Genomic DNA, 110,479 nt, shown 5'->3' with positions numbered 1-110,479 from the left:
TGTCGGCAACGGCAATGCCGACACGGGGTGAAATCCCGGTGAACGCGCGCTTCAAGGCGCGGAGCCTGCCCTCCGGGCAGACGGCGGGAGCGTGAAGAGGGGAACTAGTAGTCGAGCGAGGCGATCCAGTCGCCCCGGCCCCGGCGGGTGAGGTCGAGAAGGTTCCATACCGGGCTGAACAGGTCGATGCCGCGCTGGTCGATGTCCTCGGTCATCCGGGGGTGCACCGAGTAGAAGTGGCGCACCGATCCGTCGTCGTCGCGGGTGAACACCGACACCGTCGAGTCCTGGTTGCCCTCGGCGTCCTCGCTGCCCAGGTCGTATTTGAAGGTGCCGGGCCCGGCGCTGAGCAGACGCAGATTCGTCCAGTTCCGGCTGCGGGCATGCGTGCGGAGCGCGGGCAGTCCGGCCGCGGCGACGACCGCGAGGTCGACGTTCTGCGCGAGGTGGCGGGCCACGCCGTTGAACCCGTCGAGCCACATCGTGCACATGGGGCACGGCTCGGTATGCGTCTTGCCGTACATCATGTGGTAGACGACCAGGTCACGCCCGGGACCGGTGAACAGCTCACCCAGGCGCACGGTCCGCACCGGCGCGTCACCGGCCCGCAGATCGGCAGGGCCCTCCTCGAAGGGGTAGTCGTCGACGACCGGCCCCGGCGGCAGTGCGCGACGCAGCTCGGCGACGCGTTCGCGATGGCGCATCAGCTCGATCTCGGCTTGCCGCAGCTCCTCGCGGGCGCTGACGTATGCGGCCGGCTCCCCGGTGAGATTGGTCTGACGCATCGCTACTCCCGGCCTGGCCACCGGACGGTGTCCACCGTCCGCTCTGGCCCGCAGCGTACGTCCGCGCACCGGGCGCGCCCGGCAGCGAACGGCAGGGGCCCGGTCAGTGCACTCCCCTGGATCAACCACGACCCACCGGGCACGCCCGGGGCGTTCGTTCGCCGTGATCCACACAAGAGGTCTCCAGGGCGTGTGCACACCGCCCCTAGTCGGCCAGCCTCCGACGGATACCGTCGAAGTGGCGGTGCATGGCCTCGACCGCGCGGTCGCCGTCGCCCGCTTCCAACGCGTCCACGATCTCCTGGTGTTGACGGTGTGTCACCTCTGCGTCCTGGCGGTCGTCCGACAGGTCCTCGCGCACCCGGCGCAGCGCCGCCCAGAAGGCGTCCAGGACCTCGCTCAGCAGGTGATTGCCCATCGAGCGGTACAGCGCGAGATGGAAGGCGCGGTCGGTGGCGCTCGCGACCCGGCCGCCGCGGGCCTCCTCCGCCATCCGCTGCACCAGGCCCTTGAGGACAGCGAGGTCCGCGGCGGGGAGGCGGCGCGCGACGGTGCCGATGAGGCCGGACTCCAGGGCCTCGCGGACCTCCATCAGCTCGTACAGACTCGGCTCGCCCTGGTGGTGGCGGACCGCGGCGCGGAAGGCGACGCCCTCGACGAACGGTTCGAGGGTGAGCGGGCCGACGTAGGTGCCGAAGCCGTGCCGGATCTCGACGATGCGCATGGCCTGCAGGGCCTTGAGCGCCTCGCGGACGGAGTTACGGCTGACGTCGAGCAGGCCGACCAGCTCGGCCTCGGTGGGCAGCGGATCCCCCGGAGTCAGCCGGCGGTCCAGGATGAGCTGCTTTATCTGGGCCTGGACGTCCTCGGACATCGTGCCTCGCGCCATGGATCTCCCTCTCCCTCGCCTGCTGCGCCGCCCGCCGTGCCGCCCCCTGCCGAGGCCGCGAACCCTTGACCGACCGCCTGTTCACGTGTCTATTGTGACCCAGACATAGGACATCCCATGTCCGACGTCCCACCTACGGTCCGGGGTGCGGGCCGGGGCCACCCCGGCCCGCACCCCGTCGCACCCGGCCGGCCCCCGGAGCAGCACGCTCGTACCCGCACCCTCGCTGGAGCCCTTCATGGCACTGCCCGCACCCCTGCACGGCGTCGTCCCGCCCGTCTGCACCCCCCTCGACGCGCAGGGCGAGATCGACACCCCCTCCCTCACCCGGCTCGTCGGCCACCTCGTCGACGGCGGTGTGCACGGACTGTTCGCGCTGGGCTCCACCAGCGAGGTCGCCTACCTGACCGACGCGCAGCGCGCCACCGCGCTGGAGGCCGTGGTGAAGGCCGCGGACGGCCGGGTGCCGGTGCTCGCCGGGGTCATCGACACCACCACCCCCCGGGTGCTGGAACACGCCAGGACCGCCGCCGGACTGGGCGCCGACGCGCTGGTCGCCACCGCGCCCTTCTACACCCGCACCCATCCGCACGAGATCGCCGCACACTTCCGCCGGATCCGCGCCGCCGTGGACCTGCCGCTGTTCGCCTACGACATCCCCGTCGCCGTGCACAGCAAGCTGTCCGCCGCACTCGTCCGCGAACTGGCCGAGGACGGCACCCTGGCCGGCCTCAAGGACAGCAGTGGCGACGAGGGCGGACTGCGCCGGCTGATCGTCGAGCTCGGCGGCCGCGCCGGCCGGAGCACCGGCCCGCAGCCCGGCTTCTCGATCCTCACCGGGTCCGAACTGACCGTGGAAGCCGCCCTGTTGGCGGGCGCCGACGGTGTGGTGCCGGGTATCGGCAATGTCGACCCGGCGGGCTATGTCCGGCTCTACGAGGCCGCGCGGGCCGGCGACTGGGAGCGGGCGGCCGCGGAGCAGGAGCGCCTGGTCGCCCTCTTCTCCATGGTCGACGTCGGCTCGGAAGCCGATATGGGCCGCAGCTCCTCGGCGCTGGGGTCGTTCAAGGCGGCGCTGGCACTGCTCGGTGTGATCGAGCGGGGCACCACCGCGTTCCCGCAGGTCAGGCTGGACGAGGAGGCCGTCGCCGAGGTCGGCCGCCGGCTCACCGCCGCCGGTCTGCCGCCGGTCCGATGACGCGCCCCCCGATAGCCGAGGGGGCGGCGGACGAGGCCCCCGCCCCGTACGCCGCCGCCCCCACCGCTCCCTTGGCCCCCGCCATCGGCCTCGACCTCGGCGGCACCAAGATCGCCGCCGCGCTGGTGGCCGCCGACGGCACGATCACGGCCCGGCACACGGTGCCCACCCCCGGCCGGGACGGGCCGGACGCGGTACTGGACGCACTGGCCACGGCGGCCCGCGCGGTCCTCCCCTGCGGCGGCCGCGCGCCCGCACCGACCGGCATCGGGGTCGCCGCCTGCGGTGTGATCGACCCGGTCGGCGGGCTCGTCCGGGCGGCGACCGACCAGATCCGGAACTGGACGGGTGCGCCCCTCGGCCCCGGCCTGGCCGCCCGTACGGGACTGCCGGTCGCCTGCGACAACGACGTACGGGCCGCCGCCGGACCGGAGTTCGCCGCGCTGCCGGGCCCCGCGCCCTCGCTCGCCTACCTCTCCGTCGGCACCGGCATCGGCGGCGCGGTCGCGGTCGACGGCCGGATGCTGCACGGCCACGCCGGGATCGCCGGGCACCTCGGCCATCTGCCCTCCCCCGAGGCCACCGGGCTGCCCTGCAGCTGCGGGGCCACCGGGCATGTGGAGGCCATCGCCTCCGGGCCCGGCATCACCGCGCTGTACGGGCGGCTGAGCGGATCCCCGGTGGCCCGCCTGGAGCACGTCGTGGCGCGGGCCGCGGCCGGCGACGCGACAGCGGCCGAGGCCATCCGGATCGGCGGACAGGCGGCCGGCCGGACGCTGGGCGGCCTCGCCAACGCCTTCGGGCCGGGCCATGTCGTCGTCGGCGGCGGCGTCCCGCGCACCGGCGCACGCTACTGGGCGGCGCTGCGCGCCGGGTTCGCGTCCGAAGTGCTGGCCCCGCTGCGCGCCCTGGTCCCCCGGCCGCCCCGGCACGGACACGACTCCCCGCTGCTCGGCGCCGCCGCCCTCGTCACCACCCTCCCGCTGCACCACCCCTCTGGAGCGCTCGTATGACCACCCCCGACGCCACTCCCGCCCCCGATCCCGCGCCGCTCACCGCGGCGCTGCGCGGCCGGCTGATCGTCTCCTGCCAGGCACCGCCCGGCAGCCCGCTGCGGGACACCGGCACCATGGTGCGGATGGCCCGCGCGGCGGCCGCCGAGGGCGCGGCGGCGATCCGCGCCAACGGCACCGACGATGTCGCGGCGATCGCCGCGGCGCTGCCCGGGATGCCGGTCATCGGCCTGTGGAAGGACGGCGACGCCGGCGTCCGCCTCACACCCACCGTCCGGCACGCGCTGGCCGTCGTGGAGGCCGGGGCGGCCGTCGTCGCCGCCGACGCCACGGACCGGCCGCGCCCGGACGGCTCCCGCTTCGCCGACCTGGTCGGCGCGGTGCACGCCGCCGGGGCGCTGGTCATGGCCGACGTCTCCACCTTCGGTGAGGGCGTCGCGGCGGCCGCGGCCGGCGCCGATCTGATCTCCACCACCCTGTCCGGATACGCACCGGGCCCGCCCCGGCAGGAGGGGCCCGACCTGGACCTGATCGCCGCGCTCGCCCCGGCCGTGGCCTGCCCGGTGGTCGCCGAGGGCCGGATCCGTACGCCCGAGGAGGCCGCGGCGGCGCTGGCACGCGGCGCGCACGCAGTCGTCGTCGGCACCGCGATCACCGCGCCCGGCGCGCTCACCGCCCGTTTCGCCGCCGCACTGGCGCCCTGACCCGGGCCCCACCCGGCCACCGGCCCCGCACCCCCCGCCCCACCCCACCGCACCGCACCGCGAGGAACCCCCGTAGACCGCGCTCGACGGCGAGCGTCCGGCATCCTGGAGTCACCGTGCACCTTTCGCCCAAGGCGTCCCTTCCCTGGTACCGGGAGGTCAGCCGCACCCGGTGGAAGTCGTTCTTCGCCGCGTGGATCGGCTATGTCCTCGACGGCTTCGACTTCGTACTGATCACGCTGGTGCTGACCGAGATCAGCCAGGAGTTCGACCTGAGCACGGTGCAGGCGGCCAGCCTGATCTCCGGCGCCTTCATCACCCGCTGGCTGGGCGGCGCCGTCCTCGGCGCCCTCGGCGACCGCTTCGGGCGCAAGCTGTCCATGGTGCTGAGCATCCTGCTCTACTCCGTCGGCACCTTCGCCTGCGGCTTCGCCTGGGACTACACCAGCCTCTTCGTCGCCCGGCTGCTGATCGGCATGGGCATGGCCGGCGAGTACAGCGCCAGCGCGACATACGTCCTGGAGAGCTGGCCGAGCCGGGTACGCAACCGGGCCAGCGGCTTTCTGATCTCCGGCTTCTCGCTGGGCTCGGTGCTGGCCGCCGAGTGCTACAAGTGGGTGGAGCCGGCGCTCGGCTGGCGCTGGATGTTCTACATCGGCCTGGCGCCGATCGCGATCGCCCTGTGGGTGCGGCGGGCGCTGCCCGAGGCCGAGGAGTGGAGCGCGACCGTCGCCGAGCGGGAGAGCAAGCCGAATCCGTTCCGGCCGCTGTTCTCGACACCGGCCAGGTCGACGGCGAACGTGGTGCTGACGGGCGCGGCGACGGCGTCCCTGTTCGGGGTCTTCACGCCGGTCGGGGCGGGGGCCGTGCCGGTCCTCGCGGTGGTCGCCGGGGCCGCGCTGACCGCCCTGGCCGTCCAGCTCGGCGGGCGGCGCGGCTGGGTGCTCTATCTGTCGCTGATCATCACGATCTTCGTGGCGTTCCTCTACACCTGGCCCATCCAGGCACTGCTGCCGACGTACCTCAAGACGGAGCTGCACTACTCGACCGGACAGGTCACCAACGTGCTGTTCTTCGCCGGCTTCGGGACCATGGCGGGCTGCTGCCTGGCGGGCTTCGTCGGGGACTGGATCGGTACGAAGAAGGCCTACGCCTGCACCCTGATCGCCTCGCTGGTCTTCGTCTTCCCGGTCTTCGCGGTGTCGGACAACCTCCTGCTGCTCGGCGTGCTGCTCTTCGTCCTCCAGTCGCTCAGCTTCGGCATCTCCGGCCTGCTGCCCCGTTACATCGGCGGGCACTTCCCGACCGAGAGCCGCGGCGCGGGGCTCGGCTTCACGTACAACGTGGGGGCGCTGGGCGGCGCGGTGGCACCGGTGCTGGGCGCACAGCTGGCCGAGGGCAAGTCGCTGGGCGGCGCGCTGGCCACACTGACCTTCGCGGGCACGGTGCTGGTCGTGCTGCTCGTCGGCCTCGACGTGCCCGGCCGCCTGAACCGGCTGATGAACCCGCACAGCCCGCACGACCACCTGGCGGCGCGGCGCGGCGCGGCCCCGCTCGCCGCCCCGGCCACCGGCGGCGCGTCCCCGGGCTCCCCGGACCAGGTCCGCCAGGAGACCGGCAACGCCTGAGCCCGCGGCACCCGCGCCGTACCGAATCCCGCCGACGGGGCCGTACGGCGCGCGGCGCTCCCGTACGGGTGACAACGGCAGAACCGGCCACCTGCGGCGGCCCGCTGCGGCAGGATGCCGGGCCATGGATGCCGTCAGGGTCGCGCTGCTGCGCGAGGTCCTCGCCGGAACCGAGTGGGTCCAGGCCACCCGCCGTTTCGCCGGTTCGCTGCGCGCCTCCGTCGCCCCGCACGGCGGTGGGCTGCTGCTGGTCGGCAGCGCGGCGTACGAGCCCTGGCACCTGGCCGCGCATCTCGACGACGAGGCGGCCTGGTCGGGTCTGCCGGAGCTGTCACCGACGCTGGTGCGCCACCGGGTGCCCACCGGGGTGCCGGCCCATCTCTCGGTCGGGCTCGGCCGGTTGGCCGCCGCGGGGCGCGGCGAGACGCTGCTGGTCGTCACCCCCGAGCAGCCGGGCGCCGGGCTGCTGGAGCGGGTGCACGACGCCCGCCGCAACGGCGCGACGGTCCTCGCACTGGACGGCGGCGACCGCGATCTGCACGCGCTGGCCCATGACGCGCTCGCCGCGCCGCCGGCCGTGCCCGTCGCCGGTGCCACCGGCGACGGCACGGGCGACGAGGGGGAGCGGGCGGGCGCCGCGGCGCAGGACCTCGACCTCGACACCCTCCAGCATCTGGTGAGCGCCGCGGCGGGTGAGAACAGTGTGCCCGTGCCGCGCCGGCACCGCCGCTTCCGCGACCGGCTGGCCCGCCTCGCCGACGAGCTGACCTCGCCGCCGCCACCGCGCTGGTGAGATCCGGGCGGTGGCGGTGCGGGGCGCTCACCCGCGGCCGGAGCGGCCCGCCCCGCCTACCCGCTCAACTCCGGTAGCAGCGCGGCCGTTTCCTCATCGGCGGGCAGGCACGAGACCAGGGTGACACCCGGCGCGTCCACCGCCGCGAGCTTGACGTAGTCGAAGGTCAGCCGCCCGAGCCGCGGGTGGTCGAAGGCCCGGCGCGCGGGGTGGAACTCCGCGACGTCGTGCGTACCCCACCACCGGCGGAACTCCTCGCTCCGCTCGCACAGTTCGGCGGTCAGGTCCGCGAACCCCGGGTCGCCGGTCTGCCGGTCCGCGCCGGCACGGTACTGCTCCAGCAGCGCCCGCGCCTGTCCGGGCCAGTCGACCAGCAGCGTACGGATCCTGCGGTGGGTGAACACCAGCCGGAGGAGGTTGCGTTCGAAGAGACCGCCGCGGTCCGGGTCGCCGATGAGACCGGCTTCGGAACGGTTCCAGGCCAGCAGGTCCCAGTTGGGCGCGAGCAGATAGGCCGGGTGCGGTTGGAGGGCGTCCACCAGGCGCTGCAACGCCGGGCCGCCGGTCCGCTCGGTGGCGGGCCGCGGCAGCGACCGCCCCGCCAGCGCGAAGAGGTGACGGGTCTCGGCCGGGGACAGCCGCAGCACCCGGGCCAGACTGTGCAGCACCTGGCGGCTCACGGTGATGTCCCGGGCCTGTTCGAGCCAGGTGTACCAGGTGACACTGACGCCCGAAAGCAGGGCGACCTCCTCGCGGCGCAGCCCGGGGGTGCGACGGCGGGGCCCTGCCGGGATGCCCGCGTCTTCGGGCCGGACACGCTCCCGGCGGGTACGGAGGAACTCCGCGAGGACGCGACGCCGATCCGGATCAGCCATCGGCTCTCTCCGCAACATGCCGTCCCGCGCGCTCCATTGCCGCCCCCAATCGCCCCCAAGGCGCCTTGCACGCGCCAGAGGGGTACCCCGGCCACCAGCATAAAGTGCCTCTGTTACGCCCACCGGGCCCGGCCCAGGCTGATGACCATGACGCATGCCCGGCCTCCTGCCCCCGCCGCACCACCCACCGCTGCCGCCCCCGCCACCGATACCGGGCCATCGCCCTGGCGGGCGCTGTCCGTCATCCTCATCGGCGTCTACATGGCCGTGCTCGACACCTTCATCGTGCTCGTGGCGGCCCCCGCCATCCAGGACGACCTGCGCGCCTCGGACGCCGACGTCCAGCTCGTCCTGGCGGGCTATCAACTCACCTACGCCCTCGCGCTGATCACCGGCGCCCGGCTGGGGGACCGGTTCGGCCGCAAGCGGTGCTTCCTCGCCGGCCTGGCCGTCTTCACCCTGGCGTCCCTGGCCTGCGCCGCCGCCCCCGGCCCCGGGGCGCTGATCGCGGCGCGCCTCGTCCAGGGGCTCGGCGCGGCCGTGATGTTCCCGCAGGTCTTCGCCACCATCCAGGTGCTGCTGCCGCCGGAGCGGCGGGCCAGGGCGTTCGGTGTGCTGGGCGCGGTCATCGCCACCGCCGGAGTCACCGGCCAGCTGCTCGGCGGGCTGATCGTCTCCGCCGACCTCTTCGGCACGTCCTGGCGCCCGATCTTCTGGGTCAACGTCCCCGTCGGGCTGCTGACGCTGGGACTCGCTGCGGCCTTCGTACGGGAGTCACGCGCGCCGCGGACCTCGCGCCCGGACCTCCCCGGCATGGCCGTGCTCACGCTCGCGCTCGCCCTGATCGTCGTCCCCCTGATCGAGGGCCGGGAGGCCGGCCGGCCGGTGTGGATGTGGGGCAGCCTGGCCGCCGGGATGGCCGCCCTGCTCGGATTCGCCGTGGTGGAGCGCCGGGTCGAGGCGCGCGGCGGCGCCCCGCTCGTGCGGGTGGGGCTGCTGAGGGAGCGCGCCTTCGCCGTCGGCATGCTCCTGGTCCTGCTCGCCTACTCCGGGATCAACTCCTTCTTCCTGGTGCTGTCCGTCACGGTGCAGGACGGTCTCGGGCTGGACGCCCTGCGCGCGGGGGTCTTCTACCTGCCGTTCGCCGTCGCGTTCTTCGCCGGCAGCATCGTCGCGGGGCGGACGGCCCGGCGCGGGCGGCGGCTGCTGCAGGCCGGGGCGCTGGTGCTCCTCCTCGGCCATGCGGCCACCCTCGCCGTGGTGGCCGGTGCCGGGCGTGCGCTGACGGCGTGGGCGCTCGCCGTGCCGCTGCTGGTGGTCGGCCTGGGCAACGGGGTGCTGGTCACGCCGCTGCTGCACGCCGTACTCGGGCGGATCCGCCCCACCGAGATCGGCATGGCGTCCGGGGTGCTGTCCACCGGGCAGCAGATCGGCGGCTCGGTGGGGGTGGCCGTCGTCGGCGTGATCTTCTACGGCAGGCTGGGGGGCGCCGCCCACCACGACGTGCCGGCCTACGGGCATGCGCTGAGCGGTGCGCTGATCTTCAACGTGGCCCTGGCCGCGGCGGTCTCCGCTCTGCTGTACCTGCTCCCGGGGACTGCCGCGGCCGAGCGCTGATCCGGGAGCACCGCGATCCGGCGGCGGGCGGGCCCATGCCACTGCCCGCCCGCCGCCGGTCACCCGGTCACGCTGCGCCGCCGCCCTCGTCGCCGCCCTTGCCCTTGTCATGCCACTTGGGGTCGGTCTCCCACTCCAGATTGCGCTCGCGGGCGGTCTCCATCGCGTGGGCGGCCTCCGCACGGCTCTCGTACGGGCCGAAGCGGTCCGCGGCCCGGCACTCGGGGCCCTCCTCGACCGTCTGGTGCTTGAGGCAGTAGAACCACTCCCCCGGCTTGCCTTCCGTACGCCTCTTGAACAGCGCCATCGCCGCCTCCTTCAGCCGAATCCGGTGCCGCCATCCTGCCCGATGGCCCGCGGATAGACTCGTTGGCATGTCTGGCCAGTCGCTTCTTGCCCCGGGGGACATCTCCCCCACCCGCCCCGTCCCCTCCGCGATCCCGCGCCCCGAGTACGTCGGGAAGGACGCACCCACCCCGTATACGGGGCCCGAGGTGCAGGACGCCGACACGATCGAGCGGATGCGGATCGCCGGCCGGATCGCCGCGCAGGCGATGGAGGAGGCCGCCAAGCTCATCGCTCCGGGCGTGACCACCGATGAACTGGACCGGGTCGCCCATGAGTTCATGTGCGACCACGGCGCCTACCCCTCGACGCTCGGCTACCGCGGCTTCCCCAAGTCGCTGTGCTCCTCGCTGAACGAGGTCATCTGCCACGGCATCCCGGACTCGACCGTCCTGAAGGACGGCGACATCGTGAACCTCGACGTCACGGCCTTCATCAACGGCGTGCACGGCGACAACAACGCCACCTACCTGTGCGGCGACGTCGACGAGGAGTCGACGCTGCTCGTCGAGCGCACCCGCGAGGCCCTCAACCGCGCGATCAAGGCCGTCAAGCCGGGCCGGCAGATCAACATCATCGGCCGGGTCATCGAGTCCTACGCCAAGCGGTTCGGCTACGGAGTCGTCCGTGACTTCACCGGTCACGGCATCAACTCCTCCTTCCACTCCGGCCTGATCGTTCCGCACTACGACAGCCCGCACCACACCACCGACATCGTGCCGGGGATGACCTTCACCATCGAGCCGATGCTGACGCTCGGCACCCACACCTACGACATGTGGGACGACGGCTGGACGGTCGTGACCAAGGACCGCAAGCGCACCGCACAGTTCGAGCACACGCTGGTCGTGACGGATTCGGGCGCCGAGATCCTCACGCTTCCCTGAGGCGGGCCGGGGGTAGGCTTTTTACCGACAGGGCGTCGGGAACAGGTTGACTTAGGTAAGCCTAAGCAGTTAGCTGAGCCGCAGCGCAGACAGCAGTGCGCGGGCGGCCTGTTCCCGTCCGCTCCCCCTCGGCCCCCGGAGGTCCGCCTTGGCAGCGCCCAGCCCGACTCCGCCCGCCCCTTTCTCGACGGTCATCCGCACCGCGTCCGCGGCGCAGCACACCGAGGCCGAGAACTCCTCGTTCATGAGCGACCTGCTCGGCGGCAAGCTCGGCATCCTCGCCTACCGGCGCTACACCGAGCAGCTGTGGTTCGTCTACCGCACGCTGGAGGAGGCCTCCGGGACCCTTGCGGCCGACCCGGTCGCGGGCCCCTTCATCCGGCCGGAGCTGGCCCGCACCGCCGAGCTGGAGCGCGACCTCACCCATCTGGGCGGACCCTCCTGGTCCGCGGGGCTGGAGCCGCTGCCGGCCACCGCCGCGTATGCCGAGCGGGTGGCGGCCTGCGCCCGCGACTGGCCGGCGGGCTATGTCGCCCACCACTACACCCGCTATCTCGGCGACCTCTCCGGCGGCCAGATCATCCGCGGCACGGCCGAGAAGACCTGGGGCTTCGCCCGCAAGGGCGACGGGGTGCGGTTCTACGTCTTCGAGGAGATCGGCAACCCCGCCGCCTTCAAGCGCGAGTACCGCGAGCTGCTGGACGCGCTGCCGGTCGACGACCTGGAGAAGCAGCGGGTGGTCGACGAGTGCAAGCGCGCCTTCGCGCTGAACAGCGCGGTCTTCCGGGAACTGGGCGAGGAGTTCCGGCTCAGCGCGTAAAACGTCCGCACGAGCGGCCCTACGGCGTATCGACGCGCACCCGCCCGCCGACGGCGATGCTGCCGTCCGGGTGGGGGTGGGTGAGGATCTGCGAGCCCGCGCCCTGGCGGATGTCCAGCGGGCGGCCCAGTTCATGGGTCAGCAGCAGGGCGGCGGCGCCGGTCGCCTCGTCCTCCACCACACCGTCGCCGCGGCGCGGGAACGCCCGCGCCCGGACCACGCCCGCCTCCTCGTCCTGCCAGGCCCAGGCGTAGAGCCAGCCCTCCCCCGGCGGCGGCGCGGGCAGCGCGTCGACGTCCGCGGCCGAGGCGAGGCGCTCGGTGCGGCGGCCGGTGACCCACTCCGCCCGCCCGCGCACCCGGACGAGGTCGCCGTCGTAGGCGACCGGGACGTCGCCGGCCGGCGGGCGCAGGGTCGCGAGCGGCGTGCCCAGGCTGCGCAGCAGCCAGGCCAGGCCGACGAGCGGATGCCCGGCGAACGGCAGCCGGACGCTCGGCGTGTGGATGTCGACGGTGCCGCGGACCGCGTCGTCGAGGAACACCGTTTCACTGAAGCCCAGTTCGGCGGCGAGTGCGGCCCGTTCGCGCTGCCCGGGGACGGCCGCGCCGTCACGGACCACCCCCAGCGCGTTGCCGCCCGTGCCGTCGGCGCCGCAGAACACCCGGAGTACGTCGATTTCCGTCATGGGGAGATCCCACCAGACCGCCGATGACGCCACGGGGCAGGGGCGCACCACGGGTCATGAGCCGGTGCGGGGTGCGCCCCTTACCTTGACCCGCCCATGGGCGTGCTGTGACCGGGCGCCCATCAATCCGTGATCGGGCCGTAGTCCGTGAGAGCCGGATCACGGGGAATCGTGGGCAATATTCAGGTAAGCCTCGGATAACTTAGGGCTGCCTTAGTGATAGCACCCCGTACCGTCCGTCCCCTTCGATCCAGCATGGAGAGCCCACATGCGAGCCCTTCGCTCCTCCGCCGTCGCCGCCATCGCCGTGGCCACGGCCCTCACCGCCGTCGCCGGCTGCGCCGAGAAGAGCGACGGCAAGGGCGCCGGCGGCAAGGGCACGATCGAGGTGACCGCGACCGACACCGGCTGCGAGGTCTCCACGAAGGAATTCCCGGCCGGGCACGCGCGGTTCGCGGTGCAGAACAAGGGCTCCAAGGTCACCGAGGTCTACGTCTACGCGCCCGGCGACCGGATCGTCACCGAGCGGGAGAACATCGGGCCCGGCACCAAGGCGGAGATCACCGCCGAGATCAAGGCCGGCCACTACGAGATCGCCTGCAAGCCCGGGATGAAGGGCGACGGCATCCGGCAGAAGGTGACCGCGAGCGGCAAGGGCGCCGACGCCAAGCGCGACCCCCGGCTGGACGCCGCCGTCGCCGCGTACCGCAAGTACGTCCAGCAGCAGGCCGATCAGACCCTCCCCCGCACGCAGAAGTTCGCCGACGCGGTCAAGGACGGCGACGTCGAGTCCGCCAAGAAGACCTACGCCCTCTCGCGCGTCGGCTGGGAGCGCACCGAGCCGGTCGCCGAGTCGTTCGGCGACATCGACCCGAAGGTCGACGTGCGCGAGGACGGCCTGGAGGACGGCCAGAAGTGGACCGGCTGGCACAAGCTGGAGAAGTCCCTGTGGGAGGAGAAGAAGATCTCCGGGGACGACAAGAAGCTGGCCGGCACGCTCATCACCGACCTCAAGGACTGGCAGAAGCGGGTCGGCACCGCCGAGATCACCCCGACCAGCATGGCCAACGGCGCCAAGGAGCTGCTCGACGAGGTCGCCACCGGCAAGGTCACCGGCGAGGAGGAGCGCTACAGCCACTCCGACCTGATCGACTTCCAGGCCAACGTCGAGGGCGCCGAGAAGGCCTACACCCTGCTCAAGCCGGTCGCCGCGAAGAACGACCCGGAGCTGGCCAAGGAGCTGGACAAGCAGTTCGCCGCGATCCGCGCCCGCCTCGACAAGCACCGCGACAAGGGCTCGGCGGACGGCTTCGCCGCGTACGACACGGTCGGCAAGAGCGAGCGCAAGACCCTGTCCGACGGCGTGAACGCGCTGGCCGAGCCGCTGTCCAAGCTGGCCGCGGCCGTCGCCAAGTGACGCGTCGCCGGACAGCCGAGGCAGCGGACCACGAGGCGGGGACGGGATGACGAACGACGCGGCAGAGCAGGGTTCCACGGACGGCGCCGACGCAACGGCCGAAGGTACGGCCGAGAGCGCGGCGGACGGCACGAACGCCAACGGGCGGGCGCCGTCGCGGCGTTCGCTGCTCGGCTGGGGCGGCGCCGGGCTGGCGATCGGCGCGGTCGCGGCCGGCGGCACGGCCGCCGCGCTGCGCGCCGGCGGTGACGCCCAGCCGGCCGGCGCGGACGCCACCGCGGGCGCGGCCGTACCCTTCCACGGCGCGCACCAGGCCGGGATCGCCACCGCCGTCCAGGACCGGCTGCACTTCGCGTCGTTCGACGTCACCACCGACGACCGCGCCGAGCTGATCGCGCTGCTCAAGGAGTGGACGAAGGCGGCGGCGCGGATGACGGCGGGGGACGCGGTGGGTGACGGCGCGGTCGGCGGGCTCGCCGAGGCGCCGCCGGACGACACCGGCGAGGCGCTCGGGCTGCCGCCGTCCCGGCTCACCCTGACCTTCGGCATCGGCCCGACGCTGTTCGAGAAGGGCGGCAAGGACCGCTTCGGTATCGCCTCCCGGCGTCCTGACGCGCTGATCGACCTGCCGCAGTTCCCCGGCGACAACCTCGACAAGGCGCGCAGCGGCGGCGATCTGTGTGTCCAGGCCTGCGCGGACGATCCACAGGTCGCGGTGCACGCGATCCGCAATCTCGCCAGGATCGGCTTCGGCAAGGTCGCGATCCGCTGGTCGCAGCTGGGCTTCGGCAAGACGTCGTCGACGACGCCCGACGCGCACACCCCGCGCAACATGTTCGGCTTCAAGGACGGCACCCGTAACGTCGCGGGCAGCGACAAGGCCGCCCTGGACAAGCATGTGTGGGTCTCCGGCGCGGACGCGAAGGGCGCCGGCGCCTGGATGGCCGGCGGCTCGTATCTCGTCGCCCGCCGGATCCGGATGCACATCGAGACCTGGGACCGCACCTCGCGCAAGGAGCAGGAGGACGTCTTCGGGCGGGACAAGGGCGAGGGCGCACCGGCCGGCCGCAGGCACGAGCGGGACGCGCCGCACCTGAAGTCGATGCTGCCGACCGCGCATGTGCGGCTCGCGCACCCGGACTCCAACGGCGGGGTGCACATCCTGCGCCGCGGCTACTCCTTCACGGACGGTACGGACGGCCTGGGGCGGCTGGACGCGGGGCTGTTCTTCCTCGCCTACCAACGCGACGTACGCCACGGATTCGTGCCGCTCCAGCAGAACCTGGCGCGGACGGACGCGCTCAACGAGTACATCCAGCATGTCGGTTCCGCGGTGTTCGCGGTCCCGCCGGGCGTCGCGACGGCCGACGACTGGTGGGGCCGGGCGCTGTTCGCCTGATCCGCCGGACCTCGTCGGGTCCGTGACCCCATGGACCCCGTGAAAGAAAGAAAGGAACCGCCGTGTTCGGCAATTACCTGATCGGGCTGCGCGAAGGACTGGAAGCCAGCCTTGTGGTGTGCATTCTCATCGCCTACCTGGTCAAGACCGGGCGGCGGGAGGCGCTGCGCCCGGTCTGGGCCGGTATCGCGCTCGCGGTGGTGCTGTCGTTCGCGTTCGGTGCGGCACTCCAATTCGGTTCGCAGACGCTGACGTTCCAGGCACAGGAGGCGCTCGGCGGCTCCCTGTCGATCATCGCGGTGTGCCTGGTGACGTGGATGGTCTTCTGGATGCGGCGTACCGCGCGGCATCTGAAGCAGGAGCTGCACGGAAAGCTGGACGCGGCGCTGGCGATGGGCACCACGGCGCTGGTGATCACCGCGTTCCTGTCGGTGGGCCGCGAGGGCCTGGAGACGGCGCTGTTCGTGTGGACGGCAGCGCAGTCGGCCAACGACGGGGTGCGGCCGCTGATCGGCGCGCTGCTGGGCCTGCTGACGTCCGTGCTGCTGGGCTGGCTGTTCTACCGCGGTGCGGTGCGGATCAACCTGGCGAAGTTCTTCACCTGGACCGGCGGGATGCTGGTGGTGGTCGCGGCGGGCGTGCTGGCGTACGGCTTCCACGACCTGCAGGAGGCGGAGTTCCTGCCGGGGTTGGGCAGCCAGGCGTTCGACATCAGCGAGCAGATCCCGGCGGACAGCTGGTACGGCACGCTGCTGAAGGGCATCTTCAACTTCCAGCCGGATCCCACGGTCCTTCAGGTCACGGTGTGGGCGCTCTATCTGGTCCCCACGCTCGTGATCTTCTTCGCCCCCGGTAAGGTGGCGCCGAATCGTGCCACCCCGGCGGCCGCCCCGTCCGCCCCGGTCGCCCCGAAGGAGCCCGAGCCCCATGACACGCAGGTCGCCGTTCCGGGTGCCCGCAACACTGACGTCGGCAGCGGCGGCGATGGTGATACTGAGCGGGTGCATGACGGTGCACGGCGAGCGGGAGATGCTGCCGGCGGTGTCGAAGGCTGAGGGTGCCAAGGCGCTCCAGCACTTCACCGAGCAGTACAACAAGGCCAACACCAGCTACAACCCGAAGCTGAACCTCTCCTACGAGTCGGGGGCGTTGCTCGCCATCGACCAGGCGGGCCTGAAGTGGTCGCACGCGGTCAGCCCGAAGGGCAACCCCACCTTCCGGCCCCTCACGCTGAAGGACGCGCAGTTCACGGTGCCCAAGCAGAAGGGCTGGCCGAAGTCCTTCGTCGCGGACGCGATGAGCAACCGCCGGAACGCCACCACCGGCCAACCGCAGCGCTGGTTCCTGGTGTTCAGCCGCGACAGCATCGACGCGCAGTGGCGGGCCGAGTACTTCGCGACGTTCGCCGGCAACGCGACGCCGAAGCTGAAGAAGGACGAGGACGGTTACGCCGAGGCGGTACCCACCGGCTCCGGTTCCGGTCTGACGGTCAATCCGGGCAAGTTGAGCCGGACCTACGCGGACTACCTCAACACCGGCAAGGGTGAGGCCTTCGCGCCCGGCCCGCACACCGATGGCTGGCGCGAGCGGCGCGCGAAGAACGCCAACCAGGTCAATGCCCGTCTGCTGTGGCAGGACCGGCCGTCGGACTACCAGCCGGTGGCGCTGCGAACGGCGGACGGCGGTGCGCTGGTGTTCTTCTCGACCGTCTACCACCAGCAGAAGACGGCGGCCGAGGGTCTGCGGCTCAATCTGGTGCCCGGGATGCGCGGGATCCTGGACGGGCCGGCGAAGAAGACCAACCGGATGGCCTTCACCACGGTCTCGGCGCAGGCCGTGAAGGTGCCGGCCAAGGACAGCGACGGCAAGATCACGATACTGAACCGGATCGAGCGGATGACGGCGGCCAGGACACTCTGAGCCGCCGCGCGCACTGCGCTCAAAACTGCACGGCAAACAAAGGGGCCGTCGGTCGTCCGACGGCCCCTTTGCCGTGTGGGAGATGCGCCATGCGGGAGATGCCCTGCGCAGGAGATGCGCCGCGCGGGAGAGGGAGCGGTCAGCGGCCGATCGGCCAGGCGGCGGACGCGTGGTCGTGGTCGGCGGGCTGCCGGCCGATGAACTCCGCGCAGGCGTCGGTGAGCGACTCCAGCAGCGTCAGCGGGTCGGGCAGCGGCAGCTCGGGGCCGCGCAGCCAGGTCACCGCGGGCTGGTCACCGGGGAGCCGGGAGGGCGGCAGGAGGACGTAGCTGCCGCGGCAGTGCCAGCGCAGTCCGGGGTGCTCGTCCATGGTCTCGGGGTGGCAGTCCAGCTCACAGGGCCACCACTCGTCCTCGTCGTCCGGGGTGCCGCGGGTGGCGGTGAAGAAACCCATCCGGCCGTCGCCCACGCCGGCGCCGCTGAGGGTGATCGGCCCTACGTCGATGCCCGCGGCGTCCAGCCGGCTCAGGGCGTTGCGGCCCGCCTCGACGGGGACGTCCAGCACGTCGTGGGTGATGCCGGTGGAGGTGATGAAGTTGGCCTCGGGGAGGCTGCGGATCCAGGCGGCGACCTTGTCGCGGTCGGTGGTGGCGACGGTCTGCCAGCCGAAGGAGATGGGGTGCCGGCCCGGGGTGGGACAGCCGATGCGCTCACAGGAACAGCCGTAGCCGGACGGGTGCGCCGCCGGGGCGACGGGGAATCCGGCGTCGACCGCGGCCAGCAGCAGGTCCTCGCGGCCGCGGGCGGCCGCCATTCCCGTGTCCGTATCACTGCCGTCCGATCCGCTCTTCGGGCGGCGCAGCCACTGGGAGAACCTGCTCTTGCGTTCCATCTATCCCCTCACTTCGAGCGGTGGTCTGGGATCAATGCTGCCACCATCCTGCTCCTCGGGTGACCGGAGTGCGGATCCGGGGTGAACGAACGACCGGCCAAGGCGGGCATTTCACACCATCGGCGACATGCGGCCGACGCACTCAGGCGCGTGGCCGCAGTCCGCGCAGTGCCAGGTCGACCAGCGTGTCGACGTACTCGTAGGTGAGTTCGCCGGTGCGCATCAGCCAGCGCTGTGAGAAGGGACTCAGCAGCATCTCGGCGGCCACCCGCGGGTCGGCGTCCGCGTCCACCTGGCCCGCCTCCTGGGCGGCGCGCAGCCGGTCGACGTAGACCTGGATACCGGGCTCCAGCAGCCGGGCGACGAAGGTGCGGGACAGCTCCTCGTCGTTCGCGCCGGCCACCGCGAGGGCGCGGTAGGGGGCCTGGAACGCCGGGTTGTTGAACTCGTCCGCGGTCGCCCGCAGCACGCTCTTCAGATCCGCCGCGAGATCGCCGGTGTCGGGCACGCCGTCGGCGTAGTCATCGACGTCGACGGTGAAGGCGTCGAGCAGGACCGCGGCCTTGGAGGGCCACCAGCGGTAGATCGTCTGCTTGCCGACGCCCGCCCGGGAAGCGATGCCCTCGATCGTGAGCTTCTGGTAGCCGACCTCACCGACGAGGGTGAGGGCGGCCTCGAAGATCGCGCGACGGGAGCGTTCGCTGCGGCGGGAGGAGTCGGGGGGTGTCTTGTTGGCCATACGGACGAGTCTACCGAGGGAGAGGCGAGACGTATCGTCTTGACAAGACGGAGCGTCTCGCCGCATTCTGATTCTTGACGAGACGAGCCGTCTCGCTTGAAGGGGGCCCCGGTCCCGGCGAAAGGACAGCACCATGAGCAAGGGAAACGCAGGCGGCATGCTGGGCGTGGGCGGCACCCGCAGCAAGCTCTCCCGCGGCGCGATGCGCGGCGGCGGAGCAGTCGGCAAGAGCGGCGCGGGCCGCCCCGATCCGCAGGCGCAGCGGCGCGAACTGCTGCGCACACTCCAGGAGGGCCGCAAGGGCGCGGGCCGGTCCGCGGGCGGCAAGGCCGGTGACGGCACCGCTGCCGGGCCCGACGCGGACGCTCAGTGACGCGGTAGGCCGTCGCCCCACGACGCGTCGCGGGCCGCGCGGTAGCTCTCGCCGTGGCGCTTGGTGACCGTGCTGCGCACCAGGCCCTCGTCGGCCGTGCACAGGTCCAGCAGGACCTGGCCCTTGCGCAGCTGCGGCTTGCGGACGATACGGGCCGGCGGCTCCGTGGGGACCGCGACGCGGGTGGCGGCCACATAGCTGAACTTCTCGTCCTCGTACGACAGCGAGCCGCCCTTGACCTGGCGGTGCAGGGACGAGCGGCTGACCCGGGCCGCGAAGTGGCACCAGTCCTCCCCGGGCACGATCGGGCAGGTGTCGCTGTGCGGGCAGGGGGCGGCGATCCGCAGTCCCGCCTCGATGAGCTGGTCGCGGGCCTCGCGGATACGGAGGTAGCCGTCGGGCGTGCCCGGTTCGATCAGCACGACGGACCGCGCGGTCGCCGCCGCGGCCACCACGGCGCGGCGCGCCTCGGGCCGCAGCTCGCCGAGCACGTAGGAGACCGTCACCAGGTCCGTGCCCTCCGGGACGGCGAGCCCTTCGCCGATCACCCGGCGCTGCCACTCCGCCTCGGGAAGGACATCGGCGGCCAGCTCACGGCCGAGGTCGAGGGCGGGCTGCGCCCAGTCCCAGACGGTGCTGCGGTGGCTGTCCCAGGTGGCGGCGGCCGCCCAGGTGGCGGCGCCGGTGCCGCCGCCGATGTCCACATGGGTGGCCGGTGACCAGTCCGGCACCCGTGCGGCGAAGGCGGTCAGCGCGGCGTGGACCGCCTCGAAGGTGGCGGGCATCCGGTAGGCGGCGTACGCGGCGACATCCGCGCGGTCCCTGAGTACCGGGGCGTCGGTGGGGGTGGTGCCCCGGTAGTTGGCGATCAGCCGCTCCACGGCCTGCGCGGCCCGCTTGGGCGGCAGGCCGTCGAGCAGGCCGGCCAGCGCGGCCCGCAGTTCCTCGTGCATACGGAAAAGTTTACGGGCCGCACGGGGCGCCCCCCGCCGCCGCCGTCACCGCCCTCCGGGCCGGCGCGCCTCGGGGTCCGGTGCGCCTCGGGGGCCGCCTCAGCCGGCGCGGGCGGCGGCGCGGGCCAGGCAGGTCGCGGCCGCCGCGCGGGGCGCGCTGCCGCCCGCCCTGCGGCGCGGGTGGACGGTGTTGGCGAGCAGTACCAGGAAGGTGTCGGTGGCGCGGTCCAGGACGACCGAGGTGCCGGTGAAGCCGGCGTGCCCGGCCGCGCCGCGGCCCGCCAACTCGCCCATGAAATACGGCTGGTCGACGGCGAAGCCCAGACCGGGCGGATCGAGCAGCGCCGCCACCCCGTCGGGCCCGAGGATGCGGGCGGTGCCGTACCCGCCGCCGTTGAGCAGCGTCCGGCACAGCACGGCCAGGTCCTGCGCGGTGGAGAACAGACCGGCGTGCCCGGCGACGCCGCCCAGCGCCCAGGCGTTCTCGTCGTGCACCTCGCCCCGCACCATGCCGCGGTCCGCCTTCGCCCACGGCCGCCGCTGGTCCTCCGTCGCCGCCACACCCTGCGGCGCCAGCGGCCCGTAGGAGGTGCTGGACATGCCCAGCGGGCCGGTGATGCCGTCCCGTACGAGGACGTCCAGGCCGCGCCCCGTGAGGTCCTCCAGGACCAGCTGGAGGGCGATGAGGTTGAGGTCGGAGTAGCGGTAGGTGCCGCCGGGCGGGGCCTCCGGGGCCGCCGCCTCCGACCACAGCAGCTCCAGCTGGGCCGCGCGGCCGTCGCGCTCGTAGAAGGGCAGCTCGGGCCGGAGCCCGGAGGTGTGGGTGAGCAACTGCCGGACGGTGATGCCGGACCCGGCGAAGCCGGGCAGCCGGGAGGCGACCTCGGCCTCCAGGTCCAGCCGGCCGCGCTCGACCTGCTGGACCGCGGCGATGGCGGTGAAGAGCTTGCTCACCGAGGCGAGGTCGAAGACCGTACCGACCCGCATCGGCTCCCGCCGCTCGCGGGCCAGATCGACGCCGCGGTCCCGCCCGGGATCGTGCGCGCGGTAGCGCAGCGCCCAGCCGGTCGCGGCCTCGGCGGCGACCACCGGGCCGCGACCGGCAAGGACGACCGCGCCCGCACACCACGGGGGCCGTCCGTCGGGAAGTGCGCACACGCCGTCGACCAGCCGTTCCATCCAGACGGGGTCGAGCCCCGCCTGGGCCGGTGTGCCGTGTCTGAGCCCCGGTGCGTTCAGAGTCCGGTCCTCTCGCCCGATGTGCCGCTCGTCTCCCCCCTACGCTGCCACGGGCGGCACATCACCAGGAAGCTCACGAGCGCCAAAACCGCGCAGGAGAGTTGTACGACGGCCATCGGCACGGCGGTCCGCTCGCCCGCGATACCCACCAGGGGCGAGGCGACCGAGCCGAGCAGGAAGGTCGAGGTGCCCAGCAGCGCGGAGGCGGAGCCCGCGGCGTGCGGGGTGCGCAGCAGGGCCAGGGTGTTGGTGCTCGGCATGACCAGACCCATGGACGCCATCAGCACGAACAGCCCGGCGGCCATCGGCACCAGACCGACGTCGCCGAACACCCCGGAGGACATCAGCAGCAGGCTCGCACCCGCGACGGCGATCAGCCCCAGGCCGATGCCCAGCACCCTGTTCAGGCTGACCCGGCCGACCAGGACCTTGCCGTTGATCTGGCCCATCACGACCAGGCCGACGGAGTTGATCCCGAAGAGCAGGCTGAAGGTCTGCGCGGAGGCGCCGTAGATCTCCTGGATCACGAACGGCGAGGCGGAGATGTAGGCGAAGAGCGCGGCGAAGGCGAAGGCGCCGACGAGCAGGTAGCCGGAGAAGCTCCGGTCGGCGAGCAGATCGCGCATGGTGCGCAGGGTCTGGCCGAGGCCGCCGGAGTGCCGGCGTTCGGGCGGCAGCGTCTCGTGCAGCTTGCGCCAGACCAGGAGGGTCAGCAGCACACCGACGACGGTCAGCACCGCGAAGACACCGCGCCAGTCGGTGACCTCCAGGATCTGCGCGCCGATCAGCGGGGCGACGACCGGCGCGACGCCGGAGATCAGCATCAGGGTGGAGAAGAACCGGGCCATCGCCACGCCGTCGTACAGATCGCGGACCACCGCCCGCGCGATGACGATGCCGGCCGCGCCCGCCAGGCCCTGCAACAGGCGGAAGGCGATGAGGAGTTCGGCGTTGGGGGCGACCACGCACAGGGCGGTGGCCAGGATGTAGATCACCATGCCGGTGAGCAGCGGGCGGCGGCGCCCCCACTTGTCGCTCATCGGCCCGACGATCATCTGGCCCAGGGCCATACCCGCCAGGCAGGTGGTGAGGGTCAGCTGGACCGTGGCGGCGGGGCTGTGCAAGGAGGCGGTGACCTCCGGCAGGGCCGGGAGGTACATGTCCATGGAGAGCGGCGGAACCGCCGTCAGGCCGCCGAGGACGAGGGTGACGAGGAGGCTGGTGCGGCGGGACGCGACCGGTGCAGCCGGTGCACCTGGCGTTCGGGGCGCGCCCCGCCCGGCTATCGGGGGAAGATCCTTGGTCTCGGCCGTACCGGGGCCGGGGTCCGTCATGAGCGTCTCCATGGTTTATTGATGGCCGCACCATGGTGTCATGCACGGATCTGTCCCGACCCCTTCCGGACCGGTCCCTTGGGCCTAGGACCGGACCTAGGACCGGTCCTACGAAGGGCTTACGACCGCGTGCTCATGATCGCGCGGGTCAGGCGGAGTTCAGCCCCGGGGCGCCCGCCTCGGAGACGAAGGACGCGGCCGTGGTCACCGGCGCCCCGGGGGTGGTGACGGCGGACACCGTGCGGTAGTCGCCGCGGGCGGTGTCCTGGTCCAGGGTGACGGTCAGATAGCCGCGCCGGCCGTTGTAGTACTTCATGTGCGGGTTGGCCGCCATGTACGTCGCCCAGTCCGCGGGCCGCTCGGCGCCGTCCTTGCCACTGGCGATCGAGGTGGTGACGAACTCCACGCCCGCGGTGCGCGAATCCGGGTCCTTGAAGTCCCGCTTGATGTCGAAGGCGTAGTGGACGTGCACATCGCCGGTAAGGACGACGAGGTTGTCGGCCCCGGCCGCCTCGGCGCCGGCCAGCACCCGCTCGCGGGAGGCCGGGTAGCCGTCCCAGCTGTCCATGCTGACCTGGTGGTCGGCGCCGGTGGCGTTGCGCCGCTCGGAGAAGGTGACCTGTTGCGGCAGCACGTTCCAGCGGGCGGTGGACGCGCGCCAGCCGTCGGTCAGCCAGCGCTCCTGGGTGGCGCCGGTCAGGGTGCGCGCGGGGTCCTGCGACTGCGGGCCCGGTGCGTGCCATCCGTCGCCGTAGGCCTGGTCGGAGCGGTACTGGCGGGTGTCGAGGATGTCGAACTGGGCGAGCTGTCCGTACTGGACGCGGCGGTAGAGCTGCGCGTCGGCGCCCTTGGGCCGCTGCGGGCTGCGCAGCGGCTGGTTCTCCCAGTACGCGCGGTAGGCGGCGGCCCGGCGGGCCAGGAACTCGGCGGCCGGGAGGTGGTCCTCGCTGATGTCCGAGGCGTAGTTGTTCTCCACCTCGTGGTCGTCCCAGGTGACGATGAAGGGGTGGGCGGCGTGCGCGGCCTGCAGGTCCGGGTCGGACTTGTAGAGGGCGTAGCGCAGGCGGTAGTCCTCCAGCGTGACCGTCTCGCGGTGGAAGCGGGCGGGCAGCGTGCGGTCGCTGTAGTTGCGGGCGCCGCCCACCGCCGTCACGGGGTATTCGTAGAGGTAGTCGCCGAGGTGGAAGACGACGTCGAGGTCCTCCTGCGCGAGGTGCTTGTAGGCCGTGAAGTAGCCGTCGTGGTAGGCCTGGCAGGAGACCGCGCCGAGCTTGAGGTCGGTGAGCCGGGCGCCGCGCGCGGGCGCGGTGCGGGTGCGGCCGGTGGGGCTGATCCAGTCGCCGGCGCGGAAGCGGTAGTAGTAGACGCGGTCGGGGGCGAGGCCGGTGGGCTCGATGTGCACGGAGTGGTTGAACTCCGGGTGCGCCTCCGCACGGCCCTGCCCGGCGAGCTTCTGGAAGCGCTCGTCGTGGGCGACCTCCCAGCGGACGGTGACTCCCGCCGCGGGCATGCCGTTGCCCGGCTCGTAGGGGCGGGGCGCGAGGCGGGTCCACAGCACGACGGATCCGGGCAGCGGGTCACCGGAGGCGACGCCGAGCGTGAAGGGGTTCTCGGTGATCTTCCGCGCGTCGGCCGCCGCGGCGTACGCGGCGCCGGTGCCCGGCAGGTTCGTCGCGAAGGCGAGCGCGGCGGCGGCGCCGGTCGCGGTGAGGAAACGGCGGCGGCCGAAGTGCGCGGCGGCGGCCCGGATCTCCTGCTCGTGCGGTGCGTGGTGAGTCATCTGCCCCTCCCCTGACGGTGGTTGTCACCCGTGATTGCAGGGGAGGGGGACGGCGCGGCGCTGTCCCGTGTACGACGCATGCATGGCCGCTGGATGATGACCGGCCCCGCAACGGACGCGGCCGGACAATCGCGGCAGGCGGACGGTGCCCGGGGGCGCTCCGTAGGATCCGGGCATGGCTGAACTGATGGTGCGCGACGGCACCTGGACCTTTGACGGCGACGCGGTACGCATCATCCCGGGGCGCGAGCGCGGGGTGCACAAACTGCGCCAGGATCTGGGCGAGTTCACGGTTCCGCTGACGGCCCTCGCCTCCATATCCCACGAACCGGCCCGCAAGGGCGGCCGGCTGCGACTGCGGCTGCGCGAGGGCGCCGACCCGCTGCTCCAGGTCACCGGCGGCAGCCTGCCGGACCAGGCGAACCCGTATCAGCTGACCGTGGACCCGGACCGGACCGGCGTCGCCGACTACTTCGTCGACGAGGTCCGCCGGGCCATGACCCTCGATCAGCTCCCGGACGGTCCCACCGACCGCTATCTGCTGCCCGGCCCGACGCTGCCGTTGTCGGCAGCCGGTGTGGACGGAATCGCCACCTTCGACGGCGAGCGGGTGCGCCTCGAATGGCGTTGGAACACCAACGAGACCAAACGCAAGGACGGCCCCCGGGATCTCGCACTCGCCGACCTGGCGGCCGTGGAGTGGCGGGCGCCTTCCGGCCTGGAGTCCGGCTACCTGCGGTTCCGGCCGCGCGGCGCGAAGCCCGCCCCGGGACCCGAGGACGATCCGCACGCCATCGAGCTGTGGGGCTTCAAGAAGGAGAGCGGCACGACCGCGCTGCTGGCGGCCGCGGTGATGGCCCGGCTCCCCCACCCCTTCGCGGCCGCCCCGCAGGCCGGGCCGGCCGCGCTCGCGCCGCCCGCCCCGGAGACGGCCTCCCCCGCCGACGACCATGACGCGCTGCTGCGCCGGCTGCGCGACCTGGGCGCGCTGCACCGCGACGGCATCCTCACCGACGAGGAGTTCGCCGCCACGAAGACGGCGGTCCTGCGGCGCTTCGGCGCGACCGGCTGAGCGGCAGAGCGGCAGGCCGGGCGGCCCCCGGCCTCACCGGCGCACCACCGGCTGAGACGGGTCGGCGAGGTGCCCGCGCCGCGCCTTACCCTGCCGCCATGGCACAGAACACGCAGCCGCCCGGACAGCCGGCGGCGAACGAGCAGCCGGCCGGCGCCACCGCCCCCGCCACCACTGCCGTGGTCACCGGCGCCGGCTCCGGCATCGGCCGTGCGGTCGCCCAGGCACTGGCCACCGCCGGATGGCAGCTGGTCCTGGCCGGCCGGCGCGCCCAGGCGCTGGAGGAGACGGCCGCGCTGCTCGGCCCGGCCGGCGCCGGCGCACCCGCCGTCCTGCCCGTCCCGACCGATGTCACCCGCCCCGACGAGGTCGACGCCCTCTTCGCCGCCGCCCGCGACCGCTTCGGCCGGCTGGACCTGCTGTTCAACAACGCGGGCACCTTCGGCCGGCCCGCCCCGCTGGACGAGCTGTCGTACGACGACTGGCACGGCGTCGTCGACGTCAACCTCACCGGGTCCTTCCTCTGCGCCCAGGCGGCGTTCCGTGCCATGAAGGCACAGGACCCGCAGGGGGGCCGGATCATCAACAACGGCTCCCTCTCCGCCCATGTGCCGCGCCCGCACTCCGTGGCGTACACCGCCACCAAGCACGCGATGACCGGCCTGACCAAGTCGCTGTCGCTGGACGGCCGTCCGTACCGGATCGCCTGCGGTCAGATCGACATCGGCAACGCCGCGACCGAGATGACCGGCCGGATGCAGACCGGCATCCTCCAGGCGGACGGCCGCACGGCGGTGGAGCCGGTGATGGACGCCGCCGACGTCGCCCGGACGGTCGTCCACATGGCGGCACTGCCGCTGGAGGCCAATGTGCAGTTCGCGACGGTGATGGCGACGAACATGCCGTACGTCGGGCGCGGTTGAGGCAGCTGGCCCGGCGAGAAGGCGGTGCCGCGGCGCGGGGCAGCGGTGCGGCGGGGGCGGTGCGGCGAGGGGCGGGAATAGCCCGTCCCGCGGTCCCGTTCCCCTGCCATGACACGTGAACCGCGCGATGCCGGCACCCCGGGCGACGCCCCCGAGATCCTGCGCTACACCGCTTTCTCGGACGACCCCGCGGGCGGCAATCCGGCCGGTGTCGTGCTGGACGCGACCGGCCTGGACGACGCCGCGCAGCTCGCCATCGCGGCCCGCCTCGGCTACTCCGAGACGGCCTTCCTGACCGCACCGCCCGCGGGGTTGGGCGAGCCGGGCCGGGCCTTCACCATCCGCTATTTCAGCCCGCTCGCCGAGGTGGCGTTCTGCGGCCACGCGACGGTCGCCACGGCCGTCGCACTCGCCGAGCGGCACGGCCCCGGCGACTACGTCCTCGCCACCCGGGCGGGCACGGTCCCGGTCACCGTCCAGAAGGTGGACGGCACCCTCCAGGCGACCCTCACCAGCGTCGCCCCGCAGGTCACGGACGTCGACCCCGCGGACCTCACCGAGGCACTGGCCGCTCTCGACTGGCCCGCCGCCGACCTCGACCCGGCCCTCCCGCCCCGTATCGCCTACGCCGGCGCCCGCCATCTGGTGCTCGCCGCGGGCAGCCGCGAGCGGCTGGCGAAACTCGACTACGACTTCGAGCGGCTGGGCGCCCTGATGCGCCGCCTGGATCTGACGACGCTTCAACTCGTCTGGCGGGAGTCGGAGTCCGTCTTCCACGCCCGCGACCCGTTCCCGGTCGGCGGCGTCGTCGAGGACCCGGCGACGGGCGCCGCGGCGGCCGCCTTCGGCGCGTACGCCCGCGAGCTGGGCGCGGTCACCGCCCCCGCCACCCTGACCGTCCACCAGGGCCACGACCTGGGCCGCCCCGGCCTGCTCACGGTCGAGCTGCGCGCGGGCGACCCGCGCTCCCACGTCCGGGGAACGGCCACGGTCATTCCGGGGGTGTAGGGGCGTCGGAGCCACACCCCCCCGGGGGTTCAGGAAGCGCCGGGCCGCGCCGCCGACCAGGCGGTGACGGCCAGCGTGCCGTTGTCCACGTCCTGGTCGAAGGCGACCACGCTGTGCGCGTTGCTGCCGGTCGGGGAGATCTGCAGGTACTTCGCGTGCGCGGTGGACGCGCCGGTGTGCGTCCACACCATGTCGGCGTAGGCGGCCCCGCCCGGCTTGAGGGTGACCTTGTGGACACCCGGGTCCTGGGCGAAGTAGGTGTCGCCGTGCCGCGCCGTCGTCTTGAGGGCGGTGTGCCCCGCAGCTTCCAGGGCGAGACCCGGGTAGCCGCTGAACGTACAGGCGCTCTTGCCGGTGTTCACGACCTTCAGGTAGACGCCCACGTGGTTCATCCCCACCTGGCTGCCGCCCGCGCTGGTGGTCGTGGCCCGCAGCGTCCCCGGCTGGCACTCCCCGGCGCCGGACGCACCGGAGTTGGCAGCCGAGGCGACTCCGACGCCGGCCCCGGCGGCGAGGGCCGCGGCGGCGGCAAGGGTGACAGCGGTACGCAGAGCACGCATGGTCATCAGCTTCCTCAGACTTGTCTTCAAAGGTCGGACTCTCGTCCGTTTCGGTCCCGCGGGGACCACTCTCTGCCTCGCCGCTGACGGCCCACTAACGGACGGCTAACGGCCCCGCCCCTCCCCCGGTCGGCCGCACCGCCTGTTGCGCGACGGCCCCGCCGGGGTACGTCATCCGCAGCGGGAGCCCGGGGCAGCGCGGCTCGACGCCGCCGCCACCGCCGGAACGGCAAGGACCCGGAACCGCGAAGGACCGGATACCGAAGGAACCGGACCCCGGACCCCGGACAGACCCCGGACACCGGGCCCCGCACCAAGGCCCCGCACACCAAGGAGCCGACCCCCGAAGGAGCAGCCGCTGTGAAGTTCGGCGTATCGACCTTCCTCACCGACCAGGGCATCGCGCCGGCCGCACTGGGGCGCGCGGTCGAGGAGCGCGGACTCGACTCCCTGTTCGTCGCCGAGCACACCCATATCCCGGTGCACCGCCGCACCCCGTACCCAGGCGGCGGCGACCTGCCGGAGGTGTACTACCGCACCCTCGACCCGTTCGTGGCGCTCGCCGCCGCGGCGGCGGTGACCGAGCGGATCCTGCTGGGCACCGGCATCGCGCTGGTGGCCCAGCGGGACCCGCTCCTCACCGCCAAGGAGGTGGCGTCCCTGGACCTGGTCTCCGGCGGCCGCGCGGTCTTCGGCGTCGGCGTCGGCTGGAACAGGGAGGAGATGGAGAACCACGGCACCGACCCGCGCACCAGGGGCCGCCTCGTGGACGAGCGGCTGCGGGCCATCCGCGAGCTGTGGACCACCGAACAGGCCGAATTCCACGGCGAGTTCGTCGACTTCGACCCCGTTCACTCCTGGCCGAAGCCGGTACAGCGCCCGCACCCGCCCCTCTATGTGGGCGGCGGCGAGGGGGCGTTCGCCCGGGTGGCCGCCCTCGGCGACGCCTGGCTGGCCACCAGCGTGCCGCCGGAGGACCTGGGGCCGCAGATCGACCGGATGCGGACCGTCGCGGGCCGGGACGTGCCGGTGACGGTCTACGCGGTGTCGCCGGACCCCGAGAGCGTCGAGCGATACACCCGGCTCGACGTCGAGCGGCTGCTGTTCTCCCTGCCGACCCGGCCGGAGGCCGAGACACTCTCCTGCCTGGACCGGCTGGCCGCCGTCGCGGACCGCTTCCGGTGAACCACCCGGGCCCGCCCCCGACCCCGCGGCACGACCACCGGGGGCCGCGATGCCGCGGATGACCAGCGGGCAGGCCAGGGAACGCTTCGCGCAGGCCCGGATCGCCCGCCTGGCCACCACCGGCGCCACGACCGGCCACCCGCACCTGATCCCCGTCACCTTCGCGCTCACCGGCGACACCGCGGCCTTCGCCGTGGACCACAAACCGAAACGCTCCCCCCGCCTCCAGCGCCTCACCAACATCCGCGCCCACCCCGCCGTCTGCCTCCTCGTCGACGGCTACGACGAGGACTGGGACCGCCTGTGGTGGGCACGGGCGGACGGCACGGCGCTCGTGCTCCCCCCGGCCGACGTCTCACCCGCATCCGCGCGCCACGTCGCCGCCCTGACGCGGAAATACGCCCGCCAGTACACCGGCCACCCACCCATGGGCCCCGTCGTGGAAATCACCGTGACCCACTGGACGGGCTGGCACGCCACCTGACCGTCCGGCGCCCCACCGGCCGGCGGCAAGGCGCCCCCGCGCCGAGCGCGCCTCACCACCGGCCCGGCACCCTTTCGCGTGCGGCCGCCCAGCTCAGGGACGAGCCGGTGCCGGTACGTGCTCCCCGACGTACTCCACGACTCCGCTCACGGGCGGCGCCCCCAGGCCGAGACCATCGGTGCCGTCGCCAGATCGAGTTGCCCGGTCGCGACATTCGCCAGATGGCGGTCGATGTCCTCCTCGGTCGCGATCCCCGCCGCCACGAGCCGGCCACGGATCTGCCGGACGGTCGCCGCCTCCAGAACGGTGCAGGCCGGCGAGGTGATCGGGAAGTAGGCATCCGCCTGTACGTCGCGCAGGCCGCCCTCGCGCAGCAGCCGGGGCAGCGTCCGGCCGTACGAGAGATCGGCACCGCGCGCCGCCATGAGCTCACGGAACCCGGACCGGAGACGGTTGGCCAGCCGCTGCTCGGGACCCGACTCGTCCGGGCACAGCAAAGGCTGCAGCCCCGGATCGGCATCCTCCAGGAGCAGCACACCACCGGGCCGCAGCGCCTGGACCATGCGGCGCAACGCCTCCGCACGGTCGACGACATGCACCAGCACCAGCCGGGCGTGCACCAGGTCGAACCCACCCGGGGGCGGCGGGTCGGCCGCAACGTCGTGGCGCAGCACCTCCACGACATCGGAAGCGGCGCCCCGGGCCCAGGACACATCGATGTCGGTGCAGACCACCTGCCCCGTGGGACCGACACGCTCGGCAAGACCCGCAGGAACGGAGGGCCCACCGGCCCCCACCTCCCAGCACCGCATGCCCTCCGTGACGCCGATCCGGTCGACATGCCGGAACGTCACCGGATCGAACAGCTCGGCCAGCGCCCCGAAGCGCACGCCCGCCTCCGCCTGCTGATTGTCGAGCAGATACCCCTGCTCCCCGCCCTGCTCCGCGCCGCGCTCGCCCATGCCGTGCCCTCTCGCCCTCTCACCCTCCACCGGACTCCAAGTCCACCACGCCGACGCCCACGCCTCGCCAACCGACGCATGCACCACGCCTGCCCCGGGCCGGGCAGGGGCGGGCAGGGGTGCGCGGGCCCTGCCGCAGACACGCAGCAGGCCCCCGGCCTGGCGTTCTGCCAGTCGGGGGCCTGCTGTCAGCTGAAGGCGGCGGACGAGTCGGCCTGTACGCCGGGTTCTGTCTCCTCCGGTCCTTGCGGGCAGCAGTTTTGACGCGGTGTGAGGGTCGCAAGACCCTCACCTGCGTTCTATTGCCGCGTTCTTTCCTTCGGCGGCGCATTCCCCGGCAGACCTCAAACCGGATCCGTCCCCTTCGAGGACAGGGCCGAGCCCAGATCCGACGGGTACGGGGCACTCATTGCTACATAGCCGAGAGCCAGCCCGGCGACGGCACCGGCAATCCCGGTCACCCAGCGCCAGACGCCCGTGATGTCGAAGGTCAGCAGCGCTGCGCAGCCGATGAGCACGGTGGCGAGCACCAGCACGGACGGTGCCATGTAGAGCAGCCACGCGGAGTGCGGATCCCAGAGCCGCAGAGCGCGCGACTCGGCGTTCTGCGCAGCCTCAGCCTTTTCGACGGAGACCCCCTCGGCAGCCATCAACTGCGCATCGTCGGCCTTGAGCATCCCGTGCATCACCCATCCGCCGTCGGACACCAGCGCCGCCGGGGTACTGCCCGCGGAGAACCGCCTTCCGCTGGCCCCCTGTCGGGCGTCCCAGCACAGCCACAAGTACTGCCCCTTCAGGGAATCGGGAACGTGTTCCGCTGTGACATCGGCAAGGAAATGCGCGGTGCGAGACCACGCGGTGACGAATTTCAAACACGGGTCTTCGCTGGCCCCCTGTCGGAAGACGTCGGGTCCCAAGCATTGCCCGCGCACGGCCATATCGGCGCGGCCCAGCCGGGAGAAGGAACTGAATCCACGGCGCAGAGAAAGGACGACTACGGAGAGGACGATTCCGGCGGCCCAGACGACGCCGACGAGCCAGATGAGGCCGGCCCTCATCGTGGAGCCCTCCAGTTCGTCACCGAGGCTGCGCTCGTCCCCCGCCAGGGCGCCCAGTTCGGGACGCGTCGGGGCGTAGAGGACCGAGACCTTGTCCCCTGTGTGCGGACGGTCGGGAGTGTTCGGGTGGACGGTTGCCGTCACCGGCGGCCCGCCCGCCTTTGGGGCAAGCCGGACGACCGCCGTCGACGTGTAGTAGTCGTGGCCCTTGCTCGGGTCATGACGCCGGACGTCGCCGACCTTCTCCATCGATACGTCCACGAACTCGGCCCCGGCGTCGGCGATCCGCTGCATGCTTTCCGGCCGCTGGGGTGTCCCGATCACCAGGGCGAAAAGGCTCAGGAGCACGGTGACGGCCCCGAAGTACCATGCGAGGGAACGCCCCTGGATGCCCCGGCGCGAGGGCAGCGCCCGGGGCGGCCCGTCCCGTTCCGCGACGCGTGGTCCGCCCGACTCCTCAGCCTCCGAGAACTCGGCGACGGCGATCGCGGCGTACGGCCGCCGTCCCCCTGCCGCCCGCTGAAACACGGCGATGCCGCCGACACAGGCCAGTCCGCACCCCAGCGCGACAAGAATCACCGTCCGACGCGGCTCCGGATCCGACCAGAAGAGCCACAGCGGCAGGACGGGGGTGGCGGCCGCCAGCGCCAGTGCGGCGAGGCACGCCCCAGCCCGGCGGGGAGCCCCGCTCACCCGGCGAAAGGCGGGCGCGGCACCGGTTGCGGCATGGTCAGCCGAAGACATCTCGTACCTCGTCGGTCGCCGTTCGACTACGCCCCTCGACGCCTCGCTTGGCGGCGTCCTGGCCTTTCTCAACACCCTTGTCCACGCTCTCGGAACCATCCTTGGCTTCGTTTCCCGCCACACCTCCGGCGACAGGGACGACAGTGCCCCATGCGGTGTCCATGTTCGCCTCATGGTTCTCCGCGGTGCGGTTCTCGTGGCTGACATCCGCCCCGAACCGGTCCAACTCCCTGTCGAAGCTTCGGAACGAACCACCGATCCCGCCTGCTGCGCCACCGGTGACGGCAGTGATCGCGGTCTGCCGCATATCCATGGACTCGCCCTTGCGCAACGCATCCAATCCGTCGCCGGCAACGCCCCCGGCCGCACCGCCGGCCACACCGCTGATGAAGTCCTTACCGCCGAGGGCGGTCGCGAGCTTTCCTGCTCCGGCGCCGACGGTCGCACCGCCGATCCCGCCCATGAGGTTGGTCCTCCACTCCGCCTCGCCCTTGCTCAAGAGGCTCGTGGCCACACCGCCGGCGGTGCCGGTTGCCGTATTGACCGCGAACCCTTCCAGGGCTTTTACACCGCGTTGCATCAATGCCGGCCTGAAGAACGGCATATTCTTGATCGTCCGATAGGTCCGGGCGATGAGCCTCAGCATCCTGCCCAACTTACCCGCCGCGTCCAAGGCCCTCTTGGCCAACATCGCCACACGGGTCGCGCCGACGCCGGCGGAGACACCGAGAGTCAGGAACGACATACCGATCGATACCCCGACGGAGATCCCGATCTCGATGTAAATATCCTCGATTTCGTTATTGACCTCCTCAATGGCTTTCGCGGCCTTCTCTAGACCCTCGGCGGCTTCGTCGAAATTCTCGGTCACATGATCGGCGGACTTTTTGCACTCATTCCAGTGCTCCTGGAACGCCTCGGCCGCTTCGCCCCGCCAGGAGTTCCCGACCGCAGCGTTGACCTGCTTATCCAGGGCTCCGAAGATCCGATCGAGTTCGGATTTCAGGTGGCGCCACTGCTTGGCGGCCTCTTTCAGCTCATCAGGCCGACCGCCCGGATGGACGATCTCAATTCCGAGTTCGACGAGCTCTTCGGCAACCGACTCGTCCCCGCTCACCGCTGCCCCCCGTCGTTATTGCCAAAGAGCGCCCCGACACCCTGATCGTTGGTCTCCGTGTTCGCGCCTACCTGCTTCAGTGCGGCCCCGATCCCGTCCAAATGGGTATACATAGCCTTCACCGCGCTGGCCACATTCTCGGAGTACTCGATATACGCCGAGGTCACCTCTTCCGACTCGGTCAGGACCCCGAAGCCGTCAGTGATCGCTTCTTCCCCGGTTTCTGCCTTGAATTTCTGGAGAGTCTTCTCCAGGTCATAGGAGTGTTGCTCAAAGCTGCGAGCTAGCTTCATCAACTCACCATGGTCGACATATGACTCTTTGTCAGCCACTGTTGTAGCCCCCCCAGTTGGATCCACGCAGTCCGTTCATGCTGCTCCACGGTGCCATCCTGAGCAAATCTGCTTGCACGAGGGTGACCTTGACGGCACATCAAACGGCGAACGGATCAATACACAATTCCCAATTCAGTACACACAAGGCATTAATGCTTTATCGGGAGAAAGTGCACTTCGACACCAAAACCAATTAATCGAGTGATGGCGACCTAACTGCGGTCGGAACTGGACCACGTCCGGCGGTACATCGTCGAGGCCGGGCAGCTGCAGGCCTGGCACCGGTACACGCACACGCTGAGTGGACGCTGCAAAGGTGGACCTCGGCGCGGACTCATTTCCTGCCTGGCGGTGGGGGCGGGCACCAGAGCACGTAGGCGTGGCCGCACCCAAGCCTGCCGCAGACACGCAGCAGGCCCCCGGCCTGGCGTTCTGCCAGTCGGGGGCCTGCTGTCAGCTGAAGGCGGCGGACGAGTCGGCCTGTACGCCGGGTTCTGTCTCCTCCGGTCCTTGCGGACCGAGGGGAGGCGGCCATCCATCTAGGGCTGTCGTTGCCGGCAGCCTCGTGCGGTCTACCCGCGGACTCGGGCGGGCAGCCCTCGAACGTCCGCGCAGGTCCGGCGCCCTTGCGGGAATCCGGTCCCTCTTGACCTTGCTCCGGGTGGGGTTTACCTAGCCCTCCGAGTCACCTCGGAGGCTGGTGGTCTCTTACACCACCGTTTCACCCTTACCTGGGCCTCGCGGCCCCGGCGGTCTGTTTTCTGTGGCACTGTCCCGCGGGTCACCCCGGGTGGGCGTTACCCACCACCTTGCCCTGTGGAGCCCGGACGTTCCTCGGGAGGATCCTTGGATCCCCACGCGGCCGCCCGGCCGGCTCGTCCGCCGTGGCGACCATGCTACCCGTACGGAGGGGGCGGGCCCGACGGCCTCCGGGGGCGCGGATGGCCTTGACCTTGTCGCGGCGTCAACGTTTCTACTGGCCGTATGCGAATCGGAGAGCTCGCCTCACTGGCCGGAGTCAGCACCCGTGCGGTGCGGCACTACCACCACCAAGGGCTGTTGCCCGAGCCGGCGCGGCGGGCCAACGGCTACCGGGAGTACGGGCTGCGCGACGCGGTGGCGCTGGCGCGGGTGCGGCGGCTGACGGAGCTGGGGCTCGGTCTTGAGGAGGTCAAGGATGTGCTGGCCGACGACGCGGGGCGGGAGCTGCGGGAGGTGCTCGTCGAGCTGGACGCGGATCTGGCGCGGCAGGAGGAGGAGATCCGGGGGCGCCGGGCGCGGCTGGCGGCGGTGCTGAGGCAGGCGGCGGAGCACGGCGGGCTGCCGGAGGAGGGGCCGGTGTCGGAGCAACTGGCGGAGCTGTTCGCGCAGATGGCGCGTACGTCGGCCACGCTGCCGGGCCCGGAGCCCGCGATGGCGGCGAAGGACCGCGAGGTGATGGCGCTGCTGGAGACGGCCGGCGCGGGGGCGTCGGGGCCGATGCTGGACGCCTTGCGGGACGCGTTCACCGCTCCGGGCGCGATGGAGCGTGCGTACGCGGTCTACGGGCTGCTCGACGGGCTGGTGGGGGTGGCGCCCGATGATCCGCGGGTGGCGGAGGCGGCGCGGGCGGCGGCCGATGCGCTGCCGGCGGAGGTGGTGGAGGCGATCACCGCGTCGCCCGAGAGCGGTGGCGGTGCGGACAGCGGTCGCCGGGAGGCCTGGCTGACGGTTCTGACCGGGGACCTCGGGCCCGCGCAGCGGGAAGCGGTGCGGCTGGCGGTCGAGCTGGTCGTGGAGCGGTCGCGGTGAGCGGGGCGGTGGACGGCGGGGCGCTGGACGGCGGGCCGGTCACCCTCGGCGGGAAGATGCGGCGGCTGGCCGGGCACGAGGGGCGGTGGCTGGTGAGCCTGGGGTGGTGGGTGGCGCGGCGGCGGATCGGGGTGGCGGCCGGTGAGCGCGCGTTCGGCTACGCGGGCGTGCAGGCGGCGCTCGTGTACGGGCTCGCGTTCGTGTGCGCGGTGGAGACGGCGGGGCTGGCCGTCCTGCTCGCGGGCGTGCCGGTGGTGCACGCGGTGCTGCTGGTCGTCGACGTCTACACGGTGCTGACGATGCTGGGCCTGCAGGCGGCGGCCGTCACCCGGCCGCATGTGCTGGGGAGCGGCGTGCTGCGGGTGCGGGACGGCGCCCGGATGGAGATCCGGGTCCCGCTGGAGCGGATCGCCTCCGTCCGGTACGACCTGCGGTTCACCAAGGAAGCGGCGGAGGGGGTGCTGGAGCTCCAGGTGGGCGGCCAGACGTCGGTCACCGTCGAGCTGCGCGAACCGGTCGTGGCCGTACGGCTGTTGGGGCGGCGGGTGAGCGTGCGGACGGTGCGGTTCCATGCCGATGACGCCCGGGGCGCGGTGGCCGCCGTACGGGAGGCCGTCCGGGAGGCGCAGGGGGGCGGCGCGGACCCGGAGGACGTCGGGCCGCCCCCGGTCAGGCGGGGGTGAAGCGGACCGGGTCGTGGCCCGGTTCGGCCTCGGCGAGGCGCACCTGGATGCGGTGGCCGAGCGGCAGCGCCGGGCCGTCCGGGGCGGACTCGATCCGGCCGATGACCGCCGGTTCGTAGAGGTGAACGATGCCCTGGGCGGGGTTCTTCTCCTGGATGTCGACGACCAGCGCCTCGAAGATCTCACCGACCCGGTCACGCATCAGCGCGGCCTCGACGAGATCGACGCAGGCCCGTTCGACCTGGTTGGCGCGCCGGGTGCCGGTCTCCATCTCCTGGGGCAGGGCGGGCAGCGCGGTATGGACCCACTCGGGCGGGTCGGTGCCCGCCGACGCCGCCAGGCAGAGTTCGGAGGTGTAGCGGTCGACGAGCCGCCGCAACGGCGCGGTGGCGTGCGCGTACGGGGCGGCGACGGCGGCGTGCTGGGCTTCCGCGGCACTGGGCGGGGCGCCGTCGAAGACGGTGTAGCCGGCGCCGCGCAGCAGGGCGGTGCACTCCTGGAGGAACGCGGCGTGAGTGGCGCGGCCCGGGTCCAGGCCGCGGATCAGGGCCGCGTACGAGGTGTGGTGCGGCCAGTCGACGCCGAGCGCGCGGGCGGTGAGCCGCAGCCGGGCGACCGAGCCGTCGGGGGCGGTGGGCAGGGTGCGCAGGATGCCGGTCCCGGAGGCCAGCATCAGGTCGGCGGCGGCCATGCCGGTGAGCAGCGAGATCTGGGCGTTCCAGCCGTAGGCCGGGAGCGGGGCGCGGTATTCGAGGGTGTAGCAGCCGTCCTTCTCGACGATTTCCTGCTCGGGGACGTTGAGGGAGATCGCGCCGCGGGCGACCTCCCGCTCCTCGCGGAGCGTGCCGATGTCGCGGAGCAGGGCGAGCGGCTCCTCGGCCGTCCTGTCGTCGATGATCCGCTGGACGCCCGCGTAGTCGAGCTTGGCGCGCGAGCGGACCAGGGCTCGGCGTACGGAGGTGCCGGTCAGGGCGCCGTCCGCGTCGAGGTCGAGCTCCCACAGGACGGCCGGGCGGTCCTGGTCGGGCAGCAGGCTGGCGGCGCCCTCGCCGAGCGCGTGCGGGTGCAGCGGGACGCGTTCGTCGGGGAAGTAGAGGGTCACCGCGCGCTGGTGCGCCTCGGCGTCCAGGGCGCCGCCCGGGGTCACGAAGGAGGCGACGTCGGCGATGGCGTAGTGCACGCGGAAGCCGCCGGAGGCCCGCCGGGACAGGAACATCGCCTGGTCGAGGTCGAGGGAGTCCGGCGGGTCGATGGTGAAGAGCGGGATGTCGGTGGCGTCGGCGAGGGTGTGCTCGGTCGCCACGTTGCCGCAGGCCATCGGGATGCGCGGGGCGCGCGCCGCACTGTCCGCCTCGGCCTGTGCCGTGGGCGGGAAGTGGTCGGGGATGTCCAGCTTTCCACGCAGCTCCCGCAGCGCGGCGCGCAGCGGTGCCTCCGCTGCGTCGGTCACATGCATATGGCGACGGGGCATGGAACCGAGCGTATGGCGGCCCGCCGCTCGCGGCGCGGCGTACGGTCCCGGCGGGTGCAGGGGTGACCGCGGGCGGGTGCTTTGCCGGCCGCTCGCAGGCCATACGCTTTCACGGGGCCGCATCCCCGCCCGTACCGCCGTGAAGGAGAAGACCGTGCTCGTGCTGTTGCCGCCGTCCGAAGGGAAGGCCGCGGGAGGGGCCGGGGCGCCGCTGGACGTGGGTTCGCTGTCGCTGCCGGGGCTGGCCGCCGCGCGCGAGGAGGTGCTGGCGGAGCTCGTCGAGCTGTGCGCGGCCGACGCGACCAAGGCGCAGGAGGTGCTGGGGCTCAGCGAGGGCCTCAAGGGCGAGGTCGCGAAGAACGCGGGGCTGCGCACGGCGGGCGCGCGCCCGGCCGGGGAGATCTACACCGGGGTGCTCTACGACGCGCTCGGCCTGGACTCTCTGGACACGAAGGCGCGGAAGCTGGCCCAGCGGTCGCTGCTGGTGTTCTCGGGGCTGTGGGGCGCCGTGCGGGTCGGCGACCGGATCCCGTCCTACCGCTGCTCGATGGGGGTGAAGCTGCCGGCGCTGGGCGCGCTGGGCGCCTACTGGCGGGCGCCGATGGCCGAGGTGCTGCCGGAGGCGGCCGGGGACGGGCTGGTGCTCGATCTGCGGTCGGCCGCGTATGCGACGGCGTGGAAGCCCAAGGGCGAGGTGGCGGGGCGTACGGCGACGGTGCGGGTGCTGCAGTCGAAGGTCGTGGACGGGGTGGAGAAGCGGTCGGTGGTCAGCCACTTCAACAAGGCGACCAAGGGCCGGATGGTGCGCGATCTGCTGGCGGCGGGCCTGGAGCCGGCCGGTCCGGCGGAGCTGGTGGACGCGCTGCGCGGGCTGGGTTACGCGGTGGAGGCGCAGGCCCCGGCCAAGGGCGGCAAGGCCTGGGCGGTCGATGTGATCGTCACGGAGCTGTGAGGCGGGTCGAGCGCAAGCCGTCGATTGCAACATGCGCAACGGTCGTTGCGCAGAGTGGGATGGTGGGCGCACTATGGGCGGCGTGACTAGCGCCGCCTCCTCCCCCGCGCCCGCCGAGACCCCCTCGGTCCTCGGGCTCGCCCCCGTCATCCCGGTCGTCGTCCTGCACGACGCCGCCGACGCCGTTCCGCTCGCCCGTGCCCTCGTCGATGGCGGGCTGCCCGCCATCGAGGTCACCCTGCGCACCCCCGCGGCGCTGGACGCGATCCGGGCCATCGCCGACGAGGTGCCGGACGCGGTGATCGGCGCGGGCACCCTGCTCACGCCCGAGCACGTCGACGCGGCCCGCGCGGCCGGCTCCCGCTTCCTGGTGAGCCCCGGCGTCTCGCCGCGGCTGCTGGGCGCGATGCAGGACTCCGGGGTGCCGTTCCTGCCGGGTGTCTCGACGACGTCGGAGGTGGTGACGCTGCTCGACGAGGGCGTCACCGAGATGAAGTTCTTCCCCGCCGAGGCGGCGGGCGGCACGGCCTATCTCACGTCCCTGTCCTCGCCGCTCCCGCAGGCCCGTTTCTGCCCGACCGGCGGCATCGGCCTGGCGTCCGCACCGTCGTATCTGGCACTGCCCAACGTCGGCTGCGTCGGCGGCACATGGATGCTGCCGGCGGACGCGCTGGCCGCCAAGGACTGGGGCCGGGTGCGCGAACTCGCGCGGGAGGCCGCGGCGTTGGCGGTCTGAGAACGCACGCACGCGGACGGGCCCGGCACCTCGGTGGAGGTGCCGGGCCCGTCGTGGTGCGTCAGCGCAGATGCGAGGTGTCGTTCAGCAGCCGCAGCGAGGCGTTGCCGTCGGCGTAGTACGCGACCGCCGAGACGGAGGCCGCGGACAGCTCCATCCGGAACAGGGATTCCGGCGGGGCGCCGAGGGCCAGCCGGACCAGCGTCTTGATCGGCGTGACGTGGGTGACGGCGAGGACCGTGCGGCCCGCGTACCGCGCGACGAGCTTGTCCCGCGCCACGGCGACCCGGCGGGCGACCGTCGCGAAGGACTCGCCGCCACCGGTGGGCGCCACCTTGGACGAGCCCAGCCAGGCGTTGAGGTCGTCGGGATACCGCTCGCGCACCTCGGCGAAGGTCAGCCCCTCCCAGGCCCCGAAATCCGTCTCGCGCAGCCCGTCATCGATGCGCACCTCCAGGCCGAGCCGGTCGGCGACGGCCTCGGCCGTCTCCCGGCAGCGCAGCAGCGGTGAGCTGACCACGGCCTGGACGGTGCCGCGGGCGGCGAGGGCGGCGGCTGCCGCCTCGGCCTGCCGGCGTCCGGCGGCGGAGAGTTCGGGGTCGGTGCCGCCGCTGCCGGAGAACCGCTTCTCGGGCGTCAGCGCGGTCTCGCCGTGCCGCAGCAGGACGAAGGTCGCGGGCGCGCCGAGATCGGCGGACGCGCCCCAGCCGACGGTCGCAGTGGCCTGCGACCCGGACGTTTCCGACGCCTGGGCCGCCGCGTCGGCGGCGCGCGCCGCCGAGCTGCGGGCGGGCCCGGCGTCGAGGGCCGCGCGGGAGTCGCGCGGCTCCCACTGGCGGCCGCTCTTCCCGGCGTCCATCGCCTCGTTGGCGAGCCGGTCGGCGTGCTTGTTCTTCTCCCGGGGGATCCATTCGTACGAGACCCGGTCGGGCGGGAAGGCCCGCTGCGCCTCGGCCGCCAGCGGCTTCATGTCCGGGTGCTTGATCTTCCAGCGGCCCGACATCTGCTCGACGACCAGCTTGGAGTCCATCCGCACATGGATGAGCGCCTGCGGGTCCAGGGCGTGCGCGGCCCGCAGGCCGGCCACCAGGCCCTTGTACTCGGCGACGTTGTTGGTCGCGGTGCCGATGAACTCGGCGGCCTCGGCCAGCGCCTCGCCCGTCGCCGGGTCGAGGACGACGGCGCCGTAGCCGGCCGGCCCCGGGTTGCCCCGGGAGCCGCCGTCGGCCTCGACGATGAACCGGCGTGCCATGACCTACAGGCCCGAGTCGGGCGTGCGGACCAGGATGCGGTGGCAGTTCTCGCACCGTACGACGGTGTCGGCGGCGGCCGCCCGGACGTCGTTGACCTCGGTGATGTTCAGCTCCAGGCGGCAGCCCTCGCAGCGGCGCTGGAAGAGGCGGGCGGCACCGATGCCGCCTTCCTTCGTGCGGATCTTGTCGTAGAGCGTGACGAGGTCGGCCGGGAGGTCGGCGACGGTCAGCCCGCGCTCCTTGGTGACGGTCTCGCGCTCGGCGTCGATCTCCGCGTACGCGGCGTCCCGGCGGGCGGTGGCGTCATCGGCCTTGGCCTGGATCGACTCGACGCGGGCGGTGAGTTCACCGGCCCGCTCCTGGGCGGACTCCCGGCGCTCCATGACCTCCAGGACGACATCCTCCAGGTCGCCCTGGCGCTTGGCGAGCGAGGTCAGTTCGCGCTGGAGGCTCTCCAGGTCCTTGGGGGAGGTGACGGCGCCGGAGTCCAGGCGCTTCTGGTCGCGGGCGGCGCGCTGGCGCACCTGGTCCACGTCCTGCTCCGCCTTGGTCTGCTCGCGGCTGGTGTCGCTCTCCTCGGTCTGCGCGGCGACGAGCAGGTCGCGCTGCTGGATGAGGTCGGCCTCCAGGGCCTGCAGCTCGGCGAGCTCGGGGAGGTTCTTGCGCTTGTGCGCGAGCTGGGTGAGCCGGACGTCGAGTGCCTGGACGTCGAGAAGGCGGATCTGGTCGGCGGGCGCGGCGTTCAGCGTGGGGCTCCTGTTGTGTTTGTCGGGGTGGTGAGCGGGGCGGACGCCGCGTGGGCGGTCCAGGGGTCGGTGACCGTACGGGAGACGTGCGTGCGCAGTCCCCAGCCGTGCCGGTCGGAGACCGCGTCGAGCTGGGCCGCGGCCTGCTCGCACCACGGCCATTCGGTGGCCCAGTGGGCGGCGTCGAGCAGCGCCAGCGGGCTGTTCTGGGTGGCCTCGGAGGCCGGGTGGTGGCGCAGGTCAGCGGTGAGGAACGCATCCACGCCGGCGGCCCGTACGTCGTCGAAGAGGCTGTCGCCCGAGCCGCCGGAGACGGCGACGGTGCGGATCTCACGGTCCGGGTCGCCGGCCGCCCGGATGCCCTGGGCGGTGGCCGGCAGCCGGGCCGCGGCGTACGCGGCGAAGTCGGCGGTCGTCATCGGGTGCGGGAGTTCGCAGATGCGGCCGAGACCCCGGCGGCCGGCCGGGTCGCTCGCGTCGGGCACCAGCGGGCCGAGGATGCGCAGGTCGAGGGCGCCGGCCAGGGCGTCGGAGACGCCGGGGTCGGCGGTGTCGGCGTTGGTGTGCGCGACGTGCAGCGCGATGTCCTGCTTGATGAGGGTGTGCACGGCCTTCCCCTTGAAGGTGGAGGCCGCGACCGTCGTCGTTCCGCGCAGGTAGAGCGGGTGGTGGGTGACGAGGAGGTCGGCGCCGAGCCGCACGGCCTCGTCGACGATCTCCTGGACCGGGTCGACGGCGAACAGCACGCGGCGGACGTCGGCGTCGGGGTCTCCGCAGACCGTGCCGACGGCGTCCCACTGTTCGGCCCGCTCGGGGGGCCAGAGGGCGTCGAGAGCGGTGAGGACTTCAGACAGTGCGGGCACGGGTGGAAGGTTACCTCTCACCCGTGCCCCGGCGACGAGTCGCGTACCGGTTGGCCGCCGGCGGGGGCGCTGCGGGGCGCGTGGGTCACCCGGCGAGGAAGGGACGCCGGCCGTCCAGGACTCTGCCGGCGGCGGTGACGCCCGGGAACGGCTACCAGGTTTCGTCCGGCACATCGCGCGAGTGAGCGTTCCTGACCGCTTCGCGCTTCATCCACAGCGGGTCGTTCCCGGCGCTCTCGCGCTTGGCGGCCCGGGGTCGCCGTGGACGCCGTGGACGCCGGTGAAGATCCGGTCCGCGACGGTCTGGTGGACGCTCCCCGGGCCGGCCCCAGTGGCGGGATTGCCGGCGGCGCCGAAGTCCCTGCCGAAGTCCCTGCCGCCCCGGGGCGGCGGGCTTCGCGCCGGCGCCGTTGCCGCCCGGGGCCGGGGCGGTGGTGCCGGGACATCACGCGCTCCGGGGAGACCGGCGGCCCTGCCCGCGGGGGCACGGAGAACGCGGCGCGGAGCCACCTCAGGTCTGCCTTACGTCACGCGGCGCGGAGGCGCCGGAGCACAACCACCCCGCTCCGCACCGGCGAACCGGACATTCGCCACCCTTATGCGTGAAGTGCGGCAAGCGGCGTTGATCGGCCGGAAGTGCGAAAACTAGCGTCCTTCCTGACTGGAGGTGACCACTCGATGACGATCTGTGCCCTTGAGGGTGCCCTGGCGCTCAACAGCCCGCACCGCGCGGCCCTGACCATCGCCGCCGACGGCTCGTACGCCGCCCGGCTCGCCCGTCACGACGACGCCGCCGGGAGCTGGTTCCCGGAGCGCTGGACGATGGACGGCCACGAGCCGTACGCCGTGCCGCTGCCGGGCCGTCAGCCCGAGGAACCGGACAGTGAGCTGCTGCCGCTCGCGGACGGCCGGGTGCTGATCCTGCGCCGGGTCGCCGACCGCTTCGCCCTCGCGCTGCTCTACCCCACGGGCCCGGGGACCGGTGAACTCCCGCTCGGCATCATCGAGGCGCCCGAGCTGACCCTGCTGCCGCCCGCGCCTGGCGGGATGCTCGGTTACGCGCTGGCGCCCGGCGAGGCGAGCACCGCGCTGTGGGTGGTGCACGGCGGCGCGCGCGGCCCCGAGTGGATCACCGAGGTGCCGGGACGCTGCACGGGCGGCGCCTGGCTGGACCGCCGCGGCCGGCTACTCGCCCTGGACCGGGAGCTGGCCGGCCGGACGAAGACCGTGGTGCTCGACCTGGAGCGCGGCGCCGCCGTCAGCCCGCTGCTGCAGATCACCGAGGACAGCAACGACCGGCTGCTGCTCGCCGATCCGGACAGCGGACTGCTGATCGTGCGGTCCGATGCGCCGGGCCACGACCGGATCGGCTGGGGCGTGCTGGGCAGCGCACTGCCGGTGCGCTTTCCCGAGTGCCTGAACCTGGCGGACGGGCCCCGGAAAAACGTCACTCCGTTCGCGGTGCAGCCCGGCCAGATGCTGATGCCGGAGAGCTGCGCGGTGGCGCTGCGCATCGATACGGCGGACGGCACGTGGCTGGGCGTGTGGCGGCCCTCGGGGCGGCAGTTGCGGCAGCTGCCGGCGCCGGAGGGCTGGCTGCCGGGGGCGGGCCTGTGGACGGCGGGCGGCGAACTGCTGCTGCCGTACGCGACGGACGCGGTGCCCTGCGGGGTGGCGCGGATGGCCGTCCCGCTGGAGCCCGCGCGGGCCACCGGCATCGGCCCGGCCGTCGGGAAGGGCACGGCGGTGGCGCTCCGGGCGGATTTCGGGGACGGGCCGGGGACGGCGGGGCGCCTTGTAGCGGACGGTGACGGGATTGTCCCGGCTTTCGGGAATGTCGACAGTGGCTGCACAGCATCCGCACAACCGGAGATCCTGGAAGGGGAACCGCCGGGCGCCGCCACGCATCCCCAAATGTGCAGGCCAGTACCCCTGCAACAGGCACCCCTGGCGGCCCGGGAGGCGCAGTGGAGCAGCATTTCCCGCCCCGTTAGAATTTGGGCGGGGGCTACGCAGCCGGTTGACCCGGCAACCCACGGTGATGCCGCGGAGGTCCTGACGCGTACAGCTGCAAGCGATCTGACGGAGTGACTCTTTCCATGTCCGAAGCCCGAACCGAAACGACCGAGGCGCGCCCCCAGGAGGCATCCGCCCAGGCCGCCGAGGCGGCAAGCTACGGCAAGCACCGTGGCCCGGCCGCCACGGAAGAGGCCAAGGCGGCCGCCAACGGTCGGCACCGCCGGGACAAGCAGACCCAGAGCGCATAACGGCACTCCGGCGCCCTGCGCGCGAACGGCCGTGGCCGCCGCACCGCTTCACCGCGGCGCGGCGGCCACGGCCGTTCGCGCGTCCGGGCCCGCCGTCAGCCCCCGTGCTTGAGACTCAGCACTTCCGCCGCCGCGAAGGTCTCGTGCGGCGGCCGCCCCGCGTAGTAGGGCGTCAGCAGCTCGTCCAGCTCCTGGTAACTGAAGACGTCCTTGGCGGTGTCGAACCGGGCGGCGATCCGGGGGCGTTCGGCGACCGCGACCATCCCGCCGTGCACGACCAGCAGCTGGCCGTTGACGTGGGCGGCGGCCGGCGAGGCCAGATAGCCGACGAGCGGCGAGACATGCTCGGGGGCGAGCGCGTCGAGGCCGCCCTCCTCGGGCTCCTGGAAGCCGGCGAAGACATCCTCGGTCATGCGGGTGCGGGCGCGGGGGCAGATCACGTTGGCCGTCACCCCGTATTTGCCGAGCGCCAGCGCCGTGGAGGTGGTGAGCCCGACGATGCCGCCCTTGGCCGCGGCGTAGTTGGGCTGGCCCGCCGAGCCCGCGAGGAACGCCTCGGAGGAGGTGTTGACGATCCGGCCGTACACGGGGGCGCCGGCCGCCTTGGAGCGTGCGCGCCAGTGGGCGGCCGCGAAGTGGGTGGTGTTGAAGTGGCCCTTGAGGTGGACCCGGATCACCGAGTCCCACTCGTCCTCGCTCATGGAGAAGACCATCCGGTCCCGCAGGATGCCCGCGTTGTTGACCAGGATGTCGAGCTGTCCGTACCTGTCGACGGCCAGTTGGAGCAGCGCGCGGGCCTGCCCGAAGTCCGCGACATCGCCGAGGTGGGCGACCGCCTCGCCACCCGCGGCGCGGATCTCGGCGGCGACCTCCTCGGCGGGGGCCGCGGACGCGTCACCGGATCCGTCCCGGCCGCTCTGCCCGAAGTCGTTGACGACCACGTTCGCGCCCAGGCGGGCGAGTTCCAGGGCCTCGGCGCGCCCCAGGCCGCGCCCGGCACCGGTGACGATCGCGGTCAGGCCGTTCAGTGGCTGTGCCATTCCGGTCCTCTCGGTCGCTCGCGATGCGGGTGCGGCGCATCGTGCGGAAGGTGGCCGCGCGGCGGTGCGCCACGCGGCGGTCGGCGGTCCCCGGGTGGTGAGCGCGGGGTGGCTCAGATCTCGATGCAGGTGCGCAGTGCGGTGCCGTTGCGCATCTGGTCGAGGGCGTCGTTGATCCCGTCGAGCGGGACGCGGTGGGTGATCAGGCCCTCCAGGTCGATCCGGCCGGCCCGCCACAGCGCGATGGCGCGTTCGTAGGAGCGCAGCACGTCCGCGCCGCCGTACAGGGACGGCAGGATCCGCTTCTCGTCGAAGAACAGCTCGAACATGTTGACCTGGAAGTGGTCGTCCATGGCACCCGCGCCGACGACGCACAGGGTGCCGCCGCGGCGGGTCGTCTCGTAGGCGGTGCGGGCGGTCGCGGACCGGCCGACCACCTCGAAGACGTAGTCGAAGCCCTCGCCCGAGGTGATCCTGGCCTTGGCGTCGGCGAGTTGGTCGGGGGCGACGGCTTCGGTGGCGCCGAAGCGCAGGGCGGCCTCGCGGCGGGTGGCGACCGGGTCGACGGCGATGATCTGGGCCGCGCCGCAGGCCCGTGCGCCCTGTATCGCGGAGATGCCGACGCCGCCGCAGCCGATCACCGCGACCGACGAACCGGCCTCCACCTCGGCGGTGTTGATCGCGGCGCCGAGCCCGGTGGTGACACCGCAGCCGATCAGGGCGGCGATCTCGTACGGGACGTCGTCCGGGATGGGGACCGCGCAGTTGGCGGCGACCACGACTTCCTCGGCGAAGGTGCCGGTCCCGGCGAAGCCGAAGACGTCGCCGCCGGGGCGCTTGAAGTTGGGCGTCCCGGCGTTCATGAAGCCGGCCAGGCACAGATGGGTCTGGCCGCGCCTGCAGGACGGACAGTCGCCGCAGGCGGGCAGCCAGCACATCAGGACCCGGTCGCCCTGCCGGAGGGAGGTGACGCCGTCGCCGACGTCGAGGATCTCGCCGGCGCCCTCGTGGCCGGGGACGAAGGGCACCGGCTGCGGCAGCACCCCGTTCATCGCCGACAGGTCGGAATGGCACAGGCCGGTGGCCCGGACGCGCATCCTGACCTTGCCGGGCCCGAAGCCCACCGCCTCGACGTCGTCGAGGACTTCGAGCTTTTCCTGTCCTGTCTCGTGCTGTACGGCTGCGCGCACGGTGCGGCTCCTCTCGTACGAACGGACGGTGCGGGTACGGGTGCGACTGCGGCGATGGGGGGGTGCGGTGCCGGTGGTCCTCGTGAACGGTCCGGCGGATCAGCTGTGTTCGACGACGGTGTCGGCGAGGACCGGGGCGCCGTCGCGGTCGGCGGCGGTGACCGATACCTGGATACGGCCGGGCCCGGGGGCATCCCGCCACAGGTCGATGCGCAGCGTCTCGCCGGGGAGGACGACGCCGGCGAAGCGGGTGGCGTACGCGCGCACGCGGGTGACGTCGCCGCCGAGCGCGGTGTCGACGACGGCCTTGAGGGTGACGCCGTAGGAGCACAGGCCGTGCAGGATCGGCCGGTCGAAGCCGGCAAGCTTGGCGAATTCCGGGTCGGCGTGCAGCGGGTTCCAGTCGCCGGAGAGGCGGTAGAGCAGCGCCTGGTCCTCGCGGATGAGCCGCTCGGTGGTCAGGTCCGGGGCGCGCCCGGGGAGTTCGAGGCGGGCCGAGGGGCCGCGGTCGCCGCCGAAGCCGCCCTCGCCGCGGACGAAGATCTGGGTGTCGCACGTCCACAACGGGCCGTCCGCGTCGGCGGCTTCGGAGCGCAGCACGATGACGGCGGCCTTGGTCTTGTCGTACACCGCGGGGACGGTGGAGGTCTGGGTGGCGCGGCCGCGCACCGGGAGCGGCCGGTGCACGGTGACGCTCTGGCCGCCGTGCAGGACGGCGGCGAGGTCGACGTCGATACCGGGGGCGGCGAGCCCGCCGGCGACCGCCATGCCGCCGCCCGCGACGGTCGCGAAGCTCGGCAGGACGTGCAGCGCGCTTTCGAGGGTGTAGCGCAGTTCGTCGGGGTCGGTGGCGGGGTGGGGTTTCTCGGGAGTGCCGGCGCCCGCGCCGATGCCGAGGTGGTAGAGCTGGACGTCCTTGTGGTCCCAGGCGAGTTCGGTGGTCCGCGGTTCGGCGGAAGTGGCCTTGGCGACGTCGATGGGCATGGGGCTGCTGCTCCTTCACCACGGTGTGAAGACCCCGGCCCGGCTGTCCGCACCGTCGGCCGTGCCGGGGTCGTTTGCGGTCGGCCGTGGCGCCTTCGGTCAGCGGGGCCGGAGTGCGGGCATGAGCGGCACACCCGGCGCACTTCTAGAACGCGTTCTAGCCGATGGGTCTCATGTATAGCCGATCCGTCCGGCACCGGGAAGACCTCTGACGCATTGTCAGATTCTGTCGGGGCGGCCCCCACCGGACGGCGGCCATGACATTTGTCAGGGGAGATCACCCACATTCGCCTCTGCCGCCCGGCGGCCACCCTCCGTAACGTCGACGGCATGAAGACAACGGGCGGCAGAGGCGGGGCGCGCGGTGCGGGCGCCGGCATCGCGGTGGGGTTCTCCGGGGTCACCCGGAGTTATGGCGCGGTGCGCGCCGTGGACGGACTGGATCTGCGGATCACGGCCGGCGAGACCGTGGCCCTGCTGGGCCGCAACGGCGCGGGCAAATCCACCACCCTCAACATGCTCCTGGGGCTGCTGCCGCCCACCTCGGGGGAGGTCGGGCTGTTCGGCGGGACGCCGGAGGCCGCGGTGCGGGCGGGCCGGGTGGGGGCGATGCTGCAGGACGGCAGGCCGATACCCCGGGTCACCGTCCGCGAGCTGATCGCCTTCGTCGCCGCCACCTACCCCGACCCGATGGACGTGACCGAGGCCCTGGAGCTGGCGGGCCTGGGCGAGTTCGGCGGGCGCCGGGTGGACCGGCTCTCCGGCGGGCAGGCCCAGCGGGTCCGCTTCGCGGTGGCGCTGGCCGGCAATCCCGAACTCCTGGTGCTGGACGAGCCGACCGCCGCGCTGGACGTCGAGGCGCGGCGGGCGTTCTGGCGCTCCATGCGGGCCTACGCGCGGCGCGGCCACACCATCCTCTTCTCCACCCACTATCTGGAGGAGGCGGACGAACACGCCGACCGGATCGTCGTCATCGACCGCGGCCGGGTGGTCGCCGACGGCAGCAGCGAGGCGATCAAGCGGCGGGCCGGCGGGTCCCTGGTCTCCTTCGACCTCGCGGGCGCCCCCACCGCCCCGCTGGCGCAGCTGCCCGGTGTGACCGCCGTCGAGGTGCGCGGCGACCGCGCGCTGCTGCGGACCTCGGACTCGGACGGGACGGTTCTGGCACTGGCCGGGCTCGGCCTCGTCCGCGGCCTGGAGGTCGCCGCCGCAAGCCTGGAGGACGCCTTCCTCCAGCTCACCGACACCACGGGCGGCGGCCGCAGCGGCCCGGCCCCCAAGGGCCCGGCCGGCTCCCCCGCCGCCCTGTCCGCGAAGGAGCTCGCGTGATGCTCGACTACCTCCGCCTCGAAGTCCGCCGCACCCTGCGCGACAAGGGCTTTGTGATCTTCGGTATCGGGATGCCGGTGCTGATGTACCTGCTGTTCACCAACATCGGTACGGGCCCCGGCGGCGCGGCGATGGGCTGGAAGGTCTCCGCGATGGTCGGCATGGCCGCGTACGGCGCGCTGGGCGCCGCCATCGGCACCGGCACTGGCGTCGCCGAGGACAAGCAGCTGGGCTGGCTGCGGCAGCTGCGGATCACCCCGCTCAGCCCGCTGCGGGTGGTGGTGGGCCGCGGGCTGACGGGTTCGGTGACGGTGCTGCCCGCCATCGCCTCGGTGCTGCTGGTGGGCGCGCTGGTCAACGGCGTGCGGATGCCCGCCTGGCAGTGGGCGGCGCTCGTCGTCGTGCTCTGGCTGGGGACCATCCCCTTCACCCTGCTCGGCCTCGGCAACGGCTACCGCCTCTCCTCGCAGGCCACCGGCCTGGTCAACACCGGCTGCCTGCTCATCCTTTCGATCATCGGCGGCCTGTGGTTCCCGGTGGAGGCGTTCCCCGGGTGGCTGCGCTCGCTGGCCCACTGGACGCCCGCCAACCGCTTCGCCGACCTCGGCCTGAGCATCACGCACGGCGGCGCCCCGGGACTCACCACGGTGGCGGTGCTGGCGGCGTGGCTGGCGCTCTTCGGCGGCTACGCGGTGTACGCGTACCGTCGGGCAGCACGGACGGTGTGATCGGCGATGGTGAGGACCGGGGAAGCGACAGTGCAGCACACGAAGGGGCCGCACGGCGGCGAAGAGGCCTCCCGGGCCGGCGGTGCCCCGCACAAGCAGTGGCGGCCGGGACGGCCGGCCTGGCCGGGCACGGGCACCGGCAAGGACCACAAGGGCCCCGGCCGGTACACCTTCCTGCCCTGGCTGCTGCTGGGCCTCGGCGCCTTCTCCAACATCGTCCAGGGCAGGTCCGGCAATCCCTGGCTGGCCGGCCTGGGGCTGCTCACCTTCAACTCCCTCTACATCACCGTCGTCTTCGCCTCCTTCAACCCCCGGCTGCGCGGCTCCCGCTACCAGATCTACGCCCTCGGTGCGCTGACCGCCGTCACCTATGCCATCGCCCTCGGCTTCGGTGACACCTGGTTCCTGTTCTTCCCGCTGCTGTCGCTGGCCTCCGGCACGGTGCGGGCGCTGCGCGGCAAACGGCTCGCCCTCTGGCTGATCGCGCTCAGCGGCTCGGCCGCTTTCCTGGCCGGCTCCCAGGGCGAGGACGGACCGTGGGGCTCGGTCGGCATCGGCTACGGCACCTTCCTGTCCGGCATGGTGACGGCCACGGTCCTGAGCCTGTTCGACACCATCCACGAGCTGGACGCCACCCGGCAGGAACTGGCCCGCAGCGCCGTGGAGAAGGAACGGCTGCGGTTCTCCCGCGATCTGCACGACCTGCTGGGGCACACCCTGTCCGTGGTGGTGGTCAAGGCCGAGGCGGTCCGCCGGCTGGCACCGCGCGATCTCGACGCCGCGCTCACCCAGGCCGCCGACATCGAGGCGGTCGGCAGGCAGGCGCTGACCGAGATCCGCGAGGCGGTCAGCGGCTACCGGGAGGGCAGCCTGACCACCGAGCTGGACCGGGCGCGTTCGGTGCTGGAGGCGGCCGGTATCGAGTCGGTCGTACGCCAGACCTGCCCGCCGCTGCCGCCGCATGCCGGGGCGCTGCTGGGCTGGGTCGTCCGCGAGGGCGTCACCAACACCCTCCGGCACAGCGGCGCCACCCGCTGCGAGATCGAGGTGGGCGCCGACGACGACCACGTACGGCTGACGGTCACGGACGACGGCCGCGGTCCCGTAGGCTCCGGTGCCGCCCCGGCCGCGGGCGCTCCCGGTGCGACGGACCGTCACGGCCCCACGGGCACGGCGGGCGGCACGGGGCTGAAGGGGCTCGCCGAGCGGCTGGCGGCGGCGGGCGGGACCCTGGAGAGCGGCCCGGACGGCCGGCGCGGCTTCCGCGTCACGGCCGAGCTGCCTCTGGATTCGGGTGAGTTGGCGGACACGGAAGGGTTGACCAGGTGATCAAGGTCCTGCTGGCCGAGGACCAGGGAATGATGCGGGGCGCGCTGGCGCTCCTGCTCGACCTGGAAGAGGACATGGAAGTGGTGGCCCAGGTCCCCGCCGGCGATCAGATCGTCGACGCCGCGCTGGACGCCCGCCCCGACATCGCGCTGCTGGACATCGAACTGCCCGGCCGCAGCGGCCTGGACGCGGCGGCCGACCTGCGCGCACAGCTGCCGTCCTGCAAGGTGCTGATCGTGACGACCTTCGGGCGGCCGGGCTATCTGCGCCGCGCGATGGAGGCCGGGGCCTCCGGTTTCCTGGTCAAGGACGGCCCGGTGGAGGAGCTGGCGGCGGCGATCCGGCGGGTGCTTGCCGGGGAGCAGGTGATCGACCCTGGACTGGCGGCGGCGGCGCTCAGCGCCGGCCCCAATCCGCTCACCCAGCGCGAGCGGGACGCGCTGACCGCGGCGGTGGACGGTGCGACCGTCGCCGATATCGCGGGCCGGCTCCATCTCTCCCAGGCCACCGTCCGCAACTACCTCTCCTCGGCCATCGGCAAGACCGGCACCCGCAACCGCATGGAAGCCGTCCGCGCGGCCCGCCGCAACGGCTGGCTGTAGGGCGCGTACCCGCCCCGGCAGGGCACGCCGGGGCGGTGCGGCCTCAGTGGGCGATGTCGGCCCGGCGCCGGGGCAGCGCGACGACCATCAGCACGATGCTGCCCAGCAGCACCGCCGACCCGACCTGGAACGCCAGGCCGTAGCCGCCGGCCAGGGCCACCGGGCTGCCGTGGCCGGTCTCGATACGGGAGGCGGCGACCGTGGAGAGGATCGACAGGCCCAGCGCACCGCCCATCTGGCGCGAGGTGTTGATCAGGCCGGAGACCAGCCCCTGGTCTGCGGGGTCGGCGCCGGAGGTGGCGATGGAGGCGACCGGCGTCGCGGTCAGCCCGGCGCCGAACGCCATCAAGATGCCGGGGCCCAGCAGCGTGCTCAGATAGGTCCCGTCGGCGCCCATCGCGCCCTGCCAGAGCATGCCCGAGGCGGAGATCACCGCCCCCGTGACGGCCAGGCTCTTGGCCCCGACCCGGTTCATCAGCCGGGGCGCGATCTTCGAGCCCAGGACGATGCTCAGCGAGTGCGGGATGAAGGAGAGCCCGGCCTGCAGCGGCCGGTAGCCCAGCACGTTCTGCATGTAGAGCGACAGGAAGTACCACATCGAGAACATCGCGGCGCCGGCCAGCACCATCGCCGCGTTCGCCGAGGAGACCGAGCGCAGCCGGAACAGCCCCAGCGGCATCAGCGGGGCCTTGGCCCGCGCCTCGACGGCGATGAACGCCGCCACCACCAGCAGCCCGGCGGCCAGCGGCAGCAGCGCCGACGCGGACGTCCAGCCGTCCGTCTCGGTCTGCACGATGCCGTACGCCACCAGCCCCAGGCCGCCCGTCACCAGCAGCGCTCCGGGCACGTCCAGCCGCCGCCCGGTGTCCCGCCGGCTCTCGGTCAGCCACAGTACGGCGCCGGTCAGGACGAGCGCCCCGACCGGCACATTGATCAGCAGCACCCAGCGCCACGACAGATACTCCGTGAGCACCCCGCCGACGAGTCCGCCCACCGCGCCGCCGCCCGCGCCGACGGCCGTCCAGGTGGCGATGGCGCGGGTGCGGGCCGCTCCCGCGGGGAACGACGTCGTCAGGATCGTGAGGGTGGCCGGGGACAGCACGGCGGCGCCGACGCCCTGCACGGTGCGGGCCGCGATCAGCTGCCAGGGCTCCTGTGCGAGCCCGCCGCCCAGGCTCGCGAGGGTGAAGAGCGCCAGGCCGACGACGAAGATCCGCTTCCGGCCGAAGAGGTCGGCGGCCCGGCCCCCGAGCAGCATGAAGCCCGCGAAGGTGATGACGTAGGCGTTGACGATCCACTGCAGGCCCAGCTCGCTCAGCCCGAGGCCCGAACGGACCGCGGGCAGTGCCACGTTCACGACGGAGACATCCAGCACGACCAGGAACTGCCCGGCGCAGACCAGCACCATCACCAGCCAGGCGGGCGCGGCCGTCCGGCGCGGAGTTTCGGACAGCGTGGCGGAGGTGGCTATCGGGGGCATGCGGACCATGCTCGCATTCGACGCGTGAGGCCCGCATCGGGATAACGACGCACCGGCCACCGGACGGGAGACCTACGTCGCGCCGGGTCGCAAGGCCCGAAGCCGTAGGACCAAAGCCCCCCGACCCCGTCTGTCACTTGCGCAGCAGCGTCACCACCGCGGCGCCGCCCAGGCCGATGTTGTGCGCGAGGCCGACCCGGGCGCCGGGGACCTGCCGCTCGCCCGCCGTGCCGCGCAGTTGCCAGACGAGCTCGGCGGCCTGGGCCAGGCCGGTCGCGCCCAGCGGGTGTCCCTTGGAGATCAGCCCGCCGGACGGGTTGACCACCCAGCGCCCGCCGTAGGTCGTGGCGCCGTCGGCGGCCAGCTTCCCCGACTCGCCGTCGGCGCACATCCCCAGCGCCTCGTACGTCAGCAGCTCATTGACCGAAAAGCAGTCGTGCAGCTCGATGACGTCCACGTCCTCGATGCCGAGGCCGCTCGCCGCGTAGGCCTGCCGGGCCGCCGCCCGTGACATCGGCTTGCCGACGGCGTCGATGCAGGAGCCGGAGGCGAAGCTGTCCTCGGTGTCGGTCGTCATGGCCTGCGCGACGATCTCCACCGCCCGCTCCTGGAGGCCGTGTTCGCGGACGAAGCGCTCGGAGGCGACGACCGCGGCGGCCGAACCGTCGGACGTCGGCGAGCACTGGAGCTTGGTCAGCGGCCGGTGGATGGTCCTGGCGGCGAGGATCTCCTCGACCGTGTAGACGTCCTGGAACTGGGCGTAGGGGTTGTGTGCGGAGTGCCGGTGGTTCTTGGCGCCGACGGCGGCGAGCTGTTCCTCGGTGGTGCCGTGCCGCTCCATGTGCTCGCGGGCGGCGTTGCCGAAGATCTGGGCGGTGGGCGGGCTCATCTCGAAGCCGTGGGCGGCCGCCATCACGCCGTAGTGCCGGGCGACCGGGGAGGTGGCGAAGTCGCCGCTGTCCGCGCCGCCGCCGAGCGCGCCGCGTTTCATCTTCTCGAATCCGAGTGCCAGCACGCAGTCGTTGATGCCGGACTCGACGAACTGGCGGGCCATCATCAGCGCGGTCGAGGCGGTCGCGCAGTTGTTGTTGACGTTGTAGACGGGGATGCCGGTCAGCCCCAGTTCGTACGCGGCGCGCTGGCCGGCGGTCGAGGGCTGGTAGCAGTAGCCGACCGGCACCTGCTCGATCGCGTCGTAGCCGATCCCGGCGTCGGCGAGCGCCTTGCCGCCCGCTTCGGCGGCCATGTCCCAGTACTGCCAGTCGCGGGTCTCGGGCTTCTCGAACTTGGTCATCCCGACGCCGACGATGTACGCCTTGCCAGCCATGCGGGTCCTCCTGGAGGTCGGGGAAGTCGGAGCGGTCAGGGACGTCACGGGGCCGGCGGGAGATCGGAGCGGGCCGGGCGGGGTCAGATGAGGGGGCGGGGCTCCGGGTCGCGGGGCAGGCCGAGGAGCCGTTCGGCGACGACGTTCAGCTGGACCTGGGTGGTGCCGCCGGCGATGGTCAGGCAGCGTGACATCAGGAAGCCGTGCAGCGCCCGCTCGCCGGCCCCTTCGCCGGTGACGGCGGCCGGTCCGAGGAGTTCCAGTGCCAGCTCGGCGACCTTCTGCTGGTGCGGGGTCTGCACCAGTTTGCGGATGCTGGCGCCGGCACCCGGCTCCAGCCCGGACACCTGCTGGAGCGTGGTGCGCAGCCCGATGCAGCCCAGCGCGTGCGCCTCGGCTGCCAGCGCGCCCACCCGTACCCGTACCGACCCGTCCAACGCGGCGGAGCGGTCGATGAGGGCCTCCAGTCCGGTGTCGAACGTCAACTGGTCGGCCATGTGGACGCGTTCGTTGCCGAGGGTGGTGCGGGCGACCTGCCAGCCGCCGTCGACCTCGCCGACGACGGCGTCGGCCGGCAGCAGCACATCGTCGAAGTAGACCTCGTTGAACAGCGCGTCGCCGGTGATCTCCGTCAGCGGCCGCACCTCGATGCCGGGGCTCTTCATGTCGATGAGGAAGAACGTCAGTCCGCGGTGTCTGGGGGCGTCCGGGTTCGTGCGGGCGAGCAGGATGCCGTGGCTCGCCCACTGGGCGGCCGAGGTCCACACCTTCTGGCCGTTGATCCGCCAGCCGTCGTCCGTCCGCTCGGCGCGGGTGCGAAGCGACGCCAGGTCCGAACCGGCCCCCGGTTCCGAGAACAGCTGGCACCAGAGCAGGTCACCGCGCAGCGACGGCAGCAGATAGCGGTCCTGCTGGGCCGCGGTGCCGTAGGCGATGAGCGAGGGCACCACCCAGGTGGCGATGCCCAGATCGCTGACCCGGACGCCGGCTGCCGCCATCTCCTGCTGGATGGCGAGCTGTTGGACGGGCCCGGCGCCCAGGCCGTGCGGTGCGGGGAGGTGCGGGGCGGCGTAGCCGGTGGGGGCCAGCGCGCGGCGGGCGGCAGCCGGGTCCAGGCCGCGTACCCCGTCGATGGCGGTACGGGCCCGTTCCCGGTGCCCGTCCGCCTCGGCGGGGAGTTCGAGCCGCAGGGCGCGGCGGGCGCCGTCGGCGCCGAGCCGGGCGGCCCGCAGCCGGTGGGTGTCGCCGTCGCCGAGCAGCCCGCGGGCCACCGTCGCCCGGCGCAGGTGGAGATGGGCGTCGTGTTCCCAGGTGAAGCCGATGCCGCCGAGGATCTGGATGCAGTCCTTGGCGCAGCTGTACGCGGCGTCCAGGGCGGTCGCGGCGGCGAGCGCGGCGACCAGGCCGCGCGCCTCGGGTGCGTCGTCGGCGGCGCGGGCCGCGTCCCAGGCCAGCGCCCGCGCCTGCTCGACCCGGACGAGCATGTCGGCGCACAAGTGCTTGACGGCCTGGAACTGTCCGATGGGCCGTCCGAACTGCTCGCGCACCTTGGCGTGTTCGGTGGCCGTGTGCAGCGCCCAGCCGGCTGTTCCGCAGGCGTCGGCGGCGAAGAGGACTGCGGCGAGGTCGGTCACCCGGCCGTCGTCCGGACCGAGCACCCGGCTGCCGGGGACCCGTACGCCGTCCGCGGTGATCTCCGCGGTGCCCCTGGTCGGGTCGGCGCCCGCGTGGGCGCGCACGGCGAGCGCGGCGGCGTCGACGGCGAACCAGAGCGTGCCCTGCGCCGACGCGGCCGCGAGCACCAGCAGGTCGGCGTCCGCACCGGAGAGGACGGGCGGCGCGGTGCCGTCGAGCACATACCCGCCGTCACCGTCCTCGGTCGCGGTCAGCGTCCCGGTGCCGAGTGCGACGGCCCCGATCCGTTCACCGGTGGCGAGCGGGGTGACGAGCTGCTCCGCCCCGGCCCGTGCCAGCACCGCGGAGGCGAGTGCGGACGCCAGGTACGGTCCCGGGAGCGCGGCGCGGGCCGCCTCCTCCAGGATGACGGCGAGGTCGAGGAGTTCACCGCCTCCGCCGCCGCACTCCTCGGGCAGGTGCACGCCGAGCAGTCCCTGTGCGGCGAGGCCGTCCCAGTAGGCGGGGCGCCCGCCGCCCGCAGGGGAATCCGCGTCGAGCAGCTTGCGGATCTCCTCGGGCGGTACGGCGCGGGTGAGCCAGCCGCGTACCGCATCGGCCAACTCACGCTGTTCCTGTGTGATTCCGATCCCCATGCCCGGCAGACTAGAACACGTTTCATTCTGACGGAAGGTCAGATACCAAGCCTTCCGCGCCCGCCGGGGACTCACCGCCCCGGCGGCACGAGCGCCCCTTGCGCCGCCCGCCGGCCCGCGGGCCGGCGGGCCGGCGGGCCGGTCATCCGGTACCTCTCGCACGGATCGGGCCGGCCCGGTGAGCGGATCCGGCCCGGTGAACCGGTCCGGCCCCGTGAGCCGGTCCGATCCGGACGGCAGTCCCAGGGCCCGCCCCCGCACCCGTCGGCCGCGTACGGCACGATGGGGCGCCCACCCCCGTACGACCAGGAGGAACCCCATGGCCGCGGCACCCGAGCCGGAGATTCTGGCCGCCTTCGAGGCGGCCAAGGGGTTCATGCCGGCCGACGAGGGCCTCGCGCTGTATGCGGCCGCGCGGGAGGCCGGCGCCCTCGGGCTCCCCCTCGTCGAGGTCGGCACCTACTGCGGGCGCTCCACGATCCTGCTCGCCGACGCCGCACGCGCCTGCGGCACCACCGCCGTCACCGTCGACCACCACCGGGGCAGCGAGGAGCAGCAGCCCGGCTGGGAGTACCACGACCCGACGGTCGTCGACCCCGAGGCCGGCCGGATGGACACACTGCCCACCTTCCGCCGCACGCTGCACGCCGCGGGCCTGGAGGACCATGTGATCGCCATGGTCGGCCGGTCGCCGCAGGCCGCCGCCGTCTGGCAGGCGCCGGTGGGGCTGGTCTTCATCGACGGCGGCCACACCGACGAGCACGCCACCGCCGACTACGAGGGCTGGGTACCGCACCTCGCCCCCGGCGGGCTGCTGGTCATCCACGACGTCTTCGCCGATCCGGCGGACGGCGGGCAGGCCCCGTACCGCATCTACCGCAGGGCCCTGGAGTCCGGCGCGTTCACCGAGATCTCGGCCCACCGTTCCCTGCACGTCCTGCGGCGCACCGGCCCCGGCAGCTGAGCGGGCTACGATCGCGGACGTGTCGAACGGCAGTACTTTCCCCCCGCACCGCCGCCTGCGCGGCACCGTCCTCATCGCGTCGGCCGTCCTGGTGATCGCCGCCGTCGCCGGCTGGCTGATCTTGCGGTCGGCGGGCGGCGACGGCGGTGAGCCACCACGCGCCGCGCCGCCCGCGCCGGGCGCATCGGCGACGGCCGGAGGCGGCAGGTCCGGCTCCCCCGCCACCCCGGACAAGGGCGGCAAGGGCGACAAGGGCAGGCCGACGAAGGAGGCGGAGAAGGGCGCGGGCGGCGACGGGGCCGGAAAGGGCAATCCCCACGGCAGCCTGAAAGGCAAGACCGTGGTGATCGACCCCGGCCACAATCCGCACAACCGTGATCACGGACGGGAAATCGCCCGCCTGGTGAACATCGGCAATGAACGCAAGGAATGCGACACCACCGGCACGTCCACCAACGACGGATATGCCGAGGCGACGTACACCCTGGACGTCGCCCGCCGCGCCCGCGCCCTCCTCAGGGAGCAGGGCGCGACGGTCATGTTCACCCAGGACGGCGACCGGCCGTACGGACCGTGCGTGGACGAACGGGCCGCCATCGGCAACAAGGCGCACGCGGACGCCGCGATCTCCCTGCACGCCGACGGTTCGGGCAAGGGAAACCGCGGCTTCCACGTCATCCTCCCCGGCCGCGTCAAGGCCGGCCGGGCCGACAACGCCGCGATCGTGGCGCCCTCGCGCGAGCTGGGCGAGCGGCTGGCCGGCCGTTTCGTGGCGGTGACCGGAAGCGCGCCGTCCAATTACATCGGCGGCGGTACGGGATTGGACGTACGTTCCGATTTGGGCGGCCTCAACCTCTCGACGGTGCCGAAAGTGTTCATCGAGTGCGGCAATATGCGCGACCCGAAGGACGCCGCACAATTGACCGACGCACAGTGGCGGCAAAAGGCGGCGCGCGGGATCACCGAGGGCATTACGGACTTCTTGACGCGGTGAACGGAGTCCCCGCCACCGGGCCGGATAGCGGCACCGGTCCGGGCGCCCATACCGCACCGATACCGCGCCGATACCAAGAAGACGACCCGGCAGATTCGACGATAGGTTCCCCTTTACGATGGGGGGCCACCGCCGTGCCCCGCACCGCGCGCCAGACAGCGACAGCGACCACAGATCCTCGAACCCGACAAAGGACCTTTACGTGAACATCCGCTCCCTCACTCGAGGCGACGGCGTGGTGATCGGAGCAGCGGTGTTGCTGTTCATCGCCTCGTTCCTCAACTTCTACTCCCTGGATTGCCCGGGAGACTGCGGCAACGCCTCGGACAACTTGCCCAACGGCTGGGAGTCCAAGCTGTTCCCGGTCCTCCCGTCGATTTTCCTTGCGGGAATCATCGCCGCGGCGCTCATCGTCGTCGGCCGCGCGCTGGGTACCGAGCGTAAGTTCCTCGGCCTCGACCTCGGCCAGCTGGGCGTCGGGCTCTCCCTGTTCGCCACCTGGACCTGCCTCTGGATGCTGTTCGACAGTTCCCAGCGTGCCACCCAGGAAGGTGTCGGAATCGGCATCGGCATCGGCCACATCCTGGCCTTCCTGGCCCTGTTGGTGATGTCCGGTGCCGCGCTGGCCGGCCCCAAGGTCCCCGCGCTCCAGGGCCGGCTGATCCCGGACAAGCCCGTCGGCGGCCCCTCCCCCTACGGCGCCGGTCCCAACCCCGGCTACGGCTACCCCGGCGCTCAGCAGCAGCAGCCCGGCCACGGCTACGGCTACCCCGGTGCGCACCAGCAGCCCCAGCCCGGCCAGCCCGGCCCGGGTCAGCCCCAGCCCGGCCAGAGCTACGGCGGCCAGCAGGCTCCGGCCGGCGGCCCGCAGGGCGCCACCGCCGCGGCCGGCGCCCCGGCCGACTTCGCGCCGTTCTGGTTCGCGGTGCCCGTCGCGCGCCCGCTGTACGGCGAGGACGGTTCGCCGTCGCCGATCGCCGAACTGGCGCCCGGCACCTGGTACCTCGCTGTGGAGCAGCGCGGCCAGGCCCTGATCGCGCAGACCCAGGACGGCCGGCGCGGTGTCCTGCAGGACACGACCGGGATCCAGCGCGGCTGACCCGGACGCACCACGGTCCCCTCCGGCCCCTCGCCCTCGCGGGCGGGGGGCCGTTGCGCTGCCCGCGGCCGGGTCGTACAGTCCACCGGACCGGCCGCACCTGACACTCCGTCAGCCATGGCCGCCGGCAGCATCCATGACCTCGGAGAGGGGCGCGCATGCGACTCGGTCTGGCACTGGGCTACTGGGGACGCGGCCCCGACCCCCGCCACCTCGAACTCGCCCAGGAGGCCGAGCGCCTGGGCTACGGCTCCGTATGGACGGCGGAGGCCTGGGGCTCGGACGCCTTCACCGCACTCACCTGGATCGCCGCCCACACCTCCCGCATCCAGCTGGGCACCGGCATCGCGCAGATGGCCGCCCGCACCCCCACCGCCACCGCGATGCACGCCCTCACCCTCGACCACCTCTCCGGCGGCCGGATGATGCTCGGCCTCGGGCTGTCCGGGCCGCAGGTCGTGGAGGGCTGGTACGGACGGCCGTTCCCCAAGAGCCCGCTCACCGCGACCCGCGAGTACGTCGAGGTGATCCGCCAAGTCCTGCGCAGGGAAGGGCCGGTGGAGTGCGACGGCCGCTTCCATCCGGTCCCCTACCGCGGCGCGGACGGCACCGGACTGGGCAAGCCCCTCAAGCCCATCACCCACCCGCTGCGCGCCTCGCTCCCCGTGCTGCTGGGCGCGGAGGGGCCCAAGAACATCGCCCAGACCGCCCGGATCGCGGACGGCTGGCTGCCGCTGTACTGGTCGCCGCAGCGCACCGACGTCTACCGGGCGTCCCTCACCGAGGCACCCGAAGGGTTCCGGATCGCGCCCATGGCGCGGGCCGTGGTCTGCGACGACGTCGCCGAGGGGCTGCTGCCGGTCAAGGCGATGCTCGGCTTCTACATCGGCGGGATGGGCCACGCGGCCCGCAACTTCCACGCCGACCTGATGGCACGGATGGGCTTCGAGGAGGAGGCCCGGCGGGTGCAGGACCTGTTCCTCCAGGGCCGCAGGGAGGAAGCGGTACGCGCCGTGCCGGACGCCTTCGCCGACGAGATCTCCCTGGTCGGCCCGCGCGAACGGATCGCGGAACGCCTGGAGTTGTGGCGCGCGGGCCCGGTCACCGACCTCCTGGTGACCGCCCCGGACCCGCACACCCTGCGGGTGCTGGCCGAGCTGAATTCCTGAGGTGTGCGGATGTCGCCGCCGACGCCGGGCGCCCCCTACGGGACGCCCGCGCGCCGCGCCCACTCGCTACCGGCAGCAGTCCGGCGCGAGGCCGGTGGGCAGGCATTCGCCGCCGAAGACCGAGGTGGTGGCCTCGTCTCCGCCCAGCGCGGCCACCGCCAGGAGCAGCGAACCGGCCGTCCAGGAGGTGCGTTCAATTGGCCAGATCGCGTCGTCGTCGAAGACGTAGCCGGTCCAGTACATGCCGTCGTCGGCGCGCAGGTGCTGCATCCACTTGAGGATCTGCACGGCCCGCTCCGACTCGCCCATCGCCCAGAGGGCGAGGGCCAGTTCGGCGCTCTCACCGCCGGTGACCCACGGGTTGGGCAGCACACAGCGCACCCCGAGGCCGGGTACGACGAAGCGCTCCCAGTCGGCGTCGATGCGGGCGGTGGCGTCGGCGCCGCGGACCGCGCCGCCCAGGATCGGGTAGTACCAGTCCATGGAGTAGCGGGCCTTGTCCAGGAACCGCTCCGGGTGCCGGCTGATCGCGTGGCCGAGGCGGCCCAGGGCCAGTTCCCAGTCGGGCTGCGGCTCCTCGCGTGCCTCGGCGAGCGCGAGCGCGCAGCGCAGCGCCTGGTAGACGGAGGACGAGCCGGTCAGCAGCGCGTCGGTGACGGGTGTGCCGTCGTCCTCGCGCTTCCAGCCGATCTCGCCGCCGGGCTGCTGGAGCCCCAGGACGAACTCGATCGCGGCGTGCACGGCGGGCCACATGCGGTCGAGGAAGGTCTCGTCGCCGGTGGACAGGAAGTGGTGCCAGACCCCTACCGCTATATAGGCGCAGAAGTTGGTCTCCCGGCCCCGGTCGGTGGGCGCTCCGGCGTCCCCGTCGGCGTACGCCGCGTACCAGGAGCCGTCCGGGTTCTGATGCCGCATCAGCCACTCGTACGCGGCCTCGGCACGCTCGTGTTCGCCGGCCGCGTCCAGGGCCATGGCGGCCTCGGTGTGGTCCCACGGGTCGAGGTGGTGGCCGCGGAACCACGGGATCGCGCCGTCCTCGCGCTGCATCGCCACGATGCCGGCGACCGTACGGGCCGCCTGTTCGGCGGTGAGCACGCCCGGCAGGACCAGCCGTTCGGTACGTCCGGGGCTTGTCACTTGGCGGCCCCGGCGGAACGCTTGGCGGTCGACTTGGCGGGCTTGGCCGAGGGCTTGGCGGAAGGGGTGGCGGTCTTGCGGGCCTTGCCGCCCTTGCCGGCCGTGGCCGGCTTCGCCGCGGGCCCGTCCGCCGTGCCGTCCGCATCGGGCAGGTGCGGCTTGGTGGCGTAGGCGACGAAGCTCTTGCCGATGACGGGGTTGAGGGCCTGCTCGGCGAGCCGGGTGGCCAGCGGCTTCTTCATGATGTCCCAGACCAGCAGCTTGTGGTACGCCTGCACCGGCAACGCCTTGTCGTTGTCCACCCCGAAGGCGCACTTCAGCCACCAGTAGGGGCTGTGCAGTCCGTGCGCGTGGTGCGTGCCGTACGGCTCCAGGCCGGCCTCGCGCATCTTGCCGAGCAGTTCGTCACCGCGGTAGATGCGGATATGGCCGCCCTCGACCTCGTGGTAGGCGTCGCTGAGGGCCCAGCAGATCTTCTCGGGGCCGTAGCGGGGGACGGTGACCGCGATCCGGCCGCCGGGGCGCAGCACCCGCACCATCTCGGCGAGCACGCCCTTGTCATCGGGGATGTGCTCCATGACCTCGGAGATGATCACGACGTCGAAGCTGTCGTCGGGGAACGGCAGGGCCAGCGCGTCGCCCTCCATGGCGGTGGCGGTGGCGCCGGCCGGGGCCTCGCCGGCCTCCTCCATCGCGGCGAACCACTTGGCGACCTCGCGGATCTCCTCGGCGTTCTGGTCGAGGGCGACGACCTGCGCGCCGCGCCGGTAACACTCGAAGGCGTGCCGGCCCGCGCCGCAGCCCAGGTCGAGGACGCGGTCGCCCGGGGCGAGCGGGAAACGGGAAAAGTCGACGGTCAGCACGGCGTTCTGCTTTCGTCCGGCGGTTCGGGGCGGTGGTGGCGGGAGGGTCGGTGAGGGGCGCGGCCGGCGCCGTCGGCGGACGCGGCTCCGGACTCGCTGGTCCGTCCGGAGCCGGTCATCTGGACGCGTCCGGCATCTAGACGCGTCCGGCGGTGCTGGGTGCGGGGGCGGCGCCGCGCGGGGCGGCGGCGGCCGGGTGGCTCTGCAGGGCGATGGCCTCGCGGTAGCGCTCGGCGGTGCCGAGGGCGGCCTGCCGCCAGGTGAAGCGGGCCAGCACCCGTTCCCGGCCGGCCGCGCCGAGGCGGGCGCGCAGCGGGGCGTCACCCAGCAGGCGGAGGAGTCCGGCGGCCAGCGCGCCGGAGTCGCCCGGGGGCACCGCGAGGCTGGTCTCGCCGTCGGGCCCGGCGACTTCGGGGATGGCGCCGCCGGTGGTGGCGAGCAGCGGGGTCGCGGTGGCCATCGCCTCGGCGGCGGGCAGCGAGAAGCCTTCGTAGAGGGAGGGGACGCAGGCGATCTGGGCGCTGCGGACCAGGTCGACGAGTGCGGCATCGGTGATGCCCTTGACGAATTCGATGGCGCCGGACAGGCCGTGGCGTTCGATGGCGGCGGCGACCGGCCCGTCGTCGGCGCGCTTGCCGACGACGACGAGATGCGCGTCCGGGTTCTCGGTGCGGACCTTGGCGAGCGCCTCGACGAGGTGGATCAGGCCCTTGAGGGGGACGTCGGCGCTGGAGGTGGTGACGATGCGGCCGGGCACCTCGGCCACCGACGGGTCCGGGGAGAAGAGGTCGGTGTCGGCGCCGATGTGCACGACATGGATGCGGCCGTCGGCGACGCCGAGGTCGTCGACGATCTCCTGGCGGGAGGAGCCGGAGACGGTGAGGACGGAGGGCAGCCGGCGGGCGACGCGCTTCTGCATCCGGGTGAAGCCGTACCAGCGGCGGACGGAGGCGCGGCGCCGGAAGCTGCCGGCGGCTTCCAGGTCGAGCCGGCGGTCGACGGTGATGGGGTGGTGAATGGTGGTGACCAGCGGGGCGCCGAGCGCGCCGGGGCCGCCGAGCAGGCCGTAGCCGAGCGTCTGGTTGTCGTGGACGACATCGAACTCGCCGCGGCGGGCAGCGAGATGACGCCGGGCCCGCAGGGAGAACGTCAGCGGCTCGGGGAAGCCGCCGGTCCACATCGTGCCGACCTCCAGGGCGTCGACCCAGTCCCGGAACTCGCCGAGCCGGGGCGTGCGGAACGGGTCGGGCTGGCGGTAGAGGTCGAGGCTGGGCAGCTCGGTCAGCGTGACGCCGTCGTCGAGGACGGGGTAGGGCTGGGCGCCGATGACCTCTACGGAGTGGCCGAGGCGGGCCAGTTCGCGCGAGAGGTGGCGCACGTAGACGCCCTGACCGCCGCAGAACGGGTTCCCCTTGTACGTGAGCATCGCGATCCGCAGGGGGCGGTCACCGTTCGTCGGGGCGGAGGCCGTGGGGGCCTCTGCGGGGCGAGGCGCGGCTGCCTGGACGGCCTCTGCGGTCACGCTCGGCCCCCTTCTCACTGGACTTTCGCCGGAGCGTAACCGCTGGCGGTAATCTAGAACAAGTTTCAGAACTGATTGGCTACTGATCAGTTCACAGAGGTTCGAATCTACCGGCCGGGAGCGGAGCGAGAAGAGTCGCACCAGGTGATTCGCGCCACGACCCGACCCCTGCCATGCTGTGCCGATCACACCACCGGCGCTCGCCGCATCGCGGAGGGAATGCCACGGAATGGGATATATGACTACGGAATCCAAGGCGGCCAAGCCGACGCTTCCCGCGAGTCCTCCCCTGACCGAGCGTCAGGAGGCCCGGCGCCGCCGCATCCTGCACACCAGCGCCCGGCTCGCCGGACGCGGCGGCTTCGACGCCGTACAGATGCGCGAGGTCGCCGAGTCCTCGGGCGTCGCACTCGGCACCCTCTACCGCTACTTCCCGTCCAAGGTGCACCTGCTGGTGGCGACCATGCAGGACCAGCTGCAGCACATGCACGAGACGCTCCGCAAGCGCCCGCCCTCGGAGCCCGACCCGGGTGCCCGGGTCGCCCAGACCCTGATGCGGGCGTTCCGGGCACTGCAGCGCGAGCCGCATCTCGCCGACGCGATGGTGCGCGCCCTGACCTTCGCCGACCGCTCCGTCAGCCCCGAGGTGGACACCGTCTCCCGGCTGACCACCGCGATCATCCTCGACGCGATGGCCCTGAACGACCCGCCCACCCCCGACCAGCTGTCCGCGGTGCGGGTCATCGAGCACACCTGGCACTCGGCACTGATCACCTGGCTCTCGGGCCGCGCCTCGATCGCCCAGGTGAAGATCGACATCGAAACGGTCTGCCGCCTGATCGACGTGACGGCGCCCAGGTAACTCCGGGGGCGGGGGCGGTGACCGGCCTCGCCCGCGCGGCCCCTCGCCCCGCCCGCCCCCAGCCCGGCGCCCCGCCTCACTCGTCCGGTGGGAAGACCGGCTCGCCGGTGTCGGCGACGGTGAGGGTGATCGCCTCCACGGGGCACCCTTCGGCCGCCGCCAGGACGCTCTCGGCGGCGTCCGCCTCCGTCGCCACCGGGTGGGACTGCCGGGCCGTGTCCAGCCGGAAGCCGTCCGGCGCCGCGGCGGCGCACAACCCGGACCCGATGCACACGCTCCGGTCCACCTCCACCCGCCAGCGGTCCCCCATCAGGAACCCGCCGGCAGGTGGATCATCTTGTGCTCCAGGTATTCACCGAAGCCCTCGGGGCCGAACTCCCGGCCGATGCCGGAGTTCTTGTAGCCGCCGAACGGGCCGAGCATGTCGATGCTGAAGGTGTTCACCGAGTACGTCCCGGTGCGCACCCGCCGCGCGATGTCGACGCCGTGGTCGACGTCGGCCGTCCATACCGAGCCGGACAGCCCGTACTCGGAGTCGTTGGCGATCCGTACCGCCTCCGCCTCGTCCTCGTACGGCAGCAGGCAGATGACCGGGCCGAAGATCTCCTCGCGGGCGATCCGCATGGAGTTGGCGACGTCGCCGAAGAGGGTCGGCTCGACGTACCAGCCCGTGGGCTGACCGTCAGGGGTTCCGCCGCCGGTGAGGATCTTGGCGCCCTCCTGGCGGCCGAGCGCGATGTAGTCGAGCGAGCGCTGCCGCTGGCGCCGCGCGACCAGCGGGCCCAGCTCGGTGGCCGGGTCCAGCGGGTCACCCACCTTGAGCGCGCCCGCCGCCGCGGCGAACCGTTCGGCGATCTCGTCGTAGTGGCTGCGCGGCGCGAGGATCCGGGTCTGGGCCACACACGCCTGACCGTTGATCATCCAGGCGAACGGAACGATGCCGGCCACCGCCGCGTCCAGATCCGCGTCCGGCAGGATCAGCGCGGCCGACTTGCCGCCCAGCTCCAGCGTGACCCGGCTGAGGTTGCGCGCGGCGACCTCCATGACCCGCTTGCCGGCCGCCACCGAGCCGGTGAACGACACCTTGTCCACGCCCGGGTGACCGACCAGGTATTCGCTGACCTCGCGGTCGGCGGGCAGGATCGACAGCACCCCGGGCGGCAGCCCCGCCTCGGTCGCGATCTCGGCGAGCAGGTACGCGTCCAGCGGGGTCTCCGGCGACACCTTCAGCACCACCGAGCAGCCGGCCAGCAGCGCCGGGGCGAGCTTGGCGGCGGCGGTGAACTGCGGGACGTTCCACGGCACGACGGCCGCGACCACCCCGGCCGGCTCCCGGCGTACCAGCAGCGGACCCAGGATCCCGTCGCGCCGTTCCTCGAACGGGAAGTCGCGGGCGACCGCGAGGGCCGCGTCCCACACCAGCATCGCGGCCAGCGACTGCACCATGACGCCGGAGGTGAAGGGTGTGCCGTTCTCCGAGCTGATGACCCGGGCGATCTCCTCGCTGCGCACCGCGAAGGCGTCCTTGATGCGGGTCACGACGGCGATCCGGTCCTTCAGCGGGGCGTTCGCCCAGACCCCGGAGCCGAACGAGGTGCGGGCCGCGGTCACCGCGCGGTCGACGTCGGCGCGCGAGGCGTGCGGGACGCGGCCGATGACCTGTTCGGTGTGCGGCGAGACGACCTCGATCGTGTCGCTGCCGGCCGGATCGACCAGCTCACCGCCTATGTAGAGCTTTCCGTGCTCGACGAGGTCGCTCATCGCTGCCGCCTCCTGTGGGTTGGCCGCCCGTCGGCCGCAATCGGTCACCGACGCTGCAACTGCGCTGTACCGGTGCCACAACTGACGCTGCATCAGAATTCGTGGCGCATCAGGAACTGATACCAGTTCCAGTGGGAGGAGTCCACGGCGCGGGCCGAATCCCGGCACCGGTGAACCGCTGCCCCCCCCCGGTGGGCGATCACGGTGCCGAGCGACCGCCTGCACACGCGGCCGGCTGCTCGACGCGGCAGCATGGGGTGACAGCCGCTGCCGCGGACCCGGCGACGCGCTCCGCGCCGGGGTGGCGCCACAACTCCGCGGAGCGACCGGTCACTTCAGGCCGTAGTGAAACCAGTTCTAGTTATAGTGATGGGTGCACGCGCCGTCGGAAGGGCGCATGCCGCACGGGGAGGTTGCATGCCACGCCGAGAGGGGACCGGGATGACGCAAGTGACCGATCACAAGGGCGGGGTGTGGAGCATCGCCGTCCCCATCCCGGACAATCCGCTCGGCCACACCCTCGTCCACCTCCTGGAGACCGACCGCGGGCCGGTGCTGATCGACACCGGCTGGGACGACCCGGACTCCTGGGACACCCTCGTCGCCGGCGTCGCGGCCTGCGGCTTCGCCCTCACCGACATCCATGGCGTACTGATCACGCACCACCACCCCGACCACCACGGACTCTCCGCCGCCGTGCGGGAGGCCTCCGGCGCCTGGATCGCGATGCACGCCGCGGACACGGACGTCGTACGGCGCACCCGCCAGGCGCAACCGGGCCGCTGGCTCGACTTCGTGGCCGCCAGACTCACCGCGGCAGGCGCACCGGAGGAGCACCTGGCGCCGCTGCTCGCGCGCCGCGCCAAAGGCGGCGGCCGCTCCCTGCCCGGTCGGCCGCCCGCACTGCCGGACCGCGAGATCAGCCCCGGCGAGCTGCTGGACCTGCCGGGGCGCCGGCTGCGCGCCATCTGGACTCCGGGGCACACGCCGGGGCATGTGTGTCTGCATCTGGAGGAGGAGCATCCGGGGATGCGCGCGGAGGGCCGTGCGGAGGACCGTGCGGAGGAGCCGCCGGGGGCGGTGGGCGGGCGGCCGCCGGGGTATGGCCGGCTCTTCTCCGGTGACCATCTGCTTCCCGGGATCACCCCGCACGTCGGGCTGTACGAGGACCCGGACGACGCCACGGTCACCGACCCGCTCGGCGACTACCTCGACTCCCTGGAGCGGATCGGCCGGCTCGCCCCCGCCGAGGTGCTGCCGGCCCATCAGCATGCGTTCACGGACGCGGCCGGACGCGTACGCGAGCTCATCGCTCACCACGAAGAGCGGCTGTCCGGACTGAGAGCACTGCTCCACGAACCGCTCACCCCCTGGCAGCTGGCCGTGTCCATGGAGTGGAACCGCCCCTGGGAGCAGATCCCCTACGGCTCCCGCACCATCGCCGTCTCCGAGGCCGAGGCCCATCTGCGCCGCCTGGTCAAACTCGGCCACGCCGAGCAGGTGCCCGGCTCCGACCCCGCGACCTACCAGGCGGTGTGAGGGGCGGGCCGAGCGCGCGCGAGGGGTGTGGCGGGGCGGACGACCGCCACCGGCACCCCGGGCCGGGCGCGGGCACGCCCCACCCCGTGCGCGCACCGAACCCACTCCTTCCCGTACGTGCGAGCGAGTACCGTCCGGCCGCCGGTTAGGGTGTGCGGGACAACTTCATCCGTGCCCGATCGGGGGAAGCCGGTGCAAATCCGGCGCTGACCCGCAACCGTCAGGACGGCCCGTCCGCGTACCACCGGCACCTCGCGGTACGCACGGCCGTACGAGCCGGAGTACCCGATCGGACGCGACCAAGGCTCCCGCCACCGGAAACGTCCGTCCCTCAGGGGCGGCCGGTGCGCGGCACCGTCGAGGTATACGGAGCTGAGCCCGGTGCCACCACGCCCGACCGGACCACCGGCGCGCGCGGCCGGCCGAGCGCGGCTGCGTGCCACCGCGGCGAACCGACCCGAGAGGCACCGACCCGATGGCCCCCATGGCTTCCATGGCTCCGCAGGCTCCCCTTGCGCGCCACGCCGCCGTCCTGGCGCGCCGTGCCGGCACGGCGCTGGCCGTCGCCGCCCTGCTGGGCGCGGCCGCTGCCCCCGCCGCGTTCGCCGACTCCCCCGCCGCCCCGGCCCCGGCCCCGTCGCCGAAGAAGCTGCCGGACGCGCTGTACGGCACGAAGGACCCGCAGTACGACGGGGTGTGGCGGCAGTCGCTCGCGCTGCTCGCGCAGCACACGGTGGGCGTACGGCCCGCGACGCCGGCCGTCAGCTGGCTGGCGGGGCAGCAGTGCGCCGACGGCGCGTTCACCGCGTTCCGGGCGGACCCGGGCACGGCCTGTGGCGCCAAGACGCTGCGGGACACCAACCAGACGGCCGCCGCCGTGCAGGCGCTCGCCGCGCTCGGCGGGCACAGCGACGTCGTGAAGAAGGCCGTGAGCTGGCTGAAGTCCGTGCAGAACGACGACGGCGGCTGGAGCTCGATGCCCGGCTCGGACAGCGACGCCAACTCCACCTCGCTCGCCATCGCCGCACTCGCGGCGGGCGGCGAGAAGCCGGAGAGCGTGCAGTCCAAGAAGGGAAAGAGCCCGTTCCAGGGGCTGCTGACCTTCCAGCTGGGCTGCGCCGCGGCGAAGGACGGCGATCAGCAGGCAGCGGCGAAGCCGGACGAGCGGGGCGCCTTCACCTTCCAGCTCAAGGGCGCGGCGCCGAACACCGACGCCACCGCCGCCGCGGCGACCGGCGCCCTCGGCGACGGCTTCGTCGTCGAACCCGCCGGCAAGGACGCCAAGAAGCCGGTACGGCCTCTGAACTGCAAGGACGGTAAGGACGGCACGGAGGGCGGCGACAGCGGGAAGCGGACGGCCGATGACGCCGAGCGGGCGGCGGACGCCGCGTCCGCGTACCTCGTCGACCGGCTCGACGAGAACGGTCAGCATCTGCGGTCCGCCATGCCGGGCGCCGAGAAGCAGCCCGACGTCGGTAACACCGCCGACGCCGTCGTCGCGCTGGCCGCCGGATCGCACGGCGCCGCCGCCCAGCAGCCCCTGAAGTGGCTGCAGAAGAACTCCGCGGACTGGGCGAAGGACGGCGGCCCCGCCGCCTACGCCCAGCTGGTGTTCGCCGCCCACGCCACCGGCACCGACCCGCGCAACTTCGGCGGCACGGACCTGGTGGCCGCGCTCAACGCCACCGGCCCCGAACCGGCCGGCAGCTCCGCTCCGTCCGCCGCCCCGGGGAAGGACGCCAAGGACTCCGAGGACAGCGACGGCACGATCAACGTGTGGTGGGTCATCGGTATCGGCCTCGCCATCGGCGCGGGCGCCGGCTTCCTGCTGAGCGGCCGCCGGAAGAAGAGCCGGCTCTGATGCGGCGCACCCTGCCCCCGCGCACCCGGATCGCGGCCGCGATGCTGCTGGCCTGCACCGTCACCGGTCTGGCCGCCTCCCCCGCCCAGGCGCAGGAGTACCGCTACTGGTCGTTCTGGGACGGCAAGGACGGCTCCTGGGCGTACGCCGCCGCGGGGCCGTCCTCCGTCCGGCCGGCCGACGGTGCCGTCGAGGGCTTCCGCTTCGCGGTCAGCGCCGACTCCGCGGCCGCCGGCAAGCCGCGTACCCCCGCCGACTTCGACGCGATCTGCCACGGCACTCCCGCCAAGGGCGGCACCAAGCGCGTCGGTGTCGTCGTCGACTTCGGCACGGCCGCGGACGCGCCGGACGGCGAGACGCCGCCGAAGCCCCGGGCGGAATGCGCCCGGGTGCCCGAGGACGCCACGGCGGGCGAGGCGCTGGCAGCGGTCGCCGAGCCGCTGCGCTACGACCCCGGTGCGTTGCTGTGCGCCATCGCGGGCTACCCGAAGTCGGGCTGCGCCGAACAGGTCGGCGGATCGGACGGATCGAGGACGCCCGGTCCGTCGGCGAAGGCATCGCCGGGGGCGGGCTCCTCCGCAGCCGGTGACGGCGGGTCCGGTGGCGCCGACGGGGGGCCGTCGGCCGGACTGCTCGGCGGCATCGCAGCCGTCGTCGTACTGGGCGCGGCCGCCGTATGGCAGGCGCGCCGACGCCGCGGATGAGCGTCCCCCTGGCCGCCCTGGCCCCCACAGCCACCCGTACCACCGCGCTGCACGCCGGCGCCTGGTGGCTGTGGGCGCTCGGCCTGGCGACCGCGGCCTCCCGCACCACCAACCCGCTGCTGCTCGGGCTGCTGGTCGGGGTGGCCGGATATGTCGTCGCGGCCCGCCGCACGGACGCGCCCTGGGCCCGCTCGTACGGCGCGTTCGTCAAGCTCGGACTGCTGGTGATGGGCATCCGGCTGGTCTTCGCCTTCGTCCTCGGCTCGCCGATCCCCGGCACGCACACCCTCGTCACGCTGCCCGAAGTGCCGCTGCCCGACTGGGCGAAGGGCGTGCGGATCGGCGGCCGGGTCACCGCCGAGGGCATGCTCTTCGCCCTTTACGACGGACTGAAACTGGCGACCCTGCTGATCTGTGTGGGTGCCGCCAACGCCCTCGCCAGCCCCGCCCGGCTCCTCAAATCGCTGCCCGGCGCGCTCTACGAAGCGGGCGTCGCGGTCGTCGTCGCGATGACCTTCGCACCGAATCTGGTCGCCGATGTCCAGCGGCTGCGCGCCGCCCGCCGGCTGCGCGGCCGCCCGGACCGCGGCGTCAAGTCGCTCCTCCAGGTCGGACTGCCCGTGCTGGAGGGGGCGCTGGAGCGTTCGGTGGCCCTCGCCGCCGCGATGGACGCCCGCGGCTACGGCCGTACCGCCCGCGTCCCGCGCGCCGTACGGCACACCACCTCCGTCCTCACCCTCGGCGGGCTGCTCGGCGTCTGCGCCGGCACCTACGGGCTGCTGGCCGACACCGGCGGCGGCTACGGTCTGCCGCTGCTGCTCGCCGGACTCGCCGCCGCGCTCGCGGGACTGTGGCTCGGCGGCCGACGCTCCGTACGCAGCCGCTACCGGCCCGAACGGTGGGGCGTCCGCGCCTGGTCGGTCTCCGGCTCCGGCATCGCCGTCGCCGCCCTGATGATCTGGGCGAACGACTACGCCCCCGCCGCGCTGCACCCGCCCGCCGTGCCCCTCACCACGCCCGTCCTCCCTCTCTGGCCGGCGCTGTCCCTGCTGCTCGGGCTGCTGCCGGCGTTCATCGCGCCGGAGCCGGTGAACGGGGGCCGGGCGCGTGCGCGTCAGGGTGCGTCCGGGCAGGGGGCCGGCCGAGGAACCGGCCGGGCATCCGGGCAGCCCTCTCGTCAGGCATCCGGGCAGGCGTCCGGCCAGGGCGCTGCTCAGGCAGCCGGGCGGCGGACCGCCGGGCGCGCCTCCCCGCCGGCCGGCCGTGGCCGCACCAATGACCCGCCCCAGAAGGAGGCCCCCCAGTGATCCGGTTCGAGCAGGTCTCCGTCACCTACGGCGACGCCACCGTGCCCGCCGTCCAGGGCGTCGACCTGACCGTTCCCGAAGGGGAACTGTGCCTCCTCGTCGGTCCGTCGGGCGTCGGCAAGTCGACCCTGCTGAACGCCGTCTGCGGGCTCGTCCCGCACTTCACCGGCGGCACCCTGCACGGCCGCGTCACCGTCGACGGCCGCGACACCCGCACCCACAAGCCCCGCGAACTCGCCGATGTCGTCGGCACCGTGGGGCAGGACCCGCTGGCGCATTTCGTCACCGACACCGTCGAGGACGAACTCGCCTACGGCATGGAGTCGCTCGGCCTCGCCCCCGATGTGATGCGCCGCCGCGTCGAGGAAACCCTGGACCTCCTGGGCCTGGCCGAGCTGCGCGACCGCGCCATCACCACCCTGTCCGGCGGCCAGATGCAGCGCGTCGCCATCGGCTCCGTCCTCACCACCCACCCCAAGGTCCTGGTCCTGGACGAACCGACCTCCGCGCTCGACCCGGCCGCCGCCGAGGAGGTCCTGTCGGTGCTGCAACGCCTCGTCCACGACCTCGGGACGACGGTGCTCCTGGCCGAACACCGCCTGGAACGGGTGGTGCAGTACGCGGACCAGGTGATCCTGCTGCCCGCGCCCGGCGCGGCACCGCTGATGGGCGCCCCGGCCGACATCATGGCCGTCTCCCCCGTCCACCCCCCGGTCGTCGCCCTCGGGCGCCTCGCCCACTGGTCCCCCCTCCCCCTCTCCGTACGCGACGCCCGCCGCAAGGCCGCACCCCTCCGCGACCGCCTGGCGGGGACCACGCCTCAGGCACCGGGGGCGGGATCGAGGGTGAGCCTGGAGACGGGTACGGGTACGGGTACGGGTTCGGACGTGGGCGGGCGTACGGGTACGGATTCGGCGGTCGCCGAAGGGCCTGCTGCTTTTGCCGGTGCCTCCGCCGCCACGTCGGCGGTCGTCTCGGCGCTCACCGTGCACCGGGGCCGTATCGATGCCCTGCACCGCGTGCACCTCGCCGTACACCCCGGCGAGGCCATCGCGCTCATGGGACGCAACGGCGCGGGCAAGTCCACCCTCCTGTCCACCCTCGTCGGGATGCACCAGCCGGCCGCGGGAACCGTCCGCGTCGGCGGCGCCACTCCGCACCGCACCAGCCCCCGCGAGCTCCTGCGGCACGTCGGGCTCGTGCCCCAGGAGCCCCGCGACCTGCTCTACGCGGACACCGTCGCCGCCGAGTGCGCGGCCGCCGACCAGGACGCGGACGCACCCGCCGGCAGCTGCCGGGCACTCGTCACCCGGCTGCTCCCCGACGTCCCGGACTCCGTCCACCCCCGCGACCTGTCCGAGGGCCAGCGCCTCGCCCTCGCCCTGGCCGTCGTCCTGACCGCCCGCCCGCCCCTGCTGCTCCTCGACGAGCCGACCCGCGGCCTGGACTACGCGGCCAAGGCCCGCCTGATCGAGGTGCTGCGCGCGCTGGCCGCCGAAGGGCACTCCATCATCCTGGCCACCCACGATGTGGAGCTGGCCGCCGAACTCGCCCACCGCGTCGTCATCCTCGCCGACGGCGAGGTCGTCGCCGACGGCCCCACGGACGAGGTCGTGGTCTCCTCCCCGTCCTTCGCCCCCCAGGTCTCCAAGGTCCTCGCCCCGCTGCCGTGGCTGACCGTGCCGCAGGTCGCCCGCGCGCTGGAGGCCACCGCATGACACAGGACCGGCCCGAGCCCCCGCAGGATTTCGCCGATCGGCGTGCCGCGCCCTCCGGGGGGCGGCAGGCCCGTGCCGTACGTCTCGGCCGGCGTTCCTTCGCCGCCCTGGTCCTCGTCTCGGGCATCGGCGTGATGGCCTTCGGATGGCCGCTGCTCGCCGACTCCGCCTCCGGGCTGGCGCATTCCAAGGACGCTCCGTGGCTGTTCGCCGCGCTGCTGCCGATGCTGCTCGCGGTGGTCGTCGCGACCATCGCCGATACCGGCCTGGACGCCAAGGCCATCGCCATGCTCGGGGTGCTGGCCGCTGCCGGGGCCGCCATGCGCCCGTTGGGCGCGGGCACCGCCGGTATCGAGCCGATGTTCTTCCTGATGGTGCTGTCGGGGCGAGTGCTCGGGCCCGGATTCGGCTTCGTACTGGGTTCCGTGGCGATGTTCGCGTCGGCGCTGCTCACCGGCGGTGTCGGACCGTGGATGCCGTTCCAGATGCTCACCATGGGCTGGGTATCGATGGGTGCCGGCCTGCTGCCGGGACCCGACCGGCTGCGCGGCCGCCGCGAACTGGCCGTGCTCGCCGTGTACGGCGCCCTCGCCGCCGTCCTCTACGGCCTGGTCATGAACCTCCAGGGCTGGCCCTACATCGGCAGCCTGGCCTCGGGCGTCTCCTTCGTTCCCGGTGATCCGCTCAACGAGAACCTCGCGCGCTATATCGCGTACTGCCTGGCCACCTCCCTCGGCTGGGACCTCCCCCGGGCCGTGGTCACCGTCGTCCTCACCCTCACCCTGGGCTCCACCGTCCTCAAGGCGCTGCGTCGCGCCACCCGCCGCGCCGCCTTCGACGTCCCGGTCTCCTTCGCCCGCCACCCCGCCTCCGGCACCCACGCCGCTCCCGAGGCTCCGGCGGCCTCCCGCGACAGCCGACGGCCGTCCGACGGGGGCGCCACGTCCCCTCCGGGCGGCAGCTGACCGAACGACCGCCGCCCGGACCGGGCAGACCCTCCGGTCCGGGACGGCCCGCACCCGGGCACCGACAGCAGCGCTGCATCCGGACAGCTCCGGTGGGATCCTGGACGGGAGACCCCGGAGGTCGCGATGGGCTTCTACTCCGAGCAGGTCGTGCCACGCCTCATCAACGTCGCCTGCGGCCTGAAGACCAACGAACCGCTGCGGCGCCGGGTCTGCGCGGGCCTTTCGGGCGACGTCATCGAGATCGGTTTCGGCTCGGGACACAACGTCCCCTTCTACCCGTCCACCGTCCGCTCCGTCACCGCGATCGAGCCTTCCGACCTGGGATGGAAACTCGCCGGCGAACGCGTCAGGGACGCCCGCGTCCCGGTGCGGCGGGCAGGCCTGGACGGCCAGTCACTGCCCTTCGAGGACGGCAGCTTCGACGCCGCCCTCTCCACCTGGACGCTGTGCACCATCCCCGACGCCGTCACCGCGCTGCGCGAGATCCGGCGGGTCCTCACACCCGCCGGCACCCTGCACTTCGTCGAGCACGGGCTGGCCCCGGAAGACGACGAGCAGGTACGCCGCCTGCAGCGCCGCCTCGAACCGCTGCAGAAGCGCCTCCTGGGCGGATGCCATCTCACCCGGCAGATCGTCGAGATGCTGACGACCGCGGGCTTCACGGTCACCGAACTCGACGTGTTCTACGAGGAGGGCGCCCCGAAGTGCGAAGGGGCCGCCTCCCTCGGCCTCGCCCGCCCCGCAGGGACGGCTACAGGCGTTGGATGATGGTCCCCGTGGCCAGGGCGCCGCCCGCGCACATGGTGATCAGGGCGAATTCCTTGTCCCTGCGTTCGAGTTCGTGGAGTGCGGTGGTGATCAGCCGGGCTCCGGTGGCGCCCACCGGGTGACCGAGGGCGATGGCGCCGCCGTTGACGTTCACCTTCTCCAGGTCCTGCTCGAAGACCTGCGCCCAGGAAAGGACGACCGAGGCGAAGGCCTCGTTGATCTCGACGAGGTCGATGTCCTTGAGGGACATACCGGCCTTGCCGAGGACGGCGCGGGTCGCGTCGATCGGCCCGTCCAGGTGGAAGTGCGGGTCGGAGCCGACCAGCGCCTGGGCGACGATGCGGGCCCGCGGTGTGAGTCTGAGGGCGCGCGCCATCCGCTTGGAGGCCCACATCACGGCGCTGGCGCCGTCGGAGATCTGTGAGGAGTTGCCTGCGGTGTGGACGGCGGTCGGCATCACGGGCTTGAGGCCGGCCAGCGCGTCCATGGTGGTGTCCCGCAAACCCTCGTCGCGGTCGACGAGCCGCCACATGCCCTGGCCCGCCGCCTGCTCCTCCTCCGTGGTGGGCACCTGGACGGCGAACGTCTCCCGTTTGAAGCGTTCCTCGGCCCAGGCAGCGGCGGCCCGCTCCTGTGAGGCGAGCCCGAGGGAGTCGACCCTCTCGCGGGTCAGGCCGCGTTTGCGGGCGATGCGTTCGGCCGCTTCGAACTGGTTGGGCAGGTCGACGTTCCACTCGTCGGGCCAGGGCTTGCCGGGGCCGTGCTTGGAGCCGCTGCCCAGTGGCACCCGGGACATCGCCTCGACCCCGCAGCCGATGCCGATGTCGATGACGCCGCCCGCGATCATGTTGGCGACCATGTGGTTCGCCTGCTGGGAGGACCCGCACTGGCAGTCCACGGTGGTGGCGGCGGTCTCGTACGGGAGGCCCATCGCGAGCCAGGCGTTACGGGCGGGGTTCATGGACTGCTCGCCGGCGTGGGTGACGGTGCCGCCGACGACCTGTTCGACGCAGTCGGGCTGAATGCCGGTGCGGGCGAGGAGTTCGCGGTACGTCTCGCCCAGGAGGTAGGCGGGGTGGAGGTTGGCGAGCGCGCCTCCGCGCTTGCCGATGGGGGTGCGTACGGCTTCGACGATGACGGGTTCCGCGGCCATGACTGACTCGTCCTCTCCTCACGTCCACGGGCGTCCCGGCACCCGCGGAAGAAGAACTAGTACGCGTTCTAGTTCCACAAACAGTCTTATGAGCCGCACCCCGCGGCGCAAGGGGCGTGCAGGACACTTGTCCGGCCCGCGACGACCCCCGGCGACCTCCAATTCCGGCCCCGGCAGGCCGGTTTCGGCCGACGCCGGACCGGCGCGGTTACCCCTCCCGCCCCCGTCACCCGCTTCCGCCGCGCCGCATCCATCCCGATCCGCGACCGGGCGCACCCTCCCTCCACCGGATGCCCTCTTGCCCGCAACGGGAAGCGCCACGACCCTTGCCACTTGTAGAACTCGTTACTACCTTCACGGCGACCAACATCTGATACATCGTCAGGATCGGGCCGGAACCGACCGGGCCGGATCAGATCGGATCGGACCAGGAGTCGCCGATGCCATGCCCCGCGTTGCCCGAAGGGTTCGACTTCACCGACCCCGACGTCTACCAGAACCGCGTCCCGCTCCCGGAATTCGCGCAGCTGCGGCAGACCGCGCCCGTGTGGTGGAACGCCCAGCCGCACGGCATCGCGGGTTTCGGCGACGACGGCTACTGGGCCGTCACCCGCCATGAGGACGTCAAGGAGGTGTCCACCAAGCCGGACATCTTCTCCGCCAACCTCAACACCTCGATCATCCGCTTCAACGAGTCGATGACCCGCGACCAGATCGACGTACAGAAGCTGATCATGCTGAACATGGACCCGCCCGAGCACACCCGGGTCCGCCAGATCGTGCAGCGCGGCTTCACCCCGCGCTCGATCCGTGCCCTGGAGGACGCGCTGCGCCACCGGGCCGCCAGGATCGTCGCCGAGGCACGGCAGAAGGGCACCGGGGACTTCGTCACCGACGTCGCGTGCGAACTCCCCCTCCAGGCGATCGCCGAGCTCATCGGCATCCCCCAGGACGACCGGTCCCGCATCTTCGACTGGTCGAACAAGATGATCGCCTACGACGACCCCGAACTGGCCATCACCGAAGAGGTCGGCACCAATGCGGCCATGGAGCTGATCTCGTACGCGATGAACCTCGCCGCGGCGCGCAAGGAGTGCCCGGCCAAGGACATCGTCAGCCAGCTGGTGGCGGCGGAGGACGAGGGGAACCTCGGCTCGGACGAATTCGGCTTCTTCGTCCTGCTGTTGGCGGTGGCCGGGAACGAGACGACGCGTAATGCGATCACGCACGGGATGCATGCCTTCCTGACCCACCCCGAGCAGTGGGAGCTCTACAAGCGGGAGCGGCCGGACACGGCGGCGGAGGAGATCGTGCGCTGGGCGACGCCGGTGGTCTCGTTCCAGCGGACCGCCACCCAGGACACCGAACTGGGCGGCGCACGCATCAAGAAGGGCCAGCGCGTCGGCATCTTCTATTCCTCGGCCAACAACGACCCGGAGGTCTTCGACCACCCCGAGGCGTTCGACATCACCCGTGACCCCAATCCCCATCTCGGTTTCGGCGGCGGCGGGCCGCACTTCTGCCTCGGCAAGTCCCTCGCGGTCCTGGAGATCAACCTGATCTTCCACGCCATTGCCGACGCCATGCCGGACATCTCCCTGGTGGGTGCCCCTCGCCGGCTCCGCTCCGCCTGGCTCAACGGCGTCAAGGAGCTCCAGGTGCAGTACCGCTGAAGCGGCGGCTCCGCGGGTGAGCGGGGGCCGGTGCCCCGTCGGCCGGCGCGCCGTCAGCCGGTGAGGCCGGCGCCCCTGCCGTGTCCGCGGCGCTCCTTCGGGGGCGCCGCGGACGGCCGCCGTACGGACGGACGAGGGGACTTCACGAACACGCCCTAGGATTCCCGGGTGAATGACGTGCCCGAAGGTCAGCAGGAGTACCGCGTAACGGAATTGGCGCGGGCGGCCGGCGTCAAGGTGCGGAATCTGCGGTACTACCAGGAGCGCGGGCTGCTGCCGCGCCCGCGCCGCGAGGGCCGGGTCACCTGGTATTCGCAGGAGCACCTCGCCCGGCTGCGGCTCATTTCCGGCCTGCTGGACCGCGGCTACGCCGTTAACGGCATCGCGGAGCTGCTCGCGGCCTGGGAGCAGGGCAGCGGGGTCGCCGAACTCCTCGGTCTGGAGCGGGCGATGACCCGCGAATGGTCCCGCGAGGAGCCCGTGAAGCTCACCGTGGACGAGCTGGCGGCGATGTTCGGCCATGAGGCGACCGAGCCCAATCTCCGGCGGGCCGTGGCGCTCGGCTACCTCACGCTCGACGGTGACACCGTCACCCACCTCAGCCGGCGGCTGCTGGACGGGACGCTTGCGCTGGTCAAGGAGGGTGTTCCGCTGTCGGTGGTGCTGGACGCCGGCGAGTTCGCGCAGTCCCGGGCGACCGAGCTGGCGGACCGGTTCGTGGAGGTCATCCGTACGCATGTGATCGGTGCCGGGGGCGCGGATCATCGCTCCCCCGCCGAACTGCGGCGCATCGCGGAGGCGGTGGAGGCGTTGCGTCCGGTGGCCGGTGACGTGGTGGACGCGGAGTTCGCGCGGGCGATGGAGCGCCGGGTCAGGGCCGAGCTGGGGCAGATCCTGCGGCACGAGGAGGGCTCCGGGAGCGGGGCGCAGGGCTCCGCTTCGCAGTAGTCCGAAACCGGTCGCTCCCTCAACCTTGCCAGCGGTCATTGGCAGACTTACATTCAACTCGCCAGTAACACTCGGCAGTTCTCCACTTTCGCGCACAGCAGCACATTCCCGTACAGCTGACCCTGCGGAGCGCACAGCTCGACGTGCGCGGCGCACAGCGTGCGGCGCTCAGTTCTCCGCACTTCCGCACGCAGTACTCCGCAGGACAGCGGAGCTGCGTGTCCCCCCATGTTCCCCCCACACGTTTCGACAGCGCGATCCACCGCGATCCACCGCTCCTCGAAGGGGACCCACGTCATGAAGGACGCACACGGCAGACATGTCACGGGACGCATCAGCTGGCGGAAGTTCGCCGTGCTGTCCGTCCCGGCCCTCGCCGGCACCGCCGCCCTGGGAATCGCCCTGGCCAACGGGGCGCTGGCGGCTTCGTTCGCCGTTTCCGGTCAGCAGTTCAAGGTGTCCGCCGACAGCCTCAAGGGCGACGGATTCGCCCAGTACGGCAGTGTGGACGCGAACGCGCGGGGAGATCTCCTGCCGGTCGCCGTCACCGCCATCAAGACCGCCGAACTGAACAACCTGTGCCAGTCGGTCGTCACCCACCTGCCCGTTCTCGGAGATATCTCTCTCAACCTCAGCGCCGGTGGCGGCGGGAAGCCCGTCGAGGCGGAGAACCTCTTCGTCGACGCCACCCAGCTCTCCGGCAACGCGGCCTTCCACAACATCGAGATCGGCCGGGACGCCTCCACCCTGGACAAGGGCCCGGCCAGCGCCCAGGGCCTGCAGGATCTCTTCGCCCAGCAGGCCGACGACGTCAGCATCAACAAGCTCCGGCAGACGGCGTGGGCGACCAACGCGGGCACCTTCAAGCTCTCCGGTCTCAGCATGAAGGTCTCCAAGGGCAAGAAGGAATGCTTCTGATCTGGCAGCGCTGGCGAGGCTGGCGCAAGGGCCGGCCCTTCTGGGGCGGTCTGGCGGCCGTCATCGCCGGCGCGGAAATCTGCGCCATCCCCCTGGCACCGCTGAAGATCATGCTGCAGCAGGGCATCGCCGGAATCCCGTCCGTGCTGATGGGGGCGGTGATGATCCTGATGGGCCTCTCGGCGTGGTGCGCACCGCACTACCGGGGACTGGCCGGCGTCCTCACCGTCCTGTGTGCGGCGGCGGCGCTGGTGATGTCCAATCTCGGCGGGTTTCTGATCGGCACGGTCCTGGGGATCCTCGGCGGCGCGATGATCTTCGCGTGGCAGCCGATCCCGGCCGGGGACCCTGTCCCTGACCCTGCACCGGAGCAGGAAGCGGCGCAGGAGCAGGAGCCGGCCGATGAGCCGGCGGATGGGCCGGGACCGGTCCCGCGGCCGGTCCAGCCGTAGTACCCCGGCCGCGTACGTGCGCCCGTACCCGCTCCACGCGGGGCGGGCGCCACACCCGCACCCCCACACCGCACCACCGCACCACCGCACCCTGCACGCACGCTCCACCGCACCTCCGGCACTCCCACCCCTCTCTAGGAGACCCGAGATGACGTACCCCACACCCCGCACGCGTGCCCTGCTCGCCGTCGGCACCGGAATCGTCGCGACCGTCGGACTGTCGTTCGCCGTGCCGGGTTCGGCGGCGGCGCAGCCCGCCCCGGCGCCGGCCACCGCCGCCGCGGCGTCCACGACCGTCAGCCCCGCCGGGCACGGCTTCACCGCCACGCTCAGCGGCAAGGCGACCTTCAAGGCCGGTTCCGTGACCGTCACCTGCACCACCTCGACGTCGTCGGGGCAGGTCCCGGCGGCGCCCGGCAACCAGAATGCGGCAGGCCCGGTGAGCAGCGTCATCTCACCTGCCACCTACGGCTCCTGCACCACGAGCATGCCGGGCGTCAGCGCGACGGTCACCACGACCGGCGACTGGGGCGTGGCCATGCAGAACGGCGCGCCGGTGACGGCCGGGCTGACCATCCCCACCGCAGGCTTCGTCCTGAAGACCAGCGGTCTGGCGAGCTGCACGGTGACCGCGGCGCCCACGGGAGCGGCGACGGTGAACGGCACCTGGACCAACGGGGCGCCGTCCACGCTCGCCTTCTCCAACGCCTCGGTGCCGGTGACGGTCGTGGGCGGTTTCGGCTGTCCGACCACGGCGACCAGCTCGACGTTCAACGCGACGTACCGCGTCGCCGACACCACCGATGCCGGGTCGCAGATCACCGTGACCGGCTGACCCACCGGCCCCCGGCCGACCGGCCGTGATCAGGGCATGAGCCGTCGGTCCCGGCGGGCGCTTCGCACTCAGCGTCCGCCGAGACCGAGGGACATCACGGTCACCAGCACCGTGACGGCGACCATGGCGCTGCCGCACGCGGTGATCAGCCGGCGGCGCAACGCCCGGTAGACGCCGTCGTATTCGGCGCGCAGGCTCGTGCTGCGTACCGCGACGCGTTCCAGATAGGCCCGCGAGGTGGCGTGCTGGTCCTGGCAGTAACGGCGTTCCACCTCCTGCCGCTGGGTGTCGGTGAGCCATGGCAGTCCGTCGCAGAAGGCCGCCGCCCGGGTGCGGGTGCGGTCCCTTTCGGCCTCCCAGAGCAGATATCCCTCGATCTCGTTGATCGCCTCGTCCATCCGCGTCCTCCCGATGGCCCGGGTCCGTTCGCCGGCTCGGGGCCGTTCACCGGCCCGCGGTTCTCCGCCCGTCCGCGTTTCTTCACCCATGTGCGTTCCCTCGCTCATATCCGTGCCGTGGAGCCGGTTTTGGGGGCGCCGCCGGCCTCGGTCGCGGCATCGCCGCTCGCCTCGATCCCGTGGGCGATCTCGGGGTGGTGCAGGTCGAACGCCGGGGATTCGGAACGGATACGGGGCAGCGTACGGAAGTTGTGCCGCGGCGGCGGGCAGGATGTCGCCCATTCCAGCGAACGGCCGTATCCCCAGGGGTCGTCGGCAGGGACCCGTTCCCCGTACTTCGCGGTCTTCCAGACGTTGTAGAGGAACGGCAGGAGGGAGAGGCCGAGCAGGAAGGAGAAGACGGTCGAGAGGGTGTTCAAAGTGGTGAATCCGTCCGCGGCCAGATAATCGGGGATACGGCGCAGCATGCCGTTCGCGCCGAGCCAGTGCTGGACGAGGAAAGTGCCGTGGAATCCGATGAACAGCGTCCAGAACGTGATTTTCCCGAGCTTCTCGTCGAGCATTTTTCCGGTGAACTTCGGCCACCAGAAGTGGAATCCGGAGAACATCGCGAAGACGACCGTGCCGAAGATGACGTAGTGGAAGTGCGCCACGACGAAATAGGTGTCCGAGACGTGGAAGTCCATCGGCGGTGACGCGAGGATGACGCCGGTCAGGCCGCCGAAGGCGAAGGTGATCAGGAAGCCCACGGCCCACAGCATCGGTGTTTCGAAGGACAGTGAGCCCTTCCACATCGTGCCGATCCAGTTGAAGAACTTCACGCCTGTCGGCACCGCGATCAGAAACGTCATGAAGGAGAAGAACGGCAGCAGGACCCCGCCCGTCACATACATGTGGTGTGCCCAGACGGTGACCGAGAGACCGGCGATCGAGATGGTCGCGGCGATCAGGCCGACGTAGCCGAACATCGGCTTCCGGGAGAAGACCGGAATGACCTCGGAAATGATGCCGAAGAACGGCAGCGCGATGATGTAGACCTCCGGGTGCCCGAAGAACCAGAAAAGGTGCTGCCAGAGCAGCGCGCCGCCGTTGGCCGCGTCGAAGACATGCGCGCCGAATTGGCGGTCGGCCTCCAGGGCGAACAGCGCGGCGGCCAGGACCGGGAAGGCCAGCAGGACCAGGACACCGGTCAGCAGGACGTTCCAGGTGAAGATCGGCATCCGGAACATCGTCATGCCGGGTGCCCGCATGCAGATGATGGTGGTGAGGAAATTGACCGAGCCGAGAATCGTGCCGAATCCGGAGAACGCCAGACCCATGATCCACATATCTCCGCCGATCCCGGGGGAATGGACGGCGTCGGACAGCGGCGCATAGGCGAACCAGCCGAAGTCCGCCGCCCCTTGCGGGGTGAGGAATCCGCCCACCGCTATCAGGGATCCGAAGAGGTAGAGCCAGTAGGCGAACATGTTCAGGCGGGGGAAGGCGACATCGGGTGCGCCGATCTGCAGCGGCATGATCCAGTTCGCGAATCCGGCGAACAGCGGCGTCGCGAACATCAGCAGCATGATCGTGCCGTGCATCGTGAACGCCTGGTTGAACTGCTCGTTCGACATGATCTGGTGGCCGGGGCGGGCAAGTTCGGCACGCATCAGGAGCGCCAGCACGCCGCCGACGCAGAAGAACGCGAACGACGTGACCAGATACAGGGTGCCGATGGTCTTGTGGTCGGTGGTCGTGAGCCACTTCACGGGAAACCTCATGACCCGTAGGTGTCCGGGTGCCCGGAAGGATTCACCGGCGGCAGGTGTGAAGATCGGGGGCATGCCGGACACCTACGGGTCATGAGCACGGACGAAGCCTTCGCCGATGCCTATCGCGCGCACTACTGGGCGGTCAGCCGCTTCGTGGCCCGCCGGTTGGACGGACAGGCACACGAAGTCGAGGAAGTGGTCGCGGAGGTCTTCTCCACAGCCTGGAGACGCCGCGCCGACCTTCCCGACGCCTCGCTGCCCTGGCTGTACGGAGTGGCGCGGAACTGCCTGGCCAACACGGTGCGCGGGCTGGGCCGCTACCGGCGGCTGCTGCACCGGCTCGGCAACCACGAGGCCGCCCACCGCCGGCAGACCGTGGACAGCCCGGACGCGGAGCGCCCCGGCTCCTGGGTGCACGAGGCGCTGGCCCGCCTCTCCCCCGCCGACCAGGAGGTGCTGCGGCTGACGGCCTGGGAGGAGCTCACCGTCGAGGAGCTGGCGGTGACCCTGGGGTGCGGCCGGAGCGCGGCGGCGATGCGGCTGCACCGGGCCCGCGGACGGCTCCGTACGCAGATCGAGCGGATACGGCCGGACACGGCGGGGGGCGCGACTACGGACGCGGCGGCAGGACCGGCGGTGGCGGCACCGGCCCCGCCACCGCCCCGTACTCCGCCGCCGCCCGCCACCCCGTCCGTAAGCATGACCGTACGAGCAGCAGGAGGCGGCCGCACATGACGGATGAACTGGAGCTGCTGCGGCAGCACGATCCCGCGCCGTCCGGTCAAGGGCCGTGGAGAGAGCGGGAGTTGACGCCCGATGCCGAGCGCCGGCTGAACCGGCTGCTGCACGGCGCCCGCCCGCGGACCTGGCGGCGGCGGGTGATGGTGATCGGCGCGGCGTCGGGCGCCCTGCTCGTCGCGCTGACGTTCACCCTGTCCGACGCCGGCAGCACACCGGCCGCCGCCGTGCCCGTCGCCCTCCAGCTGCGTTCCGGCGCCCTCGTACCGCTGGCGGAGCTGGCCCGGCGGGCGGAGGCGACGGCGCGGGCCGCGGGTCCCGACGACGGGCCGAGCCGGGGCAGTCATCTGCAGAGCTGGTACATGAGCATGGAGTCGGGCCCGGACGCGGCGCCTCCGGTGGTCGTGCCGGAGGAGCACATCACCCACTGGAACGCCGACGGCAGCGGCTCCGAGATGGTCGTGGCCACCGATCCGCAGCACCCCGGGCGCCCGGTCATCCACGACGACGACGGCACCTGGCGCACGGTGAACGACGGCAAGGTGCTGCACCACAAGACGTATCCGGCGGGCTCGGAGGGCCTGCACAGCGGCCTGGCCTCGCGCACCCGGCCGCCGACCGACCCCGACGAACTGCGCGAGACCCTCTCGTGGCTGTACGGAGACGCGGACGACGGCACGACGCAGCTGCTGCAGGCCCTCTCCTCGTACCGTGACGAGTGGACGCCGGGGCCGCGGGAGACCGCCGCCATCGCGCGGATGCTGGCCGACACGGGTGAGCTGAAGCCCGCGGGGGCGGTCACCGACCGGCTCGGCCGCCACGGCCAGGCATACGTCTACCGGGGGCACGACGGGAGCATGGACGGCGCCCGGCAGATGGTGATCCTCGACCCGGTCACCGGCGACCTCCTGGGCAACGAGATCACGGTCACCAAGGACCTCCCCGATTTCCGGCTCAAGGCGGGTGACGTGATGTCGTACGAGGCCTGGATGCCGTGAGCCGGCGGCGGGCGCGGGCCGCCGAGTGGCGGGGTGCGCCCGGATGCCGGATCCTGGACGAACGCGACGATCCATCGGCGCGGTGGTGCGAGGGCGCCACCGCGCCGTTTTTTGTCCGCCCGGACGGCCGGAACGGGCGTGCGCGAGGTCACACCGGCGCTCGGTTGCGGCGGATCACCGCGATATGGATCACAGACCCGAGCTCTTCGGAACGCTTCGAAAAAGTGCGTTTCCCCTGCAAGGAGCGGGTATACGGCCGACTGCGCGGTCATCCGCGCACCGTCCGTGATGATCCGGTCTGCCCCTATGGTCGACCTTTGCCCCGTCACTCCATGGCGGGCGTTTCCATGTAGTCGAGCAAGAGAGCGCAGGCGAGCGAACACGTGCCGACGCAGTCCCCCGTCGCACCCGGGCCCCCTACCGAAGGCACAAGCCGTGCCGCCCACGACAGTGGCCGTGCCGACGCCGGCGCACCCGACCTCCGCAAGCCGTCGTCCGGTGAGGTCACCGTCGTCGACCCGGCGATGGTCAAGCGTGCGGTGTCCGCGGCCGCACTCGGCAATGCGATGGAGTGGTTCGACTTCGGCGTCTACAGCTACATCGCGGTCACCCTCGGACATGTCTTCTTCCCGTCCGGGAACCCGACCGCGCAGTTGCTGTCAACGTTCGGAGCGTTCGCGGCGGCCTTCCTGGTGCGCCCCATCGGCGGGATGGTCTTCGGGCCGCTCGGCGACCGGATCGGCCGGCAGAAGGTCCTCGCGATCACAATGATCATGATGGCGGCGGGCACCTTCGCCATCGGCCTGATCCCGTCGTACGCCTCCATCGGCGTCGGGGCACCGATCCTGCTGCTCGTGGCCCGGCTCGTGCAGGGTTTCTCCACCGGTGGTGAATACGGTGGCGCGTCCACCTTCATCGCCGAGTACGCGCCCGACAAGAAGCGCGGATTCCTCGGCAGCTGGCTGGAGTTCGGCACGCTGGCCGGTTACGTCGGCGGTGCCGGTCTCGTCACCCTGATGACGGCGCTGCTGTCCACCGGCGACCTCAACTCCTGGGGCTGGCGCATCCCGTTCCTGATCGCGGGCCCGATGGGCATCATCGGCCTCTACCTGCGGATGCGGCTGGAGGAGACCCCCGCCTTCGCGCAGCTGGAGAAGGAGGCGCGGTCGAAGGAGAAGGAGCGCCGCAAGGCCGAGAAGCGGATCGGTATCCGCGAGATGGTCCTCGGCCAGTGGCGGTCGATGCTGCTGTGCGTCGGCCTCGTCCTGGTCTTCAACGTCACCGACTACATGCTGCTCTCGTACATGCCGAGCTACCTGACCTCGGAGCTCAAGTACGACGCGACGCACGGCCTGCTGGTCGTCCTCGCGGTGATGGTCGTGATGATGGGCGTCCAGCCGTTCGCCGGCCGGCTCACCGACCGCTACGGCCGCCGTCCCGTCATCGCCGCGGGCTGCATCGGCTTCCTGGTGCTGTCCGTGCCCGCTCTGCTGCTGATCCGGCAGGGCTCGCTGATCGCGATCGCGCTGGGGATGGCCGCGCTGGGGCTGCTGCTGGTGTGCTTCACCTCGACGATGCCGTCCACGCTGCCCGCGCTGTTCCCGACGAGGGTGCGCTACGGCTCGCTGTCGATCGGCTTCAACATCTCGGTGTCGCTGTTCGGCGGTACGACTCCGCTGGTGGTCACGGCCCTGATCGGCGCGACCGGCAACAAGATGATGCCCGCCTACTACATGATGGCGGCGGCCGTCATCGGCGGCATCGCCGTCTGGCTGATGTCCGAGAGCGCCCGCAAGCCGCTGCCCGGCTCGCCCCCGTCCGTCGAGACGGACGCCGAGGCCCGCGAGGTCGTCCGCGCCTCGCACCAGGAGCCGGCGAAGGCCTGAGGCCGCGACGCTCCCGACACCGGTGCCGCCGGTCCGCTCCTCCCAGGGGGAGCGGACCGGCGGTTCTGCTTGCGGCCCGGTGTTTCCCCGAGCCGTCAGGCCGCGCACCGCGAGGTCGGCCGCCTCGGCACCGCGCGACCGGCACCGCGATCGGAACCGTCCGGCCCACACCCGTGCGGTCAGCGCTCGTCGAGGCGTACGAAGGGGATCTGCTCCCCCACGCGGCGGTAGCTCTCGACGCTGCCGTCCACGGTGAAGCCCATGTACGCCGACAGTTTCCTGGCCGTCCTGGGGTGCCTCGGGGCGTAGCGGGCCATGACCCGGCCGCCTTCCTCCGGGGTGAGGAAACGGGCGGTGACGGCGTGCCGGCGGCGGCCGACCTGGATCGTGACGCGGGGATGCGCCTGGAGGTTGCGGTACCAGTGCGAGCCGGGGCCGAAGCCGGACGCCAGCGTCCAGGTGCGGGCCTCGCGGTCGTGCGCCACCACTTCGAGGACGACCTGCCGCGGCTGCCCCGACGTCCGCCCGACGTGGTGCAGAAGCAGCAGCCGACCACCGAAGATGCCGCCGAGGCCCGCCCGGTAGAGGTGGACCGGCAGCCGGAATGCCAGCCTCCGCCAGCCGGCGGGACGGGGCGGGCGCTGCGGTCCTGATTCCGGGTCCGACACGTTGTTCGACACCTTCTGGGACACCTTCCCGGACTTCGACATGGTCCGACGCTAGAGGAGTGCGTCCGCAGCCGCGCCCCTCCCGTCGGTTCCGGTGTGCGGAACCATCGGGGCCGCGCGGCCGTCTGTGCCCCTGCCGAGGCGCGAGGGGTGCGGTCGGCAGAAACGAACGGGGGCGACCATGGACACGGTGACGGCGCGCAGCAGTCCGGGGCGGCGGCGGGCACTGCTGGTGGTGCTGTTGCTGCTGGCGGTGCAACTGGTCTCACTGGCCCGGCCGGCGTACGCCTGTGGGTGCGGGGCGATGGTGGTCGATCCGAAGACCACGATGGCGGTGAACCGGGAGACCTCGGCGGTGCGCTGGGACGGGAAGCGCGAAGAGATCGTGATGAGCCTGACGGTGGACGGCACCGCGCGCGACGCCGCGTGGATCATGCCGGTGCCGCACCGCGCCGAGGTGGAGCTGGGCGACCCGGCCCTGTTCACCGACCTCGCCGCGCTCACCGCGCCGGCCGTCGAACGGCGTCACTACTTCTGGCCCGAGAGCCATGACTGGCCGTTCGCCTCGGACATGGACGGGGCGGCGGCCCCGGCGCCCCGAAGCGAGGGCCCGGGGGTCGGCGTCGTCGGCCGGGAACAGCTGGGCCCCTTCGACGTCGCCCGGCTGACCGCGACCGACCCCGGCGCGCTGCGCGACTGGCTGAGGTCCCACGGCTTCCGGCTGCCGCCCTCCCTCGCGACCGCACTGCGGCCGTACGTCGCGCAGCGCTGGGAGTACGTCGCGATCCGGCTGGCGCCCGCCGAGAAGGACAGCCGTCTGAGCGGCACCCTCGATCCGCTGCGGATGTCCTTCGCCAGCGACCGGCCGGTGTATCCGATGCGGCTGTCGAGGCTCGCCACCACACCGCAGTCGCTGGGGCTCTATGTGCTCGCCAAGCACCGGATGGAGCCGCGCGGCGCCATCGGAGGGTCGGATCCGGAGGTGTTCTTCGCCGGACGGATCGCGCCGAAGGGCGCGGTGCGCGACCTGGCGCGCGGTGGCCGCACCTATCTGACCGCCCTCGACCAGCATTTCCCCGAGCCGCAACGCATCAGCGGGGACCACGAGTTGCGCCGGGCCGCCGCCGACACGCCGTATCAGCGCGTCACTTACACGTACTCGCTGCTGAAGGTGGGCGGGGTGCCGGTCTGGACGCTGGTGGTCGGCGGGGTGTCGGTGGTGGTGCTCCTGGTGGTGCTCACGGTGCTGCTGGTGGTCCGGCGGCAGCGGCGGCGCGCCGGAACGTCCCGGGCGTGATGCCGAAGCAGCGCACGAACCAGCGGTGGAAGTGCGCCTGGTCGGCGAAGCCGGCCGCGGTCGCCGCCTCGGCGGCGCCGTGTCCCGCGGTGAGCAGGGCACGGGCGCGGCGCAGCCGCAGCAGCCGCTGGAAATCGCTGGGCGCCATGCCGTATTCCGCGCGGAACGCACGGTAGAGCGCGAACCGGCTGCACCCCGCGGCGGCGGCGAGGTCCTGGGCGGTCAGCGGCTGGTCCCAGGAGACCGTCAGAAGGTCGCGGGCACGCCGGGCGGCCCGGGTCTGCGCGCCCACCGGCAGCTCACGCGGCCCGGACGGCCCGGCGCCGCGGCGGGCGTTGCGCCGCACCATGGCCTCGACGGCGGCGCTCAGCCGCTCCTCCCGTACGAGCGGGTCGGCGGCGCCGACGAGTGCGGGGTGCAGCCTGCGGAGGGCACGGGCGAGCACCGGGTCGTCGACCACCGGCCGGTCGAAGAGCGGCATCGCGCCGCGGCCGTCGGTGACGTCGTCGAGGACCTCCCGGACGACGTCCGGGCCGATGTGCATGATCCGGTAGGTGAAGCCCGGTTCGGAGGCCGATTCCCCGTCGTGCGGGTCGTCCGGGTTGAAGGCCATCACCATGCCGGCGGCGCTGGTGTGGCCGGCGCCCCGGCAGGTGAAGCGCTGCGCGCCGGACTCCGTCACGGCGAACGAATAGGCGTCGTGGCTGTGCGGGTGGAAGACATGCCGCTCGAAGTGCGCGTGCATGGCCTCCAGCGGCCGGTCCGGATCGCGCCAGTACCGCGCCCAGTCCCCGCTCCCGGCATGGTCCGCGCTCTCGGCCCCGTCCCCGGTCCCTCGCCTGCTCATCCCCCCAGTCTGCCGCGCCGCACCAGCGTTCAAGACGGACGTCCGGATGCCGGACGAGACTCCCGTCATGACTACACCGACCATCCGGCCCGCCGGGTCCGCGCCGTCCCCGCTCCGCTTCGAGACGAAGATCGCCGTCGTCGTCCGTGACGACCTGGCCGTCTGGCAGAAACTGAACGTCACGGCCTTCCTCGCGAGCGGTATCGCGCACGCCGGTGACGGCATCATGGGCAAGCCGTACGAGGACGCCTCGGGGCACGACTACCTGGCGCTGCTGCGTGAGCCGGTGCTCTGCTACGCCGCCGACGCCGGGACGCTGACACGTACGCACACCCGGGCCCTCAGCCGCGGTGTGCCGACCGCGCTCTACACCGCCGACATGTTCGCCACCGGGAACGACGACGACAACCGGGCGGCGGTGCGAGCGGTGGCCGCCGACGCGCTCGACCTGGTGGGGCTCGCCGTGTACGGCCCGCGCGGCATCGTCGACAAGATCACCAAGGGGCTGAAGCTGCACGGGTGAGGGCCGGGGCCGGGGGACGCACGGCAGGTGGGGTGGGGCCGATCCGCTCGCTTTTGCCCCATGCGGCACGATGGTCGGCATGAGCATCGTGAAGATCAACGCACTGACCGTGCCTGCCGAGCAGCGGGACGTCCTCGAGAAGCGCTTCGGCGCCCGCGCCGGGTCCGTGGACAGCTCGGACGGCTTCGAGTGGTTCGAGCTGCTGCGCCCCGTCGAGGGCACCGACCAGTACCTGGTGTACACCCGCTGGCGTGACGAGGAGTCCTTCCAGGCCTGGATGGAGGGCCCGATGAAGGCCGCGCACCAGGGCGGCGGCGAGGGCGGCGGAGCCGGCGGCGGCGAGCGGCCCAAGCCCGCCGCGTCCGGGTCCACCTTGTGGTCCTTCGAGGTCGTGCAGCAGGCAGGCCCCAAGCAGGCCTGACCCCACGACGGCGGGGCGGCGCCGGGCCCCGGCGGCGCCCCGCCGCGCCTCGTGGCTGCGTGACCGCCGGCCGCCCCCCGGCAGCGCTCGTGTCTGCGGAGCGGACCGCCCGCAAAAAATCCGTTTGCCGGGCTCCGGCGGCGCGTCACAATGACGCCCATGAGTGACACCGGCACGCTCCGTCTCCCCTGGGCCGTATCCGTCGAACCGCCCGGTTCGCCGGACGCCATGGCCCTCTTGAGGGATTACTACACCGAGGTAGCCGACCGGTATTTCGCGCTGCACGAGGGACGCCGCTCGACTCCGGAGGAGATCGACGAGGGGGTGGCGGCGTATCCGGCCGGCGATCTGGCACCGCCGGACGGACTGCTGCTGGTGGCCCGGCACGGCGCCGTCGTGGCGGGCTGCGCCGGTGTGCGGCTGCTGGACGCGCGGACCGCCGAGCTCAAGCAGATGTACGTACGGACCGCGCAGCGCGGCAGCGGAGGCGCGAGCACACTGCTCACGGCGGCCGAGCGGGCCGCGGTCCGGATGGGGGCCGAGCGCATCCGGCTGGACACCCGGCTGGACCTGGTGGAGGCCATCGCGCTCTACCGGCGGCACGGGTTCGTGGAGATCGATCCGTACCACCAGGACCGGTACGCGGAGATCTTTTTCGAGAAGCGGCTGGAGTAGCAGCCGAAGAAACGGCTGCGGAAGCGGCTGGAGGTGCCGGAGCGGGTAGCCGCCCAGCGGGCCTGCCGCCGCTGCTCGACCGGGCCCCTCCGACGGCTACTTGGCCAGGTCGGGCGGTCGCGGGGACGCGGGCGGGGTGCGGGTCGCGGCGTGCCGGGCGTCGCCGTTGTGCGGTTCCTCCGCGTCCGAGCCGCAGAGTTCCGCGGTCAACTCCCGGACGAGTTCGCTGAGGTCGGTGGGCCGGTCCGGTGTCCACCAGTCGCCCAGCATCTCCGCGAGGGACGCCTGCCGTGCGGCGGCGAGCCGCGACGCCGTCTCCCGGCCGCGGTCGGTGAGCAGCAGCATCAGCCCCTCCCGTTGGGCGAGTCCGCGTTCCTCGATCTGCCGGACGCCCTCGGAGATCACGCCCCACGGCACGGTGCTGCGTTCGGCGAGCAGCCCCGGCTCCACCGAGCCGTAGCGGTGGACGCGCAGCACCAGCCAGCTGGCCGCCGGTCTCAGGTCCAGGCCGGCCCGCGCGGTGATCTTCTCGTAGATGTGCTTGCGCCCTTCCATGCTGCCGAGTTTGGACAGCGCGCGGGCGACCTCGTCCCGTGACGAGCGCTCGACGGGGTTGGAGGAGAGCACCTCGGAGGTGTCGGGGGCGGTGACGCTGCTGCGCAACGGCTCCTCCTTGAGGAACCAGGCCAGCACGAAGGCGATGAGCACGACGGGGACGCCGTAGAGGAAGACGTCGGTGATGGAGACGGAGTAGGCGTGGAGCACACCGGCCGCCTGCCGCGCCGGCAGCTGCCCGACGGTCCGTGGGTCCTCGGCGATCCTCGACGGGTCGACGCCGGGCCGCAGTTGCTGCCCGGCGAGGGCGTCGGCGATGCGCGGCCGGAGCTTGTTGGCGAAGATCGTGCCGAAGATGGACACGCCGAACGAGGCGCCGATGGAGCGGAAGAACGTGGCGCCCGAGGTGGCGACGCCCAGGTCCTTGTAGTCGACGGCGTTCTGCACGATGAGCACCAGCACCTGCATGACCAGGCCGAGCCCGAAGCCGAAGACGAAGAAGTAGGCGCTCATGGCGACGACGCCGCTGGACGGATCGAGCTGGTGCAGGAGCAGCAGGCCGATGGCGACGACGGCGGTGCCGGCGATGGGGAAGACCTTGTAGCGGCCGGTGCGGCTGACGATCTGTCCGGAGCCGGTGGAGGAGATCAGCATGCCGAGCACCATCGGCAGCATGTGCACACCGGACATCGTCGGGGAGACGCCCTGTACGACCTGCAGGAACGTCGGCAGGTACGTCATCGATCCGAACATCGCGAAGCCGATGACGAAGCCGATGACCGCGGTGAGGCTGAAGGTGCGCAGGGTGAACAGGCGCAGCGGGAGCACGGGTTCGGCGGCGCGGCGCTCGACGAGGATGAAGGCGCCGAGCAGGACGACCCCGAGCGCACCGAGCCCGATGATCTGCCAGGAGCCCCACGGGTAGCTGACGCCGCCGAGCGAGGTCATCAGGACGAAGCAGGCGGCGACGGCGGCGATCAGGGCGGTGCCGGGGTAGTCGATGCGGTGCGGGGTGCGGCGTACGGGGATGTGCAGCACGGCGGCGATGACGGCCAGCGCGATGATGCCGATCGGGACGTTGATGTAGAAGACCCAGCGCCAGCTGAGGTGGTCCACGAACAGTCCGCCGAGCAGCGGCCCCAGCACGCTCGTGCCGCCGAAGACGGCGCCGAACAGGCCCTGGTACTTCCCGCGTTCGCGGGGCGGCACGATATCGCCGACGATCGCCATCGACAGCACGATCAGACCGCCGCCGCCCAGGCCCTGGAGCGCACGGAAGCCGATGAGCTGCGGCATGTTCTGGGCGATGCCGCAGAGCACCGAGCCGATCAGGAAGATCACGATGGCGGTCTGGAACAGCCTCTTGCGCCCGTACTGGTCACCGAGCTTGCCCCACAGCGGGGTCGCGGCCGTCGAGGCCAGGAGGTACGCGGTGACCACCCAGGAGAGATGGTCGAGGCCGCCGAGTTCGCTGACGATCGTGGGCAGGGCGGTGGCGACGATGGTCTGGTCGAGCGCCGCGATGAGCAGGCCGAGCAGCAGCGCGCCGATCGCGACGAGGATCGTCCGTGGGGACTGCCCCTCGCCGGGGACGGCAGGAGCGCTGGTGTCCTGCGCCATGAACATCTCCCCTTTCTGCTGTCTGCCGCTGCTTCTGCTCGGACCGCGCTCTGCGCCGGCAGCCGCCGGTTCCGGGCCGCGCCGCGCGGTACTTGACCGCATCCCCGGTAGGGGGCCGCCCTTCGGGCTTCTTCCATCCTGGGTGGTTTCGGCGGAATCGGCCCGCCGAGTCCCCCTGGGGACGGGTTGCGGCTCCCCCTCCCCGACCGCCACCCCCGACCGCCACCCCCGACCGCCGCACGGACGATGCCCGGCGGATGTTCCGGAGTGCCTGTGCGGACCGTCCCGGGTCTGGATAATCGCTGCCGGTTCGAGGGCTCTATCCCGGGAGGGGACCACTCGTGACGGCACCGACATGCCCGCACTGCTTTGCCCCCGTACGCGGCGACGGCCGCCCCACGTGCCTGTGCGCGGCGGCCGGCGAGGAGGACTTCGACCCGCTGCACATACGGCCGTACGTGTCACTGCCGGAGGGCACCGATACGTACGAGGGCGCGCATGCGTACCAGGGCAGCGACACGTACCAGGGCGCCGATACGTACGAGGGCAGCGGTACGTACCAGGCGGGAGAGGCCGGGGAGGCGGGGGGCGGTGCGGGCGGCGCGGGCCCGGTCGCGGACCCGGGTGCGGGTGGCCTTCCGGGACGGTTATCCGAGGGCCCGCCGCCGGGTGCTGAGGCGTCCGATCCGCCCCTGTTCCCCGCGCCGCGCCGCGCCGGGCCGACCTCCCGGACGTTCACCTCGTCCGACGCCCCGTCCGGCACCTCGTCCGCCGCCTCCTCGGGCGCGGAATCTTTCGCTCCGGCCGCGGCCTCGCCCGCGCCCGCACCGCCGGCCTCCCCCGCTCCCGCCACCTCCCCGCGCCGTCGCAAGCGGGCGTTACCCGCCACGCTCGCGGCCGTCGCGGCCGCGGTGGCCGCCGCCTCGGTGCTGATCGGCAGCGAGGCGCTGTCCGGCGGCGAGCGGGACCGGGCGGCGCCCCCCGACCGCGGGACGGTCGCCCCCACCGCCGCCTTCCCGACGAGCGGCCCCACCGGCCCCACCGGGAGCGGCACACCGTCCGGGCCGGCCGCGCCGCGCGCACCGTCCGCGTCCTCGGGGGCGAGCGCCGGGCCGCTCCCGGGATCCTCCGCGGACCCGCACGCCTCCTCGGCTCCGCCTCCCGCGCCGACGAGGGCGGACGGCAGCGTCACCCACGCCCCGGGCGGGGCGGGGGCGACCGCCCCCGCCACCGGGCCGATCGTGCTGCGCGAGGGGTCCAGCGGTCCGGAGGTGACGGAGCTGCAGGGGCGGCTGCGGCAGCTGGCGCTGTACGCGGGCGTCGGGAACAGCGGCCGCTACGACGCCGGCGTGCGCGACGCGGTGGCCCGCTTCCAGGAGGTCTACGGGGTGGAGGGGGACGGGGAAGGCGTCTACGGCGCGGCCACCCGGGCCTCTTTGGAGTCGCGGACGAGCGAGCCGTGAGCGGGCGTCGCCGGCGCCCCCGCAGCACTGGCCGGAGCCCCGGGCGGGGGCCCGCTTGTCGGAGCCCCGTACCGTTTTGTATCGTATGGAAACAAAGTGGTTCCGCCTGTTTTCCCTGACCGGCGGGCGGAGCCACTTGTTTTCCTCGGCCCGCAGGGCGCCCGACGCGCCGCCGCGTGCCGCACCACCCCGCTCGTAGCGCCCAGGAGCCCGCCGATGACGGCCACCACCACGCTCACCGCACGCGCCCTGCTGCTCGACATGGACAGCACCCTCGTGAACTCCGAGGCCGTCGTCGAGCGCTGCTGGCGCCGTTGGGCGGCCGAGCAGCACCTGCCTGCGGACGAGGTCCTCAAGGTCGTGCACGGCCGGCAGGGCTGGGCCACCATGGCCGCGCTGCTCCCGGACCGCCCGATGGACCGCAACATGGCGGACAACGCCCGGATGCTGGAGCAGGAGACCGCCGACGTGGACGGTGTGATCCCGGTCCCCGGCGCGCCTGCCTTCATGGAGGCGATCGCCGGCCTTCCGCACGCCCTGGTGACCTCCGCCGACATCGCCCTCTCCGACGCCCGGATGGGCGCCGCCGGCTTGGCCATGCCCGCCACCCGGATCACCGCGGAGAGCGTGAGCGCCAGCAAGCCCGACCCGGAAGGCTTCCTCAAGGGCGCCGCCGAGCTCGGTCACGCCCCCGAGGACTGCCTGGTCTTCGAGGACTCCGAGGCGGGCATCGAGGCCGGCCGGGCCGCGGGGATGCGGGTCGTCGGCATCGGCGACCGCGCCGCCGCGTTCGCCCCGACGGTCCACGTGCCCGACCTCACCGGGATCCGCGTCGAGGCGCTGCCCGACGGCACCCTCGCGCTGCACTTCACGGCCTGAGCGGACCCCGCGGGCGGTTCGCGGGAAGTCCCCGGGCAGGCCACAAGGGGAGCGCCACCAGGGCCCCGCCCCACCGCTGCCACAGATGCCCCGGCCGATCCGCAACGGGACACCCCCGGCGCCCTCCGCCAAACGGCGGTGGGCCGGGCGGACCGGGCGGGACCGGCGCGGCGGACCGGCATCGCGCCGGGCGGTCCGCCGCGCACCCGTCAGTTCGCGACCGCCTCGTACAGGCTGACTCCGGCGAGCAGGATCATCACGCAGGCCGCGATCTTGGTGATGAGCTTGAGCGGTACGTACTTCATCAGGGTGCGGCCGCCCAGGATGCCCAGGCCCGCCACGGCCCACAGGGCCAGGACCGCGCCGACGCCGACGGAGAGCGGATCGTCGTAACGGGCCGCGAGGTTCGCGGTCATGATCTGGGTCAGATCACCGAACTCGGCGACCAGGATCATCATGAAGCCCGCCCCGGAGACCTTCCAGAAGCTCTGGTCGGCGGGCTTCTTCACCTCTTCCTCGTCCTCGTCCTTCTTGAACAGCAGGACGGCCGCACCGGCCAGGAAGAGCACTCCGACCACGGCCTGGACGAGGCGGTGCGGGAGCAGGGTGAGCACACTGCCCGCGGCGATGGCGAGCGCGACATGGACCAGGAAGGCGGCGGCGACGCCGACGAAGACGTAGGAGGCGCGGTAGCGGGTACCGAGCATCAGGCCCGCAAGGGCGGTCTTGTCGGGCAGCTCGGCGAGAAAGACGACGCCGAAGACGACGGCTGCGACGGTAAAGCTGAACACGGGGCTGAATACCTCGATCGGTCGGGCCGCACCGAACAAAGCCCGGGAAGAGGGTTCGCTTCGGCACGGCAGCGTCAGACACTGCGGCCGAAGGTCTCGCTGGCGCGGTACGCATACCGGCCTCCGGGCGCCGGCCCCCGCGAGGGAGGCAGTATGTCGACGGTCCGGCGAAGAGCTACTCCCCTTCTGCTGCCGTCAAGCGTACGCGGTGGATCCGACCGCGCGCGACCGGTTCCACCACCGTCACGCAGGCCGCCCCCTGCACCGCCATCAGCGCCACCAGCACGAACCCCTGCATCGCACCGGCCTGTACGGGTGAGGCGCCGCACGGCAGCATCCCGACGAACGCACCGGGGAGTGTGACCAACCCCACCGTCCGGGTCTGATCGAGCCCCGGCAGCAGTGAGGATCCCGGCCACAGGAATGAGGGCCGGGCCGCGCGGCGGGACCAGACCGGTCAGCAGCGGGAGGCCGACGACCGGAACGACCCCGGCGGGCGATCGGTGCGGCGACCCACCACCAGATGCGGTTCCGGGTGATCCGGCGGCCCACCACCAGATGCGGTTCCGGGTGATCCGGTGCCCCGCCGTACGCACCGCCACCGCGAACATCAGAGCGAGGAAGCACAGCAGCCGGGGGAGTGCGCCGACGACCCGGCGGATGAGGCAGGAGAGGGCGGCGAGTTGGGCGGCCGCGCGCAGACCGGCGGCGGATGGCCCTGGCAGGGCCGAGGTGCGCCGCCGCGGCGATGGCCACGGCGGCGGCGAGCAGGACGGCGAGGACCACCCCGAGGGTGGCGTTGACCGGCAGCAGCACGCGCTCATTGCTGGGGGCGCGTGCGCGGGGGTGACCCAACCGGAGTGCTGCCGTGCGGCCATGGCGTGGCGTCAGACTCTTGTACTGACGTGAGCATGTCGTCACTCTGTTACCTGGTGCCCATCCCATGGAAACCCCACAGCGCCACCATGGGCCCGCACCGCACGTCAACTTCCCCCCACTTCAAGGGAGTTCCGATGTCAAAGGTCTACGCGCGTCGAGTGTCGATCGCCGCGGGCTCGGCCGCAGCCCTGGTCTGCACGCTGATGCTGAGCGGCCAGACCGCCCAGGCGGCTCCGCCCAGTCCGCCGAGCGCGGCCACCGCCAAGACGTACCTCACCGAGATCAAGGAGCAGGCCGAGGGCCCGCAGGACGGCTACAGCCGCGACAAGTTCCCGCACTGGATCGACCAGGGGGACAGCTGCAACACCCGCGAGCTGGTCCTCAAGCGTGACGGCACGGACGTCCAGCAGGACGGCAGCTGCGCGGCGACGAGCGGGAAGTGGGTCTCGGCCTACGACGACGCGACCTGGACGCAGCCGGCGGACCTGGACATCGACCACGTCATCCCGCTCTCCGAGGCCTGGAAGTCGGGTGCCGCGCAGTGGACCACCGCGCGCCGCCAGGAGCTTGCCAACGACCTCACCCACTCCCAGCTGATCGCCGTCACCGACAACGTCAACCAGGCGAAGGGCGACAAGGACCCGGCCAAGTGGCTGCCGCCGAAGGCGTCGTACCACTGCGAGTACGCCCGGATGTGGGTCTGGGTGAAGCATGAGTACGGCATGACGGCCGACTCCGCGGAGAAGGCCGCCCTGAAGAAGATCCTCGACGCCTGCTGAGCCGATCCGCCGGCCTCCTACCGGGATGCCTCGCTACCGCGCGCCCGCCGGCCCGGAATTCCGGGCCGGCGGGCGCGCGGCTGTTCCGCCACCCCCACCACGCGCCGGCTGCTCCTATCCTCTGACCACGGCGTGACGGACACGGCGGGTCCGGCCAGTGCGGTCTGACCGCGACACGCGGGCCCACCGGCCCGTCTGAGGGGAGGGCCCAGCGATGGCCGGACTGCGCTTGGGGCCGCTGCTGCGGTATGTGGACGCGGACAGCGCGACGGTGTGGGTGGAGACCGACCGTCCGTGCGAGGTGCGGATCCGCTGCGGCGACGGGGCGGGCGGCGCCGAGCACACCTGGCAGGTGGCCGGGCACCACTACGCGCTGGTCCCGGTGACCGGCCTGACCCCGGGCAGCGAGACCCCCTACGAGGTCCTCCTGGACGAGGAGCAGGCCTGGCCGCCGCCCGACAGCCACTTCCCGCCCAGCGTCATCCGCGCCCTGCCGGACCGGGCGGGCGCCCCCGGCACCGGCCCCGGCGCCGACGGCTCCGAACTCCGTATCGCCTTCGGATCCTGCCGCTGGTCGGCGACGCCCTCGAAGGCCGCGCACGACCCCGTCGGCCCGGACGCACTGGACACCCTCGCCGCCACCCTGGGCGCCGCCCCCGGCCTCCCCCGCCCCGATGTCCTGCTGCTGCTCGGCGACCAGGTCTACGCCGACCAGACCTCGGAGGCGACCGCCCGGCTGCTGGCCGCCCGCCGCGACCTCACCGAGCCACCCTGGAAACAGGTCGCCGACTACGAGGAGTACACCCTCCTCTACTACGAGTCCTGGCTCGATCCCGAGGTGCGCTGGCTGCTGTCCACGGTCCCCAGCTGCATGATCTTCGACGACCACGACGTGATCGACGACTGGAACACCTCCGCGGCCTGGCTGACCCGGATGCGCGCGACCTCCTGGTGGCGCGAGCGGATCCTGGGCGGCCTGATGTCGTACTGGGTGCACCAGCACCTGGGAAACCTCTCGCCCGCCGAGCTGGCCGCCGACGAGCTGTACGCACAGGTGCGGGCGGTGCCCGACGGTACGGAGCTGGTGCGGGAGTTCGCCGCCGCCGCGGACGCCGACCCGGCCTGTGCACGCTGGAGCTACCGCCGCGACTTCGGCCGGGTACGGCTGGTCATGGTCGACACCCGGGCCACCCGCGTCCTGGACGAGGCCCGCCGGTCGATGCTCGACAAGACCGAGGCCGACTGGCTGCGGCACGAGGTGCTGGACGGCCGCGGCTCCTACGACCATCTCCTGCTCGGCAGTTCACTGCCCTGGCTGCTGCCGCACCTCATCCACGCCGCCGAGGGGTGGAACGCCGCCCTGTGCGCCGGGGAACGCGGTCCGCGCTGGGCCCGCCGGGGCGAATTCCTGCGCCAACGGGCGGACTTGGAGCACTGGGCGGCCTTCCCCGCATCGTTCGCCGCGCTCACCGACCTGCTCGCCGAGGCCGGTTCGGGCGCGGAGGCCCCGGCCACCGTCTGCGTCCTGTCCGGCGACGTGCACCACGCCTACGTGGCGGAAGCGCGCTGGCGCCGCACCGCCGGAGCCCCTGCGCACACCGACGGCCCGGCCGGGGTCCGTACACCCGGCGGCCGACCGCCCACGAGCCGGATACTGCAACTGACCTGCTCCCCCGTCCACAACAGCATCCCCGCCTCCATACAGGCCGGCTTCCGGCTCGGCTGGAGCCGGCCGGGCCGGTGGCTGGGCAAGGTGCTGGCCCGGCACGGGCGGCTGCGCCGGCCGCCGCTGAAGTGGCGGCGCACCGGCGGCCCCTGGTTCGGCAATCAGCTGATGACGCTGACACTGCACGGCCGTTCGGCGCGGCTGCGGCTGGACCAGGCCCGCCAGGAGAAGCAGGACGAGGTCCGGCTCGTCACCGTCTGGCGCGACGCGCTGACCGGTACGCGCGGTGGCGGGGAAGGCGCTGAAGCGGGCGGGGCGGCGGCCGTCGGCGACTGACCAACGGGCGGCCCGCCCGGGGGGAGGTACCGGCCACGGGGCGGTGGACCTGCGAGCCGTGCCGCGCGGCGGTTTGGCCCCACCCCGCCCCGGGTGCCGGACCTGCGGGCCCAGCGGTGATGATGGGGCGCACATCCGCTCGCCCGCCACCCTCGTACGACCGCGCGCCGCGGCCGTACGCCGCCCCAGGGAGTGCACCACTTGGCCGCCGACCCCACCTCCGCCCGCCCTGCCCGGCCCACACTCGCCGTCGTCGGCGCCGGTCCGCGCGGAACGAGTGTCCTGGAGCGGATCTGCGCCTCCGCTGCCGAACTGGCCCCGGGCGCCCACCTGACCGTGCATGTCATCGACCCCGCCCCGCCCGGCGCCGGCCAGGTCTGGCGCACCGCGCAGCCGCCCGAGCTGCTGATGAACACCGTCACCTCGCAGGTCACGCTGTTCACCGATGACAGCGTCGAGTGCGCGGGCCCGATCCGCAACGGCCCCAGCCTGCACGACTGGGAGGGCTGCGCGGCCGGCCCGGACGACTACCCGGGGCGGGCGCAGTACGGCCGGTATCTGGAATGGGTCTTCCGGCACACCGTGCGCACCGCCCCCGAGGGCGTGCACGTCGTGACCCATCCGGCCCGCGCCGTGCGCCTGGCCGAGGCCCCCGACGGCTCCCAGACCCTCACCCTCGACGACGGCCGCACCCTCGCCGGCCTGGGCGCGGTGGTCCTCGCCCAGGGCCACCTGCCGGCCCTGCCCGCCCCGGAACAGCAGCGTCTCGCCGACTACGCCGCCCGGCACGGCCTGCGGTACCTGCCGCCCGCCAACCCCGCCGACCTGACCGCCGAACTGGCGGCGCCCGCCCCCGGGAGCACGGTGCTGCTGCGCGGTCTCGGCCTGAACTTCTTCGATCACATGGCGCTGCTGACGACCGCGCGCGGCGGCCGCTTCGTACGCGGCGCCGACGGCACCCTGACGTATGTGCCGTCGGGACGCGAGCCCCGGCTCCGTGCGGGCTCCCGGCGCGGCATCCCCTACCAGGCGCGCGGCGACAACGCGAAGGGCCCGCACGGCCGCCATCTGCCGCTGCTGCTCACCCCGGACGTGATAGCCGCCTTCCGCAAGCGCGCCGATTCCGGTGACCATCCCGACTTCCTGGCGGAGGTCTGGCCCCTGGTCGCCAAGGAGGTGGAGACGGTCTACTACGAGGCGCTGCTGACCCGCCGTGGGGCGGACGGCGGCGCGGCGGCAGGCGCGGGGTTCCGGGGGCGGTTCCTGGCCGGTGCGCCCGGGAGCCCCGAAGAGGCGGCCGCCCTCGACGCGTTCGGCATCACGGCCGCCGAACGCTGGGACTGGGACCGGCTCTCCCGGCCGCACACGGACCGGCGGTTCGCCGGCCGCGCCGCCTTCCGGGAGTGGCTGCTCGCGTACCTGCGGCAGGACGTCGCGCACGCCCGTATGGACAACGTCTCCGGTCCGGTCAAGGCGGCCCTGGACGTCCTGCGCGATCTGCGCAACGAGCTGCGGCAGATCGTCGACCACGGCGGGCTGACGGGTGCCTCGCGCCGCAACCACCTGGACCGCTGGTACACCCCGCTCAACGCGTTCCTGTCCATCGGCCCCCCGCGGCGCCGCATAGAGGAGATGGCGGCGCTGATCGAGGCGGGGGTGCTCGACGTCATCGGCCCCCGGATGGACATCCGCCCCGGCCCGGAGAGCGGCCCCGGTCACGGCGGAGCGGACGGTGTCGGGCCCTGTTTCACGGCGTACTCGCCCGACGTCCCCGGGTCCGAGGTGGCCGCGACGACGCTGATCGAGGCGCGGCTGCCGGAGCCGGATCTGCGGCGTACCGCCGACCCGCTGCTGTCCCGGCTGCTGGCCGACGGCGGCTGCCGGCCGCACACGGCCGACGGCTACGAGACCGGCGGCCTGGATGTGTCGCCGAGCCCGTACCACCTCATCGAGGCCGACGGCAGGCGCCATCCGCGGCGGTTCGCGGTCGGCGTCCCGACCGAGGGCGTGCACTGGGCGACGGCCGCGGGGGCACGTCCCGGCGTGGGCTCGGTGACGCTGGCCGATACGGACGCGGTGGCGCGGGCGGCGCTCCGGGAGGCGGTACGGGAGGGGGGCCCAGGGGCGGCCCGGGAGGAGTCCGGGGAGGCGGGGCGGGTGCCCTTGCCCGCGGGGAGCCAGGACGAGGCGGCTGCGGAAGGTTTCACTCCGCGGTCACAGTTGGCCAGAGATTGAACTTGCAAGTAATGGTTAGGGGTACCTAATCTGGGCTCCCAGCGGTTCCCCTCGTCCCCAGAAACCGTAGGAGTCCCCCACATGTCCACCCCCCTGAATGCGCTCACCGAGCGATCAGCTCCGCATGCGCTCGGCCTCTTCCGCATCGTCGTCGGCCTGCTCTTCGCCTGCCACGGCGCCTCCTCGCTCTTCGGCATCCTCGGCGGCGCGATGGGCAACGGCTCCACCGTCCCGGCCGGCGCCTGGCCCGGCTGGTACGCGGCCGTCATCCAGCTCGTCGGCGGCATCCTCGTGATGGCCGGCCTCGGCACCCGAGGAGCGGCGTTCATCAGCTCCGGCTCGATGGCGTACGCGTACTTTTCCAGCCACCAGGGAACGGCCCTGTGGCCCATCCAGAACGGCGGCGAGGCCTCCGCGATGTTCTGCTGGGCCTTCCTGCTGATCGTCTTCATAGGTCCGGGCGCGTGGTCGCTCGACCGCCTCTTCTTCGGCGAACGGCAGCGCGCCCGTACCCCCGTCGCCCAGCGCGAGCCGACCGCCGCCTGACCTGGCCCGACACCCGGTCCCGCAGCCGCAACCGGCCCGGACCACCCGCACCTCCGCCCCACGCTTCGGCCCGTACGGCACCTTCGCCGTGCGGGCCGATCGCGTGCGGGGCGGCAGCCGAGCGGGCCGATCGCCCGCGGCGGCGGGCGTGCGCGGCGCACCCATCCCGAGCGGGCGGGCGGAGCGATGGGGCACGGCGAAGTGACGGGACGCACACCCCTTCCGTGACACGTACTACATATGGCTCCCCAGGTCACAGCCCGGACATTTCCCGGCGTACGCTGTATGGCTGTAGAGCCGCCCCTGCCGCCCCAAGCGACGTCGCGGCGGGGTTCGGACCGGGAGTATGACGTTGCTGGAAAACCTGGGGTCCCTCACAGGCACCCCGTGGGTGTATTTGATCGTCGGCCTGTCGGTCGTCCTCGACGTCTTCGTCCCGATCCTGCCCAGCGGAGTACTCGTGATCGCCGCGGCCACCACGGCCGCCGGCACGACGACCGCGGACACCGTCGGCTCCGTGGGCGTCACCGCCACCGTGCACGGCGGAGCCCACCTGGCCGAAATGTTCTCCCTGGTGCTGTGCGCCGCCACCGCCTCGGTACTCGGCGACATGGTCGCCTACCGGCTGGCCTGGCGCGGCGGCGACCGCTTCGACCGGGCCATCGGCCGCTCGCGCCGCCTGACCGCGGCACAGAAACGACTCGGCGCGGCACTCACCCGAGGGGGCGGCGGCATCGTCGTACTCGCCCGCTTCGCTCCCGCCGGACGCTCGGTGGTCAGCCTGGGCGCCGGCGTGGCGCACCGCACGGTGCGCGAATTCCTCCCCTGGTCCGCGCTGGCCGGCCTCGCCTGGGCCGCCTACAGCGTCAGCCTCGGCTACTTCGGCGGCCAGTGGCTCGGCTCGTCCTGGGTGAGCACCGCCCTCTCGGTCTTCGCCCTCTTCGCCGCCGGCTCCGCCGCGGTCTTCCTGATGCGCCGCCCGGACCGCCACACCGCCCACTGAAGCGCGGGGCGCGGGGACGCAGGGCCCAGGAACTGCGGCCGGGGGCTCGCTGAGGTGAAATCCCATGGCGGGCTGTCGGACCCCGATGCGACGATGCCGCTGCACGGAACGACGGGGACGGCGCGGATGGCGGGAATGACGCGGATGGCGGGGACAGCACGGAGGACGGGGGTCGCTCGATGAACGACACGACCAACGCGAACGGCAGCAACGGGCGGAGCGACACCGGCACCGACACCGACACAGGGGGCGCGGGGCGGCACACCGGCGCGACCGGACCCTGGCATCCGCGGCCCGAGCGAGCCGCGGACATCCCGGCCGTCCGACGGATCAACCTCGCCGCCTTCGAGGAGGCCGGTGAGGCGGACCTCGTCGACGCACTGCGCCGCGACCCGGCGGCCTGGCTGCCGGGATTCTCGTACGTCGCCGAAGCCCCGGACGGCACCCTGGCCGCCCATGCCCTGCTGACGCGCTGCTACATCGACGACGTGCCTGCCGTCGCGCTCGCGCCCTGCGCGGTGCTGCCCGCACACCAGAAGCGGGGTGCGGGCAGCGCAGTGATCCGCGCACTGCTGGAGGCGGCTCGGGCGGCGGGCGAACGGACCGCGATCGTCCTCGGCCACCCGCCGTACTACCCGCGCTTCGGCTTCGCACCGGCCAGCGCCCGGTTCGGCATCCTGCCTCCGCAGCCCTGGCCCGACGAGGCCTTCCTGGCCCTGCCCCTGGACGGTGGCACACCGCCGCGCGGCACGGTCCGCTATGCCGACGCCTTCGGCATCGACTGACCCACCCGCTCCCGCCAGGCCCGCCGGCGCCCCGCCCCCTACTGCCCTCTCCTCCCGCCGTCCTCCCCCTCCCCGTCCGCCCGCTCGCCCGCCGCCCGCTCGCTCTCCGGTACGACGGCGATCGGGCAGACGGCGTGCAGCAGGACGGCATGCGCCACGGAGCCGAGCCGCCGGCCGACCGGAAGCCGGCGGCGGTGCCGCGCGACCACGACAAGATCGCTGTCCCGGGACGCGTCCACCAGCTGTCCGGCGGCGTCCTCCGCCCGCAGCTGCACCGCGACATCCACCTCCGGATGCCGTTCCCGGTGCGGCGCCAGCGCATCCACCAGCTCCAGGCCGAGCGCGTCCTCGTACTCCCCCTTCGGGCCCTCGTACACCGCGACGTACTCGAACGCCGGCGGCATCAGCATCGGCCAGGAGTAACCGGACACGACCTTGAGCAGGGCGCGGCGCCGGCCAGCCTCGGCGAACGCGAACCCGATCGCGTCGGGTTCGTCGAAGGACGCGTCCACGCCGAGCGTGACCTGGCGGACGGACGGGCGCCGGGGCTCGCCGTCCGGACCGCGCCCGGCGTCCGGACCGCGCCGGTCCGGACGAGGGACGACCACGACCGGGCAGTCGGAGTGGGCGGCGCAGGCCATTCCGTTGGAGCCGAGCAGCAGGCTGGCGAAGCCACCGCGGCCTCGCGAGCCCAGTACGAGCAGCTGTCCTTCGGCGCCGAGTGCGGGCAGCTGGGTGTCGGTCAGTCCGCGGAGGCTGCGGAACTCGGCCTCCGGCAGATCCTCGGCCACCGGCCGGGTCCGCAGCTCGGCCAGCACCGGATCCCCGGCGTCGGCCGCGGCATCGGCCCGCGCGGAGGTGACGTACGGCCAGACATGCACCACTTGGAGCGCCGCCGAACGCAGCCGGGCCGCCTCCCCGGCCCAGCGCAGGGCCCGTTCGCTGTCCTCGGATCCGTCGACCGCGACGATCACCGGCAGAGTGTCCATGCGCGCCTCACTTCCCTCCGCGCTCCCCCCGGCACCGTGCACGTCACGCCTGCCACGCTGCCCCCCTCCATCCTGCTCCCGCCCGAGGCCGACGGCAGGGCACAAGGGTCCGGCCCTGGCACGGAGTCCGGTTACCGAGTCCGGTGAGCGAGTGCGGTTACCGAGCCGGGCGAGGAGGAGTCCGGCACGGGGGGGCTCCAAGACGGGCACGGTCGGGCTCCAAGTCCGGCACGGAGTAGAGTCGACCGTCCCCACCCCGCCCCATCGCCTGCTCCGGCGCGGCACCGCGCCCTAGGACTCCGGGCACCGCGAGCGCCGCGTCACTGCGGCACCCAAGTGGCGGGGTTCGAACCACTAACGCGAGGCACATTTCGGTGAACTCTCCGCCGGTCGTCGAATGGACCGAGGCCGACGCGGCCCGTTCCGCCCGTTGGCGTTCCGAGAACGGTGCCCCGCCACCCCGCCGCATCGTCATCGCGGACGACCGGACGAAGGCCGACGACGCCTACAAACTCGCCTGCGAAGGCACCGCACTGCTGTGGCGCGGCGATTTCCACAACGCCCGCCAGCTGCTGACGGCGCTGGCCCGCCGTATCGACCGGCGCCCGCGCAAGACGCCGCCCGCCGATGTCACCCAGGCGTTCCATCTGCACCGCGCCGCGCAGAATCACCGCGCCCGCATCCTGGGCATGCTGCTGGTCCCCCTCGATGCCACTCACGCCGTCCCCCTGCACCGTGCCCCTGACGTCCGGGAGGCCTGCACGAGGGCGTACGGCCCACCGGCGCAGCAGCAGCCCGAGCCCGCCGGCACGGACGCCACGGACGCCACGGACGCCACGGACGCCACGGACGCCACGGGAACCCTTCCCCCGGTGGCCGCCGTCGTCTCCCTCCGCGAACTGCTCGGCCTCATCGGCGCCAACGAATGGCGCAAGAAGGGCGTCGAGATCCCGGCGCTCGGCGGCGACCGGATCCACCCGCACTACGGGGTCTTCTCCCCCGCACGCGGCGAATATGTGGACCTGGTGGCCGAGGCACCGCTGCCCACCCAGGAGCTGGCGTTCGACATCGGCACCGGTACCGGTGTGCTGGCCTCGGTGCTGGCCAGGCGCGGTGTGCGACGGATCGTGGCCACCGACCAGGACCCGCGGGCGCTGGCCTGTGCCCGCGAGAACACCGAACGGCTCGGCGTCGCCGGTCAGGTGGAGGTGGTGGAGGCCGATCTGTTCCCGGCCGGCCGTGCCCCGCTGGTCGTCTGCAACCCACCCTGGGTCCCGGCCAAGCCGACCTCGCCGGTCGAACACGCCGTCTACGACCCGGGCAGCCGGATGCTGCACGGCTTCCTCGGCGGCCTCGCCGACCATCTGACTCCGGACGGCGAAGGCTGGCTGATCCTGTCCGACCTGGCCGAACACCTGGGGCTGCGGCCGCACGACGAACTCCTCGACGCCTTCGCCAAGGCCGGCCTCACCGTCGTCGACCGGCTCGACATCACCCCCCGCCACCCACGCGCCCGCGACACCTCCGACCCACTCCATGTGGCCCGCGCGGCCGAGGCCACCTCCCTGTGGCGCCTGGCCACAGCCGGCTGAACACCCCATGGATCCCCGGCATCTCGCGTCCCGCGCCCGAGCGCTGGCCGCCTCCGCCACGCCTGGTCGGCGCCGTCTGCTCGGTATCACCGGACCACCCGGCGCCGGCAAGTCCACCCTCGCCGCCCATCTCGTGGCCCAACTGGCCGGACAGGCGGCGCTCGTCCCGATGGACGGCTTCCATCTCGCCGAGGCGGAGCTGCGCCGACTGGGCCGCAGCGATCGCAAGGGCGCGCCCGACACCTTCGATCCCGCCGGATATGCCGCACTGCTGTCGCGGCTGCGCTCCCCGGAGCCCGGTACGACCACCTACGCCCCGGCCTTCGACCGCCGCATCGAGGAACCGGTCGCCGGCAGCATCCCCGTCGCGCCGGACATCCCCCTCATCGTGACCGAGGGCAATTACCTCCTGCTCGACTCGTCGCCATGGGCCGGCGTCCGGGCACTGCTGGACGAGGTCTGGTACGTACAGCTCGACGACGACGAGCGGGTCCGGCGGCTGATCGACCGCCATGAGCACTTCGGCCGGCCGCGCGACGAAGCCGAGCGCTTCGTCCGGACCTCCGACGAGGCCAACGCCCGCGCCGTCATGGCGACTCGCCACCGCGCCGACCTCGTCATCACCTTCACCCCCCAAGACGCCCCGCTCCCCGGTCCGCCGCCGTCCTAGCCCAAACCCTCAGCCTCAGGACCGCCCCTCACCTCCGGCGCCCCGCAGTCCTCCCCCTCCCGCCTACTGGCGCGCTCGCCGCCCCCTTACGCCACACCGGCGCTCACCGGCCAGCAGCCCCACCACCGACAGCGCACCCCACCCGACGGACACCGCCACCGCCTTCGCCTTCCGGTCCCGGTCCGGAAGCGTCGCCCCGAGGAGTACGGCGTCGCCGAAGTCCGACGCGATCCGCACATAGGTGGCGGTACGCAGGGCCTGACCTTCCGGGGCGAGCGCCATCGCGAGGCCGCTCGCCGCATCCCGCCAGGCGAGCGGCCGCAGCGAGATCCGCGTCGCCTCCTCGGCCCGGCCGTCGTCGTTGACCAGACCCGACGGCCGCGCCAGCAATTCGGGCAGAACGGTCACCGCCACCCCGTACATCGCCGTGGCCAACCCGACCGCCCGCAAGAGACCGACCTTCACCAGCTGTCCCACCTTCCACTCGTCACGCCGCTCGTCGAACCCTCCATGAATCCACTCCTGGACCCACTCACGAATTCACCCATCAAGAACATTTCCCCCAACTCAACCCTCGCGCGCGATCCACACCTGCCACCCGCCCGCATCAACTCTCTTCCTCGCCAACCCTCTTCTCAAACGACATCGTCGATGTCATCATGACATCATGAGTGTCGTTGAGGCGGATGAAGGCGGAGACCCGTCACCCCCGGAAGATCTTCTGTATGACGTGATCCGACGCCTGTGGCCGCTGCACCGCACGGTCGTGCGCGCGGTGGAGCGCGAACTGGTCGGCACGGGCATGACGGCCGGCGAACACGCCTTGCTGGACGCCCTACGCACCGAAGGCCCGCGCACGGTGCCGCAGTTGGCGCGCAGCCTGGGCCTCGACCGGCAGCCGGTGCAGCGCTGGGTGAACCACGCGGCGGAACTGGGCCTGGTGGTGACGGCCCCCAATCCGGCACACCGGCGCTCGTCGCTGATTCAGCTCACGAGCGAGGGTTCGGCGGTGATGCGCGGCATTCCGGGATTCGAGCCGGCGACGCTGCGCCGCGTACTGGCCGACCTCTCCGCCGCCGACGTCACCACCGCACTGCGCGTACTCGACCGACTCGGCGAGGAATTCCGGCACCTGGCGAACGGCTCGCACGTTCCCACGGAGGAACCCGGCAGTCCAGACAACCTGGACAGCCCCCCAACCCCGAAGCCCCACCCGATTCCGCCCCATCCACCACATCCGAACCACCTACCGGATGCACCGGCCCTGCCGGACATACCGGATCCGCCACACGAAGGACGACACAGAGAATGACCCCGAGCATCAGCGACTGGTCCGAGATCGACAACGGCATCGTGCCGATCGACGACGGCGAGCTGTTCTACGAAGCGGCCGGCTCCGGCCCCGCGGTGGTGCTGGTGCACGGCGGCATGCTCGACCAGCACATGTGGGACGAGCAGTTCGCCTGGCTGGTGAATTCCGGCCTCCGCGCCGTCCGC

General features: G+C 72.7%; 104 protein-coding genes, 1 other RNA gene, 1 pseudogene and 1 riboswitch (1 of these 107 cut by a window edge). Of the genes and pseudogenes, 64 read left to right on the top strand and 42 right to left on the bottom strand.

Features of this window, described 5'->3' with window-relative positions:
- Positions 1-104 precede the first annotated feature (104 nt).
- Both ACIRQ7_RS15010 and ACIRQ7_RS15005 read right to left on the bottom strand, forming a co-directional pair.
- Complete coding sequence (locus ACIRQ7_RS15010) at positions 105-785, bottom strand: DUF899 family protein (protein ID WP_404262684.1); 681 nt, start codon at positions 783-785, stop codon at positions 105-107.
- Between the two features lie 205 nt (positions 786-990).
- On the bottom strand, positions 991-1,674 hold the full coding sequence (locus tag ACIRQ7_RS15005; protein ID WP_404262682.1) for a FadR/GntR family transcriptional regulator: 684 nt from the start codon (positions 1,672-1,674) through the stop codon (positions 991-993).
- A 238-nt stretch (positions 1,675-1,912) separates the two neighbouring features.
- Here ACIRQ7_RS15005 and ACIRQ7_RS15000 point away from each other — a divergent pair, with 238 nt between their 5' ends.
- From ACIRQ7_RS15000 to ACIRQ7_RS14980, 5 genes are all read left to right on the top strand, one after another.
- Positions 1,913-2,872: a dihydrodipicolinate synthase family protein gene (locus ACIRQ7_RS15000; protein ID WP_404262681.1), complete on the top strand. Its 960-nt coding sequence runs from the start codon at positions 1,913-1,915 to the stop codon at positions 2,870-2,872.
- The gene (locus ACIRQ7_RS14995; protein WP_404262680.1) at positions 2,869-3,885 is read left to right on the top strand and encodes an ROK family protein; all 1,017 of its coding nucleotides are present in this window, start codon (positions 2,869-2,871) and stop codon (positions 3,883-3,885) included. The genes ACIRQ7_RS15000 and ACIRQ7_RS14995 overlap by 4 nt, the downstream gene beginning before the upstream one ends.
- Entirely contained in the window at positions 3,882-4,589 is a 708-nt protein-coding gene (locus ACIRQ7_RS14990) for an N-acetylmannosamine-6-phosphate 2-epimerase (protein WP_404262679.1), read from the top strand. The genes ACIRQ7_RS14995 and ACIRQ7_RS14990 overlap by 4 nt, the downstream gene beginning before the upstream one ends.
- Before the next feature lie 116 nt (positions 4,590-4,705).
- Positions 4,706-6,217, top strand: a complete 1,512-nt coding sequence (locus tag ACIRQ7_RS14985; RefSeq protein WP_404262677.1) for a sialate:H+ symport family MFS transporter — start codon at positions 4,706-4,708, stop codon at positions 6,215-6,217.
- A gap of 124 nt (positions 6,218-6,341) precedes the next feature.
- Positions 6,342-7,010: a hypothetical protein gene (locus ACIRQ7_RS14980; protein WP_404262675.1), complete on the top strand. Its 669-nt coding sequence runs from the start codon at positions 6,342-6,344 to the stop codon at positions 7,008-7,010.
- A gap of 56 nt (positions 7,011-7,066) precedes the next feature.
- Here ACIRQ7_RS14980 and ACIRQ7_RS14975 read toward each other — a convergent pair whose 3' ends face one another.
- Complete coding sequence (locus ACIRQ7_RS14975; RefSeq protein WP_404262673.1) at positions 7,067-7,885, bottom strand: helix-turn-helix transcriptional regulator; 819 nt, start codon at positions 7,883-7,885, stop codon at positions 7,067-7,069.
- A gap of 147 nt (positions 7,886-8,032) precedes the next feature.
- Here ACIRQ7_RS14975 and ACIRQ7_RS14970 point away from each other — a divergent pair, with 147 nt between their 5' ends.
- Positions 8,033-9,502: an MFS transporter gene (locus ACIRQ7_RS14970; protein WP_404262671.1), complete on the top strand. Its 1,470-nt coding sequence runs from the start codon at positions 8,033-8,035 to the stop codon at positions 9,500-9,502.
- Positions 9,503-9,569: 67 nt separating this feature from the next.
- Here ACIRQ7_RS14970 and ACIRQ7_RS14965 read toward each other — a convergent pair whose 3' ends face one another.
- Positions 9,570-9,809, bottom strand: a complete 240-nt coding sequence (locus ACIRQ7_RS14965; RefSeq protein ID WP_401472292.1) for a hypothetical protein — start codon at positions 9,807-9,809, stop codon at positions 9,570-9,572.
- Positions 9,810-9,876: 67 nt separating this feature from the next.
- Between ACIRQ7_RS14965 and map the strand changes: the two genes are divergently transcribed.
- A complete protein-coding gene (map, locus tag ACIRQ7_RS14960) occupies positions 9,877-10,734 on the top strand; it encodes a type I methionyl aminopeptidase (RefSeq protein ID WP_401472289.1) in 858 nt (285 codons plus the stop codon).
- A 148-nt stretch (positions 10,735-10,882) separates the two neighbouring features.
- On the top strand, positions 10,883-11,554 hold the full coding sequence (locus ACIRQ7_RS14955; protein WP_404262669.1) for a heme oxygenase (biliverdin-producing): 672 nt from the start codon (positions 10,883-10,885) through the stop codon (positions 11,552-11,554).
- A gap of 19 nt (positions 11,555-11,573) precedes the next feature.
- Here ACIRQ7_RS14955 and ACIRQ7_RS14950 read toward each other — a convergent pair whose 3' ends face one another.
- Positions 11,574-12,239 (bottom strand): PhzF family phenazine biosynthesis protein, encoded by a 666-nt coding sequence (locus ACIRQ7_RS14950; RefSeq protein WP_404262668.1) that lies wholly within the window; start codon positions 12,237-12,239, stop codon positions 11,574-11,576.
- Positions 12,240-12,507: 268 nt separating this feature from the next.
- On the opposite strand from ACIRQ7_RS14950, the gene efeO reads away from it, so the two are divergent.
- The 4 genes from efeO to ACIRQ7_RS14930 all read left to right on the top strand — a co-directional run bounded on the left by efeO (position 12,508) and on the right by ACIRQ7_RS14930 (position 16,975).
- Positions 12,508-13,656 carry an iron uptake system protein EfeO gene (efeO, locus tag ACIRQ7_RS14945; RefSeq protein ID WP_404262667.1) on the top strand — a complete coding sequence of 383 codons (1,149 nt, stop codon included), beginning with the start codon at positions 12,508-12,510 and terminating at the stop codon, positions 13,654-13,656.
- A gap of 46 nt (positions 13,657-13,702) precedes the next feature.
- Positions 13,703-15,055, top strand: a complete 1,353-nt coding sequence (gene efeB, locus ACIRQ7_RS14940; RefSeq protein ID WP_404262665.1) for an iron uptake transporter deferrochelatase/peroxidase subunit — start codon at positions 13,703-13,705, stop codon at positions 15,053-15,055.
- A 62-nt stretch (positions 15,056-15,117) separates the two neighbouring features.
- Entirely contained in the window at positions 15,118-16,110 is a 993-nt protein-coding gene (gene efeU / locus ACIRQ7_RS14935) for an iron uptake transporter permease EfeU (RefSeq protein ID WP_404262664.1), read from the top strand.
- A complete protein-coding gene (locus ACIRQ7_RS14930) occupies positions 16,097-16,975 on the top strand; it encodes a hypothetical protein (RefSeq protein WP_404262662.1) in 879 nt (292 codons plus the stop codon). The genes efeU and ACIRQ7_RS14930 overlap by 14 nt, the downstream gene beginning before the upstream one ends.
- Positions 16,976-17,114: 139 nt before the next feature.
- On the opposite strand, the gene ACIRQ7_RS14925 is transcribed toward ACIRQ7_RS14930, so the two are convergent.
- Both ACIRQ7_RS14925 and ACIRQ7_RS14920 read right to left on the bottom strand, forming a co-directional pair.
- Entirely contained in the window at positions 17,115-17,867 is a 753-nt protein-coding gene (locus tag ACIRQ7_RS14925) for a bifunctional DNA primase/polymerase (RefSeq protein WP_404262660.1), read from the bottom strand.
- A 142-nt stretch (positions 17,868-18,009) separates the two neighbouring features.
- Complete coding sequence (locus ACIRQ7_RS14920; protein ID WP_404262658.1) at positions 18,010-18,606, bottom strand: TetR/AcrR family transcriptional regulator; 597 nt, start codon at positions 18,604-18,606, stop codon at positions 18,010-18,012.
- A gap of 133 nt (positions 18,607-18,739) precedes the next feature.
- Between ACIRQ7_RS14920 and ACIRQ7_RS14915 the strand changes: the two genes are divergently transcribed.
- Positions 18,740-18,979 carry a DUF6243 family protein gene (locus ACIRQ7_RS14915; protein ID WP_404262657.1) on the top strand — a complete coding sequence of 80 codons (240 nt, stop codon included), beginning with the start codon at positions 18,740-18,742 and terminating at the stop codon, positions 18,977-18,979.
- On the opposite strand, the gene ACIRQ7_RS14910 is transcribed toward ACIRQ7_RS14915, so the two are convergent.
- The 4 genes from ACIRQ7_RS14910 to ACIRQ7_RS14895 form a co-directional block, all read right to left on the bottom strand.
- A complete protein-coding gene (locus tag ACIRQ7_RS14910) occupies positions 18,973-19,932 on the bottom strand; it encodes a small ribosomal subunit Rsm22 family protein (protein ID WP_404262655.1) in 960 nt (319 codons plus the stop codon). The genes ACIRQ7_RS14915 and ACIRQ7_RS14910 overlap by 7 nt on opposite strands.
- A gap of 99 nt (positions 19,933-20,031) precedes the next feature.
- Complete coding sequence (locus ACIRQ7_RS14905) at positions 20,032-21,111, bottom strand: serine hydrolase domain-containing protein (RefSeq protein WP_404262654.1); 1,080 nt, start codon at positions 21,109-21,111, stop codon at positions 20,032-20,034.
- 56 nt (positions 21,112-21,167) lie between these two features.
- Entirely contained in the window at positions 21,168-22,505 is a 1,338-nt protein-coding gene (locus ACIRQ7_RS14900; RefSeq protein ID WP_404262652.1) for a multidrug effflux MFS transporter, read from the bottom strand.
- A 148-nt stretch (positions 22,506-22,653) separates the two neighbouring features.
- Complete coding sequence (locus tag ACIRQ7_RS14895) at positions 22,654-24,285, bottom strand: alkaline phosphatase D family protein (protein WP_404262650.1); 1,632 nt, start codon at positions 24,283-24,285, stop codon at positions 22,654-22,656.
- Positions 24,286-24,460: 175 nt separating this feature from the next.
- Between ACIRQ7_RS14895 and ACIRQ7_RS14890 the strand changes: the two genes are divergently transcribed.
- The 3 genes from ACIRQ7_RS14890 to ACIRQ7_RS14880 all read left to right on the top strand — a co-directional run bounded on the left by ACIRQ7_RS14890 (position 24,461) and on the right by ACIRQ7_RS14880 (position 27,288).
- On the top strand, positions 24,461-25,357 hold the full coding sequence (locus tag ACIRQ7_RS14890; protein ID WP_404262649.1) for a DUF4429 domain-containing protein: 897 nt from the start codon (positions 24,461-24,463) through the stop codon (positions 25,355-25,357).
- A gap of 98 nt (positions 25,358-25,455) precedes the next feature.
- Positions 25,456-26,280, top strand: coding sequence for an SDR family oxidoreductase (locus ACIRQ7_RS14885; RefSeq protein WP_404262648.1), 825 nt, complete (start codon positions 25,456-25,458; stop codon positions 26,278-26,280).
- A 108-nt stretch (positions 26,281-26,388) separates the two neighbouring features.
- Positions 26,389-27,288: a PhzF family phenazine biosynthesis protein gene (locus tag ACIRQ7_RS14880; RefSeq protein ID WP_404262646.1), complete on the top strand. Its 900-nt coding sequence runs from the start codon at positions 26,389-26,391 to the stop codon at positions 27,286-27,288.
- A gap of 29 nt (positions 27,289-27,317) precedes the next feature.
- Here ACIRQ7_RS14880 and ACIRQ7_RS14875 read toward each other — a convergent pair whose 3' ends face one another.
- The gene (locus ACIRQ7_RS14875; RefSeq protein WP_404262645.1) at positions 27,318-27,854 is read right to left on the bottom strand and encodes a DUF4232 domain-containing protein; all 537 of its coding nucleotides are present in this window, start codon (positions 27,852-27,854) and stop codon (positions 27,318-27,320) included.
- Between the two features lie 354 nt (positions 27,855-28,208).
- Between ACIRQ7_RS14875 and ACIRQ7_RS14870 the strand changes: the two genes are divergently transcribed.
- Together ACIRQ7_RS14870 and ACIRQ7_RS14865 are read left to right on the top strand one after the other, a co-directional pair.
- On the top strand, positions 28,209-29,033 hold the full coding sequence (locus ACIRQ7_RS14870) for an LLM class F420-dependent oxidoreductase (RefSeq protein WP_404262643.1): 825 nt from the start codon (positions 28,209-28,211) through the stop codon (positions 29,031-29,033).
- Between the two features lie 49 nt (positions 29,034-29,082).
- Positions 29,083-29,517: a TIGR03668 family PPOX class F420-dependent oxidoreductase gene (locus ACIRQ7_RS14865; protein WP_404262642.1), complete on the top strand. Its 435-nt coding sequence runs from the start codon at positions 29,083-29,085 to the stop codon at positions 29,515-29,517.
- Between the two features lie 146 nt (positions 29,518-29,663).
- Here the strand turns inward: ACIRQ7_RS14865 and ACIRQ7_RS14860 are convergent, their stop codons facing one another.
- From ACIRQ7_RS14860 to rnpB, 5 genes are all read right to left on the bottom strand, one after another.
- On the bottom strand, positions 29,664-30,479 hold the full coding sequence (locus ACIRQ7_RS14860; RefSeq protein WP_404262641.1) for a class I SAM-dependent methyltransferase: 816 nt from the start codon (positions 30,477-30,479) through the stop codon (positions 29,664-29,666).
- A gap of 344 nt (positions 30,480-30,823) precedes the next feature.
- Positions 30,824-32,230: a hypothetical protein gene (locus ACIRQ7_RS14855; protein ID WP_404262640.1), complete on the bottom strand. Its 1,407-nt coding sequence runs from the start codon at positions 32,228-32,230 to the stop codon at positions 30,824-30,826.
- Between the two features lie 37 nt (positions 32,231-32,267).
- On the bottom strand, positions 32,268-33,398 hold the full coding sequence (locus ACIRQ7_RS14850) for a WXG100 family type VII secretion target (protein WP_404262638.1): 1,131 nt from the start codon (positions 33,396-33,398) through the stop codon (positions 32,268-32,270).
- Positions 33,395-33,730 (bottom strand): hypothetical protein, encoded by a 336-nt coding sequence (locus ACIRQ7_RS14845; protein ID WP_404262637.1) that lies wholly within the window; start codon positions 33,728-33,730, stop codon positions 33,395-33,397. Before ACIRQ7_RS14845 ends, ACIRQ7_RS14850 begins: the two co-directional genes overlap by 4 nt.
- Before the next feature lie 470 nt (positions 33,731-34,200).
- Positions 34,201-34,611: RNase P RNA component class A (gene rnpB, locus ACIRQ7_RS14840), an RNA gene on the bottom strand.
- 106 nt (positions 34,612-34,717) lie between these two features.
- On the opposite strand from rnpB, the gene ACIRQ7_RS14835 reads away from it, so the two are divergent.
- Both ACIRQ7_RS14835 and ACIRQ7_RS14830 read left to right on the top strand, forming a co-directional pair.
- Positions 34,718-35,524, top strand: coding sequence for a MerR family transcriptional regulator (locus ACIRQ7_RS14835; protein ID WP_404262635.1), 807 nt, complete (start codon positions 34,718-34,720; stop codon positions 35,522-35,524).
- Positions 35,521-36,207, top strand: coding sequence for a hypothetical protein (locus tag ACIRQ7_RS14830; protein WP_404262633.1), 687 nt, complete (start codon positions 35,521-35,523; stop codon positions 36,205-36,207). The genes ACIRQ7_RS14835 and ACIRQ7_RS14830 overlap by 4 nt, the downstream gene beginning before the upstream one ends.
- On the opposite strand, the gene ACIRQ7_RS14825 is transcribed toward ACIRQ7_RS14830, so the two are convergent.
- Positions 36,194-37,678: an RNB domain-containing ribonuclease gene (locus tag ACIRQ7_RS14825; protein WP_404262631.1), complete on the bottom strand. Its 1,485-nt coding sequence runs from the start codon at positions 37,676-37,678 to the stop codon at positions 36,194-36,196. The two genes, ACIRQ7_RS14830 and ACIRQ7_RS14825, sit on opposite strands and share 14 nt — an antisense overlap.
- A 154-nt stretch (positions 37,679-37,832) precedes the next feature.
- On the opposite strand from ACIRQ7_RS14825, the gene yaaA reads away from it, so the two are divergent.
- Both yaaA and eda read left to right on the top strand, forming a co-directional pair.
- Positions 37,833-38,630 (top strand): peroxide stress protein YaaA, encoded by a 798-nt coding sequence (gene yaaA / locus ACIRQ7_RS14820; protein ID WP_403671069.1) that lies wholly within the window; start codon positions 37,833-37,835, stop codon positions 38,628-38,630.
- Between the two features lie 73 nt (positions 38,631-38,703).
- Positions 38,704-39,366 (top strand): bifunctional 4-hydroxy-2-oxoglutarate aldolase/2-dehydro-3-deoxy-phosphogluconate aldolase, encoded by a 663-nt coding sequence (gene eda / locus ACIRQ7_RS14815; protein ID WP_404262629.1) that lies wholly within the window; start codon positions 38,704-38,706, stop codon positions 39,364-39,366.
- Positions 39,367-39,427: 61 nt separating this feature from the next.
- On the opposite strand, the gene ACIRQ7_RS14810 is transcribed toward eda, so the two are convergent.
- Genes ACIRQ7_RS14810 through ACIRQ7_RS14800 form a run of 3 tightly spaced genes read right to left on the bottom strand, consistent with a single transcriptional unit; the run spans position 39,428 to position 42,228 of the window.
- Complete coding sequence (locus ACIRQ7_RS14810; RefSeq protein ID WP_404262627.1) at positions 39,428-40,618, bottom strand: bifunctional RNase H/acid phosphatase; 1,191 nt, start codon at positions 40,616-40,618, stop codon at positions 39,428-39,430.
- A 3-nt stretch (positions 40,619-40,621) separates the two neighbouring features.
- A complete protein-coding gene (locus ACIRQ7_RS14805) occupies positions 40,622-41,365 on the bottom strand; it encodes a zinc ribbon domain-containing protein (RefSeq protein ID WP_404263137.1) in 744 nt (247 codons plus the stop codon).
- Positions 41,362-42,228 (bottom strand): Nif3-like dinuclear metal center hexameric protein, encoded by an 867-nt coding sequence (locus ACIRQ7_RS14800; RefSeq protein ID WP_401472219.1) that lies wholly within the window; start codon positions 42,226-42,228, stop codon positions 41,362-41,364. Before ACIRQ7_RS14800 ends, ACIRQ7_RS14805 begins: the two co-directional genes overlap by 4 nt.
- A gap of 678 nt (positions 42,229-42,906) precedes the next feature.
- Between ACIRQ7_RS14800 and ACIRQ7_RS14795 the strand changes: the two genes are divergently transcribed.
- Both ACIRQ7_RS14795 and ACIRQ7_RS14790 read left to right on the top strand, forming a co-directional pair.
- Complete coding sequence (locus tag ACIRQ7_RS14795) at positions 42,907-44,319, top strand: hypothetical protein (RefSeq protein ID WP_404262625.1); 1,413 nt, start codon at positions 42,907-42,909, stop codon at positions 44,317-44,319.
- Positions 44,320-44,327: 8 nt separating this feature from the next.
- Positions 44,328-44,495, top strand: coding sequence for a hypothetical protein (locus ACIRQ7_RS14790; RefSeq protein ID WP_404262623.1), 168 nt, complete (start codon positions 44,328-44,330; stop codon positions 44,493-44,495).
- Between the two features lie 95 nt (positions 44,496-44,590).
- Here the strand turns inward: ACIRQ7_RS14790 and ACIRQ7_RS14785 are convergent, their stop codons facing one another.
- The 3 genes from ACIRQ7_RS14785 to ACIRQ7_RS14775 form a co-directional block, all read right to left on the bottom strand.
- Positions 44,591-45,535 (bottom strand): 3-oxoacyl-ACP reductase, encoded by a 945-nt coding sequence (locus tag ACIRQ7_RS14785; RefSeq protein ID WP_404262621.1) that lies wholly within the window; start codon positions 45,533-45,535, stop codon positions 44,591-44,593.
- 113 nt (positions 45,536-45,648) lie between these two features.
- The gene (locus ACIRQ7_RS14780; protein WP_404262620.1) at positions 45,649-46,725 is read right to left on the bottom strand and encodes a Zn-dependent alcohol dehydrogenase; all 1,077 of its coding nucleotides are present in this window, start codon (positions 46,723-46,725) and stop codon (positions 45,649-45,651) included.
- A 99-nt stretch (positions 46,726-46,824) separates the two neighbouring features.
- Complete coding sequence (locus tag ACIRQ7_RS14775) at positions 46,825-47,709, bottom strand: MaoC/PaaZ C-terminal domain-containing protein (RefSeq protein WP_404262619.1); 885 nt, start codon at positions 47,707-47,709, stop codon at positions 46,825-46,827.
- A gap of 330 nt (positions 47,710-48,039) precedes the next feature.
- Here ACIRQ7_RS14775 and ACIRQ7_RS14770 point away from each other — a divergent pair, with 330 nt between their 5' ends.
- Genes ACIRQ7_RS14770 through ACIRQ7_RS14755 form a run of 4 tightly spaced genes read left to right on the top strand, consistent with a single transcriptional unit; the run spans position 48,040 to position 51,697 of the window.
- Positions 48,040-49,038 carry an ATP-binding cassette domain-containing protein gene (locus ACIRQ7_RS14770; RefSeq protein ID WP_404262617.1) on the top strand — a complete coding sequence of 333 codons (999 nt, stop codon included), beginning with the start codon at positions 48,040-48,042 and terminating at the stop codon, positions 49,036-49,038.
- Positions 49,038-49,766, top strand: coding sequence for an ABC transporter permease (locus ACIRQ7_RS14765; protein ID WP_404262615.1), 729 nt, complete (start codon positions 49,038-49,040; stop codon positions 49,764-49,766). The genes ACIRQ7_RS14770 and ACIRQ7_RS14765 overlap by 1 nt, the downstream gene beginning before the upstream one ends.
- 6 nt (positions 49,767-49,772) lie before the next feature.
- A complete protein-coding gene (locus ACIRQ7_RS14760) occupies positions 49,773-51,095 on the top strand; it encodes a histidine kinase (protein WP_404262612.1) in 1,323 nt (440 codons plus the stop codon).
- Positions 51,092-51,697 carry a response regulator gene (locus ACIRQ7_RS14755; protein ID WP_401472194.1) on the top strand — a complete coding sequence of 202 codons (606 nt, stop codon included), beginning with the start codon at positions 51,092-51,094 and terminating at the stop codon, positions 51,695-51,697. The genes ACIRQ7_RS14760 and ACIRQ7_RS14755 overlap by 4 nt, the downstream gene beginning before the upstream one ends.
- Positions 51,698-51,740: 43 nt before the next feature.
- On the opposite strand, the gene ACIRQ7_RS14750 is transcribed toward ACIRQ7_RS14755, so the two are convergent.
- The 3 genes from ACIRQ7_RS14750 to ACIRQ7_RS14740 form a co-directional block, all read right to left on the bottom strand.
- Positions 51,741-53,186 (bottom strand): MFS transporter, encoded by a 1,446-nt coding sequence (locus tag ACIRQ7_RS14750; protein WP_404262610.1) that lies wholly within the window; start codon positions 53,184-53,186, stop codon positions 51,741-51,743.
- A 124-nt stretch (positions 53,187-53,310) separates the two neighbouring features.
- A complete protein-coding gene (locus tag ACIRQ7_RS14745; RefSeq protein WP_401472188.1) occupies positions 53,311-54,504 on the bottom strand; it encodes a lipid-transfer protein in 1,194 nt (397 codons plus the stop codon).
- A gap of 83 nt (positions 54,505-54,587) precedes the next feature.
- Positions 54,588-56,774, bottom strand: a complete 2,187-nt coding sequence (locus ACIRQ7_RS14740; protein WP_404262608.1) for an acyl-CoA dehydrogenase — start codon at positions 56,772-56,774, stop codon at positions 54,588-54,590.
- 319 nt (positions 56,775-57,093) lie between these two features.
- Between ACIRQ7_RS14740 and ACIRQ7_RS14735 the strand changes: the two genes are divergently transcribed.
- The 4 genes from ACIRQ7_RS14735 to ACIRQ7_RS14720 all read left to right on the top strand — a co-directional run bounded on the left by ACIRQ7_RS14735 (position 57,094) and on the right by ACIRQ7_RS14720 (position 61,000).
- Positions 57,094-57,738, top strand: coding sequence for a class I SAM-dependent methyltransferase (locus tag ACIRQ7_RS14735; RefSeq protein WP_404262606.1), 645 nt, complete (start codon positions 57,094-57,096; stop codon positions 57,736-57,738).
- Positions 57,739-57,757: 19 nt separating this feature from the next.
- Positions 57,758-58,732 (top strand): N-acetylmuramoyl-L-alanine amidase, encoded by a 975-nt coding sequence (locus tag ACIRQ7_RS14730; protein WP_404262604.1) that lies wholly within the window; start codon positions 57,758-57,760, stop codon positions 58,730-58,732.
- Positions 58,733-58,934: 202 nt separating this feature from the next.
- The gene (locus ACIRQ7_RS14725) at positions 58,935-59,831 is read left to right on the top strand and encodes a hypothetical protein (protein WP_404262602.1); all 897 of its coding nucleotides are present in this window, start codon (positions 58,935-58,937) and stop codon (positions 59,829-59,831) included.
- 158 nt (positions 59,832-59,989) lie between these two features.
- Entirely contained in the window at positions 59,990-61,000 is a 1,011-nt protein-coding gene (locus tag ACIRQ7_RS14720) for an LLM class F420-dependent oxidoreductase (RefSeq protein WP_404262601.1), read from the top strand.
- Between the two features lie 66 nt (positions 61,001-61,066).
- Here the strand turns inward: ACIRQ7_RS14720 and ACIRQ7_RS14715 are convergent, their stop codons facing one another.
- From ACIRQ7_RS14715 to ACIRQ7_RS14705, 3 genes are all read right to left on the bottom strand, one after another.
- Positions 61,067-62,137: a prenyltransferase/squalene oxidase repeat-containing protein gene (locus ACIRQ7_RS14715; RefSeq protein ID WP_404262599.1), complete on the bottom strand. Its 1,071-nt coding sequence runs from the start codon at positions 62,135-62,137 to the stop codon at positions 61,067-61,069.
- The gene (locus ACIRQ7_RS14710) at positions 62,134-63,000 is read right to left on the bottom strand and encodes a methyltransferase domain-containing protein (RefSeq protein ID WP_404262597.1); all 867 of its coding nucleotides are present in this window, start codon (positions 62,998-63,000) and stop codon (positions 62,134-62,136) included. The genes ACIRQ7_RS14715 and ACIRQ7_RS14710 overlap by 4 nt, the downstream gene beginning before the upstream one ends.
- A 136-nt stretch (positions 63,001-63,136) precedes the next feature.
- Positions 63,137-64,522, bottom strand: coding sequence for a glycosyltransferase family 4 protein (locus tag ACIRQ7_RS14705; protein ID WP_404262595.1), 1,386 nt, complete (start codon positions 64,520-64,522; stop codon positions 63,137-63,139).
- A 238-nt stretch (positions 64,523-64,760) separates the two neighbouring features.
- On the opposite strand from ACIRQ7_RS14705, the gene ACIRQ7_RS14700 reads away from it, so the two are divergent.
- Positions 64,761-65,384 carry a TetR family transcriptional regulator gene (locus ACIRQ7_RS14700; RefSeq protein WP_404262594.1) on the top strand — a complete coding sequence of 208 codons (624 nt, stop codon included), beginning with the start codon at positions 64,761-64,763 and terminating at the stop codon, positions 65,382-65,384.
- Positions 65,385-65,460: 76 nt separating this feature from the next.
- Here the strand turns inward: ACIRQ7_RS14700 and ACIRQ7_RS14695 are convergent, their stop codons facing one another.
- Positions 65,461-65,694, bottom strand: a complete 234-nt coding sequence (locus ACIRQ7_RS14695; RefSeq protein WP_404262592.1) for a ferredoxin — start codon at positions 65,692-65,694, stop codon at positions 65,461-65,463.
- Positions 65,694-67,145, bottom strand: coding sequence for an aldehyde dehydrogenase (locus ACIRQ7_RS14690; RefSeq protein WP_404262591.1), 1,452 nt, complete (start codon positions 67,143-67,145; stop codon positions 65,694-65,696). The genes ACIRQ7_RS14695 and ACIRQ7_RS14690 overlap by 1 nt, the downstream gene beginning before the upstream one ends.
- A 441-nt stretch (positions 67,146-67,586) precedes the next feature.
- Between ACIRQ7_RS14690 and ACIRQ7_RS14685 the strand changes: the two genes are divergently transcribed.
- The 7 genes from ACIRQ7_RS14685 to ACIRQ7_RS14655 all read left to right on the top strand — a co-directional run bounded on the left by ACIRQ7_RS14685 (position 67,587) and on the right by ACIRQ7_RS14655 (position 76,010).
- Positions 67,587-68,684 carry an MBL fold metallo-hydrolase gene (locus tag ACIRQ7_RS14685; RefSeq protein ID WP_404262589.1) on the top strand — a complete coding sequence of 366 codons (1,098 nt, stop codon included), beginning with the start codon at positions 67,587-67,589 and terminating at the stop codon, positions 68,682-68,684.
- Between the two features lie 182 nt (positions 68,685-68,866).
- Positions 68,867-68,971, top strand: a riboswitch (cobalamin riboswitch).
- 197 nt (positions 68,972-69,168) lie between these two features.
- Complete coding sequence (locus tag ACIRQ7_RS14680) at positions 69,169-70,545, top strand: prenyltransferase/squalene oxidase repeat-containing protein (RefSeq protein ID WP_404262587.1); 1,377 nt, start codon at positions 69,169-69,171, stop codon at positions 70,543-70,545.
- Positions 70,545-71,249, top strand: coding sequence for an SCO2322 family protein (locus ACIRQ7_RS14675; RefSeq protein WP_404262585.1), 705 nt, complete (start codon positions 70,545-70,547; stop codon positions 71,247-71,249). The genes ACIRQ7_RS14680 and ACIRQ7_RS14675 overlap by 1 nt, the downstream gene beginning before the upstream one ends.
- The gene (locus tag ACIRQ7_RS14670) at positions 71,222-72,556 is read left to right on the top strand and encodes an energy-coupling factor transporter transmembrane component T (RefSeq protein ID WP_404262584.1); all 1,335 of its coding nucleotides are present in this window, start codon (positions 71,222-71,224) and stop codon (positions 72,554-72,556) included. The genes ACIRQ7_RS14675 and ACIRQ7_RS14670 overlap by 28 nt, the downstream gene beginning before the upstream one ends.
- The gene (locus tag ACIRQ7_RS14665) at positions 72,553-74,274 is read left to right on the top strand and encodes an ABC transporter ATP-binding protein (RefSeq protein WP_404262583.1); all 1,722 of its coding nucleotides are present in this window, start codon (positions 72,553-72,555) and stop codon (positions 74,272-74,274) included. Before ACIRQ7_RS14670 ends, ACIRQ7_RS14665 begins: the two co-directional genes overlap by 4 nt.
- Positions 74,271-75,239: an ECF transporter S component gene (locus tag ACIRQ7_RS14660; protein WP_404262581.1), complete on the top strand. Its 969-nt coding sequence runs from the start codon at positions 74,271-74,273 to the stop codon at positions 75,237-75,239. Before ACIRQ7_RS14665 ends, ACIRQ7_RS14660 begins: the two co-directional genes overlap by 4 nt.
- Before the next feature lie 126 nt (positions 75,240-75,365).
- On the top strand, positions 75,366-76,010 hold the full coding sequence (locus tag ACIRQ7_RS14655; RefSeq protein ID WP_404262579.1) for a class I SAM-dependent methyltransferase: 645 nt from the start codon (positions 75,366-75,368) through the stop codon (positions 76,008-76,010).
- Here ACIRQ7_RS14655 and ACIRQ7_RS14650 read toward each other — a convergent pair.
- The gene (locus ACIRQ7_RS14650) at positions 75,994-77,163 is read right to left on the bottom strand and encodes a steroid 3-ketoacyl-CoA thiolase (RefSeq protein ID WP_404262578.1); all 1,170 of its coding nucleotides are present in this window, start codon (positions 77,161-77,163) and stop codon (positions 75,994-75,996) included. The two genes, ACIRQ7_RS14655 and ACIRQ7_RS14650, sit on opposite strands and share 17 nt — an antisense overlap.
- A 440-nt stretch (positions 77,164-77,603) precedes the next feature.
- On the opposite strand from ACIRQ7_RS14650, the gene ACIRQ7_RS14645 reads away from it, so the two are divergent.
- From ACIRQ7_RS14645 to ACIRQ7_RS14625, 5 genes are all read left to right on the top strand, one after another.
- Positions 77,604-78,836, top strand: coding sequence for a cytochrome P450 (locus ACIRQ7_RS14645; RefSeq protein ID WP_404262576.1), 1,233 nt, complete (start codon positions 77,604-77,606; stop codon positions 78,834-78,836).
- Between the two features lie 168 nt (positions 78,837-79,004).
- The gene (locus ACIRQ7_RS14640; protein ID WP_404262574.1) at positions 79,005-79,784 is read left to right on the top strand and encodes a MerR family transcriptional regulator; all 780 of its coding nucleotides are present in this window, start codon (positions 79,005-79,007) and stop codon (positions 79,782-79,784) included.
- A 297-nt stretch (positions 79,785-80,081) separates the two neighbouring features.
- Positions 80,082-80,702, top strand: a complete 621-nt coding sequence (locus tag ACIRQ7_RS14635; RefSeq protein ID WP_404262573.1) for a DUF6230 family protein — start codon at positions 80,082-80,084, stop codon at positions 80,700-80,702.
- Positions 80,693-81,154 (top strand): DUF6114 domain-containing protein, encoded by a 462-nt coding sequence (locus tag ACIRQ7_RS14630; RefSeq protein WP_404262571.1) that lies wholly within the window; start codon positions 80,693-80,695, stop codon positions 81,152-81,154. Before ACIRQ7_RS14635 ends, ACIRQ7_RS14630 begins: the two co-directional genes overlap by 10 nt.
- 148 nt (positions 81,155-81,302) lie before the next feature.
- A complete protein-coding gene (locus ACIRQ7_RS14625; RefSeq protein ID WP_404262570.1) occupies positions 81,303-81,989 on the top strand; it encodes a hypothetical protein in 687 nt (228 codons plus the stop codon).
- Positions 81,990-82,057: 68 nt separating this feature from the next.
- On the opposite strand, the gene ACIRQ7_RS14620 is transcribed toward ACIRQ7_RS14625, so the two are convergent.
- Both ACIRQ7_RS14620 and ctaD read right to left on the bottom strand, forming a co-directional pair.
- The gene (locus tag ACIRQ7_RS14620) at positions 82,058-82,387 is read right to left on the bottom strand and encodes a hypothetical protein (RefSeq protein WP_404262568.1); all 330 of its coding nucleotides are present in this window, start codon (positions 82,385-82,387) and stop codon (positions 82,058-82,060) included.
- 104 nt (positions 82,388-82,491) lie between these two features.
- Positions 82,492-84,150: a cytochrome c oxidase subunit I gene (gene ctaD, locus ACIRQ7_RS14615; RefSeq protein ID WP_404262566.1), complete on the bottom strand. Its 1,659-nt coding sequence runs from the start codon at positions 84,148-84,150 to the stop codon at positions 82,492-82,494.
- A gap of 81 nt (positions 84,151-84,231) precedes the next feature.
- Between ctaD and ACIRQ7_RS14610 the strand changes: the two genes are divergently transcribed.
- The 3 genes from ACIRQ7_RS14610 (at position 84,232) to proP (ending at position 87,763) form a co-directional block, all read left to right on the top strand.
- On the top strand, positions 84,232-84,876 hold the full coding sequence (locus ACIRQ7_RS14610; RefSeq protein ID WP_404262564.1) for an RNA polymerase sigma factor: 645 nt from the start codon (positions 84,232-84,234) through the stop codon (positions 84,874-84,876).
- Positions 84,873-85,877, top strand: coding sequence for a CU044_5270 family protein (locus tag ACIRQ7_RS14605; RefSeq protein WP_404262562.1), 1,005 nt, complete (start codon positions 84,873-84,875; stop codon positions 85,875-85,877). The genes ACIRQ7_RS14610 and ACIRQ7_RS14605 overlap by 4 nt, the downstream gene beginning before the upstream one ends.
- Before the next feature lie 383 nt (positions 85,878-86,260).
- A complete protein-coding gene (gene proP, locus ACIRQ7_RS14600) occupies positions 86,261-87,763 on the top strand; it encodes a glycine betaine/L-proline transporter ProP (RefSeq protein ID WP_404262560.1) in 1,503 nt (500 codons plus the stop codon).
- Between the two features lie 179 nt (positions 87,764-87,942).
- Here proP and ACIRQ7_RS14595 read toward each other — a convergent pair whose 3' ends face one another.
- Positions 87,943-88,473 (bottom strand): nitroreductase family deazaflavin-dependent oxidoreductase, encoded by a 531-nt coding sequence (locus ACIRQ7_RS14595; protein ID WP_404262558.1) that lies wholly within the window; start codon positions 88,471-88,473, stop codon positions 87,943-87,945.
- 139 nt (positions 88,474-88,612) lie between these two features.
- Between ACIRQ7_RS14595 and ACIRQ7_RS14590 the strand changes: the two genes are divergently transcribed.
- Positions 88,613-89,728, top strand: coding sequence for a DUF2330 domain-containing protein (locus ACIRQ7_RS14590; RefSeq protein ID WP_404262557.1), 1,116 nt, complete (start codon positions 88,613-88,615; stop codon positions 89,726-89,728).
- Here ACIRQ7_RS14590 and ACIRQ7_RS14585 read toward each other — a convergent pair.
- Complete coding sequence (locus ACIRQ7_RS14585) at positions 89,670-90,575, bottom strand: AraC family ligand binding domain-containing protein (RefSeq protein ID WP_404262555.1); 906 nt, start codon at positions 90,573-90,575, stop codon at positions 89,670-89,672. The genes ACIRQ7_RS14590 and ACIRQ7_RS14585 overlap by 59 nt on opposite strands.
- 67 nt (positions 90,576-90,642) lie before the next feature.
- Here ACIRQ7_RS14585 and ACIRQ7_RS14580 point away from each other — a divergent pair, with 67 nt between their 5' ends.
- The 3 genes from ACIRQ7_RS14580 (at position 90,643) to ACIRQ7_RS14570 (ending at position 92,194) form a co-directional block, all read left to right on the top strand.
- A complete protein-coding gene (locus ACIRQ7_RS14580) occupies positions 90,643-91,098 on the top strand; it encodes a DUF2000 family protein (RefSeq protein ID WP_404262554.1) in 456 nt (151 codons plus the stop codon).
- Positions 91,099-91,177: 79 nt separating this feature from the next.
- Complete coding sequence (locus ACIRQ7_RS14575; RefSeq protein ID WP_404262552.1) at positions 91,178-91,519, top strand: antibiotic biosynthesis monooxygenase family protein; 342 nt, start codon at positions 91,178-91,180, stop codon at positions 91,517-91,519.
- 159 nt (positions 91,520-91,678) lie between these two features.
- Positions 91,679-92,194: a GNAT family N-acetyltransferase gene (locus ACIRQ7_RS14570; RefSeq protein ID WP_404262550.1), complete on the top strand. Its 516-nt coding sequence runs from the start codon at positions 91,679-91,681 to the stop codon at positions 92,192-92,194.
- A 96-nt stretch (positions 92,195-92,290) separates the two neighbouring features.
- Here the strand turns inward: ACIRQ7_RS14570 and ACIRQ7_RS14565 are convergent, their stop codons facing one another.
- Positions 92,291-94,369, bottom strand: a complete 2,079-nt coding sequence (locus tag ACIRQ7_RS14565; protein WP_404262548.1) for a DHA2 family efflux MFS transporter permease subunit — start codon at positions 94,367-94,369, stop codon at positions 92,291-92,293.
- 341 nt (positions 94,370-94,710) lie between these two features.
- On the opposite strand from ACIRQ7_RS14565, the gene ACIRQ7_RS14560 reads away from it, so the two are divergent.
- Complete coding sequence (locus ACIRQ7_RS14560; protein WP_404262547.1) at positions 94,711-95,832, top strand: peptidoglycan-binding protein; 1,122 nt, start codon at positions 94,711-94,713, stop codon at positions 95,830-95,832.
- Positions 95,833-96,048: 216 nt separating this feature from the next.
- Positions 96,049-96,711: an HAD-IA family hydrolase gene (locus ACIRQ7_RS14555; protein WP_401472075.1), complete on the top strand. Its 663-nt coding sequence runs from the start codon at positions 96,049-96,051 to the stop codon at positions 96,709-96,711.
- A gap of 209 nt (positions 96,712-96,920) precedes the next feature.
- Here the strand turns inward: ACIRQ7_RS14555 and ACIRQ7_RS14550 are convergent, their stop codons facing one another.
- Together ACIRQ7_RS14550 and ACIRQ7_RS14545 are read right to left on the bottom strand one after the other, a co-directional pair.
- Complete coding sequence (locus ACIRQ7_RS14550) at positions 96,921-97,502, bottom strand: TMEM165/GDT1 family protein (RefSeq protein ID WP_404262545.1); 582 nt, start codon at positions 97,500-97,502, stop codon at positions 96,921-96,923.
- A 175-nt stretch (positions 97,503-97,677) separates the two neighbouring features.
- Positions 97,678-98,318: pseudogene (locus ACIRQ7_RS14545) on the bottom strand (ABC transporter permease).
- 197 nt (positions 98,319-98,515) lie between these two features.
- Between ACIRQ7_RS14545 and ACIRQ7_RS14540 the strand changes: the two are divergent.
- The 6 genes from ACIRQ7_RS14540 to ACIRQ7_RS14515 all read left to right on the top strand — a co-directional run bounded on the left by ACIRQ7_RS14540 (position 98,516) and on the right by ACIRQ7_RS14515 (position 105,731).
- A complete protein-coding gene (locus ACIRQ7_RS14540) occupies positions 98,516-99,160 on the top strand; it encodes an HNH endonuclease family protein (protein WP_404262544.1) in 645 nt (214 codons plus the stop codon).
- Between the two features lie 214 nt (positions 99,161-99,374).
- Positions 99,375-101,162 (top strand): alkaline phosphatase D family protein, encoded by a 1,788-nt coding sequence (locus tag ACIRQ7_RS14535; RefSeq protein WP_404262542.1) that lies wholly within the window; start codon positions 99,375-99,377, stop codon positions 101,160-101,162.
- A gap of 201 nt (positions 101,163-101,363) precedes the next feature.
- Positions 101,364-103,397: an FAD/NAD(P)-binding protein gene (locus ACIRQ7_RS14530; protein WP_404262541.1), complete on the top strand. Its 2,034-nt coding sequence runs from the start codon at positions 101,364-101,366 to the stop codon at positions 103,395-103,397.
- A gap of 81 nt (positions 103,398-103,478) precedes the next feature.
- Positions 103,479-103,943, top strand: coding sequence for a DoxX family protein (locus ACIRQ7_RS14525; protein WP_401472060.1), 465 nt, complete (start codon positions 103,479-103,481; stop codon positions 103,941-103,943).
- 346 nt (positions 103,944-104,289) lie between these two features.
- Positions 104,290-104,946, top strand: coding sequence for a DedA family protein (locus ACIRQ7_RS14520; protein ID WP_404262539.1), 657 nt, complete (start codon positions 104,290-104,292; stop codon positions 104,944-104,946).
- 179 nt (positions 104,947-105,125) lie between these two features.
- Positions 105,126-105,731 carry a GNAT family N-acetyltransferase gene (locus ACIRQ7_RS14515; protein ID WP_404262538.1) on the top strand — a complete coding sequence of 202 codons (606 nt, stop codon included), beginning with the start codon at positions 105,126-105,128 and terminating at the stop codon, positions 105,729-105,731.
- Between the two features lie 38 nt (positions 105,732-105,769).
- Here the strand turns inward: ACIRQ7_RS14515 and ACIRQ7_RS14510 are convergent, their stop codons facing one another.
- Complete coding sequence (locus tag ACIRQ7_RS14510; RefSeq protein ID WP_404262537.1) at positions 105,770-106,720, bottom strand: universal stress protein; 951 nt, start codon at positions 106,718-106,720, stop codon at positions 105,770-105,772.
- 374 nt (positions 106,721-107,094) lie between these two features.
- Here ACIRQ7_RS14510 and ACIRQ7_RS14505 point away from each other — a divergent pair, with 374 nt between their 5' ends.
- Both ACIRQ7_RS14505 and ACIRQ7_RS14500 read left to right on the top strand, forming a co-directional pair.
- Complete coding sequence (locus ACIRQ7_RS14505; protein WP_404262535.1) at positions 107,095-108,312, top strand: methyltransferase; 1,218 nt, start codon at positions 107,095-107,097, stop codon at positions 108,310-108,312.
- A 7-nt stretch (positions 108,313-108,319) separates the two neighbouring features.
- Positions 108,320-108,982, top strand: coding sequence for a nucleoside/nucleotide kinase family protein (locus ACIRQ7_RS14500; protein ID WP_404262533.1), 663 nt, complete (start codon positions 108,320-108,322; stop codon positions 108,980-108,982).
- Between the two features lie 63 nt (positions 108,983-109,045).
- Here ACIRQ7_RS14500 and ACIRQ7_RS14495 read toward each other — a convergent pair whose 3' ends face one another.
- Positions 109,046-109,405 (bottom strand): hypothetical protein, encoded by a 360-nt coding sequence (locus ACIRQ7_RS14495; RefSeq protein WP_404263135.1) that lies wholly within the window; start codon positions 109,403-109,405, stop codon positions 109,046-109,048.
- 244 nt (positions 109,406-109,649) lie between these two features.
- On the opposite strand from ACIRQ7_RS14495, the gene ACIRQ7_RS14490 reads away from it, so the two are divergent.
- Positions 109,650-110,294 carry a MarR family winged helix-turn-helix transcriptional regulator gene (locus ACIRQ7_RS14490; RefSeq protein ID WP_404262531.1) on the top strand — a complete coding sequence of 215 codons (645 nt, stop codon included), beginning with the start codon at positions 109,650-109,652 and terminating at the stop codon, positions 110,292-110,294.
- Positions 110,291-110,479: the 5' portion of an alpha/beta fold hydrolase gene (locus tag ACIRQ7_RS14485; RefSeq protein WP_404262529.1), read on the top strand. It continues 660 nt past the right edge of the window; only the first 189 of its 849 coding nucleotides appear in the window; the start codon lies at positions 110,291-110,293; its stop codon lies beyond the right edge, outside the window. The genes ACIRQ7_RS14490 and ACIRQ7_RS14485 overlap by 4 nt, the downstream gene beginning before the upstream one ends.

The sequence above is a fragment of the Streptomyces sp. NPDC101393 genome (assembly GCF_044767385.1).
GTDB lineage: Bacteria > Actinomycetota > Actinomycetes > Streptomycetales > Streptomycetaceae > Streptomyces.
Note: the sequence above shows the minus strand (reverse complement) of the source record. Positions and strands in the feature narration are given on the sequence as shown.

Bases quoted from the DNA above. Each gene is read 5' to 3' on its own strand.
- ACIRQ7_RS14585 (WP_404262555.1), bottom strand. From the start codon at position 90,575: ATGAGCAGGCGAGGGACCGGGGACGGGGCCGAGAGCGCGGACCATGCC.
- ACIRQ7_RS14575 (WP_404262552.1), top strand. From the start codon at position 91,178: ATGAGCATCGTGAAGATCAACGCACTGACCGTGCCTGCCGAGCAGCGG.
- ACIRQ7_RS14500 (WP_404262533.1), top strand. From the start codon at position 108,320: ATGGATCCCCGGCATCTCGCGTCCCGCGCCCGAGCGCTGGCCGCCTCC.
- ACIRQ7_RS14650 (WP_404262578.1), bottom strand. From the start codon at position 77,163: ATGGCCGCGGAACCCGTCATCGTCGAAGCCGTACGCACCCCCATCGGC.
- ACIRQ7_RS14660 (WP_404262581.1), top strand. From the start codon at position 74,271: ATGACACAGGACCGGCCCGAGCCCCCGCAGGATTTCGCCGATCGGCGT.
- ACIRQ7_RS14995 (WP_404262680.1), top strand. From the start codon at position 2,869: ATGACGCGCCCCCCGATAGCCGAGGGGGCGGCGGACGAGGCCCCCGCC.
- ACIRQ7_RS14620 (WP_404262568.1), bottom strand. From the start codon at position 82,387: ATGGACGAGGCGATCAACGAGATCGAGGGATATCTGCTCTGGGAGGCC.
- ACIRQ7_RS15010 (WP_404262684.1), bottom strand. From the start codon at position 785: ATGCGTCAGACCAATCTCACCGGGGAGCCGGCCGCATACGTCAGCGCC.
- ACIRQ7_RS14795 (WP_404262625.1), top strand. From the start codon at position 42,907: ATGACGATCTGTGCCCTTGAGGGTGCCCTGGCGCTCAACAGCCCGCAC.
- ACIRQ7_RS14860 (WP_404262641.1), bottom strand. From the start codon at position 30,479: ATGGGCGAGCGCGGCGCGGAGCAGGGCGGGGAGCAGGGGTATCTGCTC.
- ACIRQ7_RS14920 (WP_404262658.1), bottom strand. From the start codon at position 18,606: ATGGCCAACAAGACACCCCCCGACTCCTCCCGCCGCAGCGAACGCTCC.
- map (WP_401472289.1), top strand. From the start codon at position 9,877: ATGTCTGGCCAGTCGCTTCTTGCCCCGGGGGACATCTCCCCCACCCGC.
- ACIRQ7_RS14675 (WP_404262585.1), top strand. From the start codon at position 70,545: ATGCGGCGCACCCTGCCCCCGCGCACCCGGATCGCGGCCGCGATGCTG.
- ACIRQ7_RS14950 (WP_404262668.1), bottom strand. From the start codon at position 12,239: ATGACGGAAATCGACGTACTCCGGGTGTTCTGCGGCGCCGACGGCACG.
- ACIRQ7_RS14785 (WP_404262621.1), bottom strand. From the start codon at position 45,535: ATGGCACAGCCACTGAACGGCCTGACCGCGATCGTCACCGGTGCCGGG.
- ACIRQ7_RS14890 (WP_404262649.1), top strand. From the start codon at position 24,461: ATGGCTGAACTGATGGTGCGCGACGGCACCTGGACCTTTGACGGCGAC.
- ACIRQ7_RS14495 (WP_404263135.1), bottom strand. From the start codon at position 109,405: ATGTACGGGGTGGCGGTGACCGTTCTGCCCGAATTGCTGGCGCGGCCG.
- ACIRQ7_RS14580 (WP_404262554.1), top strand. From the start codon at position 90,643: ATGACTACACCGACCATCCGGCCCGCCGGGTCCGCGCCGTCCCCGCTC.
- eda (WP_404262629.1), top strand. From the start codon at position 38,704: ATGGGCGGCGTGACTAGCGCCGCCTCCTCCCCCGCGCCCGCCGAGACC.
- ACIRQ7_RS14905 (WP_404262654.1), bottom strand. From the start codon at position 21,111: ATGGAACGGCTGGTCGACGGCGTGTGCGCACTTCCCGACGGACGGCCC.
- ACIRQ7_RS14835 (WP_404262635.1), top strand. From the start codon at position 34,718: ATGCGAATCGGAGAGCTCGCCTCACTGGCCGGAGTCAGCACCCGTGCG.
- ACIRQ7_RS14980 (WP_404262675.1), top strand. From the start codon at position 6,342: ATGGATGCCGTCAGGGTCGCGCTGCTGCGCGAGGTCCTCGCCGGAACC.
- ACIRQ7_RS15005 (WP_404262682.1), bottom strand. From the start codon at position 1,674: ATGGCGCGAGGCACGATGTCCGAGGACGTCCAGGCCCAGATAAAGCAG.
- ACIRQ7_RS14790 (WP_404262623.1), top strand. From the start codon at position 44,328: ATGTCCGAAGCCCGAACCGAAACGACCGAGGCGCGCCCCCAGGAGGCA.
- ACIRQ7_RS14510 (WP_404262537.1), bottom strand. From the start codon at position 106,720: ATGGACACTCTGCCGGTGATCGTCGCGGTCGACGGATCCGAGGACAGC.
- ACIRQ7_RS14900 (WP_404262652.1), bottom strand. From the start codon at position 22,505: ATGACGGACCCCGGCCCCGGTACGGCCGAGACCAAGGATCTTCCCCCG.
- ACIRQ7_RS14645 (WP_404262576.1), top strand. From the start codon at position 77,604: ATGCCATGCCCCGCGTTGCCCGAAGGGTTCGACTTCACCGACCCCGAC.
- ACIRQ7_RS14540 (WP_404262544.1), top strand. From the start codon at position 98,516: ATGTCAAAGGTCTACGCGCGTCGAGTGTCGATCGCCGCGGGCTCGGCC.
- ACIRQ7_RS14720 (WP_404262601.1), top strand. From the start codon at position 59,990: ATGCGACTCGGTCTGGCACTGGGCTACTGGGGACGCGGCCCCGACCCC.
- ACIRQ7_RS14595 (WP_404262558.1), bottom strand. From the start codon at position 88,473: ATGTCGAAGTCCGGGAAGGTGTCCCAGAAGGTGTCGAACAACGTGTCG.
- ACIRQ7_RS14515 (WP_404262538.1), top strand. From the start codon at position 105,126: ATGAACGACACGACCAACGCGAACGGCAGCAACGGGCGGAGCGACACC.
- ACIRQ7_RS14735 (WP_404262606.1), top strand. From the start codon at position 57,094: ATGGCCGCGGCACCCGAGCCGGAGATTCTGGCCGCCTTCGAGGCGGCC.
- ACIRQ7_RS14750 (WP_404262610.1), bottom strand. From the start codon at position 53,186: ATGGTCCGCATGCCCCCGATAGCCACCTCCGCCACGCTGTCCGAAACT.
- ACIRQ7_RS14570 (WP_404262550.1), top strand. From the start codon at position 91,679: ATGAGTGACACCGGCACGCTCCGTCTCCCCTGGGCCGTATCCGTCGAA.
- ACIRQ7_RS14970 (WP_404262671.1), top strand. From the start codon at position 8,033: ATGACGCATGCCCGGCCTCCTGCCCCCGCCGCACCACCCACCGCTGCC.
- efeB (WP_404262665.1), top strand. From the start codon at position 13,703: ATGACGAACGACGCGGCAGAGCAGGGTTCCACGGACGGCGCCGACGCA.
- ACIRQ7_RS14590 (WP_404262557.1), top strand. From the start codon at position 88,613: ATGGACACGGTGACGGCGCGCAGCAGTCCGGGGCGGCGGCGGGCACTG.
- ACIRQ7_RS14670 (WP_404262584.1), top strand. From the start codon at position 71,222: ATGGCAGGCGCGCCGACGCCGCGGATGAGCGTCCCCCTGGCCGCCCTG.
- ACIRQ7_RS14555 (WP_401472075.1), top strand. From the start codon at position 96,049: ATGACGGCCACCACCACGCTCACCGCACGCGCCCTGCTGCTCGACATG.
- ACIRQ7_RS14700 (WP_404262594.1), top strand. From the start codon at position 64,761: ATGACTACGGAATCCAAGGCGGCCAAGCCGACGCTTCCCGCGAGTCCT.
- ACIRQ7_RS14520 (WP_404262539.1), top strand. From the start codon at position 104,290: ATGACGTTGCTGGAAAACCTGGGGTCCCTCACAGGCACCCCGTGGGTG.
- ACIRQ7_RS14760 (WP_404262612.1), top strand. From the start codon at position 49,773: ATGGTGAGGACCGGGGAAGCGACAGTGCAGCACACGAAGGGGCCGCAC.
- ACIRQ7_RS14895 (WP_404262650.1), bottom strand. From the start codon at position 24,285: ATGACTCACCACGCACCGCACGAGCAGGAGATCCGGGCCGCCGCCGCG.
- ACIRQ7_RS14745 (WP_401472188.1), bottom strand. From the start codon at position 54,504: ATGGCTGGCAAGGCGTACATCGTCGGCGTCGGGATGACCAAGTTCGAG.
- ACIRQ7_RS14865 (WP_404262642.1), top strand. From the start codon at position 29,083: ATGCCGCGGATGACCAGCGGGCAGGCCAGGGAACGCTTCGCGCAGGCC.
- ACIRQ7_RS14695 (WP_404262592.1), bottom strand. From the start codon at position 65,694: ATGGGGGACCGCTGGCGGGTGGAGGTGGACCGGAGCGTGTGCATCGGG.
- ACIRQ7_RS14990 (WP_404262679.1), top strand. From the start codon at position 3,882: ATGACCACCCCCGACGCCACTCCCGCCCCCGATCCCGCGCCGCTCACC.
- ACIRQ7_RS14525 (WP_401472060.1), top strand. From the start codon at position 103,479: ATGTCCACCCCCCTGAATGCGCTCACCGAGCGATCAGCTCCGCATGCG.
- ACIRQ7_RS14635 (WP_404262573.1), top strand. From the start codon at position 80,082: ATGAAGGACGCACACGGCAGACATGTCACGGGACGCATCAGCTGGCGG.
- ACIRQ7_RS14610 (WP_404262564.1), top strand. From the start codon at position 84,232: ATGAGCACGGACGAAGCCTTCGCCGATGCCTATCGCGCGCACTACTGG.
- ACIRQ7_RS14925 (WP_404262660.1), bottom strand. From the start codon at position 17,867: ATGGAACGCAAGAGCAGGTTCTCCCAGTGGCTGCGCCGCCCGAAGAGC.
- ACIRQ7_RS14915 (WP_404262657.1), top strand. From the start codon at position 18,740: ATGAGCAAGGGAAACGCAGGCGGCATGCTGGGCGTGGGCGGCACCCGC.
- ACIRQ7_RS14825 (WP_404262631.1), bottom strand. From the start codon at position 37,678: ATGCCCCGTCGCCATATGCATGTGACCGACGCAGCGGAGGCACCGCTG.
- ACIRQ7_RS14965 (WP_401472292.1), bottom strand. From the start codon at position 9,809: ATGGCGCTGTTCAAGAGGCGTACGGAAGGCAAGCCGGGGGAGTGGTTC.
- ACIRQ7_RS14630 (WP_404262571.1), top strand. From the start codon at position 80,693: ATGCTTCTGATCTGGCAGCGCTGGCGAGGCTGGCGCAAGGGCCGGCCC.
- ACIRQ7_RS14765 (WP_404262615.1), top strand. From the start codon at position 49,038: ATGCTCGACTACCTCCGCCTCGAAGTCCGCCGCACCCTGCGCGACAAG.
- ACIRQ7_RS15000 (WP_404262681.1), top strand. From the start codon at position 1,913: ATGGCACTGCCCGCACCCCTGCACGGCGTCGTCCCGCCCGTCTGCACC.
- ACIRQ7_RS14605 (WP_404262562.1), top strand. From the start codon at position 84,873: ATGACGGATGAACTGGAGCTGCTGCGGCAGCACGATCCCGCGCCGTCC.
- ACIRQ7_RS14490 (WP_404262531.1), top strand. From the start codon at position 109,650: ATGAGTGTCGTTGAGGCGGATGAAGGCGGAGACCCGTCACCCCCGGAA.
- ctaD (WP_404262566.1), bottom strand. From the start codon at position 84,150: ATGAGGTTTCCCGTGAAGTGGCTCACGACCACCGACCACAAGACCATC.
- ACIRQ7_RS14880 (WP_404262646.1), top strand. From the start codon at position 26,389: ATGACACGTGAACCGCGCGATGCCGGCACCCCGGGCGACGCCCCCGAG.
- ACIRQ7_RS14775 (WP_404262619.1), bottom strand. From the start codon at position 47,709: ATGCCCATCGACGTCGCCAAGGCCACTTCCGCCGAACCGCGGACCACC.
- ACIRQ7_RS14885 (WP_404262648.1), top strand. From the start codon at position 25,456: ATGGCACAGAACACGCAGCCGCCCGGACAGCCGGCGGCGAACGAGCAG.
- ACIRQ7_RS14680 (WP_404262587.1), top strand. From the start codon at position 69,169: ATGGCTTCCATGGCTCCGCAGGCTCCCCTTGCGCGCCACGCCGCCGTC.
- ACIRQ7_RS14655 (WP_404262579.1), top strand. From the start codon at position 75,366: ATGGGCTTCTACTCCGAGCAGGTCGTGCCACGCCTCATCAACGTCGCC.
- ACIRQ7_RS14685 (WP_404262589.1), top strand. From the start codon at position 67,587: ATGACGCAAGTGACCGATCACAAGGGCGGGGTGTGGAGCATCGCCGTC.
- efeO (WP_404262667.1), top strand. From the start codon at position 12,508: ATGCGAGCCCTTCGCTCCTCCGCCGTCGCCGCCATCGCCGTGGCCACG.
- ACIRQ7_RS14810 (WP_404262627.1), bottom strand. From the start codon at position 40,618: ATGGCACGCCGGTTCATCGTCGAGGCCGACGGCGGCTCCCGGGGCAAC.
- ACIRQ7_RS14975 (WP_404262673.1), bottom strand. From the start codon at position 7,885: ATGGCTGATCCGGATCGGCGTCGCGTCCTCGCGGAGTTCCTCCGTACC.
- ACIRQ7_RS14740 (WP_404262608.1), bottom strand. From the start codon at position 56,774: ATGGGGATCGGAATCACACAGGAACAGCGTGAGTTGGCCGATGCGGTA.
- ACIRQ7_RS14910 (WP_404262655.1), bottom strand. From the start codon at position 19,932: ATGCACGAGGAACTGCGGGCCGCGCTGGCCGGCCTGCTCGACGGCCTG.
- ACIRQ7_RS14535 (WP_404262542.1), top strand. From the start codon at position 99,375: ATGGCCGGACTGCGCTTGGGGCCGCTGCTGCGGTATGTGGACGCGGAC.
- ACIRQ7_RS14770 (WP_404262617.1), top strand. From the start codon at position 48,040: ATGAAGACAACGGGCGGCAGAGGCGGGGCGCGCGGTGCGGGCGCCGGC.
- ACIRQ7_RS14875 (WP_404262645.1), bottom strand. From the start codon at position 27,854: ATGACCATGCGTGCTCTGCGTACCGCTGTCACCCTTGCCGCCGCCGCG.
- ACIRQ7_RS14625 (WP_404262570.1), top strand. From the start codon at position 81,303: ATGACGTACCCCACACCCCGCACGCGTGCCCTGCTCGCCGTCGGCACC.
- ACIRQ7_RS14565 (WP_404262548.1), bottom strand. From the start codon at position 94,369: ATGGCGCAGGACACCAGCGCTCCTGCCGTCCCCGGCGAGGGGCAGTCC.
- ACIRQ7_RS14690 (WP_404262591.1), bottom strand. From the start codon at position 67,145: ATGAGCGACCTCGTCGAGCACGGAAAGCTCTACATAGGCGGTGAGCTG.